Consider the following 101,943-nt stretch of genomic DNA (forward strand, 5'->3'; position numbering starts at 1 on the left):
CCATCATCCCTATTGATGATGACAACATTAAAGTGATTTTTGATGAAGCACAAATTGCAGTGACTCCTGGTCAATCTGCTGTTTTCTACTCAGGTGAAATTTGCCTAGGTGGCGGTATCATCGAAGAGCGTATTTAAGGAGTTCCAAGCGTGGCTAACACTTTATTTGACAGAACCATTGCATTTGCTGGCATTTGCCAAGCGGCAAGCTTAGTACAAAAAGTGGCGAAAGATGGGCACTGTGATCAAGCTGCGTTTGATACTGCTATTCAATCAATATTAGAAATCAATCCAAGTAACACGCTTGCTGTATATGGCAATGAAGCCAACTTGCGTATTGGTTTAGAATGTCTGGTTCGAGATTTTGACAATACCCCTTCAGGCAGTGAATTAACTCGCTACTTGATCAGTTTGATGGCGCTAGAGCGCAAACTTGCAGGCCATCGCGATGGTATGAGTAAGCTTGGGGAACGCATTAGCACGATTGAGCGTCAACTTGAACATTTTGATATTCACGATGAACAAATGCTTAGCAACATTGCCAGCATTTATTTAGATGTGATCAGCCCTATGGGCCCTCGCATCCAAGTGACTGGAACACCATCAATCTTACAACAACCAATGACACAGCATAAAGTACGCTCCCTGTTACTTTCAGGTATTCGTTCAGCAGTGCTATGGCGCCAAACGGGTGGCAAACGTCGCCATTTAATTTTTGGTCGTAAGAAAATGGTAGAACAAGCAAAAATTATTTTAGCTCGAATTTAAAAAATTAAAGCCTACTTGAGTCTCAGGTAGGCTTTATCCTTTAACCTTTATAGATATCTAGGAGATCCACATGGAATTGTCAGCATTAACTGCTGTTTCACCTGTAGATGGTCGCTACGGAAGTAAAACAATTTCTCTACGCAGCATCTTTAGTGAGTACGGCTTACTAAAGTACCGCACTATTGTTGAAGTTCGTTGGCTTCAAAAACTAGCGGCTACGCAATCGATTGCGGAAGTGGCTACATTGAGCGCAGAAGCGAATCAATTCTTAGATAACATCGCCGCTAACTTCAGCGAAGAAGATGCTATGCGTATCAAAGAAATTGAGCGCACTACTAACCACGATGTTAAAGCTGTTGAATATTTCCTTAAAGAAAAAGTGGCTGAACTTCCTGAGCTTCACGCAATTAATGAGTTCATCCACTTTGCATGTACTTCAGAAGACATCAACAACACCTCTCACGCTCTAATGCTTAAAGAAGCACGTGATACTGTGATCCTTCCTGAAATCCGTAACGTTATCGATGCAATCAAAGCATTAGCGAACGAATATCGTGATGTTCCTCTTCTTTCTCGTACACACGGCCAGCCTGCTTCTCCATCTACGATGGGTAAAGAAATGGCTAACGTTGCGTACCGTATGGAACGTCAATACAAGCAAATCGCAAACGTTGAGATCCTAGCGAAAATCAACGGCGCTGTAGGTAACTATAACGCTCACCTTTCTGCTTACCCTGATGTTGATTGGCATGCATTTAGCGAAGAGTTCATCACTGAATCTCTAGGCGTTAACTGGAACCCGTACACAACTCAAATCGAACCGCATGACTACATTGCTGAGCTATTTGATGCGATTGCACGTTTCAACACTATCCTTCTTGATTTTGACCGTGACGTTTGGGGCTACATTGCTCTTGGTCACTTCAAACAAAAAACGATTGCAGGCGAAATTGGCTCTTCAACAATGCCGCATAAAGTTAACCCAATCGATTTTGAAAACTCGGAAGGTAACCTGGGTCTTGCTAACGCTATCTTTAGCCACCTAGCACAAAAACTGCCTGTATCTCGCTGGCAGCGTGACCTGACTGACTCAACGGTTCTTCGTAACCTAGGTGTTGGTTGTGGCTACGCTATCATTGCATACACATCGACTCTAAAAGGCATTAGCAAATTAGAGATCAACCGTGCGGCACTTGAAGCTGAGCTAGATAAAAACTGGGAAGTTCTTGCAGAACCTGTACAAACCGTTATGCGTCGTTACGGCATCGAAAAGCCATACGAGAAACTAAAAGAACTGACTCGTGGTAAGCGTATCGACGGCGAAGGCATGCGTGCATTCATCGATGGTTTAGAAATCCCTGCAGATGAGAAAGTTCGTCTAAAAGAGATGACACCAGCAAACTACATCGGTCAAGCTATCGAGCTAACTGACAAGCTGTAATCTTTACGGTTATTTTTAACCAGACAGATAACAAGCATTAAAAAGCCCTGTATCAAACGCCTTTAAAGCGTACTGTTGCAGGGCTTTTTTATTCATCATGTATTCATTCGGAATTACATCACGCACTCTTGCATTTCTTTTGCGCCTTCAACCCCTTTCTCAATTAAGCTTTGCGCTTCTTGATTCGAGATCGTCGACATCACTTTATCCAATAACTTCTCTGCACTAGATTCTGATGACGCTTCCACTAAACAACTGTACGCGTTAGCAATATGCTCTTGAATTTCTACCAGTGCTTCAGGGTTACTGTAATCCGCGTTTAGCGCTTCATCAATTGACTCTGCAAACTCAGATACCGAGCTGGCTGCATCATCAAATTGTTCAATATTAATCGCATCTAGATCTATTGACTCTAGCTTTTCCTGAGCCATATCTACCGCCTTATTTGCCGCCTCTTGTGCTTTATCAATTGCTTCACTTGCATCATCACAACCCATTAAAGCCACAGAAAACAACAAAGGTACTAACAGTTTTTTGTTCATTTTTTCTCTCTATAAGTATTACGAATATCATCACACCAGAACAATAAAAAACAAATTAACATAAGCTAGTTATGATTGCACAGGCACAAAGAAAGCAGTGTAAACCAACCTTCGTGAACATCACGTGAATATTTACAAAAATAATTCATTAACTACATCTTTATGATTAATGTTTATCCATTTTACGCCGATAAATAACCCTATAAAATACACTTCTATTGGAAAGATTATGTTTAAATCGATAAAAACGCGCATCGCTATTCGTGCGGGGCTGGCTATTTTTATTACGTTAAGTACAGTAATGTTTTTTACTACTGTCTCTTATAACAGTGTAAATAAAGAGATCACTCAACATGTATCTTACCAGCTTGCCGGTAACATTGATTACAAATTATTGTCTATTGCTAGCCAGCAAAGCTCTGATCTAAACGGCCTTTTCTCTCCTGTTATTAGTAACCTAACTCAATTAAAATCAATGCTAGAGTTATCAAATCAAGAAGGCGATAGTGCAAAGCGTCTAATCCAACAATTTACAGCATCATTAAAAATGCAAAATGAAAGTGTATTTGCTGGTTATATGGTTTGGGAAGACGAAAACTTTATTAAAGATGATTCAGAACTTACCAAAAAAGCGTTAAACAAAAATGGCATTTTATCTCCATTCTTTTCACCAATAGGCTCTAGCTTTGAAGCTCTAGGAATGGAAAGCTTTACCAATAGCGGCTTGAATAATAATGGAGAGCGTATTGATGAATGGCATTTAGCCCCTTTCGAATCTGGTAAACGTTTTGTTATGGAACCTTACTATTACAACGTAAGAGGCAACCAAGAACTTATCACAACCGTCAGCTTACCATTTCTATATAACAATAAAATCGTCGGATCACTTGGCTTTGATTGGTCTATAAAAAGCTTTCAAGAAATAAGTGAAAAATCAGCTAAAGCAATCGGGATCCCACACGCGGTTGTTTCTATTGCTTCATGGAACGGTACTTTATTATCTTTTAGCCTAGATAAAGAGCTTGTCGGAACAAAAGTAAAAGATGAGTTTGCACAGAGTTGGACTCAAATACAGCAAGAAGCAACTACACAAAATGCATTTTTAAAAGATATTGGTTCATACAAAGTCGCTATTTCTACGATAAACACTGGCGCAAAGCCATGGATTGTAATGGTGTCAATTCCATCTGAAACATTAAAAAAAGAGATCACTGATTTTAATTCATTAAGCAATGACTTAAGTAATAATGCACTCTCTAATGGTCTTCTAAGTGGCTTAGTTTCGTCTATTATCGGTATTGCTATTATCTTTATTTTAGCAAGACAAATCGGTAATTCACTGATGAACTTAACATCACGCTTTGAAAATATCGCTCAAGGTGATGGTGATTTAACTCAGCGTATTGATGTCACATCTAAAGATGAAATTGGCCAATTGGCTTTCTGGTTCAATACCTTTATCGAGAAAGTTCAAAATACACTTCATAATGCAAAAGAGACGGCTGAACTGGTCTCTCAATCATCAATGAATACCATGACTGAAACTGAGAAGTCACAAATAAAACTTCAAAACCAAGTCAATGAAGTGACACAATTGGCAACCGCAATTAATGAGATGAGCGCAACAGCCCAAGAAGTCGCATCGTCAGCATTACAAGCCGCTACTGCTGCAAGTCAGATCCAAGCAAGCAGTGAAGATGGTCAAAAAATCATGGATAATGCAGCAGCTTCAGTAGAAGAATTAGCGTCGTTCATTAATGAAGCCCAAGAGCAAGTCGTTAACTTGGCAGCATCAAGTAATGATATTCAAAAAATCCTGCTTGAAATCGGTGGAATTGCTGAACAAACCAACCTACTGGCATTAAACGCCGCGATTGAAGCCGCTCGTGCTGGTGAGCAAGGACGTGGATTTGCTGTTGTGGCTGATGAGGTTCGTAACCTAGCAAGCCGTACACAAAGCTCAACTCAAGAAATTAATAATATGCTTGCGGTATTACAACAAAATACTCAAAGTATTGTGATGGTAATGGACAGTAGCCAAAAACAAGCATTAGCAACCAAAGAAGAAACGCTAATTGCACAAGAAAATCTGAAAGAGATCAGTACCGCTATTTTGGTAGCCAATGACATGAACAATCAAATTGCTTCCGCCGCAGAGGAACAAAGCTCTGTTTCTGAAGAGATAAATCGTAATGTCACTAGTATTAACGAAGCGGCCAATGAGGTACTTTCAGATATGCATTCTTCACTAAATGACACCGCAGAACTAACAAAAGAAAGTCATTCACTCGCTCAGAAATTAAGTGAATTTAAAACTCAATAGATTTAAAAACCTAGGATCTACATTTAATTAAGCCATGCTTTTTCTCTATTGCATGGCTTTTTTATTTATCTAAATTCGAATTAACTTTATGAACAACATTCATTTAATGTTCTAAATAGCCATTATCATCTCTATCTAGCTCCTCAAGTAGGTCATTGGTTCCTCTATTTACATTAGGCAATTGCTGGGGCCGGAACAACCGCTATCATGCTTGCCCTAATCTAATCGTTTAAATATGGCATCGATACTAAGGATAGTATTGGCGTCTATTCCCCTGCTACCATTTCTTCTTTTCATGCTACAATCCCCTTCTATTCATATATCTGAGATTTCACATGCCATTTTCCAAACTTGGGCTAAGCAACCCAATTTTAAAAGCCATCGACGAACTGGGTTATAAAGCCCCAACTCCAATTCAAGAAAAAGCCATTCCCGTTGCGCTTACTGGAAAAAACCTAATTGCAGCAGCGCAAACAGGTACAGGTAAAACAGCCAGTTTTGTATTACCAATTTTAGAAATCCTCAGCGAAAATCAAACTAAGGTTCGAGCTAAACGTGTGCGCGCATTAATTTTAACGCCGACACGTGAGCTAGCGATCCAAGTTGAAGACAATATTCAAAAATACAGTAAGCATATCGATATTAGCTCACTGGCTATGTACGGTGGTGTTGACTATAAAAACCAAAAAGAACGCCTAATTGAAGGGGTTGATGTATTAGTTGCTACTCCTGGCCGTCTTTTGGATATGTACACACAACGAGCAATTCATTTCGATGAGATTGAGATTTTAGTTCTTGATGAAGCTGACCGAATGCTAGATATGGGCTTTATTGAAGACATCAATAAAATCATCGAGCGTTTACCACTTGATCGCCAAAACATGTTGTTCTCTGCAACACTGTCTGATCAAGTGCGTTTTTTAGCGAAAACAGCGGTAAATAATCCCATTGAAATTACGATTTCGCCAAAAACGACATCAGCGCCACAAATTGATCAGTGGTTAACAACCGTCGATAAAGACAGAAAATCAGCACTGCTTAGCCACTTAATTACAGAAAATGAGTGGGACCAAGCGCTGATCTTTATTGAGACTAAACACGGCGCCGCTAAGTTAGTTAGCCAATTAGAAAAGCGTGGGATCAGAGCAGAAGCTTTCCACAGTGGCCGAAGCCAAGATGCTCGTGCAAAAGTACTGAATGACTTTAAAGAAGGTAAATTACAATACCTAGTTGCAACTGGCATTGCCGCTCGTGGTATCGATATCGATGAACTAACACGAGTAGTTAACTACGACTTACCTTTCCCAGCAGATGATTACGTTCACCGTATTGGTCGTACAGGCCGTGCTGGTGCAAAAGGCGAAGCTATCTCATTTGTTTCTAAAGATGACTTTAAAAACTTATGCATGATTGAAAAACGTCTTGGACACTTAATTGTACGTAAAGAAATTGAAGGCTTTGCGCCACGTAAAGAAGTGCCGATTTCTATTTTGAACTTTAAGCCTGTAAGAAAACCAGCACCAAAATTTTAATCATCGCTTTAGTTAGCCCACTAAATTAAAAAACGCCCATACTTTTTACTAGAAAGAGAAGTGAAAAGTATGGGCGTTTTTATATCTATCTGTTGATTAAGATAATTTATAACAGATGTTTTAATGCATGCTCTGCTCTTTTATATCCTAAATCAATCATCTCCGCAGTACGTTCAAACTCAAATGTCCCACACGCGTCCCTTGCTATTTCAACCGTAATATCTGGCGGGTAAGCCGCAAGCTTTTGTCTCGCAATGGTACTTTGCATCGCATCAAACGCTTGATTTGCAATATCATACATACCTAAATCTATTCGCGATGCTTTCTCTGTTAAAGAACCAAAGTAATCACTGACTTTTCGATGAAACGGCATATCCTCTTCTGGCTCTTGCGCTGAAATATCCACTTGATTAATCCCAAAGTCATCAATTTTATGACTAAGTTCACCAGCTAAGTTCACTGCAAGAGTAATATCAGAATGATCAGCAAAGGTTGGAGCAATCGGAACAGGGTTTAATACTCCGCCATCAATTAATGTTTTTCCATTAAATTCAATTGGCATTAAATAAAGCGGTAAAGAGATAGAAGCTCGAATCGCTTGCAAAAGTGACCCTTTTTGTAGCCACACCTCTTTTTCATTACTAATATCTGCGGCCACTGCGGTATAAGGAATTGAAAGATCTTCAATATGTAAATCTCCCAAGATATGACCAAGACGATTCATTACCTTATCGCCTTTAATTAGCCCACCTTTACCCCAATTGAAATCCATCAAAGAGACGATATCGAGCTTGGTGATTGTTCGCATCCACGCTTCAAATTCATCTAACTTTCCGGCAGCATATACTCCACCGACAACAGTACCAATAGAGCAACCAGAGACAGATACTATTTCAAAATCATGTTCTTCTAACCAGCGGATCACGCCAATATGAGCAAGACCTCTCGCGCCACCACTTCCAAGAACAAGTGATACTGTTTTTTTCTTCATGGGGTTTCTCCCTACCATGATCACTCTGCTTTAATATCCATAAATTGTGCATTTAACACTTGCTGTAAAGCGCTCGGGGCTAACCCAATATCGAGCCCTCTTTTACCACCACTGACGTACATAGTTTCAAACTGTTCAGCCGTATTATCAATCACGGTTTTTAATCGTTTCTTTTGCCCAAGAGGACTAACGCCTCCCATGACGTATCCTGTCGATTTTTGAACCAAAGCAGGATCGGCCATTTTTGCTTTTTTACCACCAGCAGCTTTAGCAATTAATTTCATACTTAAATGAGCAGCAACAGGAATAATACCAACGACGAGCTCTTTTTCATCCACTTGAACGACTAAAGTTTTAAACACCTCTTCATCCGGTAACCCCAGTTTTTCGGCCGCTTCTAATCCATACGCTTGAGCTTTTGGATCATGGTGATACTCAAGCACTTGATGTTCAATTTTTGCTTTCTTTAATAATTTCGTTGCTGGTGTCATTGCTGTTAATACCTTAAAAAATAGGGTTACGTCTTAAAGTGCCATTAGGTAATCTTGCTACTGGCGCTGTCGTAATAGAATGCAGCATGGCATTAACCATGGTTTGATCAATATCAACTCGATGAATAAATGGCAGCTTTTGACTCAGATATTTATTAATTGCTTCTTCTAGTCGACTAAATATAACAGGCTTTAGCAGATAATCTACTGCCCTACCACTCATCGCTTCTCGCTGCGTATTCACGTCTCTGTCAGTGGTCATTAAGATAGGGGGACGACTCTTTTGGCAAATAAATGGTCATTACTGTTAGTCATCAGCGCCGAAAGTTCAAATTGCGCCAAGATATTCACTTTTCCTTTCTAACCAAGCCAAAGTAAAGAATATCACAAGCCATTAACCTAATTTCAAACCTTGTTCATACTCTTAATCACACCTAATAAATATTTTCATCAATTCCATAGTAAAGTTAGAGAATTGATTCAGTATCACCCTACTTTTGTGGTATAAAAAGCGCGCTTCTTTTCTGATGTTTTAACTCTTTCCTAAAGGTTCCCGTTATTATGAAAAGCGATATTGAAATTTGCCAAACTGCGACACTTATTAGAATGAAAACGATTGCGTCAAGCTTAGGGCTGCATGATGATGACATTACACCACAGGGTCGCTATAAGGCAAAAGTCAATATTGACGCCTTAAAACACCTTGAAGATAAACCAAATGGTAAGTTAATTTTAGTCAGTGCTATCACACCAACGCCACTCGGTGAAGGTAAAACAGTGACGACAATAGGCTTAGCTCAAGGCCTAGCAAAATTAGGCGAATCCGTCAGTGCGTGTATTCGTCAACCTTCAATGGGGCCTGTGTTTGGAGTAAAAGGTGGAGCAGCGGGTGGTGGTTATAGCCAAGTTGCTCCAATGGAAGAATTAAATCTTCACTTAACAGGCGACATTCATGCGATTACCGCTGCACATAACTTAGCTTCAGCTGCCATTGATGCTCGTATTTATCATGAGCAACGCCTAGGCTATGAACTGTTCTCTGAAAAAAACGATCTTCCAGCATTACGAATTGATCCTGAACGAGTGGTTTGGAAACGAGTCATGGATCATAACGATCGTGCCCTTCGTATGGTCACTATTGGCAATAATGAAGAGGGAAAAACCATTAACGGCTATCAACGTGAAGATGGTTTTGATATTACCGCCGCTTCTGAATTGATGGCTATTCTGGCACTGGCGAGCGATCTTCAAGATTTACGTCAACGCATTGGTCGTATCGTGGTTGCTTATAATTTGGATGGTGAGCCTGTAACAACAGAAGATCTGCAAGTTGCTGGCGCAATGACAGTAACCATGAAATTTGCTATCAACCCAACCTTAATGCAAACGCTAGAAGGCGTACCGACTTTTGTTCACTCAGGTCCTTTTGCCAATATTGCTCATGGCAACTCTTCTATTATTGCCGACAATATCGCCTTAAAACTGACTGATTATACGGTAACCGAAGGCGGCTTTGGTTCAGATATGGGATTAGAAAAAGCCTGCAATATTAAAGCGCCATTAGCCGGTAAAGCACCTGATTGTGCCGTGCTTGTTGCAACACTTCGAGGCATTAAAGCAAACTCTGGTTTATTTCCATTATCTCCAGGTCAAGCCTTACCTAAAGCCCTATTTACTCCAAACCAAGAAGCGTTAAATGCAGGTTTGGATAATTTACAATGGCATATTAATAACTGTGCTAAATATGGCTTACCTGTTGTTGTAGCGATTAACCGCTTCCCTGAAGACACTCAAGAAGAATTAGATTTCTTACAGCAGTGGATTACTGCATTGTCATCAGAAACCAATGTCGATGTTTCTATTAGTGAAGCGTTCGTTAAAGGTGGTGAAGGCGCAAAAGAGTTAGCTTCAAAAGTGATTGCTGCTTGTAAAAAAACAACTCAATTCACACCGCTATATACCAGTGATATGAGCTTATTTGATAAGTTAAATGCAGTCGCAATTAAAGGTTATGGCGCTGAGCGAATCGAATTATCTGAGAAAGCACAGCAGCAATTAGAACAATTTGAGCAGTTAGGTTACCAATCTTTAGCTGTGTGTATGGCAAAAACACCGGCTTCGATTTCAACAGATGGTAATATCAAAGGTGCTCCAACAGATTTCATCGTTCCTATCCGTGAGTTAAAACTGTGTGCCGGTGCTGGATTTATATACGCACTGTGTGGCAATGTCATGACCATGCCAGGTTTACCAGAAAAGCCAGCATTTATGAATTTAGACATTGATACCCATGGAAACATAACTGGACTTAGCTAAGATCACATAACTTAATATAGATCATATTCTATGTGCTACATTTACTGTTAATCTAGCTTCAACTTTTTATACAATTTTACTTATAATTTTTTGAGGTTATCCAGATGGATATGACAAATGCTCAACGCTTAATTCTTTCTAACCAGTATTATTTGATGTCACAGATGGATCCTGCAAATGCAGAAAAATATCAACGCCAACAACTGATTGTTGAGCGTGGCTATGAACTGCAAATCCGTGAATTAGATAAAGACTTTGGTTGCATTACAGAAGCAGAATGTCGTGAGATCATCGATTTTATGGAGATGTACCATGCAATGCAAGAGTCTTACAATATGTTGGTTCCTGAATGCCAGGCAAAGGTAGATGCACGTCGTCTTCAGTTTTTAGGCTTTGATATTGCAACAGAAGCGCAGCAAGTGAACTACGTTCGTTTTCTAACAACTTCTGAAGGCTTATACCCTCAGTTTGATAAAGCGGATCATCACTTTAACAGCCAAATGCCGATGATGGATAAATACCGTCGTATGCTGACGACATGGCGCAACTGTCCACGTCAATACCACTTATGCTCAACAGAAATGGCGCAAATCTTTAACGCTTAATGTCTATATAGCTAAGCGCTAAACATAAGTAACCGATTAAAATCCTCGCTCTTGCGGGGATTTTTTATGTGTGTGTTTTATTACTATATAAACAAAAAATCCCCACTGACGGATCAGTGAGGATTTGCATGATTAATCATGGTTTAGATGCAAAGATTACCAGCTGTAAGAAGCACCAACTACGAATGCGTTGTTGTAATTGTCAGCTTGGTTACGGTACTCAATGTAGGGTTGAACACCCTCTTTCTTGTTCCAAGTAGCACGAAGCTCATGATCCATCGATTCACCTTCAATCATGTATACGTTGTTGTAGCTTAGCGTTAGTTCAGATTCAAGTAATGTATATGCTACGCGGTTATCCATACGATAATCTGTTTTTGCATCGCCATCAGTTGCATCAATGTGAGCACGTGTACGGTTAGATATAGAGATACCGTTATCGAAGTTGTACCCAATTTTCACTAATGGTCGGTATTGTACTTCCTTACCGTTCGCCATTAAGTGATGGTAACCAACGGCCATCCATAAATTTTCATTAATCGCGAATGATTGCTCAGCACCCAATGTTACGTATGCTGGAGAGTTTGATTTAACACCATCATCATTTTTTAGTGTGCCTAGTTGAATTCCATCGAACTCGGTTAATAGTGTAAGACCACCAAAGGTATTATCAAACGTATGACCCGCTTCTAGCGTAGATGTCATGCCAGAGCCATGTAGGTCACTATCATGTGCTTGTACGTTACCAGTGACATAAGTTGAGTCAGCCATTGCTGCACCAGAAAGAAGAATTGCAGGAACGATAAATGCTAGTGTTGATTTTTTCATGTGATATACCCTATATATTAAAACTGTTTGGCTTGGTTTTTCTATTGAGACTATCAATATATAAAGACCAAGCTCTCAAAATGTCGTAATCCATTAATATTTCTCTAAATCCGTTGAGATAAATGATGCCCTATTAATTTACTCTGAAAAATTAATCCCATTCAGAGTTTGATCAACTTCAAAAACAGCCTATGTGAAAATACATAAATTAATTTAAAACAATAAGATACATATAAATGTTGCTTTTATAATTTAGACTTTATGTCAAAAACCAATGGTGAGACCACCTTTTTCATAGGGATAATTAACAATAATAGTGATCATGATCTCTATATTTTGATAACAAAAAAGGTCTTGTTAGCTTCTATTAGGCGGCGTATTTGACGTGAGTCACACTATTAATTTTGAGATTAAAATTAAATAGACGCAGAGATTTTTTATTAGTGGGTCTTTTTATTCTAGAAATGAAGAAGTACACTGCAGCCCTAATCTAATTTCAGGTCTGGTTATGTCTTATCAATGCCCTTTATGTCAATGCGAATTGCCTCTTACTAACAACCAATATCGTTGTGAAAACAACCATCAGTTTGACAATGCAAAAGAAGGTTATGTAAACCTGATGCCAGCTCACCATAAGCGTTCTAAAAATCCTGGTGATAATAAAGAGATGATGCAAGCAAGACGTACTTTTCTAGAGGCTGGGCATTATCTACCGATGCAGCAACATGTTGCTAATTTATGTCAACAATACATAACCGATGATTCAGCCAGCCTACTTGATATTGGCTGTGGTGAAGGCTATTACACCTCAAGGATTGCTGAGCAACTTGATGGTAAACATGCGAATGTCTATGGGCTTGATATATCAAAGATTGCCATTAAGTATGCTGCAAAACGTTATCTAAATTGCCAATTTAGCGTCGCTTCAAGCCACCGCTTGCCTTTCTCTGATCTAAGTTTAGATGGTATTGTTCGAATTTATGCCCCATGCAAAGCACAAGAATTGCATCGCACAATTAAAGAAAATGGCTACCTAATTACCGTAACGCCAGCAAGCCATCATCTATATGAACTTCGTGAAGGTGTTTATGGTGATGTTCGTCTACATGACGAAGAAGCAGAAGATCTCATCGGATTTGATCTTATTGAAGAGAAAAAATTAACTTACGATATGCACCTAAACGGTCTAGAAGCTCTGCATTTATTGGATATGACGCCGTTTGCATGGAAAGCAACTGCTGAATTTAAAACTGATCTACAAAACAAATCAGAATTTGATTGTAAAGCGGATTTTATGATTAGAGTGTATAAAAAAGCATAGTTTATTTATCATTATTATAACCATCTGAAGGATGAAAATTCAGATGGTTACTTATCACATTAAAATGAAATTACTTATTTTCTATATTTACATTCGTACTTTGGTCTACCTTCTGTAATCCACTATCTTCAGCTCTTAGCGCCTTATCTTTCAACAAAGACTGTTTTAAAAGTGCAGAATACAAGGGCTGTCCACCAAGTGCTTGAGCAATAAAAGTGGCTCCTAACGTTGTCACAAGTAAGGGCAGTATCAGCTGATAATTATTCGTCATCTCTACGACAAGAATGACTCCCGTTACAGGAGCTCGCACTGTTGCAGCAAATAACGCCCCCATTCCAGCAATCGCATAGACGCCAGGCTCTGAAACCCACTCAGGGAACCAAGCAGCCATTACCACACCAAAAGATAAACCAAGTAATGTTCCCAACGCTAACATTGGTGCAAAAATACCACCAGGTGCTCCCGATGAGAAACAAGCGACCGTTACAATGACACGCAATACGAAAAATCCGACCATGATCATCCATGCCATTGGGCTATAAAACATCTCGGTAATGATTTCCATCCCACAGCCAGATAGTTTAGGTGCCACTAAATGCAATAAAGCAAAAGTGCCGCCAAACGCTGCGCCCATAAGCACAATGCGAGACAATTTGTTTTGGTGTAAGTCTTTAACCTTACTCGTTCCTTTTAAAATCCATTTATTAAAGTTCACCCCAATAATGCCAAAGATAATCCCCAGAATGGCAAAAAGAATCAGTGAGCGTAATGGTGGAACATCAAAACTTGGTATCGTCAAAAATGCTTCTTGGCCATGTAAAGAGCGCATCACAATGGTTGCTACTGCTGTGGCTAATGTCACACATTTTATTGAAGTGATGTTATAACGAAACTGAGGACGCATCTCTTCAACCACAAACAAAATACCAGCAAGAGGTGCATTAAAAGCCGCCGCTAAACCTGCTGCTGCCCCTGCTGCTGTTAATATATGAGAAGAGTGAGTAAAGCGTTTACCTTTAGATGCGATCATTCGTCCAACCGCACCACCAATTTGAATCGATGGTCCTTCACGGCCAAGCACCATTCCTGAACCAATCGTTAATGTGCCTGCAATAAATTTAATCGGTAATACACGAGCCCAACGGATCTCTTGAGTGCCATCTAGAGCTCCTTCAATATGAGGGATCCCACTACCCGCGGTCTCTGGTGCAAATCGAAAAGTAAGCCAAAAGCCAGCAGCAGCCATCGCCGCCCCCGCTAATACTGCAGCAACGGGCGCTAAATACTCAGAATAAGGAAATGAATGAATGAAGTTGAAGCGCTGTTCACTGATCAATCGAATTGAGGCTTCAAATAAAGCGACGACAGACCCGGCAATACCACCAACCAATGCCGATAAGAAAAGCAGTGCATAATAATCAGTTTGTGTGGTTAGAAATTTAGGCGTAGTACGATGCTTTAGCATCCCACCTTGAAAAAAACGAAAATTGGGTGATTTTGGCATTTATCGTATCAACTTAGCACATAAAGAGCATTGGCAGCGTTATTAAAATAAGAACACAAATAATTATACGCTTCAGCAATAGATAGACCCTAACCATTTACAAAAACTTAGATTGATTAAATGACCAAGATCGACCTTTGATATAAATCAAATAAATCACTTCTTCATTTTTCGTTACAAAGTTCATAAAAATAAAAAACCCGTAGAACGGTAAATTCTACGGGCTTAAAAATACATTGAATAACTAATTGTTAATATAAACGACTACCGTCAGGTCTAGAACGCAGTAAATTTAACACCCACATGTATTGCTCAGGACGCTCTGTAACCAGCTGCTCAATCGCAATATTCATTGCACGAGCATCGGTCTCTTCATCTCCTGATGGAAAGTCCGCAATCGCTGGTAATGTAATGATCTCAAACTGCCCTGTTTCTGCATTATACGATGGTAACATTGGAACCACTTTCGCTTTTGATAAACGAGCCAGTTTACCAAAGCCTTTTAACGTCGCTTTTTGTGTTGCAAAAAAAGGAACAAATACACTATTTTGTGGACCATGATCTTCATCAGGTAAGTAATACGCTAAGTAGCCTTCTTTAATCGCTTTGATTAACGGTTTGATCCCCGCGCTGCGAGCGTAAATCTTACCGCCATATTGCATACGCTGAACATGCATCAACCAATCAGTTATTGGGTTCTTCTGAGGTTTCATCATGGTCGTTACCTGATAGCCACGAGAAGCCAAAAGAATCGCAGGAAAATCAATAGCCCAAGCATGCGGCGCTAAAATAATAATATTTTCTTTTTGCTCAAGCAGAGGGAATAGATTTTCTGCACCAACAAAAATCCCGCGTCCTTCATTATGCTTACGACTGCGAACAAGCAACTCAGAAAAACCAAGCATCACCTGAGCACCTGTAATATAGGTATCTTCAAGCAATTTTTTCTGTTCTTCTTCTGATTTTTCAGGAAAACAAGTCGCAATATTCAACTTAGCTCGCTTAATAGCACCACTTGGTCTCTTAAGAACTAATTTTACAATTTGTGCTGCTAATTTATCGCGTAATCGAAACGGAATGAAAGCCAAAATAATAGCAAACCCTATTCCTAACCATGTTGGCCAGTATTTAGGATGAAGAAATGCCCATTGAAAAGTGGGGTTATAAACGTTTTTATCGACTTTTTCACTCATGAATTGCTTCACTTATTCTTTATTATGAACCGATTATGATATAACAAAGCATTGCTGATAGAAACCAAGGAAATACAAATGGCTTTTCAATTACACCCCCGTTTACAACAAGATTGCATCTTTTTGGGCAATCTTCCGTTGTGTTCTGTTTTACTCATTAAAGAAAACATTGGCCCTTGGGTAATTTTAGTGCCTCGAATTGAAGACTTAAAAGAAATTCACCATATGACCCCAGAGCAGCAAATTCAATTTATTCAAGAATCAAGTTCAGTTGCTCAACTGCTCGAAGATAACTTCACACCAGATAAAATTAATATCGGAGCACTAGGTAACTTAGTTCCTCAGTTACACATTCACCATATTGCACGCTTTATCACTGATATCGCATGGCCAGGTCCTGTCTGGGGAAATACTAATGGAGAGATCAGAGCGCAATCAGCTCAAACTACATTAGTGTATCAACTGCGCGATAAACTTGATGCTATCTCTGGTTTTAAGCGTTAATTTGTTGGTTGATTAAAACAGTAGACATAAAAAAGGCAGCTCTTATTTAACGCTGCCTTTCTTTAACTCTACATTCCGTACATCTATCTATTATGCGCTTTGAAGCTCATCCCATAGATCGGCAACAATAATGCGATCAGCGGGTGCTAATTCTGATTTTGCCGCGTCAAGACTATCATTGATATGTGCTTTTAATACTTCAGTGTCACTCACGCCTTGCTCTTCACATTTAGCGACAGACAGTGAAATATGACCTCGTAAATAGCCACCAGCAAACAACTCATCATCCGATGCTGTTTCGATACGAGCATCAATCAGTTCAAGCATTTTTTCTTCAAATTCAATGATCATCTTTTTCCTATTGGACAATAAATTGTTCTTTCGTTAGTGGGGTGACTTGATAAAACTCACGCAACGCATTTGATAATGCTTCAACTCGCGGAGGTAATCCATTATCTAAAATCCCCATCACTTCATTATGTACCTTAGCCATGAATGCTAAACGATCTGGTTCAAAATCGCCATTTAAGTTGTCACAACTCACGTTAAATTTTAAACCCGCACTTAATGATAATATCCACTCATACGCTTGAGGTCGAATTTCTACTTTCTCAAACTCAGATTGAACTTGCTCTGTTCTGCCATCGGGTTCATACCAATAACCAAAATCTTCCAGTAGACGACGTTCAGGGCCCGCAACACACCAATGAGCAATTTCGTGCATGCCTGATTGATAAAAACCACGAGCAAAAACAATTCTATGATAATTAACGTCATTATCAGCAGGTAAATAGATAGGTTCATCACCACCTAATTCAAGCTTAGTATTAAATGAATCAGAAAATGTTGAATTAAAAATAGAAATTAAATCTTGGTACTGATGATGCATAAATGCTGTGCCGTATAACCATAAAATTGATGGCTATTCTACCCTGAGTTCTCAATTTTGTCTTTCTCTTCTATCTTAAACCCCTATCGGATAAGTTTATCTAATGAAAAGATTTTCAGAATAGTTTTTTTCATTCGTAATAAGCGTCAACATTTCATAAAATCTCTCTATAAATTCTCTCCTACTGGCACTTTTTGGTATTAGCAAATGTTATTAACAATTCTTTATATTATAGGGATCACCGCTGAAGCAATGACAGGTGCATTAGCTGCCGGTAAGAAAAAAATGGATTGGTTTGGCGTAATGCTTGTCGCTAGCGCTACGGCGATTGGCGGTGGTACTGTAAGAGATATCCTACTTGGACACTATCCTCTTGGGTGGGTAAAGAATCCACACTTTTTGGTTATCACTTGCATTGCCGGTGTATTAACGACTTGGATTGGTCCTTGGGTAGCTAAAAATCACCGTTTTTTTGTTTTACTTGATGCGATTGGTCTTATCGTATTTAGTATTATCGGCTCTCAAATTGCGTTAGATATGGGGCTACATCCCTTTATCTGTGTTGTTGCCGCTATCGTAACAGGCATCTTTGGCGGTTTACTTCGAGATTTATTCTGTAGCCAACAACCGATGGTATTACATAAAGAGCTATACGCATCCGTCTCTTTATTATCTTCCGTGTTATACATTGGCTTACTTCATTTTGGTGTTGATGAGTTGATAACCACCATTGTGACCATCATTATTGGTTTCTCTGCACGGATGGCAGCGGTTAAATTTGGGTGGTGTTTACCGGTATTCCATTTGGATATTACAGAAGAGCAACCATCAACGATTGAAAAAAGATAAATCGTAAAGAGACTCGATTTTAGGGTCAAATAAGATCAGAAAGAGCCAGACCGAATATAACCTCGATCTGGCTCTTTTTATTTCTAACTTTAAATAGGATTATCGGGCCGTTATTTCCGCTTTTAACACACTCTTACTCGTCCCTAAAAACGAGTCCCCAACTCTAACCCTAAATCTTTGGCGTTTCAGTTTGCACACCGAAGTTCTGACCACGGTGACGAACGAGATGATCCATAACCACAATCGCTAACATCGCTTCTGCAATCGGAACCGCGCGAATACCAACACAAGGATCATGACGACCTTTAGTAATTAGCTCTGTTTTTTCACCGCTACGAGTAATCGTTTCACCCGGGACAGTAATACTAGAGGTTGGTTTTAGTGCAATATGAGCCACGATATCTTGGCCAGATGAAATACCACCTAAAATACCGCCAGCATGGTTTGAGCTAAAGCCTTCAGGTGTTAATGGATCACGATGCTCTGAACCACGTTGTTGAACCACGTCAAAGCCATCGCCAATCTCAACGCCTTTAACTGCGTTAATTCCCATTAAAGCATGGGCAACATCTGCATCTAAACGATCAAAAACAGGTTCACCTAAACCAACCGGTACGCCTTGTGCAACCACGGTAATTTTAGCGCCAATAGAGTCACCCTCTTTCTTTAGCTTACGAATAAGCTCATCAAAGGCGTCAACTTTACTCGCATCAGGACAGAAGAAGGCGTTGTTTTCAATTTCATTCCAATCAACTGAATCAATCGCGACTTCACCCATTTGTGATAAGTAAGCACGAATTTCAATGCCAAACTCTTGTTTCAAGTATTTCTTAGCAACTGCACCTGCTGCAACACGCATCGCTGTTTCACGAGCTGATGAGCGACCGCCACCACGATAATCGCGTTGTCCATATTTTTGATGGTAAGTGTAATCTGCATGTCCTGGGCGGAACTTATCTTTAATCTCAGAATAGTCTTTAGAGCGTTGATCGGTATTTTCAATTAACAAACCAATTGAAGTACCTGTGGTTTTACCTTCAAATACACCCGATAAAATTTTAACTTCATCGGCTTCTCGTCGTTGAGTGGTGTATTTTGATGTACCCGGTTTACGACGGTCTAAATCAATTTGTAGATCCGCTTCGCTCAATTCCAACCCTGGAGGGCAGCCATCCACGATGCAGCCTAAAGCTAAACCATGACTTTCACCAAACGTTGTTACTCGAAAATGTTGTCCAATAGAGTTTCCAGCCATTACTTCCTCTGTAAATAAAGTGATTCGCCACAATTAACTGACTACTAATCAGTTTTCAATAAAACCATATTGTCTTGAATCTCAGTAAGAGTAAACCCCCTAGCAATGCTTTCTCTCTAAATTAGTGGATGCACCTTTTTCTTACTCGTAATTTTCTTTGCCATAATTAGGATTAAAAAAACAAAAGCGGCAATTTGTGACCTCGCTCCAAAAATACATTTTAATTGATACAACTCTCAATTTGAGGAATATCCCTTTACTGGAATCCATATCACAACGTATAATTAACACCTGACTCATTTATGAGCCAAAAGCCGAAAAAAAGTACGAAAGACTTGATAAATAAAGCAACTTATGGATGAAATTCTTAATAAATGGATATAAAAAAATAATTGGCATAATTCCTGCTAATTATCCAATATAATTAACGATTTAAGAGAAGAAAATGAAACTACTTCGTCTAGTAAAAAAAGCATTACGTAAAAATAACATCAGCGAAAAGCAAAAAACACTTCGTAATCGCCTTGATTTTGCTATGTCACAAAGTAAAAACGCATAAAAAAAGCCCAATGCGAGCATTAGGCTTTTTATCATGATTTAAGTATTTCTAACTTAATCGCGGTAAAGAGAAAACTCTTCAGCACAATCAAGAAGCTGTTGTTTAGTTAACATGAATACACCATGTCCACCTTCAGCAAATTCAATCCACGTAAATGGAATTTCTGGGTACTGCTCCATCATGTGAACCATAGAGTTACCCACTTCACAAATCAAGAAACCATCATCTGTTAAGTAATCTGGTGCATTGGCTAGAATACGACGAACTAATTTAAGACCATCAGTACCTGCTGCTAACCCTAATTCTGGCTCGTGCTCAAACTCATCAGGCAAGCTATTCATGTCTTCTTCATCCACGTACGGTGGGTTTGAAACAATGAAGTTATACTGATCTTTTGGAATATCTCGTAATAGATCAGAACGCATAGGGAACACTTGCTGCTCCATACCGTGATCTTGAACGTTTTGCTCTGCCACCATTAACGCGTCAGTTGAAATATCAATCGCATCTACTTCGGCATCTGGGAATGCATGAGCACATGCAATAGCAATACAACCACTGCCCGTACAAAGGTCCATAATGCGAGTTGGCTCTTCTTTCAACCATGGTTCAAATTGTGCTTCAATCAATTCAGCGATTGGTGAGCGAGGAACAAGTACACGCTCATCAACAAAGAATTCAAGACCGCAGAACCACGCTTTGTTGGTTAAGTAAGCGGTTGGAATGCGCTCGTTAATACGACGCACAACACGCTCAACAATACGTAGACGCTCTGTAGATGTTAAACGAGATTCACGTACATGAGCCGGTACATCAATAGGTAAATACAGCGTAGGAAGCACTAATTGAACGGCTTCATCCCATGCGTTATCTGTGCCATGGCCATAAAAAATACCTGCAGCATTAAAACGACTTACCGTCCAACGTAACATGTCCTGTAACGTATGAAGCTCAGAAACGGCCTCTTCTACAAAAATCTTATCCAAAATTGCCCCCAAAACAAGTTATAATACTGCTGTTAATTATTGGAATTTAAAAATGAGCAAAAACGACCACCTATCAGATGACGAACTTTCGCTGTTCCGTGAAGCAGTACAAGGCTCTAAAAAGTTGCAACAGGATACCATAATCCATCAACCGAGTAAGAACTTTAGCGAACAACAAAAGCAAAGAAAATCATTAAAAGAAGGGAAAAATGAAGAGTTTTTCTTTTCTGACGAATTTGTACCACTTCTAAATACAGAAGGTCCCGTTCGTTATGCCCGTGATGATGTATCAAAATACGAAGTGAAACGCCTAAGACGTGGTGTTTATGTCCCTGATGTCTTTTTAGATATGCACGGCATGAAACAAGATGAAGCCAAACGAGAGCTAGGCTCAATGATTGCCTATTGTTTAAAAGAAAATATTTCATGTGCCAGTGTTATGCACGGTATTGGAAAGCACATTCTTAAACAAAAAGTGCCTTTATGGCTTGCTCAACACCCTGATGTAATGGCCTTTCACCAAGCGCCTTTAGAGTTTGGGGGGGCTGGAGCAATTTTAGTCTTACTCTCGATCCCAGAAAGATAAGCACAAAAAAGATCCCAAAAAGCATCATAATAGCCGATGCAAAGGGATCTTTTTTAAGGTACTTCGCTAGTATTTTATGGCTGTTGTAACCATAACAATTCACTTTTCCCTGTCGTGTGAGAATACTCAACACAAGATATCGCTGATGTAGGGAACATTGGTGGCATGATCCCAGGCACAAAATCCGCCGTTAAATATCCAACAAGAGGCAGATGAGAAACAATTAAAATATTTTCAATTTCTGCAACGCTACCTAACGCTTTCACGTATTCCACGACATCATCAGAATCACCGTATGGCGTGATCTCATCAGAGGTTTCAACTTTCGCATCCACCACATTCAAAATAGGCTTAATGGTTTGCCAAGTTTGCTGAGCTCGGATGTACGGACTCACTAATACGTAATCGAACGTGACATCATGTGTTTTCATTAACCAATGCGCTATTTTCGTAGATTGGCTCTCACCGTGTGACGTTAAATTGCGTTCTTCATCAGAAGGGGCGTACGCTTCTGCTTCGCCGTGACGCATTATGAATACTTTCATTTATTCATTCTCAAATCATTACTAACCTCACAATAGTAGCAAGCAAAACGAAAAAGAGGAAAGAGAGAGTTTGCTAGTCTGTGGTATCAGCGCCATAATTGTTTAAATAAATAGAATAATAACGTTGGTTTTCGCCTTCAAACAGGAGCACCCTGTGCATATCAGCCCTAATGATAAAAAACATTATCGTTTCATTGAACTCGATAACAAGCTGCCCGTACTACTTATTCAAGATGATGCAGCCCCTCGCTCTTCCGCTGCACTTTCTGTCAATGTTGGTCATTTTGATGACCCAGAACATCGCCCAGGCCTTGCCCACTTTTTAGAACACATGCTGTTTCTTGGTACTGAAAAATACCCAAAGGTCGGTGACTTTCACGCCTTCATTAATCAACAAGGTGGCTCAAATAACGCATGGACAGGCACTGAGCACACTACTTTTTTCTTTGAAATTTCGCACCATGCGTTTGAAGAAGGTCTTGATCGCTTTGGGCAATTCTTTTATGCCTCTCTGTTTAATGAAGAAGCGGTAGACAAAGAGCGTCAAGCCGTTGATTCAGAATATAAATTAAAACTGAAAGACGATGTACGCCGAATTTATCAAGTTCATAAAGAAACCATCAACCAAGCGCATCCGTTTTCAAAGTTCTCCGTCGGCAGTATTGATACGTTAGCCGATAGCGACACGTCTTCAATTCGTGATGAAATGCTGGCCTTTTATCAACAACACTACTCTGCTGATTTAATGACAGCGGTGGTTTTGGGGAATCGCCCGCTGTGTGAATTAGAGCTATTAGCTACGCAATCTTTCGCCTCTATTCCGAACCAAAATCTGGGTCATAAAACCATTGACGTTCCTTACGTTACCGAAAAAGAACAAGGCTGCTGGATTAATATCGAGCCACTTAAAGAGGTACGTAAGCTAAGCCTTGCTTTTCACTTACCAAATCAAGACCATTCCTATAAAACCAAACCGTTGAACTACCTTGGTCATCTTCTTGGTTATGAAGGTGATGGAAGCCTAATGCTGTATTTAAAAAAATTAGGTTACATCAATTCATTAACCGCAGGTGGTGGCGTCAGTGGCAGTAATTTCAGAGAGTTCACTCTATCTTACAACCTGACAGAAAAAGGGCTTTCTCACACTGATGAGATAATTAAAACCACATTTCAATACATTGAATTAATTAAACAACAAGGGTTTGACGAGTGGCGTTACAGCGAGAAAAAAGCGGTTTTAGAATCGGCTTTTCAGTTTCAAGAAAAGAGTAAACCTCTTGATGTAGTCAGCCATTTGGTGATGAACTTACAGCGCTATCATGCCGAAGATGTCATGTGCGCTGATTACATGATGGAAGGCTACCATGAACAACAGATTAAAGAGTTACTGAGCTTATTTACGCCAGAAAAAATGCGCATTACTTTGGTTGCTCAAGATCTCGTGTATGACCGTAAGGATAAATGGTATCAAACACCTTACTCTGTCTCCCCTCTTAGCCAAGAGCAACTTCTTGCTTGGAATACCAAAGAGTTACATCCAGAACTGCATCTTCCAGAGCAAAACCCGTATATTTGTTACGATCTTGAGCCGCAGCAACTCGAAGAAATAACAGAATATCCAATCTTAATCGAAGAATTACCCGGTTTTCGTTTATGGCATAAACAAGAAGACGAATTTCGAGTACCAAAAGGCATGGTCTATATTGCTATCGACAGCCCTCACTCAATTTCTGATCCTAGAAAAATTGTAAAAACTCGCTTATGCGTCGAGATGCTGATGGATGCGTTAAGTGAACAAACTTACCAAGCTGAAATTGCAGGCATGGGCTACAACCTTTATTGTCACCAAGGTGGGGTAACTCTCTCTTTATCTGGTTTTAGTCAAAAGCAACCATTATTGCTTGATGTAATATTAGAGCGCTTCACCACTCGTGAGTTCAGTGTTGAACGTTTTAAATTCATTAAAGATCAGTTAATCCGCCATTGGAGTAACGCATCAAAAGAACGTCCAATATCGCAGCTATTTAATGCGCTATCTGGGATCTTACAGCCAAATAACCCGCCATACCCTGTGCTTATTGAAGCATTAGAAAGCATTGAAGCGGATGATCTTCCTAATTTTGTTCAAGCGATGTTTGCAGAATTACACGTAGAGATGTTTGTTTATGGCGATTGGTCAAAACAACAGGCATTTGATTTAGGTGATTCACTTAAAAATGCCCTAAGAATGCAAAACCAAACTTATGAAGAGTCTTTCCGTCCTCTTATCATGCTAGGTAATTCTGGTACGTTCCAACGTGAGTTGTTTTGTGATCATTCTGATTCTGCACTTTTAGTTTACTATCAATCTGAACAAGAAGATCCTCGAAGCTTTGCCCTGTATACCTTAGCAAACCATTTAATGTCAGCCTCTTTCTTTCATGAGATAAGAACCAAGCAGCAATTGGGCTATATGGTCGGAACTGGTAATTTGCCGCTAAATAAACATCCAGGATTGATCTTATATGTTCAATCCCCAATGGCACCACCCGCGCTATTATTAGATTCTATTGATGAATTTTTAAATGCCTTTTATATGGTGTTATTAGAGTTAAATGAAGAGCAATGGCAAAGCAGTAAACAAGGGTTAATTGACCAAATATCAGATCCAGACACCAACCTGCGTGGACGCGCACAACGTTTGTGGGCTTGTATTGGTAATAAAGATTTGAATTTTGATCATAAAGAACGAGTAACAGAAGATCTAAAAAGTTTAACTCGTACTGAAATGCTGCGTTTTGTGGTGGGTATTTTAAAACCAAGAACCGCGAATCGTTTGATCATGCATTGCCAAGGCACAGAGCACGAGCAATATGATCGTCTAGATGTGGGTCTTGAGATTGATTCTATTGATGAATTTCAGCTTAGAGCTAAAGATGTAAATCTCGGATAGGCTTTATTTATCAAATCTAATCAATCCGATACTCTATAAACTTAAAAGCCATCATAATGAATACATTATGATGGCTTTTTTTGTATCACTTATTTAAACAAGTACGCTATTTTTTATTGGGAAAAACGGTCGCCATATTTGTCTGCATATTTCTCAATTAACGCTGTCAGTTTCTCTTCGCCAAGGCTTTCCATATAAGTAAATGGCCCACCTAAGAATGGAGGGAAACCAATACCAAAAATAGCGCCGATATCGCCGTCTCTTTCTGAACGAATAATCCCTTCATCTAAACAACGTTTTGCTTCAGATAGCATAGGTAATACGCAACGCATTGCTATTTCATCTTTAGTTAGTTGTGATTGAGGCTTAATGTTTAGCAACGAATAGACGTCTTGAGCTGGCTCTTTCTTCTTCCCTTTATAGACATAAAAACCATGCTTAGTTTTCTTACCTAAGCGCTTATCATCAATTAAGGTTTGGAACACATCAGGACTGCGGAATCTATCTCCCAGTTCAGCTTCCAATATCGGCATGATCTTAGCGCCAATATCCACACCCACTTCGTCTAATAATGAAATTGGCCCAACAGGGAAACCAAAGTCGAGTAAAGCTTCATCAATGACTTCCATCGGCTCACCCGCCAATAGTAATCTTGCCGCTTCATTCATGTAAGGCGCTAAAATTCGGTTTACATAAAAGCCAGCGCAATCTTTAACCACTATCGGCGTTTTACCTTGTTGCTTCGCTAAAGAGACCACAGTAGAAATCGTCTCATCACTGGTGGTTTGATGAGGTATCACTTCGACCAACGGCATTTTTTCTACTGGGCTAAAATAGTGCAGACCAATAATATTTTCAGGGCTTTTTGCCCCTTCTGCTATTTGGCCTATGGGAAGCGAAGAAGTATTGGTGGCAAATATTACCTCCTCTTTTCCTTGCTCTTGTACCGCTTTTGCCATCTCTTGTTTTAGAGTGAGATCTTCAAAGACGGCCTCTACCACCACATCTAATTTTTTAAATCCGGTGAAATCCGTCACGCCCGTTAATTGCAGCATCTGTTGCTGTAATTTGGCTTTACTGATTATTCGACGTTTTCTTAATTTATCTAGACGCTGATAATGGTATTGGTAAGCGTTTAGTAACCCATCGTTAGTGATGTCTTTTATCGTGACGTTCTTTTTAGCTTTAGCAATAGAGACATGAGCAATGCCACCCCCCATTAATCCACCACCTAATACACCTACTCGATGAATAACCTTAGGTTCAGCATCACTGCCTTTCTCCTTCTTCATCTCTGTGATTGCAAAAAAGAGCGATCGCAGTGCAGCGGATTCTGACGTCATAGCAAGTTTACCGAACTGCTCGGCTTCTCGCTGTAATCCTTTTTTAATGCCTTTATCTAAACCATATTCAATACAATCTAAAATGGCCGCAATGGCCGGATAGTTACCACGAGCTTTTTTCTGGGCTTGTTTTTCTGCCTGAGAAAAAATCACATTACGGCCAATAGGGTTTCTTGATATCGCCCACTCTTTCGCCGCTACTTTTGTTTTTGCTTTTTTCTTTAGTGCAAATTCAGCAGCCGTTCGAGATAAAACAGTTTGTGGTACTGACGCATCAACAACGCCTAGTTTTAAGGCTTTTTTAGGTCTTAATTGCTTACCCGTCAAAATAATATCTAAGCTTGAAAGTAAACCAATTAATCGAGGCAATCGCTGTGTACCACCAGAGCCTGGAAGCAACCCTAATTGCACTTCAGGTAAACCTAATTTGGTTTTATTGTCATCACTACAGATACGATAATCACAGGCCAACGCCAACTCTAATCCCCCCCCTAAACACGGGCCATGAATTGCGGCAACGGTGGCAAATGGCAGATCGTCAATACGCTGAAACAGTTGCTGACCTTTTTCAGCCAATGCTTGTGCCTCTGCTGCACTTTGGCAATCCGCTATCATGCTAATGTCGGCACCCGCAATAAAGTGGTCGGCTTTACCAGATTGGATCACTAAACCTTTAATGCTTGAATGTTGAGCTTCAATGTCATTGAGAACTTGAGTGACCTGCTCTGCAAACGCTGCTTTTAAGGTATTCATTTTTTCGTTAGGTACATCCATCGTCAGCCAAGCAATATTTGCATCATCTTTATACCAGGTAAACGCACTGGTGTTTTCTACTGCTTCAATACGATTATTATTAATTTCTGCCGTCATTATTCTGCCTCCAAGACCATTGCTGCACCTAATCCACCTGCGGCACATGCGGTATTTAACCCAAAACCACCACCGCGGCGTTTTAATTCTCGTAGCGTTTGAATGATCATTCTTGCTCCAGTAGCGGCAAATGGATGACCATAGGCAATTGAACCACCAAGTACATTGAATTTATCCATATCAATTTCACCAATGGCTTTATCTCTACCTAGGAATTCTTTGGCAAATTTATCAGACGCAAACATTTTTACGTTAGACAGCGTTTGTGCAGCAAAAGCTTCGTGCATATCAATAAGCGTTAAATCTGATAAAGAGATACCGGCTTTATCTAGTGCCATTGGTGTGGCATAAGATGGCCCCATTAGCATATCGTTATGGACATCGATCGCGCTAAAAGCAAAAGAGCGAATATACCCTAATGGTTCATAACCTAATTCTTTGGCACGTTTTTCACTCATCAATAAGATCGCAGCACCGCCATCAGTTAATGGCGTACTGTTGGCTGCAGTCACTGAGCCGTATTTTCTATCAAACGCAGGTCGAAGCTTGGCATAGCTTGCCAGTTCGGAATCATGACGAATATTATTATCTTGCGCTATCCACGTTTTATACGGTTCTGGAAATGCGGTCATCACTTCATCTTGTATCAGCCCGTCTTGCCACGCTTTAGCGGCTAAGGAGTGTGAACGGTGCGCGAATGCATCTTGTTCTTCACGCGTAATGCCGTGACTTTTTGCCATTTGCTCTGCGGTTTGTCCCATTGAAATCCCGGTAGAGTATTCCGCTACCGCAGGAGGCACTGGCGCAATGTCTTTCATCGATAAGCGACGAAGAAGAGAGAGTTTTTGGCTCATTGTTTTGGTTTTACTAAGGGCAAGCAGCGTCGTGGCCATTTTTTTCGATACCCCAATAGGCAACACAGAAGATGAATCTGCACCACCAGCAATACCAATATCAATCGTGCCAGCCATGATGCTTTCAACCACGTTTGCCGTTGTTTGAAAACTGGTCGCACAGGCACGAGTGACACTGTAGGCATCAGTTGCGATGTTCATTCCTGTTCCCAACACAATCTCACGCGCAATATTTGGCGCTTCTGGCATTTGCACTACTTGGCCAAAGACAACTTGATCAATCAACTTAGGATCGATATCTGTTTTATCCATTAGGGCTTTGACTGCAAGCTTACCGAGATCTACCGCAGGCGTAGAAATAAAAGCGGTTGATTGCTTCGCAAATGGGGTTCGAATGCCTGAAACAACCGCAATACGATCACCTTGTCGTGTCGTTAGTGGCTGATAGGTCTTTGAAAATTTGGCGTTTGACATTGCATCTCCTTGCATAATATCAACCTAAATTAGTGGTCAGACCTCAATTGTAACTAGTTTGTTAATATTAAAAAGTGGATTATAGTAGAAATGTGAGCGGCGGATTATTAATCACTAAAACAGATATATTAGGAAAGGTGGTGTGATGCAGTATGGAAGTGTTCAAAATGTCATCAAGTAACGATTTTGATAAAAAAAAACCACATCAATCGATGTGGTCAGAATAAAAAACAATTAACGATATAGCCAATTGTAAAATCAGTTTCACCTGATAAGGAGAAAGTAAAGTCAGCCTTCAAAAGGAAATGTTATCTTGCTCAACGGGTTGATTGCTCAACCAGATAACGAGAGCAACTATAACGTGTCTCAGAATTCATTTATTGAAATAGATCAATTTTATGTTCTTTTCCTACTTTAAGATAAAATTTATCAATTGCGCTTAATTTAATCACCAAAGGCATATCTGTTACTAATAATTAACACAGCCCTTAAAAAACCTCGAGAAATAATGAACTTATCATCAATTTAATTCATTCAAGCACCAAATGTAGAGTATAAGCTCTAATAGTTGTTTCACTTTAATATTTACCATTAAAAATCAACACCTTAAAACACAAAGCAACACACTAAAATAGCACAAAAAGTAGAGCTTTAACTCTAGTTAATTATTTCAGGATGCTATTTACGCGCAAATCTCGACCAGATCACGAATTTTAATGTTTTTTTAGAAGTGGTCGGATTTGTCGTCTATGCTCTGATCGTTATTATCTCGGCATCGAGATTTCAGTCTCAACTAAAATTAATCTTTTCAGTCGTAGAATTGAAAGGAAATAACAGTATATGGAATATAATAATTATGAATAAGAAGCATTTGTTTAGCAAAACACTTCTAGCTGCAACCATTACTCTTGCAACGCAACAAGCTACTGCCGCTGGTTTCCAACTTAACGCTCAATCAGCAACTGGCCTAGGCCGCGCATTTGCTGGTGATGCTGTAATCGCTGATAACGCCTCAGTAATGTCACGTAACGCCGCTGCTATGGCTCTTTTTGATTCATCACAGTTTTCTGGCGGTGTTAACTACATCAAAACTGATATTGATGTAAGCGATGTAACATACAATGCCCAGCCTATTGATGGTGCAGACAATGGAAGTGGTACTCCTGTTCCTAATATTTATTATATTCACCGTTTAAATGACCAATGGGCATTTGGTGCGGGGATCTATTCTAACTTTGGCACATCAAACGATTTCGATGATAGCTTTGGTGGCTCTAAACTTTTTGCACCTACAGCCAAATTTTATGGCGGCACAACTGAAGTAAAAAGTGTTAACTTTGCTCTAACTGCTTCTTATCGTATTAATGAACAATTCAGTGTGGGTGCTGGTCTAGATATCGTTCATGGCAGCGGTAAGCTAAAACGTGAAACCGGTTTCAAAGTGCCCGCTCTAAGTAAAGCTCTTGATGTCGAAGCGGATGGTGTTGGTATTGGCTGGAACCTAGGAGCCGTTTATGAGCTTGATGAACGCAACCGTTTTGGCTTTGCTTACCACTACAGCCCGGAGATTGAAGCGAAAGGTGATATGTATATGCTTGACGCTAATCCTAAATCTGCAACATTTGACCAAAATGTAATTGATGGTCAAACTCTACTAATGCCACTTCCAAGCATGGCGGAATTCTCTGGTTACCACGAAATTAAAGACACTAAATTCGCTGTTCACTACTCTGTACAGTGGATTGGTTGGAGTGCATTTGATGAGTTAAACACTAAAGAAGGCGCAAACCTAAACTCTTATGAGTGGCAAGATGGCATGCATTATTCCATTGGTGGTACTTACTTCCTAAACGATGCATGGACTCTACGTGCGGGCTATATGTATGACACCGCAGCACAAGATAAGAAAACATCAATTTCAGTGCCTGACTCAGATCGTCAATGGTTATCAGCCGGTGCTAGCTACCATTTTGCGAAAAAACATACAATCGATGTTGGTTTCACTTATCTAATGGGTGAAGAAGTTGATGTAACTGAAGATAAATTAGGTACTCTAACAGCAACTACACAAGCAAATGCTATTCTTGCGGGTGTTCAATACAGCTACAGCTTCTAAGATTTATTCTTAAAAGTGTAAAACCAAAAGGTCAGCATACGCTGGCCTTTTTTGATCGTCATTTATACCAAAATAATATAATACAAACTAGAAACGATACGCTGTGCTAACTAGAACGCTTCGCTCTATAAGAGCAAACAACCCCCTCTAACTCCCCCTTCTATTTACTTTATCGATCTCAATAACTCATCAATCAAGGGGGAGAACCTTCTTTGATGCTGTTCGTTCAGCGATCACCCCTGAATCCTGCAAGCGAAGCGATCTGAACCCTGATCTTCCCACTCCTAGCCCCGACTTTTGCTAAAACTTCAGCGTACAAACATACCCTCAAATACCAATTCAAACCTACAGCTGTACGCTCAATTAACACATCCGACCAGATTAATACAGAAAATTTTGTTAAATTTGAAACTTTTTACAGAAAAAAGCCCTTAAAATACGAATAAATCAATTTTTAGTTTGAAGTTTTAACTCTAGAACGTATTATCCCCCCTTACTTACTACCACCAAATTCAGCGTACACTTGTACCAATATGGAATAAACAATGAACAATAATAAAAATCGCCTATCTCTCGCCATCGCACTTGGTCTATTAGGCTCAGTAGCAAGCACAAATTCTATGGCAGCAGGCTTCCAATTGGCAGAGTATTCAGCAACAGGTTTAGGCCGTGCATACGCAGGTGAAGCAGCAATGGCTGATGGCGCTGATACGCAATGGCGCAACATGGCAATGCTGACTTACTTAGAAGGTACGCAGATTTCGGTGGGTGCTATTTATGTTGATCCTAACGTTGATGTTAATGGATATGTTGATGGTTCTAAATCATTAACACAAAAAAGTGGGCATACGTCATCTGAAGACTTCGCACACAGCGCGGTGATCCCTAACTTTTATCTGTCACACCGTGTAAACGAAAAATTAGCTCTTGGTGTTGCGCTAGGCACTAACTACGGCATGGAAACCGAACTTGATAATAACTTTGCTGCAAGCCACTTTGGTAATACTGCAAGTATCATCACTAAAGAACTAAACCTAAACATTGCTTATCAAGTGATGCCACAACTAAGTGTTGGTGGTGGTGTTCGTTATGTGATGGGTGAGGGTCATTTTGGTGCAACAACCCCTCAAGATTTTACATTAAAGAAAATGCCAATCAAAAAAGGCACCACATTAAAATACATGGAAGGTACAGATGAAGCTTTAGGTTGGCAAGTAGGTACCGCTTGGCAAGTAAATGATTTTAACCGAATCGGTTTTACTTATAAGTCAGAAGTAAAATTAGAATTAGAAGGTCATGCTAAAGGTGTAGGCTTTATTCCAGTGAGCGCTCTAATTCCTGATTTAACCAAACAGGGGTCAATGGCTTTAACTATGCCTGCAACAGCTGAATTAGCAAGTTTCCACCAACTAACCGATACGGTTGCTATTCATGCAAGCGTTAACTGGACCGATTGGAGCAGCTTTGAAAAACTAGAAGCCGATTTCCATGACGGTAAAACACCAACAATGGTTAAAGAGGAACACTGGGAAGATAACTACCGCATCGCGCTAGGCGGTACTTACCAGTTAAACCAAAAGGTCACCTTACGTTCTGGTATTGCTTATGACACCTCAGCGGTTAGCGATAAAAACCGTACTATCACGATTCCTGAGACTGATCGTACTTGGTTAAGTATTGGTGCGGGCTATGAGTGGTCACAAAATCTATCACTAGATGCTGGTTTCACTTATATCATTGCTAAAGATGCACCTATTACAGAATCTCGTGGCTATGGATCAGATAATGAAGCACAAGGTATTGCAGGTTCTTTCAATGGCGAAACAACTGGTAGCATATGGCTACTAGGTGTTCAAGCGAACTACCGTTTCTAATCCACACAGATTAAATAGATAGACATTGCATTAGGCCTCTTTATTGAGGCCTTTTTTTTTCGAGCCGCTTTAAACTGCCGATTACTCATCTATCTCATCGAGATAATCGTCAATATCACTTTCTGCTTTTAAATCGACTTCTGGTTCAACTTCTGCTTTAAAGTCTTGGCGTTGTAAATACACATCACGCGTTAATAGATATGGATCAGGCGAGGCTTCTAAGAGTGGCTCTTGTGAGATCAACTGAACACGAGACTCCATTCCCTCTAAACCCCATTTCCCAAGACCTTGCCAGAAATTTAAGTAAGAAAGAGGCATATAAAAACCATCAACAAAATCCCCGGCTTCACGCAATGTCCAAGGACCATAACCCGGTAACATAAAGTACGGTCCATTCCCAACACCATAATGACCAAGCGCATCACCAAACGATTTACTGTCTGGTTTATTAATATCTGCAGCACTGGCTATATCAATTAAGCCAACTAAACCAAGCGTGGTGTTTAACCAGAATCGATTCAAATGCACCATGGCAACGCTGCCATTCCCCATGAGTAAATTGTTAATCATGCTTGATGGCTCATTTAAATTGGCTAGAAAATTAGCTATCCCCATGCGAACTGGGGTCGGGGTATAGTCAACATAAGTAACAGAAACAGGACGCACTAAATAGGGGTCTAAAATGTCATAATTTAGATCCCACATGACGCGATTAAACCCCTCTAGCGGATCACCACCATGAGAGTCATCGTACTCTACCTCTACGACTTCTGTTGTTTCTACTTCATTATTATCTTGTTCTGGGGTTTGAGAACACCCAACAATTAAAAATAATAACGAAAAAGATATCCCTATTCTTTTAAACACAATACACCTTCGCCTATCTCTCTTTATTAATATTATAGTTTATTCCAAAAAAAACGGGCAGAAGCTCAATGCTTCTGCCCGTCGTAGTATGACAGCAGTTAAGAGATATTAGTATTGCTTATCAATCTCAAACGATACCTTTTTACCCAATGTACTAACGGTACTTTCGCCATACCAATCGCCGTCTTTAGTCGATACGTTACCATCTTGATCGATACGAGCACGAACAATAAAGTTTGGCATATCAGTCAGTTTACTCTGCTCTATCATGTTGTTTTCATCAGACATCATAATTTTCAGCGGGAAACGACTAAGTGGTACACGAACTGCCGCAATTGGCATTGGTGAACCGTCAGCTGGGTGGATAGATACAATCACAACACCTTGTGATGGTAAAGTTACATTGCTGCCTAGGCTAAGTGTAATCGGAACTTGCTTATCTAGATTAGCTTCAGGGTTAATCTTTGATTGAGCACGTTCAATACTACGAGTTAACATTTCATAGCGAGAGTCATCAGGGCCAATCAGCATTTGCATTGCTTTCCATGCTGATACCGCACCTTTATAATCTTGACGTTCAAACGAGCTGAACGCTAATAACGATAAGGCACGTAAGTTAGTTGAGTCACTACGAAGTACTTGCTTAAGCATTTTCTTCGCTTGGTCAGCTTTTGCATCATCACCCGAAAGCATTAGCGCTTGAGCGTAACCCAATTTAATCTCAACATTTGTTGGCTCTAGTGCGTACGCTTTCTTCATTGCACCTATCGACGTATCGATATCACGATTCGACATACCAATGCGACCTAATAGGAACCAACCCATCGCGTCTTTTGGTTCATGATGTAATTTAGTACGTAATGCCAATGTTAGGTCTTTCATTTCTGAATCACTAAGAGAAACACCTTCAGGATTCATCAATTGCTTAGATAGCTCAGGTAAGCGTGCACTTACTTCTTGCCACTTTTCAATTTTATCGATATTGCCGAACTTAAAGTACAGGCCATAAGAAATCATGATAAAGATAATGATAGAAGGCAGAATAAATAATCGTGCATTCAAGTTATCTTGCTCTGTTTTTTCTTTTGCTGGAATATCATCTAACAAAGATTGCTTTAGCTCTGTGATTAACTCATCTTGGTTGTTCACAAGACCTTCGGCGTCTTCTTCTTTCAATTCAGCTAAGCGATCTTTATAGAAGGCTTTATTCAATTCATCTCGGCGTGCTTCATCATCTTGCTCTTTTGCTTTCCATAAAGGAAGAATGATAAATGCCACGCCAACAAAAATTAGGGCTAAGGTCGAAATCCAAAACAAAGTCATTTGTTTACCTTCCCATCTTCATTTTTATTCTCATCTAATAGTGCGTTCAAACGTTCTTCATGTTCGTTATCCCACTCTTCTGAATTATCTTCTGCGACTACTTTTGATTTACGGCTACGAAGCACAATAAAGCCAAAACCAAACACAAGCACGCCTAATGGCCCTAACCATAGGATCAGCGTACCTGCCGTTAGTGCTGGATCGTACGTTACAAAGTTACCGTAACGATCAATCATGTAATCGACAATTTCTTGATCTGATTTACCTGCTTTGGTCATTTCATACACTTTATGGCGCATGTCTTGAGCAAGCTCAGCACTTGAATCAGCAATATTATTGTTCTGACACTTAGGGCAACGCAAGGTTTGGCCTAGTTCTTTAAATTGCTGCTCTTGTTCTGGTGAATCAAACTTATACAGATCTATCGTTGCGTAACTTGCTTGAACCGCAAAGAAACTCAATGCGATTGCCGCAAAGCTGCGAAGTCCCCATTTACGTAAGCGACTATTCATTATTTAGCCTCCGCAACAAGCTGTTCATACATTGGCTTTAATACTTCATTCCAATTACGATCATTGACATCACCAACGTGACGGTAGCGAACGATACCATTACTGTCGATTAAGAAGGTTTCAGGTGCGCCGTACACACCTAAATCCATGCCGAGCATGCCATCGCCATCAAACAGAGTAACCAAGTAAGGGTTACCAAGCTCTGTTAGCCATTGAATTGCCCCTGCACGATCATCTTTATAGTTCATACCAATAATCTTAACACCCTGATTTGCAAGGGTATTTAGGTATTGATGTTCAGCGTAACAGGTTGGACACCATGTCGCCCATACGTTTAGCAATAAAGGCTCACCTTTAAAGATGCTTTGATCGTACAGCTTGCCTTCTTGTGCTAAATCTTCTAGACGAAACTCTGGTACATGTTTACCAACCAATACTGACTCCAGTTTAGTTGGATCATCTCCATTTGAGTTACGTGTTAACTGAGTAGCGAACACGGCAACTAAAATTAAAAACAGAGCTAGTGGTGCAAATAAAAACTTCTTATTCATAGTTTAAGCTTCCTGTTTTTTATCTGTTTTACGGAAACGGTAGCGCTTATCAGATAATGCTAACATACCACCCAGCGCCATGAATAATGAACCTGCCCAGATCCAACGTACAAATGGTTTGTAGTAGATACGTACAGCCCATGAACGGTTGTCATCTAAACGCTCACCCATTGCGATGTATAAATCACGAGTAAAGCCACGATCAATCGCTGCTTCTGTCATCATCGAGCCCGCTGTCTCATAGAAACGTTTTTCAGCATGAAGTGTATTGACAGCTTTACCATCTAGTGTGATATCAAAATCAGCCGTGTAACCATCATAGTTAGGGCCATCTGTATCACGAACACCAGCAAAGTAGAACTGGTAACCGTTCATTTCAATGTGTTCACCTGGCGCTAAACGTACATCTTTTTCGATGCTGTAGTTTTGTACCATTGCAATACCAATGATAGTCACTGCAAGACCAATGTGCGCGAACATCATTGCCCAGTGGCTACGGCCAAGTTTAGTTAGGCCTACCGCAAAAGTATGGCGGTGAGTAGCACGCTCGTGCAATTCAAAGACGTGTAAGATCACGATCCAAAGAGACATCATCCAGCCAAGGTATGGCATAAATTGGAATCTATCTGCAAAGATAACCATAAAGATTGCAGCTAGTGGGATCGTAATCGCACCAGTAATCACCATGCGTTTTGCTAAGTGACTTACGTTGTCACGCTTCCAACGGATCAGAGGACCGATACCTAATAGGAAAGCAAATGGGATCATTAACCATGCAAACAGCATGTCAAAGAATGGCGCACCGATAGAAACCGAGCCCAAACCAAGTTGTTTATGTACTAACGGTAATAAGGTACCCACAAGAACAACAACTAAAGCTGTCATTAATAAAATGTTGTTAGCGAGTAGAGCATTTTCACGTGAGAACAGTGAGAAGTTACCACGAACTCGTACTGATGCGCCTCTTAGTGCAAACAGCAGTAATGAACCACCGATCACCATGACTAGGAAGCCAAGAATGAACATGCCTCGCGCAGGATCTGAAGCAAAGGCATGAACCGATACTAAGATGCCTGAACGAACTAGGAATGTGCCTAATAAGCTAAGTGAGAAGGCTAAAATTGCCAGTAATACAGTCCACGCTTTAAACGTACCGCGTTTCTCTGTTACCGCTAATGAGTGCATTAATGCGGTACCAGCAAGCCAAGGCATAAATGATGCGTTTTCTACTGGATCCCAGAACCACCAGCCACCCCAGCCAAGTTCATAATATGCCCACCATGAACCTAAAGAGATACCTACTGTTAGGAATGACCATGCTGCGATTGTCCAAGGACGAGACCAACGAGCCCAAGCCGTATCTAAACGACCTGCCATTAGTGATGCGATAGCGAAAGAGAACGCAACCGAGAAGCCAACATAACCCATGTATAGCATTGGTGGGTGAATGATTAGACCTGGATCTTGAAGAAGCGGGTTCAAATCACGACCATCAATAGGGAAGAATGGCAAAGTACGTAAGAATGGGTTTGACGTTAGAATAATGAAAAGTAGGAAACCAACGTTAATCCACCCCATTACGGCTAATACTCGTGCAATCGACTCTTGTGGCATACCACGACTGAAGGTTGCTACGGCAACGGTCCAACCGGCTTGGATAAGAACCCAAAGCAATAAAGAGCCTTCGTGAGCCCCCCAAACGGCGGTTAAACGGTAATACCAAGGAAGTAAGCTATTTGAGTTACTTGCTACATATTGCAGAGTGAAATCGTTAATGTAGAAAGCCCACATTAAGATCCCAAATGATAAGCCAAGGAGTAAGAACATTCCCCATGACAATGGTCTTGCACTTTGCATTAATGCTTTATTACCACGGCTCACACCATATATTGGTAATATACTCAATAGGATTGAAAGCCCTAGAGAAGCAATTAAGGCAAAATGACCGAGTTCTGCGATCATTGACCTGTTCCTTGTTTTTGTTGTTCTGTGTATTGAAGTGGTTCATGAGTCTTTTTCATTGCTTCTGCAACTTCTGGTGGCATGTACTCTTCATCATGCTTTGCCAGTACTTCATGAGCCTTAACTGTGGTTGCATCGACAAGAACACCTTGCGCTACAATACCTTGGCCTTCACGGAATAAATCAGGAAGAATGCCATTATAAGTAACCGTAACTTCTGGACCAACATCAGCAACTTTAAATGAAACTTCTAAAGATTCGCTGTCACGCTTTACTGTACCTGCGACAACCATACCACCAATACGAAGACGTTGACCAACCTCTGGTTTAGTGCCATCAGGTTTACCGTTAACCAGTTCTGTTGGGGTATAGAATAAATCCATATTTTGATTCAATGCATAAATCATTAAACCAACGGTTGCACTGACCCCAAAGAATAGAGCAAGGATCAATCCTAGGCGCTTTTTACGTCTTGGATTCATAATGTGTTCTCCATAGTTTTTGCTTTTTTAATTCGTTCTTCTCGTGCCATTTTTTGTTCAATCTCTTTTAGCAATTGACGACGTTTGCCTAAGCTAGAGAATAAAATCCAAAATAAGGAGAGAAAAGTGGCGCCAAAGGCACCCCATACATAAACGGCATAGCCGCCCATAGCTAAAAAATCACTGAAAGTTTCAAAATGCATTACAATAATTCCCTTCTCTCGTTATTTAGACGCGGTAGATTTTGGTTCTACTAACGCTCTAACCCAAGGACGGTGGCTCTCTTTTGCTAAAATTTCATTCCTAAAACGAATAAGAGTCACAGAACCAAAGAAAGTTGCAAAACCAATGATATTTAATAACAAAGGCCACAACATATCGGCAGAAATAGAAGGTTTATCAAACTTTGTGATACTTGCACCTTGATGAAGGGTATTCCACCACTCTACTGAGAAGTGAATAATTGGTAGGTTTATCACACCAACAATGGCAAGAATACCTGCGGCACGAGCTGCTGTACGCTGGTCATCAAATGCGTTATATAACGCCATGACTCCTAGATATAAGAAAAGAAGAATCAGTTCAGAGGTTAAACGAGCATCCCATACCCACCATGCGCCCCACATTGGTTTACCCCAAACGGCACCGGTTAATAAGGCAATGAATGTGAACACTGCGCCAACAGGAGCCATCGCTGCGGCTGCCATATCAGAAAGCTTTAACTGCCACACCAAACCAATAAATGCCGCTATCGCCATCGACATATAAGCGCCCATCGACAAAATAGCAGAAGGGACATGGATATAGATAATCCTAAAACTGTCTCCTTGCTGGTAATCAGAAGGGGCAAATGCAAGCCCCCAAATCGTACCAACAGTTAAACTGAGAATAGAGATCACCGCAAACCATGGCAGCAGTGTTGTACTTAATTGATACGCTTTTTCTGGTTTAGCGTAAGGATGTAGCCATTTCCACATTGGTTTATCTCACTTACTTAAATATTAAAATTATAATTACTGAACACTCACTCGCAGTGCCGAACTAATGGCAAATGGAGTCAATGTTGCGGAGCCCATTAAAAGAGCACCTAAAATCGCTAATTGGCCATTATAAGCCATACCTAAGCTTGCAGCATCAATTGCCGATGTCGCAAAAATTAGAACTGGAATATATAACGGAAGAATAAGAAGGCTCAATAACACGCCTCCTTTTTGAAGGCCAACCGTTAACGCTACCCCAACCGCACCAAGAAAGCTTAAGGTTGGTGTTCCTAGCAGCAATGTCAACACAATTGCTAACCATGTATTAAAATCTAATGATAATAGAACCGCTAATAACGGGCTAATAATAATCAATGGCAGACCGGTTAATAACCAATGCGCGACCACTTTCGCTAGAACAAGTACAGATAATGGACTTGGCATTAGCATCATCTGCTCTAGGGATCCGTCGGCAAAGTCATCTCTAAAAAGGCGCTCTAAAGACAATAACGCCGATAACAAAGCAGCAACCCAAACAATACCCGCAGCAATACGCGCCAGTAAATTTGGCTCAGGCCCGATACTTAATGGAAATAGTGTGATCACGATAATAAAAAACCAAAGCGGATTAAGAATATCAGCTTTACGACGAAACGCGATTAATAACTCACGTCGGATAATGGTTGTCATTGAAGCAAACATCTATTCACCTAACCTGATTTTTTTAAGCTCATTACTGTCAGTAAACAGATCCTGATGCGTTGTCAGTAAGACGATCCCACCTTGTTTGGCATGGCTCATAAACAACTGTTCAAGTACTTTAACACCTTGTTTATCAATCGCTGTTAACGGTTCATCTAATACCCATAACTTATGGTTACTCAACCAAAGGCGAGCCAAAGCAACTCGACGCTGTTGACCTGCAGATAATTGCCCTGCTGCAACATCTTCTCGTCCAGCTAACCCCACACGAGCTAATGCACCCCAAATGGCTTCTTCGTTATAATTGCTGTGCATCGATTGATAAAAGGCAAGATTTTCAAATGCCGTTAACTCACGTTTGACACCAGTATGATGACCTAAGAAAAGTAAATCGCTATGAAACTCTTCGCGATTTTTCTTTATCGATTCACCATTCCAATAAATATCACCTTCATCCGCATAACCTAACCCTGCAATAATACGCAGTAATGTGGTTTTACCTGCTCCATTCTGCCCTTCTATCTGAATTAACTCACCATCTGAGATAGTAAAACTCAATTGTTCAAATAAAACGCGTTCATCTCGAATACAGGTAACGTTACGAATTTCTAGCATAAGTATCTATTGTTGAAAAATATTAGGGGCATTCTAGCACAGCAAAAACAGGGAAGCTTAGATATAAAACAAATCTATTTAGATAGATAAGTAAATAAGTATGTCATTTAGTTTCAAATTCTTTAATCTTGAAATCGGCTAATAATTCATAGCGTTATAACAACAGATAGAATCTACCACCTTGTGGGTATTTCTGGTTTATTTTACCAAATTCTATAACGAAAAAAGCCCCTTATAAATAAGGAGCTTTAACATTCATTGGTTATGAGACACCGTTAGTCTTCGCCTTCAAAACGCAGTGGTGGAATCGAGCCTTTACCACCCGCAATTTTAGCCTGTAAAGACATCATTAACTCAGCTTCTGCTTTTGGCAGCTCACATTCTTCCATTAGCTCGTTAATGCCCGCCCCCAACTGAACTAACTTATTGGCTCTTGAATACAAACGACTGTCAGCATCTGTATTTTCAAGCTCGTTTAAGCGCTCATCAAAATGTTGATTCAATTGAGTAATGTCCGCAACTTTCTGTCCCATATTGATCGAGGCTGTACGAAATTCAACAAACTGCTTATTAAGCTTTTGTTGCTCTTCTTGAAGTTGTTGGTGCTGCTTTTGAGCGTGCGTTAATTGTGCTGCTAACTGTGTATTCTTGCGATTTAAGATAACAAAAATCACAAGAACTAAAATTACAGCAGCCGCTGCTAATAGCTCTGAGAGCTGAGTTAAAATATCAACCATTATAGGCTTGCCATGTCATCCCATTCGTCTTCAGACAAAAGTTTGTTAAGATCTACCAAGATAAGTAATTTGCCTTCACGGTTGCTAACGCCCTGAATAAACTTAGAGCTCTCGTCCGTGCCAACACTTGGCGTCGTATCAATTTCTGATGAACGTAAGTATACAACTTCAGCTACGCTATCTACAAGAATACCTATAACCTGACGCTCAGATTCTATAACGATAATACGTGTGTTATCTGTGATTTCACCTTGCATTAAGCCAAAGCGTGAACGAGTATCAATCACGGTTACGACATTACCACGAAGGTTGATAATCCCTAGAACGTAGTCTGGCGCGCCTGGTACTGGTGCAATTTCTGTATGACGTAATACTTCACGTACTTGCATTACATTGATGCCGTAAGTTTCTTCTTCTAACTGAAACGTTACCCACTGTAATACTTCATCATTCACTTGATCCTTACGGATCTCTACTTCATTAATCTGAGACATTCTATTTCCTCGTACTCTTTAGAGCTATTTTTACTCTATTCCCTTAATGTCCAGGCCGGCATTAAGCATCGTAATCATCGCCTCAACGTGAATTAAGGCACACATCTTCTCTTTTACCATTCCTGATAACCACGGTCGCTTTCCTGCGGTTTCTCGCCAACGAATTCGCTCGCTTGTAAGGGTTTCAGTTCCGGCTAACGCATTACACGCTAATCCCCATTTGCTTTCTCCAAGCATAACAAGGTATTGGTAATCTTCTTTATAACTGTCATCTTTAATGCTTTGTGGCATGACCCACTTTGCTGTATCCAAGGCATCTATTTTTGTATCACGGTTATTTTGTAAGCCAAGATACCAATCAGGACGACCAATTAGATGGTTTAATTCCGTTATCTGGTGAATACCGCCTAATTGTGCCAATGGAACCGCAAATGTCACGCCCATTACTTCAAAAAAGAGTACTTGAAATTCATCATCATGCTCTGAGTTTTCCCAATCTAATCCGCTTAACGGGGGGGGATTATCCGTTTGCGTTTCAAGTTGGATATCAGTCTCATCACTGGTCTCTTTTTCATTATTCGGTGTAATTTTTGAGCTATCAATATGCTGCTCAAATGGAGGCGTCACTGTTATTTTATCTGAGATATCCCACGCAGATAAGTCGGGCTCTTCTTCTGATTCTTCAGCAACTAACTCTTCAACAACCGTTTCTGTTTCAACCATTGTCTGAATAACGGGTTCAACTTCAACTTCAACTTCAACTTCAACTTCAACTTCAACTTCAACTTCAACAACAGCTTGCTCAGTTTCAATACGGTTTGATACTAAAGCATCAATTTCAATTTGAGCATCAAGTTGTGAGTTTTCTAGCTGACTCAATAAGCGCTGAACATCTTCTAATTGAGGCAGTTCAAACGGATAGTCATCAAGAACATCCGTTTTTGTTGAAAATTGTGGCTGATATTGTGGTTCTGGTGATGCCATTACCACTGACTCTGAATGCCAAGTAATTTCTGGCTCTGGCTCTGGCTCTGGCTCTGGCTCTGGCTCTGGCTCTGGCTCTGGCTCTGGCTCTGGCTCTGGCTCTGGCAGAACAGTATTTACTGTTTCTGAATCCAACTCAATGGTCTCTTCATCTAACAGTGATGAAAAGTAATCATCAAGTGCTTCTTCACTGGTAAATGTTTTAAAATCAGCCATTAAGCTAATCTCTCCAAATAATTTAATAATGTTTTATAAGCAAAAACACCACGACTATTTGGCGATACAAATGACGGCGGCATTCTTTTTAAACTGGCATCTCTAAACTTAGTATCAATAGGTACTGCGGATGCCCATACTTGCTCGGAATACATCGATTTCAGTTCCATTAATGACTGTAATGACGCATTAGTTCGCTTATCGTACATGGTAGGAATAATGGTAACACCAAACAAAGAAGGTTTATTTCTCTGCATGATATTCAGTGTTCTCATCATTCTCTCTAGCCCTTTCATTGCTAGAAACTCTGTCTGTACTGGGATCAAAATACGAGTGCTTGCCGCTAATGCATTAACCATCATTACTCCTAAAATAGGAGGGCAATCGATCAATACATAATCGTACTCATCTTCCAATGCTTTTAAAGCGCGTTTAAGTACTAATCCCATGCCGTTACGGTTACCCATTACGCGATCTAATGTTGCAAGAGACATATGTGCAGGGATAATGTCTAACCCTGGTATGTCACTTTTTAAAACAAACGGCATAACGCTTGTTTTATTGATCGTTGATAATTGGAATAACTCAAATAAACTACAAGGTAAATCATCTGAATCATAGCCTAAATACGTAGTTAACGAACCGTGAGGATCAGTATCGACCATAAGCACACGCTTACCACGCTGAGAAAGTAAACCAGCGAGGGTAATCGTTGTTGTTGTTTTACCAACACCACCTTTCTGGTTTGCTATGCTCCAGACAATCATTGCTATTTCCTACTTTAAACCCACTTCAACGAGCATTCTTTCTGCAACACGTTCAAGTGGTAAACTTTCTGATGATAAACCTGCTTTATCTATCGCTTGAGGCATACCATAAACAACACAACTTTGCTCATCTTGAGACCAAATAGTCGCACCTGCCGCTTTTAGCATTCGACAGCCTTCACGACCATCTGCACCCATTCCTGTTAGGATCATAGAAAGTACTTTATCGCCATACACCTTAGCAGCAGACCCAAAAGTAACATCTACGCAGGGCTTATAGTTCATGCGCTCACCGCCGTCTAAGATCTTCAAACGAGAAGCCCCTGGACGACCATCAACCATCATCTGTAAACCACCCGGAGCAAGATAAGCACAGCCAGGTTTAAGAACATCCCCATCTTGTGCTTCTTTCACTTGGATGTTACACAAGTTGTTTAATCGTGCTGCAAAGGCCGCTGTAAAGGTTGCAGGCATATGCTGAACCAAAATAATCGGATGCGGATAATTAGCAGGAATGGCGGTTAGTATCTTTTGTAACGCAACAGGACCTCCCGTTGAAGTCCCGATAGCGGTTAATTGATACTTTTTGCCTGTCGCTTTAAAACGCTGACCGACAGCAACTACTGGCACATTTTTGACTGGCGCTGCTGCTGTTAAAGTCGCAGAACGAGTCGTTGTTACTCGTGTTGTTGGTGCTATTGTTGCTGTCTGCGATGCCAATGAAGGACGGCGCATAAATGACTTTTTACGTGCAATTTCAGCAATACGTTTTTGTAATAAGCTGACTGCTTCGTCTCTATTACGTGCGATATCTTCAAATTTCTTAGGTAAGAAATCCAAAGCGCCAGCATCTAAAGCATCAAGTGTTGCCTTAGCACCATCATGAGTAAGAGAAGAAAACATCAAGGTCGGCGTTGGGCAGACCTTCATGATTTCTTTCACCGCAGAGATGCCATCCATTACCGGCATCTCAATATCCATGGTGATAACATCTGGCTTTAATAATTTCGCTTTTTCTACTGCTTCTTTGCCGTTAACCGCAACATCGATCACCTCAAGACGAGGATCGGCATTGATGATTTCACTAACTCTACGACGAAAAAAACTTGAATCATCAACAACTAATACTTTTATTGCCATGTTAATCCTTGTTCATTAACACATACGAACTGCGTAACGTTTTAGCAAATTTGGAACATCAAGGATCAATGCAATATGTCCATCAGAGGTGATAGTCGCACCGGCCATTCCTGGCGTACCTTGCAGCAATTCATCAAGAGGTTTAATGACCACTTCTTCTTGTCCAATCAGTGTATCTACAACAAAACCAACTCGTTGTGCTCCTAATTGAATAATAACCACATGGCCTAGTCCTTTACGCTCTGTTTGATTAGAACCCTTAACTAACCAATCTTGCAAGAAGAACAATGGAATCGATTTTTCACGGACAATCGTCGTTAACTGACCATCAACTATGTTTGTTTTCGATAAATCAAGATGGAAAATCTCGTTTACACTAGCTAAAGGTAATGCGAATGGTTGATTCGCAACACCTACCATTAAAGTAGGAAGTATTGCTAGTGTTAGTGGCACTTTAATTACAATCTTTGTGCCTTCACCCATGCTTGAATCAATATCAATAGATCCGTTTAGTTGGTTGATTGCAGTTTTAACTACATCCATACCTACACCACGACCTGAGATGTCTGAAATTTCAGTCTTCGTCGAGAAACCAGGGGCAAATATTAAGTTGTAACACTCTTTATTGGTTAATCGAGATGCTGCATCTGTATCCATTAAACCGCGAGTTACTGCAATACTACGAAGTTTATCAGCATCCATACCGCCACCATCATCAATGATGCTTAGTAAGATGTGATCCCCTTCTTGGGATGCAGATAAAATCACTTTACCAGTACGAGCTTTACCTAATTTCTCACGAGCTTCTGGCATTTCAATACCGTGATCCACAGAGTTACGAACTAAGTGAATCAATGGATCTGCAAGCGCTTCAACGAGGTTTTTATCTAAATCTGTTTCTTCACCGCGCATTTCTAGCACGATGTCTTTCTTTAACGTTCGAGCTAAATCACGAACAACTCGTGGGAATCGACCAAATACTTTCTTAATCGGTTGCATACGTGTTTTCATTACTGCGCCTTGTAGATCGGCAGTAACTACATCAAGATTTGAAACCGCTTTTGACATTTCTTCGTCATTGCTATTCAAACCTAAACTAACTAAACGGTTACGAACAAGAACTAACTCACCCACCATATTCATGATGTTATCAAGCGTTGATGTATCAACACGAACCGTGCTTTCCGCTTGAGACTTAGACTGTGGTTTAGCAGGTGTTTTTGCTACCGGTTTTACTTCCGGAGCTGGAGCTTGAGTTCTTGTTGCTACAGGAGTCGTTGGAGCTATTGCTGCCGCAGGTTTTACTGCTTGATCAAGTTCTTCATCTGTTGGCCCTTTACCTGAACCATGCAGTTGATCTAACAGTTTTTCAAACTCGTCATCACTCATAAGATCAGCATCACCAGCTAATACTTCATCAACAGATTGAGTATTAGCCGTTGGCGTTACTGGTGTTGGTGCTGTCGTTGCATTGGTTGGACTTTTACCCGAACCATGAAGCTCATCAAGTAGACGCTCAAATTCATCATCAGTAATGTCTCCATCCGCTGCAATTGCCGCAGTTGCTGGTGCTGGAGTTACTGGTACTGGAGTAGAAGAAGTACTTGATGGAGCTGCACCTTTGCCGTGCAATTCATCTAGTAGTTTTTCAAATTCATCTTCAATAATATCATCTACCGAATCATGAATATTACTTTCAACAACAGGCTCTTGAGGAATAACAGCATCAACAACTGGAAGCTCAACGTCTACTGTTGCAGCCGCTATTTCATCTTCGGTTGCAGGCTTGCTTAAATGATGAAGCAGATCCAATAATCGTTGTTCTGCTGGTTCTACTTTTTCACCATTTTGAACTGCGCTGAACATTACGTTTACGCTATCAAGAGTTTCTAAAATGGTATCCATTAGTTCAGAAGTAACTTTACGCTTACCCGTTCTAAGAATATCAAACACATTTTCAGCACCATGACAGGCATCAACAAGTTCTGTTAATGAAAGGAAGCCAGCGCCACCTTTTACAGTATGAAAACCACGGAAAATAGCATTTAATAAATCAGAATCATCAGGACGTTGTTCTAATTCAACTAATTGTTCAGAAAGTAGCTCAAGAATTTCTCCTGCTTCAATTAAGAAATCTTGCAGGATGTCTTCATCCATTTCAAAGCTCATAATATTCCTCTAAAATCCTAGACTGGCTAATAGGTCATCAACGTCATCTTGAGATGCAACCGCATCTTCACGTTCATGTGGGTTTAAAATAGGACCTTCAGCTTGAGAAGGTTTATTAAGTTCGTCTTGTTCACCAAGTCGCTCTTCTACTTTAAACAAAGTCAAAATATCAACCAATCGGTCTTCAACTTCTTGAACTAACGTAATTACTCGTTTAATAATTTGACCGGTAAGGTCTTGAAAATCTTGTGCCATCAGGATGTTAGTCAGCTCATTGCGTAGCTCTGAGCTATTCCCTTCAACTTGAGTAAGTAGACCATCAATGTTGTGACATAACGCTTTGAATTGAGTAAGCTCAATTCTGCCTTTCATTAAGCTGTTCCATTGAGGACGTACTTGAAGTAGCCCTTCATGCAACTCGTCAGCAATAGGAAATGAACGGTCAACAGCATCCATTGTTTTATTGGCTGCTATTTCAGTCTTATCAATCACATATTGCAAACGATCACGTGCATCTGGGATCTCATCATTAGCAATCGCAACAACTCGGTGATCAAGCTTAAAATTCTTTAATGACTCATGAAGATCACGAGTTAAAGAACCAATCTCTTGAAGCATCAGAGGTCCACTAGCAAGCGCTAATGAAGCAACGATTTGATCCGCTTCTTCTTGCTTGCCTGCTTCTAATAAAGCAACAAGCTCCTTGGCATCAGTTAATGAAATCATCTTATTGGTTAATCCTTACCGAGCAACATTGACTTATAAACGTTCAAAAATCTTGTCTAATTTTTCTTTCAATGTTGCGGCTGTAAATGGTTTAACAATATAACCATTTACACCAGCTTGAGCCGCTTCAATGATTTGTTCGCGTTTCGCTTCAGCGGTGATCATTAATACAGGTAAATGCTTCAATTCGTCATCGGCACGAATTGTTTTTAGCAAGTCGATCCCTTGCATCCCTGGCATGTTCCAATCTGTTACTACAAAATCGAAACCACCTTTTTTAAGCAGTGGCAATGCTGTTAAACCATCATCCGCTTCTTGGGTGTTGTTAAAACCTAAGTCACGTAATAAGTTTTTTACAATACGACGCATTGTTGAGAAATCATCAACAATAAGGATCTTCATGTTTTTATTCAAAATCGCCTCCAGTGAGGGCAAAGTAACGGGATTTAATTATTCTACTGTCCAAGTTGATAACTTGGCCCGTAGTCGTTGCATTGATTGGCTATGTATTTGGCTAACACGAGATTCGCTTACACCAATAACGGCACCAATTTCTTTTAGGTTTAACTCTTCATCGTAGTAAAGGGATAAAACCAAAGCTTCTCTTTCTGGGAGGGTTTTAATCGCCTCCACAAGAGCCAGTCTAAAATGTTCGTCGGCAACACCTTGAAATGGAATATTATCGTCGGTTTGTTCTTCTGTTACTATTACATCATCAGAAACACCTAAATCTTCCATGCCGACCAGTTTACCGCAATTTACATCATTCAGTATCTGATAATACTCATCTAAGGGTAATTCTAAATACTCGGCTATCTCTTTATCGGTCGGTTCACGAGAAAGTTTAGCTTCAAGAGCTTTAATTGCTGCATTTACCATTCTACTATTTTTATGAACAGAGCGAGGAACCCAGTCTCCACGTCGAATTTCATCCAACATTGAACCACGAATTCGGATACCGGCGTAAGTTTCAAAACTTGCGCCCTTGCTACCATCATAATTTTTCTGGGCTTCCAACAGACCGATCATGCCAGACTGAATAAGATCATCAACCAATACACTCGCAGGTAATCTAGCCATTAAATGGTGGGCAATACGTTTCACTAAATCAGAATATCGTTCTAAAAATGCTTTCTGACTGTTTACATTGCCTTTATGATCGTATGTTAAGCCATCAGACATAATCGTCCTCTACTTCACTTGATTTTTCATTTCGTAATAATTTCTCTACGAAGAATTCCAAATGACCACTTGGAACCTTTGGTACTGGCCAAGTAACCACTTTATTTGCTAACGACTTCATCGCTAGTGCTGCTGGAGAACGTGGGTAAGCATCTACAACAACCTTTTGTTTTCTAACAGATAAGCGTACTTTCTCATCAAGAGGAATACAAGCAACAAGTTCCATGTTTGCAGACAAGAATCGATCGGTCACTAACGTTAATTTAGCAAACAATTCTCTACCTTCTCGATAGCTTCTCACCATGTTCGCCACAATTTTAAATCGCTGAACATTATGCTCTCGACTTAGCAATTTGATCAGTGCATACGCATCAGTAATTGATGTCGGTTCATCACAAACAACAACAAGTACATCTTGAGCTGCACGTGAAAAGCTTGTTACCATATCAGATATACCAGCCGCTGTATCTATTAACAAGATATCAATCTCATCTTCTAGGCTACTAAAAGCTCGAATAAGTCCTGCATGCTGCGTTGGTGTTAACTCTGCCATCGATTTTGAGCCTGAAGTGGCAGGAATTAATTTAACTCCATATGGCCCTTCAACGATAATATCTTGTAACTCACACTCACCATCAAGCACATGACCGAGGTTTTTATGTGCTCGTACTCCAAGCATAATATCAATATTTGCTAAACCAAGATCACCATCGAGTACCATCACTTTCTTTCCTTGCTGAGCAAGTGACAATGCTAAATTCAATGTTACGTTTGTTTTACCTACACCGCCTTTACCACCTGTTACAGCAACCACTTTGGTCAACGTAGGTTTCGTCAGTCGTCGTAATCCACTAGCCTGATCGTATATATTATTATCAATCATAAGTTGTTTGCCTCTGGCGTGTCACTATTCCAGAAATGAGGGTCCTTTTCCGTCGTCTTTTCTAGTAATTCATTTGCTTTTGCTACTAAGTATTTTGGCTGTGCAAGTACAATATCTTCAGGCACACGCTGTCCATTCGCAATATAGGCAATAGGCAATCCGTTTTCAATGGTTACACTAATTAGCTCACCTAAACTTAGTGATTCATCAATTTTACTTAAAATGCATCCCGATAATGGAATACGTTTAAAATGGTCTATCGTTTCTTGTAAAACACGTCGCTGCGCTGTCGCAGGCATAACTAAATAGCTACTGATATTTGAGCCGCTGTGTTCCATTAAAGTGTCTAGCTGCTCAGTCAATCGAACATCTCGTTGACCCATTCCTGCGGTATCAACAAGAATCAGTCGGCGATTGCGCAGTTGATGTAATACTGCCGCTAATTCATCAGCATCCTTTGCGATACGTACTGGGCACCCCATAATACGACCATAAATAGCTAACTGCTCTTGAGCTCCGATTCTGAAAGTATCTGTTGTGACTAGCGCGACTTGGTCTGAACCATATTCCATTGCAGCTCTTGCTGCTAGTTTTGCAATTGTCGTTGTCTTACCAACACCTGTTGGCCCTAGTAACGCAACAATACCTCCACGCGATAAGGTATCAACTTTAGCGGTTGGGATCTGCTCTGCAAGTAATTTAAGCAAAGCTGACCACGCATCTTTAGGCACGGTATCTTCTGGAATATAACACGCAAGCTGGTCGGCAAGCTCTGCTGATAGACCCATTTTCTCTAAACGTTTGATCAACATCGCACGTAATGGTTCACGTCTTTCAACTTCTTGCCACATTAAACCAGAAACTTGATGCTCTAATAAACGACGAATAGACGACATTTCTGAACGCATGTTTTCTAAATCTTCATTAGTGTCATGCTTAGAGCGGCGGCCTTTCTCATAACGAGAAGGGTCTAATTTAGGTTGTAATGGCGTATTTTTTTGTCCAATGGGATCATCTGAAATAAGGTGCGCTAAATTTGGGTTATTTTGAATCGCACGAGTCATTCCTGATGTATCTAATTTAGACGTTTGTGGTTTTACTGATGAATAAGATTCTGTCGGCTTATTTTGAAATTTAGACTGACGCTTTAGCAGCGCTGCTAAACTGTCTTCTTCTCGATCTGCGTATTTAGGCTCAGATACATTGGACTCTGAATTTGAACCATATTGTTTGATCATATTTGCAAAACGACGTGTCATTGACCCTTTGCCTACACTCACTTTATCCTCTTCAATACGTCGAGGGGTTTGTGTTGATAACGATCCTTTATCTACACTAGGATCAATCGCTGCAACGATCTCAATACCGCCAGTTACTTTTTTATTTGACATAATGACAGCATCGACACCAAGCTCTTCTTTTACTTGAACCAGAGCAGAACGCATGTCTTTTGCAAAAAATCGTTTAATTTTCAATATCGTATTCCTGCGCTAAATAAGTCGACACAATTAGTTACCAACGGCTTGAACTATTCTTATTTGCTTCTCATCTGGAATTTCTTGATAAGAAAGTACACGTAAATTCGGAATAGTATTTTTAACAAACTTCGCTAGCGTTGAACGTAATACCCCTGAAGTCAATAAGACTGCAGCTTCCCCTTTTAACTCTTGCTCTTGAGTCGCAAGTGTTAAAGACGTTTGTAAACGCTCAGCTAATCCAGGCTCAATACCAGCACTTTCACCGCCTGATGCCTGCATAGTTTGATGCAATATTTGTTCCAACTCAGGAATCAAGGTTATGACTGGCATTTCTGCTTCTATACCATTGATTTCTTGCACAATTAGTCGTTTTAATGAAATTCGAACAGCCGCTGTCAAAATGTCAGGTTCTTGACTTTTTGGCGCATACTCCGACAACGTTTGGACAATGGTTCGAATATCACGAACTGGAATCGCTTCATTTAATAAGTTTTGAAGTACTTTAACCACTGCCCCTAATGGTAATTGGTCTGGAACTAAGCCTTCTACCAGCTTAGGTGAGCTTTGTGAAAGTAGCTCTAACAGATTCTGAACTTCTTCATGACCAAGTAATTGCGCTGCATTGTTTGTCAGTAATTGGCTTAAGTGTGTTGCAAGTACGGTTGCTGCATCAACAACTGTATAACCAAGTGCTTGTGCGTGCTCTCGTTGTTCACCATTAATCCATACGGCTTCTAAACCAAAAGCAGGATCAAACGTTGGTTCCCCTTCAATCGACCCATAAACTTGTCCTGGGTTAATCGCAAGCTCTTTATCTGGACGAATTTCAGCTTCACCACCAGCGACCCCCATTAATGTAATTCGGTATACATTTGGTGGTAATTCTAAATTATCACGAATATGTACCGCAGGAACCAAAAAGCCAAAATCTTGTGATAGTTTCTTACGTACCCCTTTCACGCGATCAAGTAACTCACCGCCTTGTTCTTTGTCTACCATTGGAATTAAGCGATAACCCACTTCAAGTCCGATAACATCAACGGGTTGAACATCATCCCACGACAGCTCTTTTGGTTGTGATGATGATATCTCCATTGGTACTGCGGCTTTTTTATCATCACCCTCTTTTTCTTTCTGCTTATTCAGATAATACGCCCAAGCCCCCGTCATTATCGCAAGTAGGATAAATGGGAAATGGGGCATCCCAGGCACAATACCCATCACAAACATAATAGCGGCGGTCACCATTAGTGCTTTTGGATTATCGACAAGTTGGAATACTAATTGTTCCCCCATATCTTCATCTGTATTTTGACGAGTTACCATGATCGCCGCACCGATAGACAATAGTAACGATGGGATTTGAGCAACTAGGCCATCACCAATGGTTAGCAAGGTATAGATTTGGATTGCTTCACCAAAGCTGAGATTAAACTGACTCATACCGATGGCAAGACCACCAATAATGTTAATAAATAGAATAAGGATACCTGCAATTGCATCCCCTTTTACGAATTTAGACGCACCATCCATCGAACCGTAAAAATCGGCTTCTTTTGTTACTTCAAAGCGACGTGTTCGTGCTTGATCTTGATCGATTAATCCAGCATTCAAATCCGCATCAATCGCCATTTGTTTACCAGGCAATGCATCCAAGGTAAAACGCGCACTTACTTCAGCGATACGTCCTGCACCTTTGGTTACAACCATAAAGTTAATAATCATCAAGATAATAAATACGATTAAACCCACCGCATAGTTACCACCAATAACAACACTACCAAATGCATCGATGACATTACCTGCTGCTCCCGGTCCTTCATGACCATGCAGTAATACTACACGTGTTGAAGCAACGTTTAGGGCTAAACGTAGTAATGTTGATACCAAAAGAATGGTTGGAAATGCAGCAAAATCAAGGGGTCTACGCGAATAAATAGTGACCAATAAAACAACCATTGCCAAAGCAATATTAAAGGTAAACATCAGATCGAGTAAGAATGCAGGTATTGGTAAGATCACCATCGCTAAAGTAGATAACACCAATATTGGCGCACCTATTGGTGGTAAACGTTTACCTTGTAGGGCAGATAACTTATTTGGGAGTGGCATTTGAAATTTCATTAATTCCGCTTCTTATACTCGATTCTACTGTCAGTGTACCAACAATAAATAACTAATCACATGAACTCGGTCCTATAAAGCAAGTTTCGAGCCAAATTAATGTCACTTTTTTGGCTTTGTATTATCACTTTTCTGACAGATATAACAGTACTCAAAAAGCTAAAATTAAGCACTTAATTTTTAAGGAAAAATATCAATCTAGATTGAATATTACCGTGTCATTTGTATAATTATATTAATTATTTCTTTACCTGGTAGTAGCATGGCTGATGTATCTCTTAGTACGAATCAAAATGTACTAAATAAAATGGATATCGGCGGTAGGGTCATTATCGAAGTGACGTGTCCAAATGGGCAATCAGCTCAAGCAAATTCAATATTAGTTGGTTTTAAAAAAGGCCAATATATATTTATTGATTATCCTGCCTCTCCCTCATTAGAGTTCAACAAGATCTACTTAGAAGGAGCAGAAGTTACTTTTAGGGCGGTAACTAATACGACACATCGAGATGTTATTGCATTTAGAACCCAAATCCACTCTGTGATTTACCGTCCTATGGAGATGATTTGCCTTCATGCACCAAGCAGCATCTCTATGAGACAGATCCGAACTCATCAACGACTTGATACAGAGTTTTCATGTAACTTAACGGTAGGAAGTCATCATCTGACAGGTCGAATAGTCGACTTTTCTGCTGGCGGGTGTGCTGTTTCACTGCCTGCAAAACTCAACGCTAATAATCTTATTAATCAAAAGATTACAATCTCAATTGAGCTTGAAGGGGTAGAACCAATCTCGGTAAAAGGAGAGATAAAAAATGTCGAAGCAAAGGAAAATCAATCAAAACTAGGAGTCATGTTTGAGCTAAATAGCCTTTGTGAATCCGAGTTACAAACCCTTCATCACCAATGCATTCTTAAAAACTGGTCGGTATAAAAAGAAAGAGCACTATTTCTTGAGTTCATCAGGAATAGTTAGCGTGTTTTCATCAAGTTCAGGTCGTGTTCCGCCCCTCTTCTTGTATTGCTTCATCTGAAATATATACGCTAAAATTTGTGCTACTGCAGCAAATAACCCATCAGGGATTTGCTGCTCGATTTCTGTCGAGTGATAAAGTGCGCGAGCAAGCGGTGGCGCAGGTAAGATATCAATATTATGCTCACGAGCGATTTCTCGGATCTTCATTGCGATATGATCTACCCCTTTTGCAACCACAATTGGTGCTGAGTCTTTATTTTGATCGTAGCGTAGTGCTACAGAGTAATGCTCAGGGTTGGTTACAATAACGTCAGCTGATGGGACATCCGCCATCATTCTACGCTGTGTCATTTCTCGTTGAAGCATACGAATACGCCCTTTTACTTCCGGCTTACCCTCTGTTTCTTTATATTCGTCTTTAATTTCTTGTTTAGTCATCTTCAATTGATTGGCGTGTTGCCAAATTTGAAATGGAATATCAATCGCTACCACTATCAGTAATGTACAGCTGATCAATAAGATAAAGTTTAATAGAATATCCAAAGAGTGAAAAATATTGGCTGGATAAGTATCTAGACTTAACTGAAAAAGGTCCGCTTTGCTTTTATCTATCAAATAAAACGCGGTTCCCCCGACTAAAGATACTTTTAATATCGACTTTAAAAGTTCAACCCAACTTTGCATGCCAAACATGCGTTTAATACCAGACATTGGGTTCATTTTTGACGGTTTTGGCATCGCAGCTTCTGCTGAAAAATTGATCCCACCAAGCCCTGCTGCTCCAAGTAAAGCAGCGACAAATAGAGTAATAAGAATTAAGAAAACAGGAAACACGAGTGCAATCAAGGCACCACCAACAATTTCTAATAATTTATTGGTGTCATAAATCTCTTCTCGTGAAATAGAAAAGAAACGTTCCATTATAGAAAATAAGGCTTGGGCTACATCTTCACCAAACCACATTAATGCCACTGAACCGCATACCAATACGGATACAGATGCTAACTCTTTCGATCTTGCAACCTGCCCTTTGTCTTTGGCCTGTTGCAAGCGTTTGGCCGTGGCGTCTTCCGTGCGTTCTTGGCCGTCACTTTCAGCCATAGCTGACCTCCATACTCTTAATTATAGCCATTAACAGTCTAGCCTTATCATGCTACATATTTGCGCTTCCGCACGACCCCAGTGCAAATCATAGTGAGTAAATAAACCAAGAATGATATACGAGGTCAGTAATAAACCGACTAATAATGCAAAAGCAAAACCTAATGAAAAGATATTTAGTTGCGGCGCGGCACGCGTCATTACACCAAAGGATAAGTTAACCGTTAATAGGGCAATAATAGCAGATAAAGACATACTGAGGCCTGCCTTCATCATGATCCCAAGCCAACTAGCCAGAGATTGATAATCTACACTTGTTAATTTTCCAGCACCCACCGGTAACGTAGTAAAACTTATCACTGCAAAGTTAATCATTTTTAAGTGTCCATCGGTTCCTAAGAAAAATAGAATCGATAAAAACATGAATAACTGGCCTAATAGCGGTGTATTCTGACCATTCGCAGGGTCAACCATGGAAGCAAAGCCTAAGCTCGATTGCATACCAATGATTTGACCTAGTAACACAAAGGTTTGAGTAACAAAAACGGTTACCATTCCCATAGCAACACCAATGATAATCTGCTCTGCTGTAGTCATAAAACCTTGAAATGACATTAGCTTAATTTCTGGAGGCATTGCCGGGATCATCGGCATCACGACAAAAGTGATACTTAACCCTAAATAGAGCCGAATTCTAGGCGAGACAAATCGAGCCCCAAATACCGACATCACCATTAGCATGGCTGAAATGCGTGTATAAGGCCAAAAATAGGTCGCAATAAAATCTAATACTATTTGAGTTGGGTATTCCATAATGTCAATTCATGGGGATTAATAAAGTATTGTCGGCATTCGAGCGATAATTTCATAAAAATATTCCATCAGCATTCGTGTCATCCAATGACCAAATACCATCAATGCTAATAGCGTCACAATCAAACGAGGTAAAAAGCTTAACGTTTGTTCATTGATAGAAGTTGCGGCTTGAAAAACTGCAACCACTAAACCAATCAATAGACTTGGTATGATAATGGCACACACCATGATAAGTACCATGTAGAGTGCACCACGAAATATCTCAATCGCCATTTCAGGGGTCATATTCGTGCTCCTACGTACTAAAACTGCCAGCAAGTGTTGAAAGTATTAAATTCCAACCATCAACCAATACAAATAACATCAACTTAAATGGCAATGAAACGATCATTGGTGAAAGCATCATCATACCCATCGCCATCAAAACAGATGCCACTACCAAGTCAATAATGAGAAAAGGTAGGAAAAGCATAAAGCCAATCTGGAATGCTGTTTTTAATTCAGAGGTAATGAACGCGGGAATAACCACTGTAATCGGTACGTCTTCTGGGCTTTCAACTTCCACTCCAGACATATTTACAAAAGTTTCCAAGTCTTTCACTCGCGTTTGCGCCAGCATAAATTCTTTCATTGGGATTTGAGCACTATCAAACGCTTCTCGAGCGGTAATATCCTCATTGATATAAGGCTGAATTGCCGTTTCGTTCACCTTATCAAACACGGGAGCCATGATAAAAAAGGTTAAAAACATCGCAATACCAATAATCACTTGGTTTGAAGGCGTTTGTTGTAAACCCATGGCTTGTCGTAATATCGACATTACTACAACAATACGAGTAAATGAGGTCATCAATATAACCATTGCAGGCAAAAAGCCCAACATGGTCATTAATGCCAGTATTTGAAGGTTTATTGAATAATCTTCACCACCACTGGCATTACTTGTCATAGAAAACGCAGGGATACCACCACCAGAGCTGCTGCCTTGAGAAATGGTTTTAGCCGCTCCTGAATCTTTTTCCATCGCCGTCACAGTCATGCTTTCGCCACTGGCTGCGGTCGCTGGGATTGCGCTTGCTAAATCATCGACCGCCCACGCAGAAGATGCCATGAATAAGAGTGAAAAAACCGCCAAAGTGGCGGCAATTAAATTAGTTTTTAGCATCTTTTTTCATCAATTGGCTTAGTTGTGCAGAGAATGGGGCTAATTTGCTCTCGCTGGTTTCTAGCGGTTTTTCAAGCTTACTCAGCATAGTGATATTTTGAGAAGTAATACCAATTAAAAATTGCTCTTCTCCTACTTGAACCACAGCAACCCGCTCTTTAGTTCCTACCGGCAGTTGTTTAACAATACTCATCGCACTGCCAGAACCACCAGCAACACCAGGTACTCTCATTCGCTTTAATAACCATGCAAAAAATAAAATTAATGCGATGACAAAAACAAGTGAACCTAAAGTAGCGGCTAAATCTACATTAGCTGAACCTGCGGCAAATAAAGGAAAGGGCATCAATGCCAATAACCATAGCTGTTTCATACCCTTCCTTTTATTTTATATTGCTTAATTAGCGTAGTTTTTTAATGCGCTCAGTTTGGCTGATCACGTCAGTTAAACGAATACCAAACTTGTCATTTACGACAACCACTTCACCATGAGCGATAAGTGTACCATTAACCATAACATCGAGTGATTCACCAGCGATACGGTCAAGTTCAACCACTGAACCTTGGTTAAGTTGTAATAAGTTACGAATACTAATATGCGAACGCCCTACTTCCATTGAGATAGTCACTGGAATATCTAAAATAGTATCAAGCTTACGACGTTCATCTTCATTGAACGATGGTTCTTTCGCCTCTAAATCATCCAAAGGTGCTGTTACTGCCTGAGCTTCAGCACTTTCACTTAGTGTAGCTGCCCATTCGTCAGCCATCTGTTGTTCATTTGAATCCATGATCCATTACCTTCTCTGTTTCTTATTCGTCGTTATCTAGATCAAATAATACGTCTTTACCTAAGAAAGCTAAATCCGTCTTCACCATATCTGGACGTTTAATTTTTTCAGTGATCTGTACTGCTAATTTGTCATTAGATTTTCCAACTTTACCGCGGTAAGTTGGTAACTCCTCTACAAATATTGTCGCAGCTTCAGGCATTTCAACCGGAATAATATCACCTGCTTCTAAATCCATTAGATCGCGCAATGAAATTTTGCTTTCTAATAAATTAACTTTCATTTCAACTGGAATATCCATGATCTCGTCACGAAGTGCTTTACTCCAACGAACATCTGTGTCCATCTTGTCACTTTGAACACCGGCATCAAGTAATTCACGAATCGGTTCAACCATTGAGTATGGGAAGACAATGTGGAAATCACCACCGCCGCCATCAACTTCAATATGGAATGAACTCACAACAATCACTTCTGTTGGGCTCACTATATTCGCCATGGTTGGGTTAACTTCTGAGTCTAAATACTCAAATTCAACCCCCATAACTGGTGACCATGCTTCTTTATAATCTTCGAAGATTACTTTTAATAGCAGCTGAATAATTCGACGCTCTGTTGGCGTAAATTCTCTACCTTCAATCTTTGCGTGGAAGCGTCCGTCACCACCGAAGAAGTTTTCAACCAAAATAAAAACTAAACGCGCTTCCATTGTAACTAAAGCCGTTCCTTTTAATGGACGAAAACGCACCATGTTCAGACTGGTAGGTACATATAGTGTATTTTGATATTCACCAAACTTCACCATTGATACACCATTAATTGATACTTCAGCGGTTTTTCTTAGCATATTAAATAGACTAATACGCATATGGCGCGCAAAGCGTTCATTGATCAATTCCAGTGTCGGCATTCGACCACGAACGATTCGGTCTTGTGATGAGAAATCAAAGTTCTTCATTGAACCTATATTTTCATCACTACCGATAACTTCATCTTCAACGTCATCTACACCGTGGAGTAGAGCATCAATTTCATCTTGGGATAATAGATCTGTCACATTTAACCTATTGCATTACAAAGTCAGTAAATAATACTTTTTCTATTACAGGTTTCGCTGTAATTTTAGTAAAGGCATCTTGAATATCTAGTGTCGCCTGCTCACGTAGTTCTATTCGCCCACGAGGCTCTCTTAATTGCTCAACCGTCGCGGCAGCAAACGTTGATAGCAAAGCGCTTTCAACCAGAGGCGTGTGTTGCTGTGCAATGGCTTCATTATCAGTACCTCGCATCATCACTTGTACTTTCAATTGAACTAATCGATCACGTTTATCACCCGTGACATTAAAAATAAAAGGTTGAGGCAGGTTTAAATATAACGCCGGCATTTTCGCTTCTAATGCAGCAATATCTTTCTTTGTAGGCTCTGCTGCTGGCTCACCAGATAAAAAGAACCAAGCTGCTGCACCACCGCCACTTAGCAATAATACAATCAATGTGATGATAGTGATCATTTTCTTCTTATTTTTAGGCGTTTCACCTTGCTCTGCCATTGTACTTCCTCTTAGGTAAATCGTTAATTATTATTCTAAAATCATGGCCGATAATGGCGTAGCATAAGGTTTATGCGTAAAAACTGATGCCATCATTGGTTTTTGATACTTGCACACTGACTTCATGCTCCTCAGAAGACACTTCACTAAAATCAGAACCTTTGCGAGAAGACTCATCTTTTTGATAACCATACTGTGAAGAATCACCTGAACTTTGCTGCTGTACTGAAGTATCGGCTAATTGGATACCTTGTTGAGCAAACATTTCACGTAAACGCGGTAAACTTTGTTCAATGACATCACGAGCTTGTTGATTCGATACCGTAAACTGCACCCCTGCGCTATCTGCTCCCATGTTCAGGCGAATATGCATGCGTCCCATTTCTGGCGGGTCAAGACGAATATCAACATGCTTTAAATTTTTTGCCATCATCATATTGATACGCTCAGCGACTTCGTCACTAACTTGTTCTTGACGAATATTCAATGGTGCTGTTGCTGGGTCTGTTTTCTGGACCGCAGATGCTTGTTGTGTCGCCGTTGTGCCTGATGCCGCGGCTAGTTGTTGAGCAAAAGAGTCTGCTGTTTTTGATTCAGTTAAACTCACCGTTTCACCATTAGTAACGGTAGTCATACCCAATGCTGATAGGTCTATTTTGGCTTTTTGTGCATCGGCTAATTTAGCAGATTCGGCTTCTGCTTTGCCAATAAGAGCTGTTGCTGTTAACAACTCTTTGGTTGATTCTTTATTTCCTGAGGCTTCACCTTTGGTTTGAGTTTCCCCATTAGCCACTTTAGATTGTTGTCCCCATTGGATCTCTTTCACAGGGTCCGATTCATCCCCTGTTGTTTTACTGCTTTCTTTTCCGATCGCGACGGCAACACTTGCTTGAGTCATTACTAATTCTGATTCTGATTCTGATTCTTGTTGCTCTGCTACTTCACCCGTATTTTCAACAGGCTTATCACTCTCTTTTTTTAACGTACTATTAGCTTGGTCAAGGCGAGATAATAACTCAAGGCCTTCACCTACCTTATCTTCAACCGTATCTTCTTTTGTTACTTCGGCATCTGATTTTTCTTTTCCCTCAGCTAAAACATCCTCATTCGCTGTGGTTTTCTCTTCTGCCGTTACTTTTTTGGCGTCTTCTTTTTCACTCAATCCCATCAGTTCTTTTAGCTCTTCAACAAAGCCTTCAGATTCAGTTTTGTCTACGGCAGCCGTTTTGGTATCAGGCTTTATAGGCACATTTTTATTGATACTGTTTAATGATAGGTCATGACTGCTCATAGTATATTCTCTACATTGAGTGTGGATTTTTTGACAAGAGCGCTAGTAGCTCAACGTTTGATATTTTAAAGCAAATATTAAGCCACTTTTAAAAACAATCCGTATTTATAAATAAGAGTGGGGAAGATGTTCGCTAAGGTTTAGAGCGACGTGCAAATTGCAGTGTCGAAAATTCATCCATCATATTTTGCTCTTGTTTATCGAGCATTTTTTGACGTTCTGTTTTCTTTTTATCGATCATCCATTCATACGAACGACGCTGTTTACGCGTTTCTTGCCAATAGGTTTGGCAATTATCCACTTGAGATGTGAAATGTGACTCTGCACTTTTTTGCTTTGTTAACGTTTCATCTAATTGAACTAAAAATTTATTCAAATGACTGTATTGACTGGCCGTTAATCCCTGCTGACCACGTTGTAATAACTGATTACAGTAATCAAGGCGATACTTTTCAATCTGCTTTACTTGCTCATAAAAATTATCAAGCTCTGCTTTGGCTGTATTTAATGCCATCACCGCTTGATTCTCTCTTTCTTGAGATTGTTCCAACAAAAAATCAAAGGTACTACTCATGAGTTTTCCTTTTTTTCGTCCTTTGTATATTCATTAGCCACCTAACAACATCTTAAGCATATTCTTACACATGTCATACGGTACTGTTTCTTTCATACGTTGCTGTAGATACTCATCTAAGCGTGGCTTTAAAGTAAAGGCTTGATCTATTGCGGGATCGGTTCCCGGTTTATAAGCACCAATAGAGACAAGATCTTGATTCTTTCTGCAAATTGAAAGCACTTGTCTTACCGCTTTCGACATTAACATATGCTCTTCGTCGGTAATTTGTGGCATCACACGGCTGACCGACTTCTCAACATCGATCGCTGGATAATGCCCAGCATCTGCCATTTCACGTGATAGTACAATATGCCCATCCAAAATAGCTCGTGATGCATCCGCGATAGGATCTTGTAAGTCATCCCCTTCGGTCAATACAGTAAAGAAAGCGGTAATAGAGCCTTGGTTTTCGTTACCGTTACCTGCTCGTTCAACTAAGGCTGGAAGCTTTGCAAATACAGAAGGCGGATAACCTTTTGTCGCAGGCGGCTCACCAACAGATAGCGCGATTTCACGTTGAGCCTGAGCAAAACGCGTCAATGAATCCATTAATAATAAAACATCTAAGCCTTGGTCACGAAAATATTCGGCAATTGTTAATGCCGTTTGACACCCTTTTAAACGCATCAATGCAGATGAATCGGCAGGGGCGGCAACCACAACAGAACGTTGACGACCTTCAGGGCCTAAGATTTCTTCGATGAACTCTTTTACTTCTCGTCCACGCTCACCAATAAGCCCTACGACTACAACTTGAGCGGTTGTACCACGAGTCATCATGCCAAGTGTTACCGATTTACCCACACCTGAACCAGCAAACAAGCCTAAACGCTGCCCTTTACCGACAGTGAGTAGTCCATTGATTGCTTTTAAGCCAACATCAAGCGGTTCTGTAATTGGCTTTCGAGCTAATGGGTTAATTGGTTCAGAAGTAAAAGAGGCGGTTTGTTCTGTATATAGCTCACCTAGCCCATCAATCGGATTACCTACCCCATCAACAACTCGACCTAATAGCTCCATACCAACAGGAATACCACTGCCACCGACAATAGGCGTCACTTTGGCCCCAGGAAGTACTCCAGAGACTTGCTCGTTTGGCATTAAAAATAGGTTTTCACCAGAAAAACCAACGACTTCGGCTTCAATCTCACCATTAATGGTCTCAACTAAACATGAACTGCCGATGGGTGCACGGCAACCTGTCGCTTCTAAAGTTAAACCAACAACTCGTACTAACTTGCCAGACGCGATTGCTCGTGTTGTTAGTCCCGTTGTCTTATATTGAGAAAGGCGCTCAGACAATGACAACATTTACTGATTCCCTTGATGACGATTGACACCACAAAACTTAGCTAATACGCTTTTAATGCGCTCTTCAAGTAAGTAACTCACTTTAGAATCAGACGCTTGAATTGTAATATCACCAATATTCATTGATGGCTCAGAGGTTAAAGTCCACTGTTTCTGCGCTAACGTTTCTTCACCATAAGCCTCAACGACACGCTGGTGATCATCTGGGTGAAGTGAAATACTGATTTCACGCTCGGTGATCGGTAACGTTTCAACAGACTCTCTAACGGTATCAAGTAATACTTGTGGGTTGGTTTTAACCTCTACATGGATCACTTCTTTTGTCAGAGCTAACACCATGTCAATCAATTGCTTTTCAACTTGAGAGTCTATTAATTCTAATGGCGCAGCAAATTTATCTGCCATGTCAACTAACTGTTTAATTCGTTCTTCTATTTCAGCTTTCCCAGCCGCAATACCTTCATCATAACCAGCTTGATAACCTTCAGGCTTACCCGCATCAAAACCTTCTGCTTGGCCTTTTTCTAGGCCTTCTTTATAGCCAAATTCTTGGCCTTGCATCAAACCTTCATTATAAGCACCTTGCTTGATCTGTTCGATAATTTCATCGGTAAGAACAAACTCTTCAGGCTCTTCTTCTTTAGGTACTGATGGCGTCCAACTAGGATCGTAATTTAAAGCAGTTTCACGGGCTTGTTTATCTGGGTCAGAATAATCAGGCGACTCCCAAATATTGGTTTTTTGTAGTTCACTCTCATCGGTAATGCGAATAAAGCCACGTTTTTTGCTGATACTCATGATGATAACCCGTAAAAATAAGATGATTAGAATGCATAACGGCCATTCCAATAATATGAAATAGCCGTTTAATTATAACTTAAAGAACTGACAACGTATTATACGAATTCGTCTGCGCCACCCGAAAGCATTAGATCACCAGAGTCTGCCATTCGACGTGCCACTGCCAGAATTTCTTTCTGAGCAGCCTCCACATCAGCAACTCGTACTGGGCCCATTGCTTCAAGGTCATCACGCATAAGTTCAGCAGCACGTTTTGACATACACTTAAACATTTTCTCTTTAAGTGCATCATCTGCGCCTTTAAGTGCTTTTTGCAACACTTCTTGCGGAACATCACGCAACAACATTTGAATACCTTGGTCTTGTACATCAATAAGGTTTTCAAACACGAACATAAGATCTTGGATTTGAGTTGCCGTCTCTTCATCTTGGTCGCGAATTTGATCCATCAACATACCTTCGATACTGTTATCTAGGTAGTTCATGATTTCAGCCGCCGCTTTCAGGCCGCCAATTTTCGCCGCTTGCGCACCAGATTGACCTGCGAATTGTTTCTCCATGATTTCATTCAGCTCAGCAAGTGCTGATGGCTGAACTTCTTCAAGGTGGGCAATACGCATCATAAGATCAAGACGTACTCGCTCAGGAAACTGAGATAAAATCTCTGCTGACTGATCTGGGTCTAAGTACGATAATACGATAGTTTGGATCTGTGGGTGCTCATTCATGATGATGCTTGCCACTTGACGAGGATCCATCCATTTCAATGAATCTAAGCCTTGAGAACCACTTCCTAGTAGTATTTGATCTACTAGATTATTCGCTTTATCTTCACCAAGCGCTGCAACCAATGCGTTACGCATAAAGTCTTCACTGCCCATGCCTATACTAGTGTACTTCTGAATATCTTCTAAGAAAGCACGATGTATTGCAGACACTTTAATCTGATTTAAATCAGAGACGGTTGCCATTGCTGCGCCGACTTTTTGAACCTGTTTAGGCTCTAAATGACGAATAATACTTGCAGCATCCTCTTCACTCAAACTCAGTAATAAAATAGCGGCACGTTCTGATCCTGATAATGAAGAGAGATCAAACTCTGCAGCTTCTTCACCTTTCTTTTCTGCTTCTACAATGTCATTAGCCATTTTCAGATACCCAATTTTTAACTACTTGTGCTGCCAATTCTGGTTCATTTGCTACCAGCGCTCGAACTGCTTTCAATAAGTCTTCGTCTTTATGTAAGTTAGGAAGATCGATACCTGAACCAAATTCAAATCCATCGCCATCCAAATCACTGCCGATTAAGCCCATCTCACCTTGAGTACCGTCACCTTTGACAATGGCATCATCTTCAACTTGATTAGGGAACAGTAATTTATTCATTGCTGGTCGAACAAGGATAAGCAGTACAGCTATAATTACAATAGCTCCGGCTAACCACTTAATCCAATCGTTAAAGTTTGGATGTTCCCAAATTGGTACATCAATAGTAATTGGTTGTTCTTCAATGGCAAACTTAACGCCTAGTACGTTTAATAAATCACCACGTTGCTCGTTTAAACCAACACTACCAATAATTATTTGACGAATTGTTTCAATTTGTTCTGCTGATACAGGCGTATAAGTTACTTCACCAGTGTCAGGGTTTACACTTTGACGCTCTTTTACTGCAACTGAAACGGTTTGACGAGCAACCGTTCCCGTTTGTTTACGCTCATGGCTAATTGTCGTATCTAGCTCAAAGTTACGTGTCGCTTCTTTATGAACAGAGCCTTGACCTAGTACCGAACCATCTTTAAGTTCAGCAATATCTTGAGGGATAGCTGAATCTACAGGAGGCTGATTACTTAATGCACCAGGAACACCTGCTATCACATTACCGTTATTGTAATCTTCTAATGTGTATTCACTTCGTGTTGATGGTGTCTGTGGATCAAACTGCTTACGTGTTTGTTCAACTGCACTAAAGTCCATCGATACATCCACTTGAGCGGTGTAATTGCCTAGCCCTAAAATAGGAATAAGAATCGCATCGATTTTATCGCGCAGTGATTGCTCTTGCTTGCGCTCTAATTCTTGTTCTTTACGATGAGCTGTTGCCATTGGATCTTGTGTGCCAGAGCTCAATAAACGACCGTGTTGATCTGTCACCGTAACACGTGTTGGTTTCATTCCTGGAACCGCACTTGCTACCATATCAACAATTGAATCAACTTCTTCTTGCTTTAAACTTGCTCCCATACGCATGGTTAAGAATACCGTTGCCGATGCTTCTTGGTTATGACGTACGAATACACTCTGTTTTGGCATTGCAAGCAATACTTGAGCTTTACGAATTGGACGCATTTGCTCAAAGGTACTGGCCAATTGACGTTCACGACTTAATTTTAGACGCTCTTGCTCTAAACGTTGTGAAACCCCAAAACCCATATCTTGCAATAAGATATCATCGCCTTCAGCTTCTGTTCGATTTAAACCCGCTCTTGAAAGATTAAGTTTCATTTTACTGAATTCAGACGCGGGAACTAAAATGGTATTACCATCCAGTTTATATTCTGATTTCTGCGCATCGAGATGATCGAGAACTTGAATAAGCTCATCGGTTTCATACACACCAAGAGGTCGCATTTCAGGTTCTTGAACCCAAAAGAAAAGCATAACAATTAATGCTACACAGATAGACACAGATAACACTAAAATCACTTGACGTAATAAATCAAGATTACCAAGAGCTGAATCTAACTTTGAAGAACTTTGCTCATCAACATCTAAATTTTGACTATCAACAGAATTATCCAGTGCCATCGCACTTCCTGCTGACATTCCATCAGATACCGTTAAGTCTGTATTTTTGTTATCTTCTGACACGCTTTAATTCCTAGAAATTATACAGGCATATTCATAAGCGCTTTATAAGCATCAACAAGCTTATTACGCACTTGAATTGTGGCATCAAATGCAACACTTGATTTATTTCGCGCTATCATAACGTCAGATAATGAAACCCCTTCATCACCTCGGTCAAAACGTACAGCCAAATCACTTGATGCTTGTTGTAAGCCATTTACGTTATTTACTGCTTTGGCAAACATTGCACTGAAGTCCGCACCGACCTCTTTGCCTGTTGCTGGACGCGTTGTATTTGACGCGTCAAGCATCATTGCTTGCATTTCGTTTTGTAAACCACCAATTTTCATTTCAATTCTCCGACCCAGTCAACTAATTGACTTAATTTTACGACCCGAATTATATAAGCAATTTACATACCAAAATATAAATAAACGTAAGCTACTGTTTTAACTTGGGATATCTATTCCAGCGTCTCGCATTTTTGCAAGTTTATAGCGGAGTGTTCTAGGACTAATTCCTAGTTTTTCAGCCACATCTTTGCGTTTTCCATCACACGCTTTAATCGTTTCAAGAATAATTATGTACTCTTGTTCACGTAATTCACCGCCCAGCCCTGTTGATGTGCTAGAACTCTCCATGTTGATGGTTTCAGAGTCAGTGACTAATGGTTCATTTATTGACGGTACCTGTTGTTCTGGTTTAATCGTCGGCGCTTCACCACTGACAACACGTTGCAAGCTGCTTGCATCAGCCCAATCAATCCCTTCCAATAAAACGTCATCCGCTGTAATAACGTTTGATTCGGCTAAAATAAGCGCTCGTTGCACCACATTATCCAATTCACGAACATTACCAGGCCAAGAATAACTTTCTAATTTTATCGTTGCTTCCACACTGATCTTTGGTACAGGTAAGCCTTGTTTTTGACAGTGGCGCTCAATAAGGTGTTGAGCAATTGGAGCAATGTCGCCTTTACGCTCTTTTAACGCAGGCCACGCAATTGGAAATACGTTTAAACGGTAATATAAATCTTCTCTGAAATTGCCTTCTTCTACGTATTTTTTCAAATCACGGTTACTTGTCGCCAAAATACGAACATCTAATTTAATACTCTTGCGGCCACCTAAGCGTTCAACTTCACGTTCTTGTAATACACGCAGTAATTTCGCTTGTAGGTTAAGATCCATTTCACTGATTTCATCCAGTAAAATAGTGCCGCCTTGCGCTTGTTCAAATTTCCCCGGGCACGCTTGAACAGCCCCTGTAAATGCGCCTTTTTCGTAACCAAATAGAGTGGCCTCTAGCATATTGTCAGGAATTGCAGCACAGTTAATGGCAACAAAAGGGCCTTCGCTGCGCTGTGAGTTGTTATGAATATAACGAGACATCACTTCTTTACCTGAACCACTTGGGCCAAGAACCATCACGTTTGCGTCAGTTCGAGCTACTTTATCGGCCAGTTTGAGTAACTTAAGACTCTTTTCATCAGCAACAATCGCATCACCGCTTTGTTCATTTTTTACTGGTGCATAACGACTCACCATGTTTAACAACACTTCTGGCGCAAAAGGTTTCGCCATGTAATCTATCGCGCCTTCTTTCATCGCAGAAACCGCATCTTCAATATTGGCATAAGCGGTCATTAGAAGAACCGGTAAATTCGGCCAATTTAGTTTGATACTACGCAATAGTGCCAAGCCCCCCATCCCTGCCATTTGAACGTCTGAAACCACAATATCAACGGGCTCTTTTTTCAAAATTAATAGCGCAGTTTCCGCACTATCAGCTTCAACCCACTCATAGCCAGCTAATTCTAAGGTGTCAATCAAGGCTTCGCGTAGGCCTTCATCATCTTCTACGATCAATACTTTACTTTGCGCCATGATTATTCTCCAGATTCTGTTTGAGTTGCGGATTCAGCATCAATTGCTGTTAGCGGGATCGACATGGTGAAGCACGCACCATCATCCGGTTCTGAATACAATTCAAGTTGTCCTTTATGTGCTCGACACACCATTTGAACAACAGCAAGACCAAGGCCTGTGCCTTGAGATCGCGTGGTAAAAAATGGTTCCATTATTTTATCTTGTAATTCCAACGGAATACCGGGGCCATTATCTTGCACCGATATTTTTAAAAATCCATTTACAGGCCTGAAAAAAACATCAATTTGACACTCTTTTCCTACCGCCTGAATCGCATTCATAATCAAGTTACTGATCGCACTGGCAATGGCATTTGCGTTCCCCATAAGGATCGTATCTTCTTCTTCGATCTCTAAGTGATAGTCAACTTGATTCGATTGCAAAGCGGTCTCAACCATAGGTTGATATTCAGCAACCAGTTCACTGATCGTAAACGGCTTAACGACTTTATTATCACCACCTTTAGCAAAAAGCAGCATATCATTCACTTGTTTTTCAAGATCATGCAGACGATCAACTAACTTAGTTTGAAAACGTTTATGTGTGGCAGCAGGAAGGTTAGGTGAACCCAAGTTAGAAGCATACAACATGGCACTTGAGAGAGGTGTTCTAACTTGATGGGCAAGAGAAGCCACCATTTTTCCTAATGAAGATAAACGCTGTAATCCACTCACACGAGCTTGCAATAAGCGAGTCTCTGTAAGATCGGTAATAAGTATCAATTGACCCGTTTCTGATGCTGAAATAGCTAAGCGTACTTTACGACCGTTACGCAAAGAGATCTCATGACCGTCATCTTCTCTAGGATCAAATGAACGCTGGATCACCTCAAACCAACGCTCGCCAAGCAATGGTGGTCCTAGCAATTTTATCGCTTCTGGGTTGACTTCACACACCACACCTTGAGTATCCAGTAATATCACACCAGCAGGCATTACATCGAGCACTTGCTTATAACGTGTATTCTGTTCTTCGACTGTACCAAGAGGTGAATTAATTTCATCCTCAGAATTACCATGCATAATTTTATTCCCGCCAAAACAACAAAAGGGCTAATGCATTTTACATACCAGCCCTTTTACTGATTACTTTTAACAACTTACAAGTCACACTCAAGTTTGACGAGTCAATTATTTGTCATTCTAGAATCAACGAATATCATCTTTATTAAGATTATATTTACGCATTTTCTCTACTAATGTCGTTCTTCGCATTCCTAACATATCTGCGGCACGTGCAACAACACCATTTTGAGCTTCAAGTGCTTGGCAGATCATATTAACTTCAACATCAGCCAACATTTCTTTAAGGTTTAACCCATCTTCCGGTAAATCATTTGACGCAGGGCCAAAGCTTTGTGTCGCAGCTTGTGCTACTCCACCATCACTAAAGTTTGCAAACATATCAGCAAGAGCTGCTTGCTCTTGTTCTTCAATACTTTGTTGATTGTAATTCTCTGGTTGAAACTCTGGAATATCGCTATAACGATATTTTGTCGGTAAATGATTTACATCAACAGACTCTCCAGGGAATAAGATCATTAATCGCTCAATCAAATTCGCTAACTCACGAACATTACCAGGCCAATGATGCTCCATTAACGAATTAACGGCTCGAGGAGTTAAACGGACACGAGCACTGCCTTCCGCTTCCATTCTTGCTAGTAGTTCTTGCAATAATAGAGGTATATCTTGCTTACGCTCACGCAGAGCTGGCATTTCGATCGGAAATACATTCAAGCGATAATATAAATCTTCACGGAATGTTGATTTATCTATCATGTCATCAAGATTACGGTGTGTTGCCGCAACGATACGAACATCTGCTTTAATGCTTTGATTTCCACCAACACGCTCAAAACAACGCTCTTGTAATACCCGTAATAGTTTCACCTGCATTGACATTGGCATATCACCAATTTCATCTAAGAAAAGCGTGCCGCCTTGTGCCAATTCAAATCGCCCTTTACGAGCTGTAATTGCTCCGGTAAAAGCCCCTTTTTCATGACCAAAAAGCTCGCTTTCAAGAAGATCTGGAGGGATCGCACCACAGTTAACAGGGACAAATGGACCTTTACGGCGAGGGGAATGATAGTGAAGGTTTCGAGCAACAACTTCTTTACCCGTACCCGACTCACCTAATACAAGAACACTCGCTTCAGTGCCCGATACTTGTTCAATTAAGTGACGTACCGTACTAATAGCTGAACTTTGTCCAACCATACTGCGAAATAAGGTATTTTTCCGACCCAGTTGTGGAATACCAAGACCACGGCGCCCCATAAATTCTTGACAGTGACGCAATGCATCCGTTAACTGAGGATAATTAACCGGCTGACTTAATTCCCCTACGTAATTCGTCAGGTCCTCAAGATCATGCTTTTCCCCTGCCAGCATAATCACAGGAATGTGATTATTATTAACTAACGATTGTTTAATAAAGTCTTTATTTGATCCACTAGAAATCTGACCTAAAAAACACGCACTCCAAGGATCACTCCACCCAAAAGTAGACAGTTCTGAACTTGAAATGGCATGACAATGCTCACCGATAAACTCAAGAATTACCTTAAAGTTATGTCGATTCTGCTCATCATCTTCAATAATTAGTGTCTTTGCTAAACCGTGCATAGAAGTGATATGTGCCTTAATTCTTTGATGTAATTGGCCAATTCATTGAACAACAACGAAATTATGGGCCTATTTTATAGCATACGAAAAATAAGGCAACCATGACTGTCAATAAACAGACAGCCATGCTGTAAATGAGAGGTTAATATAAAAATCAGAAAAAGTAACTTGATTTATAAAACTATTGTATTAGATTCCGACTTGATCAGCGGTAAGGTTGTGAAACTCTGCAGGGATTTGATCCCATGCTGATTTTATTTCACGTAACATATCAACCACATCATCAATCGGCTGAGATTCATTATTTTGATTTGCTTGTGAAATTTGACGGATCATAAAGTCATACAAAGAATCAAGATTGCTTGCAATATCACCACCATCATCCATTGAAAGGCAAGTACGTAAACTAATCACGATATCTAATGCTTTACCAAGACGTTCACCTTTTACAGCTGTATTTCCTTGCTGCATAGCTGCTTTACCTTGGATTAATCGCTCAATAGCACCAGCCATTAGCATTTGAATTACCTTATGAGGTGATGCAGCACTTAATTGGCTATCAATTGATACCTTCTTATATGCTTGTAGTGAACCTCTCATCGTATTTCCTCAGTTTTATTGAAATTTTCTATATAGCTGAACCGATTTTTTTGCATGATTCAGCTTTTGATAATCTAAAGCAAATTGCTGTCCTAATCGATTCATGTCATCAATAATCAATTGGGTTCTTGCAATTGCGGCTTGCCATTCAGTGGAATGCACTATTTCTGACACCTGCATACATTGATGCAAGAGTTGTTCCCGATTTGATAGAAAAGTCGCCAACAGTTCAAAATTAATATCATCGATTTGATATAGACTCTGTAATTCATGGTCTAATTTTTCTAATTGTTGTAATAACATCATCGAAAACACCTAATATATGATTTTACTATTCTTTAACCTAATGCGTTCATCATGCCAGATAACTGTGCTTTCATTTTTCCAGTAACGTCTTGCATATTGGCAAATTTATTACGAGTACGCTCTTGCATGCTCTCCATTCGACGATCTAAATCCACTTGCTGATCATTTAAACGATAATTTTGATCTCGCATGGTATTCATTCGGGTACGAATAGGACCCGTCACTCCCGTCATACTTTGAATAACATCTTCTATTTTTTTAGCAAAGCCTTTCGAACCACCAAAAAAAGTATGCAACTGCCCAAAATTCTCATTCAGTTGGCGATCAAGCATGGTATGGTTTATTTCTAACGTACCCTGACGAGTAGTCGAAATACCTAATTCAATGAGCGTTTTTACATCTTTTGGTGCCGATTCTACCGGAGCTACAAAAGCAGATTTCAAACGAGATTCAGCAGAACGAACAACACTGTCCCCAGCTAATGGGCCACTTTGCCCCGTCGCAGGATCAAAGCCACTCAGTGCCTGTGTGGTTTCGTAAAACTGATTATAGGTAGCAACAAATTGTTCAATCGCAGCTTTGACACCATCTCTATCAAACTGCACATCTAAATCAATACGCTTACTGTTTTCAGTTGTTGTGCCCTTTAGCGTGATATCAACGCCATGAACTGCATCTTGAATCACATTCGTGTCACTGCTTATTCTAGCAACACCATCTAATACTACTTTTGCACTACTCGCTGTTTGAACTTCTTGAAGACCTGAATATAGCGGCTTACGTGGGCCTTCAGGCTTAATAGCTTCTACGACTTTTTCTATCGGTTCTAATTTTTCTTTCGCTATTTCTTTGATCGTTGGCGGTAGCTGTTCAATTTTTTCTTTTGCTATATCAACCAATTCTTTTTTAGGTGCGACTTGAGGGGCTTCATAAGTGATGCCTGCAGATTGAAATACCGTATCAGGCGTTTGGCCAATTTCAGCCAGCGCTTCTGCCGCCGATTGGTCACCCTGTTTTGCCGCTTTTGCTAATTCTACTTTTTCATCTTCGCTTGGTAGCGCTGCTTGCAATGTTCCAGCGGTGCGCTCACTCCAACCAGACATGCCAGATGTTGGGTCTGTTGGATCTTCAAGTGTGGATAATGCAGCCGTTGCTTCTTGTTGAAGCATGATCTCTTTTGCCGCTTTTTCTTCTCGCGCTAATTCACGATTGGCATAATCAATAAGCGGCTTAAAGTACGCGTATTTTTCTTCATCACTTAATTCAGGAACTTCTTGTGCCGTTATTGGCTCTTGCATTTGCTGAGCGGCAATTTCTGGTACATTTTGATATTCAAGCAAGGTTGGAATATCAAATTTTGTTGATACCGCAGGATCAAAATTAGGATTAAAAGCAAGACGATGTAGCTGATCATTATATTCAGCGTCGACTTCAATTTTAACTTTATGACTTTCGCCAGGTTTATCTGAGGCGAGGATAAGACGTGAGCCGCCATCGTCTTTAACGATAGAAGCTTGAACACCAGGATTTGATGGTGCACCGTTGATCTGCTTTAACAAATCGGTAATTTTGTTATTTTTACCAATAATTTCAATGGTGAACTCTTTATCTCCCAATGAAATATCAAGCTTACCTGGGCCAAATTTAGCATCATCACGAATTGGCGATGATGCTAATTTTTGTGCTTGAGCTAATTGTAAAACATCAATTGTGTATCGACCTGCCAAGGCTTCAGGTGTTGCAGTCGCACTCACTACTTCATCATCGCTGCTTGAAATAGTTCGTGACGCAAACGTATCTTCTTGGCGAAACGTCGACATGAGATTTTTCATGGTATCTAACGATTCTTGCAGACGGCCGTAACCACTGATATTCATATCTATATCTGAGCGCTCACGGTCAATGCGCTGCTGCTTTGGTAAGCGCTCGCTTTCAACTATTTTGCTCACCATAGAATTAATATCTAGGCCACCACCCATCCCCATCGGGCTCATACTCATGAAAGTCTTTCCTCAATTAACGTTTTATATCCTCTCAGCTATTAATCCAGATGCACTGGCAGCTAATTCTCTGGCAACTTGCAACATTTTTTCATCGGGGATCTGACGGATGATATCACCAGAGCTAACCTCTATAACGGTAATAACCTGCCGCCCTGATTCTTCATCTAGATGAAATGATAATCCTCGATCCATGCTTTTAACGTATTCATTCAGCTCTTTTACTGCTTTATGAAGTTCTTCTTTCTTTTTCGTTTCAAGCTGTTGCTCTGCTTCTACCACGATAGCTTGGCTTTGCGTCATTGCTTCTGACGGTTCAGTGTTTGCTGTTTTATTTAGGGTATTAACAGATAATGTTGGCTGCACATTAGTTCTAGCAATTTGCGTGCCGTTATTTGAGGATGGAGAGGGCAGGATTGATGAAGATACAGATGATGGATTCATAGTATTTTCCTCCTAATACGAAAAAAGACAGCAGGAGAGCGGCCCGGCTGTCATATTTCAGTAAGTGGGTTGACGATGAAGCCGCCCACCTACCTATTTAAGTATTATCAATTAATCGAGTGGATTAACGTAATAGACCTAGAGCAGCGTTTGGCGCTTGCTTAGCTTGAGCTAAGATAGAAGAGCTTGCTTGCTGTAGGATTTGTGCTTTAGTCATTTCAGTTGTTTCTTTCGCGAAATCAACGTCTTTGATTTGGCTCTTAGCAGCAGAAACGTTTTCGTTAATGTTGTCTAAGTTGTTGATTGTGTGACCCATACGGTTTTGAGCAGCACCTAGCTCAGAACGGTGGCTATCAACAAATTTCATTGCTGCATCAACAACTGCGATTGCATCTTGAGAACCAGCTACAGTTGTAACGTCGATGTTACCTACTGTTTTTTGTGCTTTAACTGCATCAGACATACCAGTTTCGTTAGCTAGAGCACCTGAGAATTCGATTTCGCCATCGATTGTGCCTTTAGCTGCGAATACTTGTAGTTTGCCATCTTCACCAACAGAAGCACTAACTTTATCAGTTTGGCCGTTGATGTAAGTTGCTACTTCTTCAATATCGTCACCAGCTTTAGCTGTGATTGATACTGATTGTTCTTCACCAGACTTGTCTGTGAAAGAAATTGTCATTTCTGCATCTTTACCAGCAGTCCAACCCGCAGCAACACCTTCTTTCGCAGTGAAAGATTGGCCACCCATGTTTGACTCATCTGCACGTAGGTTGTTCAGTGTAAGCGTTACAGCTTCACCAGAATCAGCACCAACTTGGAAAGATTTAGTACCGAAGTTACCGTTAAGTAGACGTGTACCACCAAAAGAAGTTGTTTCTGCGATACGGTTCATTTCATCAGAAAGCGCCGTTACTTCTTGTTGGATCGCGCTACGGTCAGCGTCAGTGTTTGAACCATTTGACGATTGCAGTGCAAGGTCACGTACACGAGAAAGGATGTTTGAAGTCTCTTTCATTGCGCCTTCAGCTGTTTGCATCATAGAGATGCCGTCGTTTGCGTTACGAACCGCTACGTCTAGACCACGAGTTTGCGTGTTTAAACGGTTAGAGATTTGTAGGCCAGCAGCATCATCTTTAGCACTGTTGATCTTGTTGCCTGAAGATAGACGTTCCATTGATTGGTTAACGTCAGATGTTGCGCTGTTTAAGTAACGCTGAGCTGTCATTGCTGATACGTTAGTATTTACTGTAATAGACATAAATAGATCTCCTAAGGGATAATGCAATGGTGGTGTGGTCTCATCCTCCGCACCAACCATCGTTTCTCACATATATTTAAAAGCATATCTCTATGTATTTAGTAGACTCTCACCTCTACAAAACACATCGCGAGATAGCCTAAGATTAATTTTATAAAGTAAGTCAGACTCACTTATAACCTGTTGGGATAGAACTCTGCAGATAGCTTAGCTCTCATTCTCACAAGTGTTTACTATGCTGATTAGCCCAACAGGCCTAATGCTGCATTTGGTGCCTGCTTAGCTTGAGCAAGGATAGACGAGCTCGCTTGTTGCAGGATTTGAGATTTCGTCATTGCAGTGGTTTCTTTCGCAAAATCAACATCTTTGATTTGGCTGTTTGCTGCACTCGTATTCTCATTAATATTTTCTAAGTTGTTGATAGCGTGACTAAAACGGTTTTGGAAAGCACCCAATTCAGCACGGTTTGAATCAACGTATTGCATTGCTGAGTCAAGAATTGCTACCGCTTTTTGTGAACCACCAACCGTAGTTACATCAATGCTTTTTACTGTATCAGTAACCTTGTTACCCATACCTAATTCGCTGCTTAGTGCTCCGCTGAATGAAATATCAGTTGCTTCAGCTGCTGCAAATACTTGTAATTTGCCTTCTTCTGTAACAGAGGCGTTGACTTCTGCACTTTGGCCATTGATGTAAGTTGCTACTTCTTCAATGTCATCGCCTGCTTTTGCATTGATTGTGATGTTTTGCTCTTTGCCATCTTTATCAACAAAATTCATTGTTAATTCAGTGTTTTCTGCACTTACTGACCAGTTTGCATCTTTGCCTTCCGTCGCAGAGTAAGTGTTACCACCCATCGCTGTTGTATCTGAGCGCATGTTGTTCAATGTTAGCATTACCGCTTCACCTGAATCTGCACCGATTTGGAAAGACTTAGTTCCAAACTGACCGTTTAATAGGTTTGTACCACCAAACGAAGTTGTTTCTGCAATACGGTTTAATTCGTCATTCAAAGCAACCACTTCTTCTTGAATCGCAGTACGGTCAGCTGTTGTGTTTGAACCGTTAGAAGATTGAAGTGATAAATCACGCATACGTTGAAGGATGTTCGTTGTTTCGTTCATCGCACCTTCAGCAGTTTGCGCCATTGAGATACCATCATTTGCATTTCGAACTGCTACATCTAAACCACGAGTTTGAGATGTTAGACGGTTAGAAATTTGTAGACCCGCTGCATCATCTTTTGCACTGTTAATTTTAAAACCAGAAGACAAACGCTCCATTGAGCTGTTTACGTCATTCGTTGCGCTATTTAGGTAACGCTGTGCTGTCATTGCTGATACGTTTGTGTTTACATTGATAGACATATTTTATTTCTCCACTTTGGTTCCGAATCACTCCGCTCCTGGACCGGAAACCGTATTAATCATCGTTTGATACTTAACTTAACGACCGTGCTTTAAATTACTTTAGAAAAACTTTTTATTTTTTTAAGTTTTTCTTTTGTAAGCATTTTAAAAAATCTCAGTCGTAATGCCTTGTAATTAAGTTATCGCTCGCAATCGAAAACTCTTTAGGAAAAAAGATAAAAAAAATGAAATAAATTTAAATGAACACTAAAACGTGAGAAAAATCGCTATAAATAGGTATAAACAGAACAATATCGACTATTTTTCACACAATTGAAGTTGATGGCAATCCAATATACCGAACTTCATTTTGTTTTATTACATAAAAAAGCCGAGGCAAACCTCGGCTTTGGCATAGTGTGAGAGCACTACTACCTTAGAAATTTATTATATTAACTATCTCAATAAACCAAGTGCTGCATTAGGCGCTTGCTTAGCTTGAGCTAAAATAGACGAACTTGCTTGTTGAAGGATTTGAGCTTTCGTCATTTCTGTCGTTTCTTTTGCAAAATCGACATCTTTAATACGGCTATTTGATGCAGATACATTTTCATTAATGTTATCTAAATTAGAAATAGCATGGCTAAAGCGATTTTGGAATGCACCTAAATCTGCACGGTTCTCATCAACGAATTGCATCGCTGCATCAAGGACAGCCACCGCTTTCTGTGAGCCACCAACCGTCGTTACATCAATACTCTTAACGGTTTCAGCTTGCGCAGCACCCATATTTAGTTCGCCAGCCAGAGAACCGCCAAAGCTCACCTCACCTTGCACCTTATCATTCGAGGTAACAATTTGCAGTTCACCATTTTCAGACACTGACGCATTAATTGAATCTGTCTGGCCGTTAATATAAGTAGCTACTTGTTCAATATCATCGCCTGATTTTGCGTTGATTGTCAGTTCTTTCTCTTCGCCTGCTTTATTAACAAATGAAACCGTTAATTCTGAGTTTTCAGCATTAACCGCCCAACCAGCATCAAGTTTAGTTTCTGCTTTATAACTTGTCCCTCCCATTGATGCCGAATCAGAACGCATGTTATTTAGACTTAGCATTACTGCTTCACCAGAATCAGCACCGATTTGAAATGATTTAGTACCAAACTGACCGTTAAGAAGACGTGAACCACCAAATGAGGTTGTTTCTGCGATTCGATTTAATTCGTCATTAAGCGCGCCTACTTCTTGTTGAATCGCTTCACGATCAGCAGAAGTATTTGAACCATTAGAAGACTGAAGTGATAAATCACGCATACGCTGTAAAATGTTTGTCGATTCATTCATCGCACCTTCCGCCGTTTGTGCAATAGAAATACCATCATTTGCATTACGAACTGCAACATCTAAACCACGAGATTGAGAAGTTAAGCGATTTGAAATTTGCAGGCCTGCTGCATCATCTTTCGCACTGTTAATTTTAAAGCCTGAAGATAGACGTTCCATTGATTGATTAACGCCATCCGTTGCATTGTTCAAGTAACGCTGAGCAGTCATTGCTGATACGTTAGTATTTACTGTAATCGACATAGTGGTATCTCCGTTTAGTTTTCCGATTGTTTTCCGTAGTTCGGAAAACTGAGCTTTATTATTTGGAACTAATGACGTTGCTATTAGTGCCTGATACTTAACTTAGCGACGGTTAAAAATAAACCTTTATGCTTTTTTTTATAAAACAGATGATTACTTTATGAACTATGATCATGCTTCAAAGTTTTTTACAATTGACGAAAAAACAGCTAAAGTTTTTTTGCTTTTGGCCAAGTATTAATCAGAACCTTGATACAAAAGGATGTTGCTTACTTCTCCTTTCGTTTTATTTTGAGTTTGATACTTCATTTCTTTATTTATTTCACTTTAGCCACTTTATTTTCTTTAGACGAAAAAAAACCAGCCGTCATTGCTGGTTTTTAAAATCGTTATCTCCGTTGGTATAAATTAACCAAGCAGTTTTAACGCAAGATCTGGTGCTTGTTTAGCTTGAGCGAGTACTGTTGAACTTACTTGCTGTAAGATTTGCGCTTTCATCATCTCAACCGTTTCTTTTGCAAAGTCGGTGTCTTCAATACGACTATTTGATGCCGAGATATTTTCATTAATATTATTTAAGTTATTAATGGCATGATCAAAACGGTTTTGGAATGCCCCTAAGGTTGCACGTTCTTTATCGACAAATCCCATGGCGGCATCTAACGTTGCAATCGCTTTTTGAGAACCACCGACTGTCGTTAAATCCAAATCATTAACAGTATCAAATACAGCACCACCAATGGCTAATTCAGCAGATAATGAACCACCAAAGGTCACCGCACTTGAGACTAAATCACCCGCAGTAAATAACTGTAACTGGCCGTTTTCATCCACTGACGCTTGAACGGTATCATTTTGCCCATTGATGTACGTTGCTAACTCCTCAATGTCATCACCCGCCTTGGCTTCAATCGTAATTTCTTGAGACTTACCATTTTCATCATTAAATGACATGGTAAGAGTCTGCCCGCCCTCTGGCACTGTCCAACCTTTGTTTAATTGGTTTTGAGAGGTGTAATGAAATCCCCCCATGGCTAAAGTATCAGAACGCATACTGCCTAGCGTTAGTTGAACAGCCTCACCAGCATTAGCCCCAATCTGGAAAGTTGACGTCCCAAATTGACCATTTAATAAACGACGTCCACCAAAGGATGTGGTTTCTGCAATACGATTTAATTCATCGTTTAAGGCATCCGCTTCTTCTTGTATTGCCTGACGATCTTGTAGAGAGTTGGACCCATTAGATGACTGCAACGCTAAATCACGCATACGCTGAAGGATATTAGTAGTTTCATTCATCGCACCTTCTGCCGTTTGAGCAATAGAAATACCATCATTGGCATTACGCACGGCAACATCTAATCCGCTCATTTGAGCTTGTAGTCGATTGGAAATTTGTAAACCTGCAGCATCATCTTTAGCGCTATTAATTCGCTTTCCAGAAGAAAGACGTTCCATCGATTGATTTAACTGATCTGTTGCTTGATTCAAATATCTCTGTGCCGTCATGGCAGACACATTGGTGTTTACTGTCACTGTCATAATGACCTCTTAATTAAAATAGCGATTTTCTGATATAGAAAAATAGACTCTTATAAGGTTCTATCGGCGCTGAAAAAATAAACTTAAGAGGAAAACAAAAAGAAAGGGGCTAGAAAAAGGTAAAAGAATATAAGGGAATAAATAGAAAAGGGTAGCCCCAATTAAGGGGCATAAAGCTAGGCTGGTTTTTTATGAGGAGATCTGTGAGAAGAACACAAAAAACCAGTTACCTGAAGCTTGCCAACAATCAAATGAACAAGAGGATGATGAGAGATGAGAGCACCTCTTGTTCACTAAGATGACTGTTGTTAGTTACTCAATTACTGCAGTAAAGTTAATGCAGCGTTTGGTAACTGTTTCGCTTGAGCAAGAATAGACGTACTAGACTGCTGAAGGATTTGTGCTTTTGTCATGTTTGTTGTTTCTTTAGCAAAATCAGTATCTTTGATTCGGCTGTTAGAAGCAGACACATTCTCTTGAATGTTAGACAAGTTGTTGATGCTGTGGCCTAAACGGTTTTGTTTAGCACCTAAATCAGCACGTTCACGGTCAATATAAGCAAGCGCTGAATCGATAACACCGATAGAAACTTGAGCATCACCAACAGACGTTACATCTAGTTTATCAACCGTTGCTTTAATACCAGCACCGCCAGTTAAACCTAATTCTGTAGCAAGGTTACCAGATACCGCTAACTCACCTTGGATAGATGGTTCTGCAACAAACAGTTGAAGTTTACCTTCATCACCAACAGATGCTGAGATCTTGTCTGATTGACCGTTAATGTATGTTGCTAACTCTTCAATATCATCGCCAGCTTTTGCATTGATATTGATAGAAACTAATTCACCTTTTTGAGTTGTGAAATCTAGTTTCATGTCATTTTTACCAGCAGCGACATTCCAAGATGCATCTTTACCGATTTCAGAAACAAAACGTTGACCACCCATACGGCTATCATCAGCACGTACAGACGTTAGTTCAATAAGAATTGCTTCACCAGCATTTGCACCGATTTGGAATGCAGACTCACCGAATGTACCGTTAAGTAGACGGCGACCACCAAAAGAGGTTGTTTCAGCAATACGGTTTAATTCATCAGACAGTGCATGTACTTCTTCTTGGATAGAAGAGCGATCTTGATCTGAGTTAGAACCATTTGCCGCTTGTAGTGATAAATCACGCATACGTTGAAGGATGTTTGTCGATTCGTTCATCGCACCTTCAGCTGTTTGAGCGATAGAAATACCATCATTAGCATTACGCATAGCAACATCAAGACCACGAGTCTGAGCTGTTAAACGGTTAGAAATTTGTAGACCAGCAGCGTCATCTTTTGCGCTGTTGATTTTAGTACCTGAAGACAAACGCTCCATTGAGTTGTTTAGATCGTTCGTTGCGTTATTTAGGTAACGCTGCGCAGTCATCGCAGATACGTTAGTATTTACATTTACAGCCATCGTTGCTCTCCTTGAGTTTCGTTTTCACGAAATCTACTTTCTGCTCTATTCAGAAATATTTAAAAATCATAGTTAAATATCAGCCACAATTGGCCAATGTTTTTCAATGTCATGTAATTTACATATCAAATCTCATGCCAAGATGAGAAATATACATAGATTAATGACTGACATGCAAAAGCAAAGTGATTAACCCTATTTTGCAACTGCTATGCCACTATTTACCATTGGCAAACTGTGAGCGTCTCAGTCATAGTTATTAATTAGCATAAGGTGTGCCAGTTTTTCATAATTCAAATCAACTTATTAAGGAAATAAAAATAATCATTTAAAATCATAAACTTAAACAACACCAACTTTATTACTACTCTCTCTTTAAATACTGAAAAACCAACCTTTTTGCCGCTTTTTTATAAATATTGCCGCATTGCCTCTCTCCCAATACTTAGGGACTAACAAGTAGACTACTTTTTACTATAATTTCTATTCATGGCTTACATACAACCAATAAGAATAAAATAGGAAAAAAACTGAAATTTTCAATAATAAGCGGCAAATATTTACAATATTCGAGTTAAGCGGCAAAGCTATTCCCATTTGTATTTTACTTATAGTTCATACAGTTATAGGAATTCAAATAAATTACCGCCTCAATTTTCCTACACCTATAATGACCGTAAATAGCAGGCATAAAAAAAGCCCAGCCTGCCTGCTGAGCTTTCAGTATTATTTGATTTTTATACGTAATTAAATAATGTTATATCTTTTACTTTACCAAAGGCTTGCTGAGAAGCCTGAAGAGCACGAGTATTCTCACTAAATTCAATCACTGCTTGAGCGTAATCTAAATCTTCAATAGAGCTTAACGATTTAGAGATAGTTAAATCAAAATCTTGGTGCTGCATTTCTTGTTGGTCAAGCGTGTTCTGTCTTGTTCCCACTTCGGCCTGTGCTTGGCTTAAGTGAATAAATGCAGCATGGAACTCATCAGTTACTTGATGTAACTCTGCCGTACTTGATGCATCAGATACATGATTTAATGCTAATTCTTGTGCTTTTTTGAAAGAATCAAAAACGCTAATCGTTTTCTTTGGCTCAAGCGTTATAGTATCACCCGCTTTTAATTGGCCACGGATCTGTATATCAACCCCTTCATACTTAATCCCTTCTGCAGGATCAAATTGAGCAGTTTTTATTGCACTGCCATCTTTTGATAATTGGTAATTATACTTACCATCAGCACCGGCATTAAAGCTGACTTCATACGTTGCCGGGTCGGTATAATTTGTATTGGTCGCTTTGGATAGCAATAATTCAGACCCTTCTTTCAGTGAATATTGTGGGTCGTAATCACCAAATGGGTTTTTTATTTCTGTAAATAATTTACTACCTGAATCATTAACAGCTACTTCTACTGAACCTGACACTTTCAAACTACGCTGATATTCATCACCAGCATAAGCAACCGTTCCATCATTCGAGCGGAAGAATGGTTGGGTTTTTGGCTTGGTACCAGAGAATAAATAGTTCCCTGATTCATCTAACATATTGGTTAGATTTAAAAAGTTATCGGCAATGCCTTTAATGTCTTGCGCATGAGCATAACGATCTTCTGGTGCAAGAGAACCGTTAATCATTTCCATAACACTACGTTTAGCATCATCAGTAAACTGTTCAGCATTAGCGATGGCTATTTCATGACGCTCTAAACGGTTACGTGCCAATGTAATGGTATCTGTATATTGGCGTAACTCTTCTTTCTTTTGAGTTAGGTTTTGGGCATATAACGCTGCAACGGGATCATCACCTGCGGTTAATAGCTTTTTACCTGACGCTAATTGTGCACTGTTCTGATGCACTTTCGCTTCTTGGCGCGAAATATCATTTTGCACCGCTTGGTAATTATGAAAGCTTGAAATACGATTTAACATACTCTACAGCTCCTTAATTACGATAATTGTAAAATTGAGTTAAACGTTTCATCTGCCGCTTTCATGATACGTGAAGATGCCATGTACGCTTGTTGGAACTTCATCATGCTTGCCGCTTCTTCATCTAAGTTCACGCCAGAAACTGAGGCAACACGACTTTGAGCAGCTTCATTCTCTACACGAGATACTTCAGATAAACGAGACGCTGTTGCTTTTTTCAGGCCAATTTCAGTATTTACGTTTTCGTATAGGTCGATTACCGTTGAGCGGCCTTCGTCCATCACTTTACGTGTTTGCAAACCTTGCATTAATAGCAAGTTACCATTATCACCTTCAGATGGAACTAAGTTTGCTGCAAATTTATCATTTGCTGCAGCACCACCAGTAAGTTCAAACGTTGTACCACCTACAGTTACCGCACCTTTTGGTGGGTAAGTTTGTGGTTCAAGTAACATTTTTCCTTTCATGTCCAGAACTGCAAATTGGTTTGCTGCAGGAGAAATTACAACTTGAAACTCTTTTAATGCACCAGCTTGCAGAACTTTAAATTTTGCATTACCTGTTGCGAATGTCGCTGAGCTTGCATAGCTTTGTGCGGCTATTTTCTCTGCTTCATTCATTTCAAGCTTCATTTCGCCAGCCGCTATACGCGTTGGGCGAAGTAGTACACGTTCACCGGCACCTAGTGGCTCACGAATTTCAACTCGCATACCGTCTAGGAAAAAGGTCGATGGGTTACCGGTTGGGTCTAAACGCTGTACTTCACCTGTTGGTCGGGTCACCGTATATTGGCTGCCATCATACTTAAGTGCATAATCACCTGCTTTTAGCTGGCTAATATCATCAATGAATACGCCTACTTCAGCAGAAGAGCCACCAGAAACAATAGCGCGGCTACGAGCAGCTTGTTCTGAGTTCACATCAGAGAAAATATTAGCACCAATCTGTCCACGCAGATCTATCGCTTGGCTTTGTAAACGGTTAACTTCACTACTGAAACCAACTGCCACACGGCCTAATTCATCCATGATGGTAGGAATTGTATTATCACGCAATTCAAACAATGCCGATAATTTACCGCCAATGCTGTCATGTTGAATCGCTTTTATTCCCTGACCTTCAACCATTGCTAGTCGGCGCTGTAATGGGTCAGGAGTCCCTGCTATCATCTGCAATTCACTTGAATGAGTACCAGACACCAACATGTGTCCACCACCAATTAATACATTAAATGAATTCTCGTTATCACGCTTAGTAATGGTAACTTTTGTGTATTGAGACAGTTCTTTAATTAACTTTTCATGACGGTCCATAAGGTCATTGTGCGGACCTGGGGTCTTGACCATCATTTGGTTAATTTCTTTTAACTCTAGAGCAATACCATTCATACGCTCTACCGTTAGATCCATCTTTTTATTTACGTCTGAATTTTGCTGACGTACGTTCTCATAAAAGTCATTTAAGCTTTGTGAAACAAGACGAGATTTTTCAAGGACTACTTTACGTGCACCGATTTCGTTAGGGCTGTCGGCAAGTGTTTTTACGGCATCAAACCAATCATTAATGTTTTCTGGAATACGCTTAGCACCAATAGATGACATCATATTCGTTAGAACATCAAGGTTTGCTTCTGTATCCATAGAGTAGCTTACGTTGGTTGTCGATAGGTTCAATTCGTTAGTTGCGAACTGATCAAACGAACGTCGCACAGCGGCAACGTGCACGCCTGCGCCGTATTTTGAGCCAGCAACCCAAAGAGGCATATCTGTTTCTTGAACTACCGATTGGCGACTAAAGCCTTCAGTATTAACATTGTTAATATTGTGACTGGTCGTATTCAGTTGACGCTGCGCCGTAAGCACACCTTGTGTACCTAGATTTAGCAGATCAAGTCCCATATTGCCTCCAAAAAACTCTATAAAAGATGCGATAAAAATTTCCTAACGAATCTAATATAGCAATCAGTGTGCCAACTTTTAACCCCTTAAGTTTCAATAAGATAGACAAACCAACCACCTTAAAGTCTCTCTTTGCCACTAGATTTCTTTATTTATTGCCTTTATTTGCCTCTTTTCGTTTTTAAGCGGCAATAAAGCAAAAAATCCTGCCGCTCAGTGATATGACAACACTAAGAAACAGGATTTTAGATATTTAATAATTCAGTAAGGCTTATTATTTAGTTAAGCTTTCTACGGTCTTCATTACACTCATGACTTTATTGGTGTAGTTTGGATCCGTTGCATAACCTGCGCTATGAATGCCTTTAATAAAGCTTTCTGAACTTTCTGTCTGTTGCAATGCGCGTTCATAACGTGGGTTTTGATTCAAGAAACGGACGAAGTCGCTGAAGCTTTCTTCATAGTTATCGTATGAACGGAAGGCCGCATTCTCTGTCACTGCAATATTATCGTGATATTCTAACGTGTTCTTAGCAATCTTATCGCCCTGCCAGCTTCTATCCGCTTTAATATTGAATAAGTTATGGCTTGAATCCACTGAATTTTGAATCACTTTTTTACCCCAACCGGTTTCTAGGGCGGCTTGAGCAATTAATACATTTGAGTCAATGCCTAGTGCCTTGGCGGCTTTTTCAGCATACGGCTTCATGGTTTCAACAAATTGCTGAGGTGAATCAAATTTCTCAGGTTGTTGTACAGGCCTTGCTGCCAAGGCTTTTTCTAGCTGTGCAATACTTGGTGATTCAGTCTGTGATGCTTGTCTTGCTTCAGAGCCCTTTGGATATGAGTAATCAACCGGCAAACGTAACGGTTCATCCGTTGCCGCTTTACGCATTGCCATGCGAGCATCTTGCTCTAAGTTTTTGCCGTTATGCACAGGTGCCTCTTGATTCATCGATGCACCAAGTTGAGCTACAATCATATCGGCTAAACCTAATGAACCTTTTTTCGACAATTCTGTTGCCATTTGATCGTCACGCATTTGCTCAAAGAACTGCTGATTATCACTGCTCATCATATCTGATTTGAATGAATCATTGGCATTACGCATTGATTTAAAAAGCATTTGCGTAAAGATTGATTCAAACTGCTCAGCCGCTGCACGCAACGCTTTGTCTTGGCTTTCTTGATCGCCACTTACCGCATTTTTACGTAATTTATCTAGACCTCCCACATCATGGATAAAGCCTACGTCTGTCATGTTTACTGAATTATTCATCTTTACACTTACTCTTTTAATCAGGGTAATAAAGTTACGGCCTCTACGTTACTAATAGAGCAAATTTAATGCCAAAAAAAACGCACCCCAAAAGAAGTGCGTTTATTATCTTTATTTAACAAGCATCTATTAGATGATAATTAGTTGCCCTTCAATGGCACCCGCTTGTTTCAATGCTTGAAGAATCGCCATTAAATCAGAAGGGGCTGCACCCACTTCATTTACGGCTCTAACCAAATCGTCTAATGTTAAACCCGGTTCGAACTTAAACATCTTGCCTTGTTCTTCCGTTACTTCGATGTCTGAATCTGGCGTCACCACTGTTTGACCATCACTAAATGGCCCTGGTTGACTCACTTGAAGATTTTCTTTAATCGCAACCGTCATACCACCGTGAGTCACTGCTGCTGCTTTCAATTTCACGTGTTTACCAACAACAATAGTGCCAGTGCGTGAGTTAACAATGATTTTTGCAGAACTATCTGCTGGGTCAAAATCAACATTCTCTATAGCTGATAAGAAAGCGACTCGTTGACTGATATCACGAGGGGCGCGAACACGTACTGAGGTCGCATCAATTGCTGAAGCCATATTTGGACCTAAGAAATTATTTACGGCATCAGCCATGCGTTGGGCCGTCGTAAAATCCGACTCCAATAAGTTGAAAGTAATGAAATCACCACGACCAAACGGCGATGGAACTTCACGTTCAACCATTGCGCCACCAGAGATACGTCCTACCGTTGGGTTATTACCCACCAGTTTTGAACCATCTGCGCCTTCGGCACTAAAACCACTTACAATTAAGTTACCTTGTGCAATGGCGTAGGTTTTACCATCCAAACCTTTTAGGAACGTTTGTAGTAAAGTACCACCACGTAAACTTTTTGCCGAACCAACAGACGAAACCGTCACATCAACCACTTGGCCTTGTTTTGAGAATGCTGGCAAGGTAGCGGTTACCATTACTGCCGCCACGTTTTTTGTCTTTGGTTTTGTACCTGGTGGTAATTGAATACCAAAGTTTTGCAGCATGGCATTAAAGCTTTGATCGGTAAATGGCGTTGATTCACCAGTACCCGGTAAGCCTGAAACCAAACCATAACCAATTAACTGGTTACTACGAACCCCAGCAACTTCTGCCACGTCTTTAATACGTGCCGCTTGTACTGTAGAGATACTTAGGCATAACCAAGTAAAGATTAAAGTAACTAGGTTTTTATTCACGTCAAAACTCCAACGATTCGTCATTATTACAGTGCTACATTAAAGAATCGTGCCAAGAATCCAGGTTCTTGCATATCTTGTTGATCACCCGTACCAGAATATTGGATACGTGCGTTTGAAATTCGCGTTGATGCGATGGTGTTATCAAAGTTAATGTCATCAGGACGAATAGTACCACTCAAACGGATATATTCATCTCCGGTATTAAGTGTTAACCACTTCTCACCACGGATCAATAAGTTACCATTAGCTAATACCTCAATCACTTCAACTGTAATCGAACCACTTAAACTGTTACTTTGATTAGCTGATGTATTTCCTGTGAAGTTATTATCATTTTCTAATGCGTAAGAGAAGTTATATTGACCGCCCATCTGCAATTCTTGTCCACCGACCTGCAGTGGTTCCATGCTTGAAGCGTTTGATTTTGATAATTCCGCATCGGCACTTTTTGCCGCTTTGGTATTTTCAGCTAAAGTAACCGTAACAATGTCACCCAATCCACGCGGTTTTGTATCATCGTACATGTCTTGAGCATGATCAGTATTAAATAATGATCCTGTCGCCGCTGCATAATGTTCTGGTTTTTCTTTAGGATGAATAGGAGCCCAAGCAGGATCGCCTGAAATAGGATCATTACGACCACGAAGTGTATCAATAATGCCACCACCCTCTTCTTTCGCTTTATCACCTTCTACCGCATCAACATTAGTGGTAGCAGAAGTTACTTCGCTATCTTGTAAGTTCGGGTTTTGAACTAATAGCGCTTCACAACCGGTTAAAGTCGTTAGCATTAATAAACAAAGAAGACGTTTCATCCTAATCACCAATTACAGTTGTTGGTTAATAAAGCTTGCCATCTTATCAACGGCAGAAATTACTTTTGAGTTCATTTCATAAACACGCTGCGCTTCGATCATGTTCACTAGCTCTTCAGTTACGTTTACGTTTGATGCTTCAAGCATAGATTGACGAATTGCACCTAAACCTTCTAGACCTGGTGTTCCTTCTTGTGGATCACCACTTGCGCCAGTTGGTAAGTAAAGGTTTTGACCTACTGGCTCTAAACCACCAGGGTTAATAAAATCAACCGTCGTAATTTGACCAATCACTTGGTTATCTTGTTGGCCACGCAGACGAACAGATACTTCACCATCCGTACCAACAGTCACATTAATCGCATCTTCAGGAACGATAATTTCTGGTTCTAAACGGTAGCCAGCGCCTGTTGTTACGATTGCGCCTTCATCGTTTAACGTAAATTGACCGTTACGAGAATAACCAATATTACCATCTGGCATAGTCACTTGGAAAAAGCCTTTACCTTCAATCATCATATCCATGCCGTTAGACGTGGTTTGAGCATTACCGTTAGTAAATACTTTTTGTGTTGCCACAACTTTAGAACCCGCACCTAGCATTAAGCCCGTTGGTAACTCTGTGTTTTGTGTTGACTGAGCACCGGCTTGGTTTACGTTTTGGTAAAACAGATCTTCAAATACGGCACGGCTCTTTTTAAAACCAACCGTTGAGGCATTCGCCAAGTTATTTGAGATAGTCGCAATGTTAGTTTGTTGTGCGTCTAAACCTGTTTTACTTACCCATAATGCTGGATTCATTGTGTATTCCTCTAAATTCTTTAATGTATTAAGTTAATTAAGTTAATTGTTCAATTAACCCATACGTAATAATGAGTCTGAAGCTTTATCCATCTCTTCAGCGGTACTCATCATCTTGACTTGCATTTCAAATTGACGCTGCAAATCAATTAAATTGGTCATTTCACCTACGGCATTAACATTACTGCCTTCTAGTGCACCTTTTAGTACGGTTACACCCGCATCCGCTTGAAATGCATTATTAGGATTTTTCGAACGGAACAAACCATTCGTGTCTTTAAATAAATCGCGATTATCGGTTTTTACTAATTTAATACGGTCAACTTCTGCCATCGCTTCTGCTGGCGCACCTTGCTCAAGAACAGAGATAGTACCGTCTTTAGCTATTTGAATTTTTGAGATAGGAAGCGGCAAAGTGATTGGCGCGTCATTTTCACCTAGTACTAGATGACCGCTGCCATTCATTAATAAACCTGTTTCATCAATTTTTAGATTACCGGCACGAGTCAAACCCTCACGGCCTGTGTTGTCCATCACTGAAATCCAGCCATCGCCTTCAATCGTTAAATCTAAATCACGACCTGTCGTAATAACAGAGCCTTGAGAAAAACTGCTTCCAGGACGCTCAGTCATATTGAACACACGAGTAGGCAAACCTTCACCATACGCTTGCATTGAACGCGCTTGCTCTAAATCAGCACGGAAACCCGTAGTACTTACGTTGGCAAGGTTGTTTGAACGCAGCTGCATAGCTTGCATGTTTTGCTTTGCGCCACTCATGGCTAAAAATAATGCGCGATCCATAATGAACTCCAATAATCTATCTGAAGTTATAATAGCAATGAGTGTGCCAAGTTTTTTTAATGTTTTATATCAAAAGGTTAGCTTTATAACACTAAAGATAAAGAAGAAAAATAGTGCTGGGGAGGAAAAAGATTGAAACCAAGAGGCAACAATTCTGGGTAAAAAATTGCCGTCAATGTCGACGGCAATTTTATAAATAGAGGTTCGTTTAGATTAACGAATTTGCAGGATGTTTTGTTGCAGTTGGTTATGTACATCCAGTGAACGTGAGTTCGCTTGGAAGTTACGTTGCGCAGAAATCAAATCAACTAATTCTTGAGTCATATCAACGTTTGATTGCTCTAACGTACCACTTTTAATATCACCAAATGAGCCTTGGTTTGCTTCGCCCCAAATAACACCGCCAGACGCTTGAGTCGTTGACCATTGAGTACCACCATTTTGAGCAAGACCTTGTTGGTTTGTTACTCGGGCCATTGCTACGCGACCTAATGTCACATCTTTGCCGTTTGAGTATGAACCAATGATATTACCTTTTGCATCAATATCTACTTTTGCTAAGTAACCCGTTGTTGCACCATCCTCACTAAAGCGGCGCATTTCAAATGGTGCAGAAAATTGGGTTGGTTCATCAAAATTAATCGTTAGCATTTGTGATGGATCTGAACCATTAAGATCCATACCATTCTCACCAAATGTTGTGGTTTGAATTGGATTTCCGCCATTAATACTTTGTGTTGTGCCATCATTATTAAAGGCAATTGAATGACCTGAATGACCTGCTGCCGTGGCAACATCACCACCATTAATATTAATAGCCTTTTCACCACTAGCATCCGTTGCTGAATAGAACACATTCCAACGGTTTGGTTGTACTGCATCTTTAACGTAGTAAGACGTTAACTTATACGATTGGCCTAAAGAGTCATAAATTGTTGATGACGTAGCTTTGTTGTATGTATCTGGATCATTCATATCAAATAACGTAACGTCTTTTGATGGTGCTCCTGATGGTAAGTTCATACCAATTTCAATGTTATCACTGCGTTTTGGCGTACCAAATTGATCAGGGATACTCATAGGCTTTGCTTCATAAGACCCAACAGTACCCGTTTCTTCATCTACACTATAACCTAATAAAAATTCATCATTTGAGTTAGTAATAAAGTTATCTTTATCTAGGTGAAATGCTCCATTACGTGTTAGTTCGTTTGTTCCCGGCTGCATACGGTCTTTCGCTACCGCAAAGAAACCTTGACCTGCTATACGTAAATCCATTGGGTTGTTCGTATAAACACTTGAACCTTCATGGAATTGTTGTGCTATTTTCGTCGTTTGTGCACCACCACCTGTTGTGGTTTTTGCATTTGAGAATAACGATGTTGAATATACATCACCAAACTCAGCACGAGATTCTTTAAAACCAAAGGTATTCGCATTGGCAAGGTTATTTGATGTTGCGTTTAAGTCTTTCTGAGCAGCGGCTAGACCACTTAATGCTACGTATGACATTTTATATCTCCTATCTAGCTACGCTGATGATTTCCAATTCCATTAACGATCACAGTTAATGGGGAATGTTAATGGAATTGGCATAGCTCTATGTTTTAATGAATTTGTTACAGTAAATGGGAGTATTCAGGCAGCGATAAATTGCTGCACTGAATATTCGCTTTTATGCCTTACCTACTTCTAGCACTTCTGCCAATTTCATAGGTGAAGTAAAACCAGCAAGATTAAGCAGAACATTGCCATCACCTTTGCCTAGAAGAACACTATTTACGTTAGCGTATGTTGATACACCAAACTCTTTGTTTTCTCCATCTAGCACACCAGCCGCTTTAATATTATAGCTACCAGCAGGCATTGCATTGCCTTGTTCATCTTTGCCGTCCCACTCAACACGAGTGTCGCCGGCAGGTTTAGCGCCCACATTCAAAGTACGAATTAATTGGCCCTGTTCGTTTTCAACACGAACCATTAGGTTATTAATTGCTTGTGGCAATTTAACCATTGCCGCCATACTTTTATCTGCTTCTTTTAGCCCTTTAGCACCAGGCACTAGAACATCACGACCAACAAGCGATGACGCTTGTAATGCTTGGTTAGATGTCATTGATGAATTCAAGCTATCAAACTGTGTATTCATCTTGCCAATACCATCAACGGTTGCAAATGATGCCATTTGCGCAATCATTTGATCGTTTTCAACCGGCTTAAACGGGTCTTGCTGAGACAACTGTTTGGTTAATAATGAAAGGAAGTCTTCTTGCTTCAGTTCATTTTTGCCACCCGTCGTCTTTTCAGGCTTATTTGCCTCTTGAAGACTTTTAAGCTGGTCGATGTAGGACAAGCCGTTTTGACCAACGTTATTGATTCCAGTCATAGCTACCCCCTATCCTTATTGACCCATTCGCAGAGTACTCTGCAACATTTGTTTACTTGCATCTGCTACTTGAACATTCGTTTGGTATGAACGAGAAGCAGAAATCATGTTTGCCATTTCTTCCATCACATTAACGTTTGGCTTAAAAATATAGCCATCGTCATTTGCCATAGGGTGATCTGGATTATATTCTGCACGCAATGGTTTTTGGCTTTCAACAATACCAAGAACTTTTACAGGAACTGTATGATCTTGTTTGTATTTTGCTTTACTCAATTCCGCACCAAAGACAGCTTGACGAGCCTTATAAGTTTCAGCAGCAGAGCTACTTACACTATCAGCATTTGCCATGTTACTTGAAGTGGTGTTAAGACGAACTGACTCTGCACTCATCGCAGAACCTGTAACGTTAAAAACATTAAATAAGCTCATCTCTATTCCCCTTTAATTGCTTTGGTTAGGTTTTTGAATTTGCTACCTAAAAATTCCAATGATGCTTGATGACGAAGTTGGTTTTGCATAAATAAATTACGCTCCAAATCCACATCTACCGTATTGCCATCCCCCGTATCCGGTTGAGTTGGTACGCGGTATTGAATTTCCCCTGCCACTCGTGTTGAGGCATTGATGTGCCGACCATCTGTACGACTAAGACCCATGCTTGCCTTAGATGTTGCCGACTGCATTGCTTTTTGAAAGTCCATTCCTTTTGCTTTATAGCCTGGAGTATTCGCTTGAGCGATGTTCGTCGCTAGCATTTCAGCACGTTCAGAGCGAACTCCAACCGTATGCTGGTGAATACCTAGTGCATTATCAAAAGAAATTGCCATTTCAAACCCTCCACAAGAACTGACTAGCAGTATATATATTTCATATTGCAACCTGTATGCCAACTTTTCAATTTACAGAGCAGATTGACGATACCACTTGTATGAAACTAGCAATATTTACGCCAACTCTAAACAACAGGCACAAAAAAAGCGACTCAAGTCGCTTTTTGTATGCTAATTAATCATTTTTAATTATTTTAGCTTATAAATGATCCCCGGATTACAACGGACCATTTCAAATTTATCCGTTAAACCGGTTAGTGATTCAGAAGCACCCAATAATAAATATCCGCCGGGGTTAAGACTTGCCGCCATCTGATTTAACACTTTTGCTTTCATATCTGGTGAAAAGTAAATTAATACATTACGGCAAAAAATAATATCGAACTTACCCAATAAGCTGTAACTATCCATCAAGTTTTGCGGACGGAAGTTAACCATACGTTTAATTTTATCGTTAATCTTCATTTTGCCATCACCAGCATCTTCAAAGAACGCACGACGACGCTCAGGAGACAGGCCTCGGCTTAATGCTAAATTATCATAAACACCAGCTTTACATGTTTCCAACATTGTCGGTGAAATATCCGTTCCCGTAATACTAATATTTGGAAGAAAACCAGGCTTACGGGCTTGAATTTCTGAAATTATCATCCCCATCGAATAGGCTTCTTGACCTGATGAACTTGCCGCAGACCAAATTTTAAGAGGTCGACGATTTGCCGCTAACTCCGGCAATAATTTTTCAGATAAAACGGTAAACGGGTAGCCATCTCTAAACCATAACGTTTCATTGGTTGTCATCGCATCAACAGCAGCAACACGTAATTCACGATTATGACCAGAAATTACTTGTTTTAATAGATCAGATAATGAAGCTAATGAAAACTTAGCAACTAAAGGACTCAGTCGACTTCTTACTAAATATTGCTTACTGTCACCAAGGACAATGCCACATTGAGATTCAAGAAAACGGCTAAAATCACGATACTCTTGTTCGTTGATAGTTATAGTTGTCATTAACGATTTTACTTCCAAATAAAGATGAATTGCCATTTCTTATCAAAATCATGGCATATATTAATTTATGCAATTAAAGAGGGAATTACTTTTCTACCGCTCTCTTAACTGCTGCACCCAACTCATCTGGGTTAAATTTTGCAATAAATTGATTTGCCCCCACACGCTCAACCATTGCTTGGTTAAATACACCACTTAAAGAAGTGTGCAATATAACATGTAAGTCTTTCAATGCTGGTTCACGACGTATTTCTGCTGTTAATGTATAGCCATCCATTTCTGGCATTTCAACATCAGATATTACCAGACCTATCTGCTTATAAATACTGCCTTCATTAGCCATATCAACTAATTTATCTAACGCTTCTTTTCCATCTTTTACCATGATAGTTTCAAAACCGATAGATTGAACTGCACGCTGAACTTGCTTACGAGCGACGCTTGAATCATCTGCGATCAGTACTTTACGTATAATTTCAGGGCTGATCGCTGCCATTTCTTCAACCAAGGTTTCATTCATGGTTTCATCAATTGGTGCAATTTCTGCTAATATTTTTTCAACATCCAAAATTTCAACAAGTTCTTCGTCAATATTTGTTACCGCTGTTAGATAGTTTGCACGCCCGGTACCTTGTGGTGGCGGTAAAATCGCCTCCCAATGCATATTTACAATACGCTCAACAGACTTAACTAAAAAGCCTTGAATAGTACGGTTAAATTCAGAAATAATAATAAAACATTTATCTATTTCAGTGGTTGGGCGACCGCCAGTAGCAAGGCTTAAATCAATCACTGAAATCGTTTGGCCACGAATATGAGCGATACCTTTTACTAAAGGATTCAAATTAGGCATTGAAGTCAATCTCGGACACTGTAATACTTCTTTAACTTTAAATACGTTAATACCATAACGTTGGCGCCCCATAAGACGAAAAGTAAGTAATTCTAAACGGTTCTGCCCTACAAGTTGTGTGCGCTGATTCACCGAATCCAGTATGCCTGTCATATTTGACTCCATCTTGTGCCATTATAAATGAATCGTGAGCCTAACATAAACCCATTAAGAACACGATATACCACATGGCATTTTATATTAAAATTATGATGATAATAGAAAAACAAAGTATGAATATCACCATTTATCGACTTATAAGCGTTATCGGCATATTTATAAGTTTCTTTAGCCTGAATGTCCATGCTGCCACAGATGAGCAGCTAAAGGCAATTAAACAGGCTGCTGAATCATTTATTGAGCAGCAAATTGACACACCAAAGAATGGAATATTACAAGTGGAAGCGGTACGTATTGATAGCCGTATTCATGCGACAGATTGTCCAGAACCACTAACCACTACCTTGCCAGGAAAACTCAATACCAGCGGAAATACCTCTGTGCTTGTTGAGTGCATTACTGATAATTGGAAGGTTTATGTTCCGGTAAAATCAGAACTTATGATGCCTTTAGCTACCGCAGTATCCTCGTTATCAAAAGGACACACCATCTCAAATAGAGATATTACGATGACCTTAGTGACGAGTCGAGTCTACCGTCGAGGTGGGTATGTCAATATAAATGACCTCATTGGTTCACGTATTAAACGTAGTGTCCGGGCTGGTAATGTTGTTGAAAAAAACGACATCTGCATGGTATGTCGTAATGACAGTGTTGTAATTAAGGCTGTAAAAGGAGAGTTAAGTATCATCACGAAAGGAACCGCTTTAGGTGATGGCGCACTTGGCGATAAGGTTAATGTTAAAAATGATAAATCCAAGCGTATAGTCAGTGGGATAGTAACTAAAGTAGGAGTGATTAGTATTCGCTTCTAATAATACTGACTTTAAGCTAATTAAAATTAATTTTTTCTAAACTATCTCTATCTACTGCCGATATGATTTTTGTGGCATTAATTATGCTTAGATTTTCCACAGTTTAAAAATAATGAAAAAAGCGTCAAAAAACTTCATTATTTACTTAAGTTATTTTTTTGACAGCCGATAGATAGATTAAGAGAATGTATTAACCGGCTAAAAGGCTTGAATATATGACAAGTATTGACCAACTACGTGCTAGCCAAGCTATGGCAACATTACGCAATCAAGCTCGTGTTGATTCTGGTGATAAGTCACCTGTAAATTCAACACCGGCAATGTCTGCGAAAATGGATGCAGTTTCCTTGAGTAATCAAGGTAAAGAAATTGGCCAAATGCACCAACAACTAGCAACAGAGCCTTCGTTTAATGAAGATAAAGTTGCTGCAATTAAAGCCGCTATCGCAAATGGCTCTTACTCTGTTGATCCTGAGCGTCTAGCAGACAACATGATTAAATTTGAAGATGAATTAGCCGGCCTATAATCTTAGGCTGGTTATTTTTATCATCATATCTATATTAATAACGAGACACTATGGCTCAAACATTAACTGAATTATTAGATCTACAACGTAGCGTTGCTCTTTCTCTTTCGACGGTTCTTAGTCGCGAGAAGGTCGCTATCGCCAGTAGAAAACCAGCTGAAATGGAAAGCGTTGCCCATGATAAACTTGGCTTGCTAAACCAACTACGCCAGTATGATCAGTTATTAGGTAGCCATGCAGAAAGACAGCTTCTTTCTGAAGATAGCGCGTTAACAGAAAAAGTCACTGAAATAAAATCTATTATTCATGATTGTAAAGAAGAAAACGCCGTTAACGGTGAAGCTCTTCAACGCGCACAACTTAGTTTTAATAAACTAAATAACCTGATGCAACAAAGTCGTGGTAAAAATGGCATGACTTACACAGCTGAAGGTCAAACTCGTAATATCACAACATTAGGTACTAATGTAAAAGCCTAACCTTTTCAAAGCCCTAAAAGCCTAGAGTATCGATAACCTCTCGATATATGGCATTGTGCTATCTGATCTTTTATCTTTGACTAAATATCTAGCCTCTGATATTCCTATCTCTTACTCCCCCTAGACTCTAGTCCCTGCTTTACCTATCTCTGACTCGTCCCTAAAATCCAATTACTTTTACTCTGACCAATAAAAAACCCTCGCTACAAAAAAGTAACGAGGGTAAATATGTTGAATGAGAGTGTCTTAATAACTGTGATTAAATAACAGTCTATCTACTATTAGAATAGCGTGGTTTTTCGTTGTGTTGATGGTACGTCATAAACCTGGCCTTGGTTTTTCATTCGTTCCATTTTTTTCAAATCTAATTTCAACTCAGTTACATAACTGTCACCAACTGGGTAAGTTCTCACAACTTCAGCCCCGCGGATAATACCATCAACGCCAGCAGAGGTCGTTTCCTCTCCTAGCTGTTGATCATTCATCTCAACTTTTCCGCTAATACGCATACCATACACTTGCTCAGCTAATTCTCTATATGCATCTACTTTTGAAGCACGCATTGCTCGAATTCTCTGCTCATCTATATTTTTTCCTGCTTGCTCGCTGATACTTGCATAACCAACAGCATTTAGATGATCACTTTGTCGCATAGTGCCAAGAGGCTGACAACCGACTAGAACAAGTAGCGCTAATAGAAACCAATGTTTCATCGCAATTCTCCTTATGGACGTAGAATAATAGTATGACGCTCTGCTTTTTTAACATCAGAACGAATAATCACACCATCTTCCATACGCATTATATTTAAGGTATCTAAATCACGGCCAATTCGATCCGCAGGTAGGAAACCTTGTGCCGATGCCACAACTACTCGTGTTTGCAAACCAATGACACGAGCATTAATTAATACTCCGCCATCTTGGCGAAGCATTGTACCTGTGAGTACATAATCAACTTGCTGCTCTTGAACTAATTCTTTCCAATCACGGCTAAAAGCAAAATCACCTTGTTGAGTAACTCGGATATTGCCCGTTGTTTTATAATCAATAACTTTAAAGCCACGACGCTGAAGCTGGAAAATAAAGCTCTCTGTTACTGAGTTACCTAACCAGTTTGTTTGATCCATTTGCTGTAAATCAACAAAAGACGTAATCGCAATTGGAGAACGTGCCGACAATGTCGTGTTCGAGGTAACCAACTGCTCTGTTAAACTTTCAATAAAGTAATCCATTGTGTGTCGTGGTGTGTCCGCCAACATAAATGGGCTGCCGTTATAAGGTTCTTTACCATTATAAATTGGTGAGTAAGCGCATGCACTAACCACCATTGACAGCAAAATTACAACTAATACTCTCATTCTATTATCTCCAGATAATGTTTTAATGTACTTACTCGCTTGATTTAAGCGTCAAATTTAAACTAGGAACAAAAATTGCAGTAGTTTATGAAACGCAATTTGTAAGTACTTTTATCAATCAACAAATAATAGTTAGCAAATTTCATACCCATTTGGCAGATAGCAGCAATGAAAAGAATATTTTTTTTACTTACATCATTATTAACAATGAGTTACGCATCATCAGCAAGTGCTGAATGGTTTGAGGTAACAGGGTCAGCGAGTGTACTTACCAGTAAGAATGCGGCAAGGTCTCATGCACTAGAAGATGCCGCTTACCAAGCTATGTTATTTTCAGGGGCGGACATTAGCCGCTTAAAAGATCTGAAAACTTTTTTAGAAAACGATGAAATACGTTATCAATTCAGCGGCAATGAAATTCGCAGTATTGAAGTCGTAAAAGAGAAGAAGAAAAACGGCAAACTGTACATTACTGCTCGTATTGATATTTATCCTTCGGCAAACAGTTGCCATATTGGTCAATACAAAAAAACTGTCATGACCAGTGAGATCACCGTTGATTCTCCTCAACAAGCCGTCATGGGTAAAGTGTACAAAATGGGTGAAAGCCTCAGCACCGTATTTTCTCGTCAGCTAGATAAAGAATCACAAAGCTTTATCTCTGTTGGTACGTCTCACCTACGTATTGATAAGCGTCAACCTGAAGTGGTGAAAATGATTGCAGAAGATCACGGGGCTCAATACATTTTCTCTGGAAACATCACAGATTTAAGTGCAACTATCGAACAAAACTTACTGTTGAAAGATACGATTAATCGCCAATTTGCTATTGAAGTTGCTGTACTGGATGGTAAAACAGGCCAAACTGTTTATAACAATAATTATCGTGAAGTTGCATTATGGGATTTCCCAAAAACCAGTGAGGTTGATACTCAAAGTGCTCGTTTCTGGACATCCGCTTATGGCGAGATGGTATTACGAGTTAATCGCGATATGATGCTTGATCTAGAAAATCAATTTGCTTGTAAAATCACTCTTCCGCAAGTTGTTAGTATTAATAACAACCGTATAACGATGGATCTTGGTCGTATTCATGGTGTTAAAAAAGGCGATAAGCTGGATTTATGGCACACTGGATCTTTCATTGATCAAAGTGGCTTACCTAGAAATAAGGTTGCTAAAACGAACATAACATTAACCGTTGATCGTGTTTATGAACAGAATTCAGAACTGACTATTGATCAGCCTCAATTCATTAATAGTGTTCAAATTGGTGATGTTATGCATAAAACGATCATTCAATAACTAGTATTAAACTGGTATTAAAAAAGCCGCTGAATAATCACTTATTCAGCGGCTTTTGTATTTTATAATGGCTAAATATTACTGAGCGTTAGCTTCACGTTCTGTAATAAATGCTAATGCCATCTTGATACGAGCAACAACACGCTCTTTACCAATCATTTGCATTACTGCATCAACAGATGGAGATTGACCACCGCCAGTAACTGCAACACGTAAAGGCATACCAATTTTACCCATGCCAATTTCAAGCTCTGCACATACTTCTTCAATCACATTGTGAAGGTTTTCAGTTGTCCACTCTTCTAGAGCTTCAACTTTAGCAAGAGCAAGCTCTAATGGGCCTTTAGCAACGCCACGTAGGTGTTTCTTAGCCGCACCGGCTTCGAACTCTTCAAAATCTTGATAGAAATAGCGAGATTGCTCTGCTAATTCGATTAGCGTATTACAACGCTCACCAACTAAAGTGATCACTTCAGTAATTGCTGGACCATTCTCAAGAGAGATCTCTTTTTGATCTAGGTGCCATTGTAGGTATTTTGCTACATACTCAGGCTCTGATGTTTTAATGTAATGGTTGTTTAACCATAGAAGTTTATCAGTGTTGAAAGCAGACGCTGATTTACTTACTGCATTTAAGCTAAATAAGTTAATCATCTCTTCTTGAGAGAAGATCTCTTGATCACCATGAGACCAACCTAAACGAACTAGGTAATTGTTTAGTGCATTTGGTAGGTAACCTTCATCACGGTATTGCATAACTGATACAGCGCCATGACGCTTAGACAGTTTTGCACCATCATCACCTAGAATCATTGCACAGTGTGCAAATTTAGGTACTGGAGCACCTAATGCTTCATAGATGTTAATTTGACGAGGTGTGTTGTTGATATGATCTTCACCACGGATAACTTGAGTAATACCCATATCCCAATCATCAACAACCACTACGAAGTTGTAAGTAGGTGCACCATCAGTACGACGAATGATTAAATCATCTAATTGGCTGTTTGAGATCTCGATACGGCCACGGATCTGGTCATCAAATACTACCGAACCTTCTTTAGGGTTACGGAAGCGAATAACACAAGCATCACCTTCTTTTGCTGCAGCGTTAGCTTCAACAATTTTAGGGTGGTTTGCGTCATAGCGAGCCATCTCTTTGTTTGCTTCTTGCTCTGCACGAATTTCATCAAGCAGCTCTTTTGAGGCGTAGCATTTGTATGCTTTGTCTGCTGCAAGCAGTTGATCTACAACTTCGTTGTAACGGTCAAAACGCTTAGATTGGTAATACGGACCTTCATCCCATTCCATACCCATCCATTGCATACCTTCTAGGATCGCATCAACCGCTTCCTGAGAATTACGCTCAAGGTCAGTATCTTCGATACGAAGAACAAATTCACCACCTTGGTTTTTAGCAAAAAGCCATGAGTAAAGTGCAGTACGTGCACCACCAACGTGAAGGTAGCCTGTTGGGCTTGGAGCAAAACGAGTTTTAACCGTCATTGTTATTACCTTTTTGAAGAGGTTGCGCTGAATCTGTCAGCACCACATAATTTGTGCGCTATTTTAGCACCATAAGGTAAATCTACAATGGGAAAGACAGATCATAAACTTATTTTAAAAATAGAAAAATGGCTAAACCACTTTGATTTAACCATTTCTGAATTCAAAAAGTTATTT

General features: G+C 40.1%; 98 protein-coding genes (1 of these 98 cut by a window edge). 19 read left to right on the top strand and 79 right to left on the bottom strand.

Going from position 1 to position 101,943, the window contains the following annotated elements:
• From mnmA to purB, 3 genes are all read left to right on the top strand, one after another.
• A protein-coding gene (gene mnmA, locus PVK62_RS06575; protein WP_274443490.1) for a tRNA 2-thiouridine(34) synthase MnmA crosses the window boundary here: on the top strand, positions 1-137 show its final stretch. Its footprint begins 988 nt before the window's first position; only the last 137 of its 1,125 coding nucleotides appear in the window; the start codon falls outside the window, past its left edge; the stop codon is at positions 135-137.
• A gap of 12 nt (positions 138-149) precedes the next feature.
• The gene (hflD, locus tag PVK62_RS06580) at positions 150-767 is read left to right on the top strand and encodes a high frequency lysogenization protein HflD (RefSeq protein WP_274443492.1); all 618 of its coding nucleotides are present in this window, start codon (positions 150-152) and stop codon (positions 765-767) included.
• Between the two features lie 70 nt (positions 768-837).
• On the top strand, positions 838-2,208 hold the full coding sequence (gene purB, locus PVK62_RS06585; protein ID WP_274443493.1) for an adenylosuccinate lyase: 1,371 nt from the start codon (positions 838-840) through the stop codon (positions 2,206-2,208).
• A 113-nt stretch (positions 2,209-2,321) separates the two neighbouring features.
• Here purB and PVK62_RS06590 read toward each other — a convergent pair whose 3' ends face one another.
• Positions 2,322-2,750 (bottom strand): hypothetical protein, encoded by a 429-nt coding sequence (locus tag PVK62_RS06590; protein ID WP_274443495.1) that lies wholly within the window; start codon positions 2,748-2,750, stop codon positions 2,322-2,324.
• Positions 2,751-2,979: 229 nt separating this feature from the next.
• Here PVK62_RS06590 and PVK62_RS06595 point away from each other — a divergent pair, with 229 nt between their 5' ends.
• Together PVK62_RS06595 and PVK62_RS06600 are read left to right on the top strand one after the other, a co-directional pair.
• The gene (locus PVK62_RS06595; protein ID WP_274443496.1) at positions 2,980-5,073 is read left to right on the top strand and encodes a methyl-accepting chemotaxis protein; all 2,094 of its coding nucleotides are present in this window, start codon (positions 2,980-2,982) and stop codon (positions 5,071-5,073) included.
• 335 nt (positions 5,074-5,408) lie between these two features.
• Complete coding sequence (locus tag PVK62_RS06600) at positions 5,409-6,605, top strand: DEAD/DEAH box helicase (protein WP_274443498.1); 1,197 nt, start codon at positions 5,409-5,411, stop codon at positions 6,603-6,605.
• A gap of 106 nt (positions 6,606-6,711) precedes the next feature.
• Here PVK62_RS06600 and PVK62_RS06605 read toward each other — a convergent pair whose 3' ends face one another.
• The 3 genes from PVK62_RS06605 to PVK62_RS06615 are packed head-to-tail and all read right to left on the bottom strand — an operon-like array spanning position 6,712 to position 8,331.
• The gene (locus tag PVK62_RS06605) at positions 6,712-7,596 is read right to left on the bottom strand and encodes a patatin-like phospholipase family protein (protein WP_274443499.1); all 885 of its coding nucleotides are present in this window, start codon (positions 7,594-7,596) and stop codon (positions 6,712-6,714) included.
• A 20-nt stretch (positions 7,597-7,616) separates the two neighbouring features.
• Positions 7,617-8,087 carry a Cys-tRNA(Pro) deacylase gene (gene ybaK / locus PVK62_RS06610; RefSeq protein WP_274443500.1) on the bottom strand — a complete coding sequence of 157 codons (471 nt, stop codon included), beginning with the start codon at positions 8,085-8,087 and terminating at the stop codon, positions 7,617-7,619.
• Between the two features lie 13 nt (positions 8,088-8,100).
• On the bottom strand, positions 8,101-8,331 hold the full coding sequence (locus PVK62_RS06615) for a hypothetical protein (RefSeq protein WP_274443501.1): 231 nt from the start codon (positions 8,329-8,331) through the stop codon (positions 8,101-8,103).
• Between the two features lie 317 nt (positions 8,332-8,648).
• On the opposite strand from PVK62_RS06615, the gene PVK62_RS06620 reads away from it, so the two are divergent.
• A complete protein-coding gene (locus PVK62_RS06620) occupies positions 8,649-10,403 on the top strand; it encodes a formate--tetrahydrofolate ligase (protein WP_274443503.1) in 1,755 nt (584 codons plus the stop codon).
• Between the two features lie 104 nt (positions 10,404-10,507).
• The gene (locus PVK62_RS06625) at positions 10,508-11,008 is read left to right on the top strand and encodes a YfbU family protein (protein ID WP_274443504.1); all 501 of its coding nucleotides are present in this window, start codon (positions 10,508-10,510) and stop codon (positions 11,006-11,008) included.
• Positions 11,009-11,164: 156 nt separating this feature from the next.
• Here PVK62_RS06625 and PVK62_RS06630 read toward each other — a convergent pair whose 3' ends face one another.
• On the bottom strand, positions 11,165-11,836 hold the full coding sequence (locus tag PVK62_RS06630; protein ID WP_274443505.1) for an oligogalacturonate-specific porin KdgM family protein: 672 nt from the start codon (positions 11,834-11,836) through the stop codon (positions 11,165-11,167).
• A gap of 508 nt (positions 11,837-12,344) precedes the next feature.
• Between PVK62_RS06630 and rlmA the strand changes: the two genes are divergently transcribed.
• On the top strand, positions 12,345-13,157 hold the full coding sequence (rlmA, locus tag PVK62_RS06635) for a 23S rRNA (guanine(745)-N(1))-methyltransferase (RefSeq protein WP_274443507.1): 813 nt from the start codon (positions 12,345-12,347) through the stop codon (positions 13,155-13,157).
• Between the two features lie 70 nt (positions 13,158-13,227).
• Here the strand turns inward: rlmA and clcA are convergent, their stop codons facing one another.
• Together clcA and lpxM are read right to left on the bottom strand one after the other, a co-directional pair.
• A complete protein-coding gene (gene clcA / locus PVK62_RS06640) occupies positions 13,228-14,661 on the bottom strand; it encodes a H(+)/Cl(-) exchange transporter ClcA (RefSeq protein ID WP_338000109.1) in 1,434 nt (477 codons plus the stop codon).
• 251 nt (positions 14,662-14,912) lie between these two features.
• The gene (gene lpxM / locus PVK62_RS06645; protein WP_274443510.1) at positions 14,913-15,854 is read right to left on the bottom strand and encodes a lauroyl-Kdo(2)-lipid IV(A) myristoyltransferase; all 942 of its coding nucleotides are present in this window, start codon (positions 15,852-15,854) and stop codon (positions 14,913-14,915) included.
• A gap of 78 nt (positions 15,855-15,932) precedes the next feature.
• Here lpxM and PVK62_RS06650 point away from each other — a divergent pair, with 78 nt between their 5' ends.
• Positions 15,933-16,358, top strand: coding sequence for an HIT domain-containing protein (locus tag PVK62_RS06650; RefSeq protein ID WP_274443511.1), 426 nt, complete (start codon positions 15,933-15,935; stop codon positions 16,356-16,358).
• A 90-nt stretch (positions 16,359-16,448) separates the two neighbouring features.
• Here the strand turns inward: PVK62_RS06650 and PVK62_RS06655 are convergent, their stop codons facing one another.
• Positions 16,449-16,709, bottom strand: a complete 261-nt coding sequence (locus PVK62_RS06655; RefSeq protein ID WP_274443512.1) for a YfcL family protein — start codon at positions 16,707-16,709, stop codon at positions 16,449-16,451.
• 7 nt (positions 16,710-16,716) lie between these two features.
• Positions 16,717-17,247: an elongation factor P hydroxylase gene (locus tag PVK62_RS06660; RefSeq protein WP_274443514.1), complete on the bottom strand. Its 531-nt coding sequence runs from the start codon at positions 17,245-17,247 to the stop codon at positions 16,717-16,719.
• Positions 17,248-17,454: 207 nt separating this feature from the next.
• Between PVK62_RS06660 and PVK62_RS06665 the strand changes: the two genes are divergently transcribed.
• Positions 17,455-18,096, top strand: coding sequence for a trimeric intracellular cation channel family protein (locus PVK62_RS06665; protein ID WP_274443515.1), 642 nt, complete (start codon positions 17,455-17,457; stop codon positions 18,094-18,096).
• Positions 18,097-18,265: 169 nt separating this feature from the next.
• Here the strand turns inward: PVK62_RS06665 and aroC are convergent, their stop codons facing one another.
• Positions 18,266-19,351 carry a chorismate synthase gene (gene aroC / locus PVK62_RS06670; RefSeq protein ID WP_274443516.1) on the bottom strand — a complete coding sequence of 362 codons (1,086 nt, stop codon included), beginning with the start codon at positions 19,349-19,351 and terminating at the stop codon, positions 18,266-18,268.
• Between the two features lie 612 nt (positions 19,352-19,963).
• Positions 19,964-20,896: a 50S ribosomal protein L3 N(5)-glutamine methyltransferase gene (gene prmB, locus PVK62_RS06675; protein WP_274443517.1), complete on the bottom strand. Its 933-nt coding sequence runs from the start codon at positions 20,894-20,896 to the stop codon at positions 19,964-19,966.
• Between the two features lie 52 nt (positions 20,897-20,948).
• On the opposite strand from prmB, the gene smrB reads away from it, so the two are divergent.
• Positions 20,949-21,482 carry an endonuclease SmrB gene (gene smrB, locus PVK62_RS06680; protein WP_274443518.1) on the top strand — a complete coding sequence of 178 codons (534 nt, stop codon included), beginning with the start codon at positions 20,949-20,951 and terminating at the stop codon, positions 21,480-21,482.
• Positions 21,483-21,556: 74 nt separating this feature from the next.
• Here smrB and sixA read toward each other — a convergent pair whose 3' ends face one another.
• A complete protein-coding gene (sixA, locus tag PVK62_RS06685; protein WP_274443519.1) occupies positions 21,557-22,027 on the bottom strand; it encodes a phosphohistidine phosphatase SixA in 471 nt (156 codons plus the stop codon).
• Positions 22,028-22,181: 154 nt separating this feature from the next.
• Between sixA and PVK62_RS06690 the strand changes: the two genes are divergently transcribed.
• Positions 22,182-24,959, top strand: coding sequence for an insulinase family protein (locus PVK62_RS06690; RefSeq protein ID WP_274443520.1), 2,778 nt, complete (start codon positions 22,182-22,184; stop codon positions 24,957-24,959).
• A gap of 113 nt (positions 24,960-25,072) precedes the next feature.
• Here the strand turns inward: PVK62_RS06690 and fadJ are convergent, their stop codons facing one another.
• Positions 25,073-27,172 (bottom strand): fatty acid oxidation complex subunit alpha FadJ, encoded by a 2,100-nt coding sequence (gene fadJ / locus PVK62_RS06695; RefSeq protein WP_274443521.1) that lies wholly within the window; start codon positions 27,170-27,172, stop codon positions 25,073-25,075.
• A complete protein-coding gene (fadI, locus tag PVK62_RS06700) occupies positions 27,172-28,500 on the bottom strand; it encodes an acetyl-CoA C-acyltransferase FadI (RefSeq protein ID WP_274443522.1) in 1,329 nt (442 codons plus the stop codon). Before fadI ends, fadJ begins: the two co-directional genes overlap by 1 nt.
• Before the next feature lie 856 nt (positions 28,501-29,356).
• On the opposite strand from fadI, the gene PVK62_RS06705 reads away from it, so the two are divergent.
• Together PVK62_RS06705 and PVK62_RS06710 are read left to right on the top strand one after the other, a co-directional pair.
• Positions 29,357-30,616: an outer membrane protein transport protein gene (locus PVK62_RS06705; RefSeq protein WP_274443524.1), complete on the top strand. Its 1,260-nt coding sequence runs from the start codon at positions 29,357-29,359 to the stop codon at positions 30,614-30,616.
• A gap of 545 nt (positions 30,617-31,161) precedes the next feature.
• The gene (locus PVK62_RS06710) at positions 31,162-32,490 is read left to right on the top strand and encodes an outer membrane protein transport protein (protein WP_274443526.1); all 1,329 of its coding nucleotides are present in this window, start codon (positions 31,162-31,164) and stop codon (positions 32,488-32,490) included.
• Positions 32,491-32,571: 81 nt separating this feature from the next.
• Here the strand turns inward: PVK62_RS06710 and PVK62_RS06715 are convergent, their stop codons facing one another.
• The 22 genes from PVK62_RS06715 to flhA form a co-directional block, all read right to left on the bottom strand.
• Entirely contained in the window at positions 32,572-33,357 is a 786-nt protein-coding gene (locus PVK62_RS06715) for an MlaA family lipoprotein (protein WP_274443528.1), read from the bottom strand.
• Positions 33,358-33,465: 108 nt separating this feature from the next.
• Complete coding sequence (ccmI, locus tag PVK62_RS06720; protein ID WP_274443529.1) at positions 33,466-34,680, bottom strand: c-type cytochrome biogenesis protein CcmI; 1,215 nt, start codon at positions 34,678-34,680, stop codon at positions 33,466-33,468.
• On the bottom strand, positions 34,677-35,192 hold the full coding sequence (locus PVK62_RS06725) for a cytochrome c-type biogenesis protein (protein WP_274443531.1): 516 nt from the start codon (positions 35,190-35,192) through the stop codon (positions 34,677-34,679). The genes ccmI and PVK62_RS06725 overlap by 4 nt, the downstream gene beginning before the upstream one ends.
• Positions 35,192-35,743, bottom strand: coding sequence for a DsbE family thiol:disulfide interchange protein (locus PVK62_RS06730; protein WP_274443533.1), 552 nt, complete (start codon positions 35,741-35,743; stop codon positions 35,192-35,194). Before PVK62_RS06730 ends, PVK62_RS06725 begins: the two co-directional genes overlap by 1 nt.
• A 3-nt stretch (positions 35,744-35,746) precedes the next feature.
• On the bottom strand, positions 35,747-37,705 hold the full coding sequence (locus PVK62_RS06735) for a heme lyase CcmF/NrfE family subunit (RefSeq protein WP_274443535.1): 1,959 nt from the start codon (positions 37,703-37,705) through the stop codon (positions 35,747-35,749).
• Positions 37,702-38,187 (bottom strand): cytochrome c maturation protein CcmE, encoded by a 486-nt coding sequence (ccmE, locus tag PVK62_RS06740; RefSeq protein ID WP_274443537.1) that lies wholly within the window; start codon positions 38,185-38,187, stop codon positions 37,702-37,704. The genes PVK62_RS06735 and ccmE overlap by 4 nt, the downstream gene beginning before the upstream one ends.
• The gene (gene ccmD, locus PVK62_RS06745) at positions 38,184-38,390 is read right to left on the bottom strand and encodes a heme exporter protein CcmD (RefSeq protein ID WP_130044165.1); all 207 of its coding nucleotides are present in this window, start codon (positions 38,388-38,390) and stop codon (positions 38,184-38,186) included. The genes ccmE and ccmD overlap by 4 nt, the downstream gene beginning before the upstream one ends.
• A gap of 21 nt (positions 38,391-38,411) precedes the next feature.
• Positions 38,412-39,164 (bottom strand): heme ABC transporter permease, encoded by a 753-nt coding sequence (locus PVK62_RS06750; protein WP_274443538.1) that lies wholly within the window; start codon positions 39,162-39,164, stop codon positions 38,412-38,414.
• Between the two features lie 36 nt (positions 39,165-39,200).
• Positions 39,201-39,869, bottom strand: a complete 669-nt coding sequence (gene ccmB, locus PVK62_RS06755) for a heme exporter protein CcmB (protein ID WP_274443539.1) — start codon at positions 39,867-39,869, stop codon at positions 39,201-39,203.
• On the bottom strand, positions 39,870-40,484 hold the full coding sequence (ccmA, locus tag PVK62_RS06760) for a cytochrome c biogenesis heme-transporting ATPase CcmA (RefSeq protein WP_274449352.1): 615 nt from the start codon (positions 40,482-40,484) through the stop codon (positions 39,870-39,872).
• Between the two features lie 275 nt (positions 40,485-40,759).
• Positions 40,760-41,221 carry a DUF2802 domain-containing protein gene (locus PVK62_RS06765; RefSeq protein WP_274443541.1) on the bottom strand — a complete coding sequence of 154 codons (462 nt, stop codon included), beginning with the start codon at positions 41,219-41,221 and terminating at the stop codon, positions 40,760-40,762.
• The gene (locus PVK62_RS06770; protein WP_274443543.1) at positions 41,221-41,715 is read right to left on the bottom strand and encodes a chemotaxis protein CheW; all 495 of its coding nucleotides are present in this window, start codon (positions 41,713-41,715) and stop codon (positions 41,221-41,223) included. Before PVK62_RS06770 ends, PVK62_RS06765 begins: the two co-directional genes overlap by 1 nt.
• A 30-nt stretch (positions 41,716-41,745) precedes the next feature.
• Entirely contained in the window at positions 41,746-42,915 is a 1,170-nt protein-coding gene (locus PVK62_RS06775) for a chemotaxis protein CheW (protein WP_274449353.1), read from the bottom strand.
• A complete protein-coding gene (locus PVK62_RS06780; protein ID WP_274443545.1) occupies positions 42,915-43,682 on the bottom strand; it encodes a ParA family protein in 768 nt (255 codons plus the stop codon). The genes PVK62_RS06775 and PVK62_RS06780 overlap by 1 nt, the downstream gene beginning before the upstream one ends.
• 9 nt (positions 43,683-43,691) lie before the next feature.
• Positions 43,692-44,822, bottom strand: coding sequence for a protein-glutamate methylesterase/protein-glutamine glutaminase (locus PVK62_RS06785; RefSeq protein WP_274443546.1), 1,131 nt, complete (start codon positions 44,820-44,822; stop codon positions 43,692-43,694).
• A 15-nt stretch (positions 44,823-44,837) separates the two neighbouring features.
• Positions 44,838-46,991: a chemotaxis protein CheA gene (locus tag PVK62_RS06790; protein WP_274443547.1), complete on the bottom strand. Its 2,154-nt coding sequence runs from the start codon at positions 46,989-46,991 to the stop codon at positions 44,838-44,840.
• Between the two features lie 9 nt (positions 46,992-47,000).
• The gene (locus tag PVK62_RS06795) at positions 47,001-47,717 is read right to left on the bottom strand and encodes a protein phosphatase CheZ (protein ID WP_274443548.1); all 717 of its coding nucleotides are present in this window, start codon (positions 47,715-47,717) and stop codon (positions 47,001-47,003) included.
• A 33-nt stretch (positions 47,718-47,750) separates the two neighbouring features.
• Entirely contained in the window at positions 47,751-48,119 is a 369-nt protein-coding gene (gene cheY / locus PVK62_RS06800; protein WP_011262352.1) for a chemotaxis response regulator CheY, read from the bottom strand.
• Positions 48,120-48,167: 48 nt separating this feature from the next.
• Positions 48,168-48,899 carry an RNA polymerase sigma factor FliA gene (locus PVK62_RS06805; RefSeq protein ID WP_274443549.1) on the bottom strand — a complete coding sequence of 244 codons (732 nt, stop codon included), beginning with the start codon at positions 48,897-48,899 and terminating at the stop codon, positions 48,168-48,170.
• Positions 48,892-49,782: a MinD/ParA family protein gene (locus tag PVK62_RS06810; protein WP_274443550.1), complete on the bottom strand. Its 891-nt coding sequence runs from the start codon at positions 49,780-49,782 to the stop codon at positions 48,892-48,894. Before PVK62_RS06810 ends, PVK62_RS06805 begins: the two co-directional genes overlap by 8 nt.
• Positions 49,779-51,257, bottom strand: a complete 1,479-nt coding sequence (gene flhF, locus PVK62_RS06815; RefSeq protein WP_274443551.1) for a flagellar biosynthesis protein FlhF — start codon at positions 51,255-51,257, stop codon at positions 49,779-49,781. The genes PVK62_RS06810 and flhF overlap by 4 nt, the downstream gene beginning before the upstream one ends.
• 33 nt (positions 51,258-51,290) lie before the next feature.
• Entirely contained in the window at positions 51,291-53,384 is a 2,094-nt protein-coding gene (gene flhA / locus PVK62_RS06820) for a flagellar biosynthesis protein FlhA (RefSeq protein ID WP_274443552.1), read from the bottom strand.
• Positions 53,385-53,646: 262 nt separating this feature from the next.
• Between flhA and PVK62_RS06825 the strand changes: the two genes are divergently transcribed.
• Entirely contained in the window at positions 53,647-54,321 is a 675-nt protein-coding gene (locus tag PVK62_RS06825) for a flagellar brake protein (protein ID WP_274443553.1), read from the top strand.
• 12 nt (positions 54,322-54,333) lie between these two features.
• Here the strand turns inward: PVK62_RS06825 and flhB are convergent, their stop codons facing one another.
• The 40 genes from flhB to PVK62_RS07025 all read right to left on the bottom strand — a co-directional run bounded on the left by flhB (position 54,334) and on the right by PVK62_RS07025 (position 95,768).
• Positions 54,334-55,464 (bottom strand): flagellar biosynthesis protein FlhB, encoded by a 1,131-nt coding sequence (flhB, locus tag PVK62_RS06830; protein WP_274443554.1) that lies wholly within the window; start codon positions 55,462-55,464, stop codon positions 54,334-54,336.
• A gap of 30 nt (positions 55,465-55,494) precedes the next feature.
• Positions 55,495-56,277 (bottom strand): flagellar biosynthetic protein FliR, encoded by a 783-nt coding sequence (fliR, locus tag PVK62_RS06835; RefSeq protein WP_274443555.1) that lies wholly within the window; start codon positions 56,275-56,277, stop codon positions 55,495-55,497.
• Between the two features lie 18 nt (positions 56,278-56,295).
• Positions 56,296-56,565: a flagellar biosynthesis protein FliQ gene (gene fliQ, locus PVK62_RS06840; protein WP_274443556.1), complete on the bottom strand. Its 270-nt coding sequence runs from the start codon at positions 56,563-56,565 to the stop codon at positions 56,296-56,298.
• Positions 56,566-56,575: 10 nt separating this feature from the next.
• Positions 56,576-57,445: a flagellar type III secretion system pore protein FliP gene (gene fliP / locus PVK62_RS06845; protein WP_274443557.1), complete on the bottom strand. Its 870-nt coding sequence runs from the start codon at positions 57,443-57,445 to the stop codon at positions 56,576-56,578.
• Positions 57,432-57,818, bottom strand: a complete 387-nt coding sequence (fliO, locus tag PVK62_RS06850) for a flagellar biosynthetic protein FliO (protein ID WP_274443558.1) — start codon at positions 57,816-57,818, stop codon at positions 57,432-57,434. Before fliO ends, fliP begins: the two co-directional genes overlap by 14 nt.
• 28 nt (positions 57,819-57,846) lie before the next feature.
• Positions 57,847-58,236: a flagellar motor switch protein FliN gene (gene fliN, locus PVK62_RS06855; RefSeq protein WP_443111763.1), complete on the bottom strand. Its 390-nt coding sequence runs from the start codon at positions 58,234-58,236 to the stop codon at positions 57,847-57,849.
• A gap of 22 nt (positions 58,237-58,258) precedes the next feature.
• A complete protein-coding gene (gene fliM / locus PVK62_RS06860) occupies positions 58,259-59,293 on the bottom strand; it encodes a flagellar motor switch protein FliM (protein ID WP_274443559.1) in 1,035 nt (344 codons plus the stop codon).
• A 7-nt stretch (positions 59,294-59,300) separates the two neighbouring features.
• Complete coding sequence (gene fliL, locus PVK62_RS06865) at positions 59,301-59,786, bottom strand: flagellar basal body-associated protein FliL (protein WP_274443560.1); 486 nt, start codon at positions 59,784-59,786, stop codon at positions 59,301-59,303.
• A 70-nt stretch (positions 59,787-59,856) separates the two neighbouring features.
• Complete coding sequence (locus tag PVK62_RS06870; protein ID WP_274443561.1) at positions 59,857-61,077, bottom strand: flagellar hook-length control protein FliK; 1,221 nt, start codon at positions 61,075-61,077, stop codon at positions 59,857-59,859.
• 133 nt (positions 61,078-61,210) lie between these two features.
• Positions 61,211-61,651 carry a flagellar export protein FliJ gene (gene fliJ / locus PVK62_RS06875; RefSeq protein WP_274443562.1) on the bottom strand — a complete coding sequence of 147 codons (441 nt, stop codon included), beginning with the start codon at positions 61,649-61,651 and terminating at the stop codon, positions 61,211-61,213.
• A gap of 33 nt (positions 61,652-61,684) precedes the next feature.
• Positions 61,685-63,004: a flagellar protein export ATPase FliI gene (gene fliI, locus PVK62_RS06880; protein WP_274443563.1), complete on the bottom strand. Its 1,320-nt coding sequence runs from the start codon at positions 63,002-63,004 to the stop codon at positions 61,685-61,687.
• Positions 63,005-63,802, bottom strand: a complete 798-nt coding sequence (gene fliH, locus PVK62_RS06885; RefSeq protein WP_274443564.1) for a flagellar assembly protein FliH — start codon at positions 63,800-63,802, stop codon at positions 63,005-63,007.
• Positions 63,803-63,900: 98 nt separating this feature from the next.
• On the bottom strand, positions 63,901-64,953 hold the full coding sequence (fliG, locus tag PVK62_RS06890; protein ID WP_274443565.1) for a flagellar motor switch protein FliG: 1,053 nt from the start codon (positions 64,951-64,953) through the stop codon (positions 63,901-63,903).
• Positions 64,946-66,676, bottom strand: a complete 1,731-nt coding sequence (gene fliF, locus PVK62_RS06895; protein WP_274443566.1) for a flagellar basal-body MS-ring/collar protein FliF — start codon at positions 66,674-66,676, stop codon at positions 64,946-64,948. The genes fliG and fliF overlap by 8 nt, the downstream gene beginning before the upstream one ends.
• A 17-nt stretch (positions 66,677-66,693) precedes the next feature.
• Entirely contained in the window at positions 66,694-67,005 is a 312-nt protein-coding gene (gene fliE, locus PVK62_RS06900; RefSeq protein ID WP_274443567.1) for a flagellar hook-basal body complex protein FliE, read from the bottom strand.
• 99 nt (positions 67,006-67,104) lie between these two features.
• Positions 67,105-68,541, bottom strand: coding sequence for a sigma-54-dependent transcriptional regulator (locus PVK62_RS06905; RefSeq protein WP_274443568.1), 1,437 nt, complete (start codon positions 68,539-68,541; stop codon positions 67,105-67,107).
• Between the two features lie 2 nt (positions 68,542-68,543).
• The gene (locus PVK62_RS06910; RefSeq protein ID WP_274443569.1) at positions 68,544-69,605 is read right to left on the bottom strand and encodes a sensor histidine kinase; all 1,062 of its coding nucleotides are present in this window, start codon (positions 69,603-69,605) and stop codon (positions 68,544-68,546) included.
• Between the two features lie 126 nt (positions 69,606-69,731).
• Positions 69,732-71,213: a sigma-54 dependent transcriptional regulator gene (locus PVK62_RS06915; protein WP_274443570.1), complete on the bottom strand. Its 1,482-nt coding sequence runs from the start codon at positions 71,211-71,213 to the stop codon at positions 69,732-69,734.
• A gap of 189 nt (positions 71,214-71,402) precedes the next feature.
• On the bottom strand, positions 71,403-71,813 hold the full coding sequence (gene fliS / locus PVK62_RS06920; RefSeq protein WP_274443571.1) for a flagellar export chaperone FliS: 411 nt from the start codon (positions 71,811-71,813) through the stop codon (positions 71,403-71,405).
• A 15-nt stretch (positions 71,814-71,828) separates the two neighbouring features.
• Positions 71,829-72,119 carry a hypothetical protein gene (locus PVK62_RS06925; RefSeq protein WP_274443572.1) on the bottom strand — a complete coding sequence of 97 codons (291 nt, stop codon included), beginning with the start codon at positions 72,117-72,119 and terminating at the stop codon, positions 71,829-71,831.
• A 32-nt stretch (positions 72,120-72,151) separates the two neighbouring features.
• Positions 72,152-74,119 carry a flagellar filament capping protein FliD gene (fliD, locus tag PVK62_RS06930; RefSeq protein ID WP_274443573.1) on the bottom strand — a complete coding sequence of 656 codons (1,968 nt, stop codon included), beginning with the start codon at positions 74,117-74,119 and terminating at the stop codon, positions 72,152-72,154.
• 24 nt (positions 74,120-74,143) lie between these two features.
• Positions 74,144-74,563 (bottom strand): flagellar protein FlaG, encoded by a 420-nt coding sequence (locus PVK62_RS06935; protein ID WP_274443574.1) that lies wholly within the window; start codon positions 74,561-74,563, stop codon positions 74,144-74,146.
• Between the two features lie 124 nt (positions 74,564-74,687).
• Positions 74,688-75,824, bottom strand: a complete 1,137-nt coding sequence (locus PVK62_RS06940; protein ID WP_274443575.1) for a flagellin — start codon at positions 75,822-75,824, stop codon at positions 74,688-74,690.
• Positions 75,825-76,066: 242 nt separating this feature from the next.
• Positions 76,067-77,194 carry a flagellin gene (locus PVK62_RS06945; RefSeq protein WP_274443576.1) on the bottom strand — a complete coding sequence of 376 codons (1,128 nt, stop codon included), beginning with the start codon at positions 77,192-77,194 and terminating at the stop codon, positions 76,067-76,069.
• Between the two features lie 438 nt (positions 77,195-77,632).
• Positions 77,633-78,766, bottom strand: a complete 1,134-nt coding sequence (locus PVK62_RS06950; RefSeq protein WP_274443577.1) for a flagellin — start codon at positions 78,764-78,766, stop codon at positions 77,633-77,635.
• A 408-nt stretch (positions 78,767-79,174) separates the two neighbouring features.
• Positions 79,175-80,308 (bottom strand): flagellin, encoded by a 1,134-nt coding sequence (locus tag PVK62_RS06955; RefSeq protein ID WP_274443578.1) that lies wholly within the window; start codon positions 80,306-80,308, stop codon positions 79,175-79,177.
• 320 nt (positions 80,309-80,628) lie between these two features.
• On the bottom strand, positions 80,629-81,768 hold the full coding sequence (locus PVK62_RS06960; RefSeq protein WP_274443579.1) for a flagellin: 1,140 nt from the start codon (positions 81,766-81,768) through the stop codon (positions 80,629-80,631).
• Positions 81,769-82,505: 737 nt separating this feature from the next.
• On the bottom strand, positions 82,506-83,699 hold the full coding sequence (gene flgL, locus PVK62_RS06965) for a flagellar hook-associated protein FlgL (protein ID WP_274443580.1): 1,194 nt from the start codon (positions 83,697-83,699) through the stop codon (positions 82,506-82,508).
• Positions 83,700-83,716: 17 nt separating this feature from the next.
• Positions 83,717-85,597, bottom strand: a complete 1,881-nt coding sequence (flgK, locus tag PVK62_RS06970) for a flagellar hook-associated protein FlgK (protein WP_274443581.1) — start codon at positions 85,595-85,597, stop codon at positions 83,717-83,719.
• A 274-nt stretch (positions 85,598-85,871) separates the two neighbouring features.
• Positions 85,872-86,876 (bottom strand): flagellar assembly peptidoglycan hydrolase FlgJ, encoded by a 1,005-nt coding sequence (flgJ, locus tag PVK62_RS06975; protein ID WP_274443582.1) that lies wholly within the window; start codon positions 86,874-86,876, stop codon positions 85,872-85,874.
• Between the two features lie 129 nt (positions 86,877-87,005).
• Positions 87,006-88,127 carry a flagellar basal body P-ring protein FlgI gene (locus PVK62_RS06980; RefSeq protein ID WP_274443583.1) on the bottom strand — a complete coding sequence of 374 codons (1,122 nt, stop codon included), beginning with the start codon at positions 88,125-88,127 and terminating at the stop codon, positions 87,006-87,008.
• Between the two features lie 2 nt (positions 88,128-88,129).
• The gene (gene flgH / locus PVK62_RS06985; protein WP_274443584.1) at positions 88,130-88,921 is read right to left on the bottom strand and encodes a flagellar basal body L-ring protein FlgH; all 792 of its coding nucleotides are present in this window, start codon (positions 88,919-88,921) and stop codon (positions 88,130-88,132) included.
• Positions 88,922-88,933: 12 nt separating this feature from the next.
• Entirely contained in the window at positions 88,934-89,722 is a 789-nt protein-coding gene (gene flgG, locus PVK62_RS06990; protein ID WP_274443585.1) for a flagellar basal-body rod protein FlgG, read from the bottom strand.
• A gap of 54 nt (positions 89,723-89,776) precedes the next feature.
• A complete protein-coding gene (locus PVK62_RS06995) occupies positions 89,777-90,526 on the bottom strand; it encodes a flagellar basal body rod protein FlgF (protein WP_151654696.1) in 750 nt (249 codons plus the stop codon).
• Positions 90,527-90,739: 213 nt separating this feature from the next.
• Complete coding sequence (gene flgE, locus PVK62_RS07000) at positions 90,740-92,038, bottom strand: flagellar hook protein FlgE (RefSeq protein WP_274443586.1); 1,299 nt, start codon at positions 92,036-92,038, stop codon at positions 90,740-90,742.
• 163 nt (positions 92,039-92,201) lie between these two features.
• Positions 92,202-92,912 (bottom strand): flagellar hook assembly protein FlgD, encoded by a 711-nt coding sequence (gene flgD / locus PVK62_RS07005; protein ID WP_274443587.1) that lies wholly within the window; start codon positions 92,910-92,912, stop codon positions 92,202-92,204.
• A 15-nt stretch (positions 92,913-92,927) separates the two neighbouring features.
• A complete protein-coding gene (gene flgC / locus PVK62_RS07010) occupies positions 92,928-93,344 on the bottom strand; it encodes a flagellar basal body rod protein FlgC (RefSeq protein WP_005420405.1) in 417 nt (138 codons plus the stop codon).
• 2 nt (positions 93,345-93,346) lie between these two features.
• Complete coding sequence (flgB, locus tag PVK62_RS07015; protein ID WP_274443588.1) at positions 93,347-93,742, bottom strand: flagellar basal body rod protein FlgB; 396 nt, start codon at positions 93,740-93,742, stop codon at positions 93,347-93,349.
• 192 nt (positions 93,743-93,934) lie between these two features.
• Complete coding sequence (locus PVK62_RS07020; protein ID WP_274443589.1) at positions 93,935-94,762, bottom strand: CheR family methyltransferase; 828 nt, start codon at positions 94,760-94,762, stop codon at positions 93,935-93,937.
• Positions 94,763-94,847: 85 nt separating this feature from the next.
• The gene (locus tag PVK62_RS07025) at positions 94,848-95,768 is read right to left on the bottom strand and encodes a chemotaxis protein CheV (RefSeq protein ID WP_274443590.1); all 921 of its coding nucleotides are present in this window, start codon (positions 95,766-95,768) and stop codon (positions 94,848-94,850) included.
• A gap of 74 nt (positions 95,769-95,842) precedes the next feature.
• On the opposite strand from PVK62_RS07025, the gene flgA reads away from it, so the two are divergent.
• From flgA to PVK62_RS07040, 3 genes are all read left to right on the top strand, one after another.
• Positions 95,843-96,589: a flagellar basal body P-ring formation chaperone FlgA gene (gene flgA / locus PVK62_RS07030; protein WP_274443591.1), complete on the top strand. Its 747-nt coding sequence runs from the start codon at positions 95,843-95,845 to the stop codon at positions 96,587-96,589.
• 215 nt (positions 96,590-96,804) lie between these two features.
• Positions 96,805-97,116, top strand: a complete 312-nt coding sequence (gene flgM / locus PVK62_RS07035) for a flagellar biosynthesis anti-sigma factor FlgM (protein ID WP_151654688.1) — start codon at positions 96,805-96,807, stop codon at positions 97,114-97,116.
• A gap of 50 nt (positions 97,117-97,166) precedes the next feature.
• Complete coding sequence (locus tag PVK62_RS07040) at positions 97,167-97,595, top strand: flagella synthesis protein FlgN (protein ID WP_122034213.1); 429 nt, start codon at positions 97,167-97,169, stop codon at positions 97,593-97,595.
• A gap of 281 nt (positions 97,596-97,876) precedes the next feature.
• On the opposite strand, the gene PVK62_RS07045 is transcribed toward PVK62_RS07040, so the two are convergent.
• Entirely contained in the window at positions 97,877-98,308 is a 432-nt protein-coding gene (locus tag PVK62_RS07045) for an LPP20 family lipoprotein (protein WP_274443592.1), read from the bottom strand.
• Positions 98,309-98,319: 11 nt separating this feature from the next.
• Positions 98,320-98,955, bottom strand: coding sequence for a FlgO family outer membrane protein (locus PVK62_RS07050; protein WP_274443593.1), 636 nt, complete (start codon positions 98,953-98,955; stop codon positions 98,320-98,322).
• 168 nt (positions 98,956-99,123) lie between these two features.
• Between PVK62_RS07050 and PVK62_RS07055 the strand changes: the two genes are divergently transcribed.
• Positions 99,124-100,260, top strand: coding sequence for a flagellar assembly protein FlgT (locus tag PVK62_RS07055; RefSeq protein WP_274443594.1), 1,137 nt, complete (start codon positions 99,124-99,126; stop codon positions 100,258-100,260).
• A gap of 78 nt (positions 100,261-100,338) precedes the next feature.
• Here PVK62_RS07055 and gltX read toward each other — a convergent pair whose 3' ends face one another.
• The gene (gene gltX / locus PVK62_RS07060) at positions 100,339-101,766 is read right to left on the bottom strand and encodes a glutamate--tRNA ligase (protein WP_274443595.1); all 1,428 of its coding nucleotides are present in this window, start codon (positions 101,764-101,766) and stop codon (positions 100,339-100,341) included.
• Positions 101,767-101,943: the final 177 nt, after the last annotated feature.

It is taken from the genome of Aliivibrio sp. S3MY1 (genome assembly GCF_028765575.1).
GTDB lineage: Bacteria > Pseudomonadota > Gammaproteobacteria > Enterobacterales > Vibrionaceae > Aliivibrio.

Bases quoted from the DNA above. Each gene is read 5' to 3' on its own strand.
- purB (WP_274443493.1), top strand. From the start codon at position 838: ATGGAATTGTCAGCATTAACTGCTGTTTCACCTGTAGATGGTCGCTAC.
- PVK62_RS06590 (WP_274443495.1), bottom strand. From the start codon at position 2,750: ATGAACAAAAAACTGTTAGTACCTTTGTTGTTTTCTGTGGCTTTAATG.
- PVK62_RS06595 (WP_274443496.1), top strand. From the start codon at position 2,980: ATGTTTAAATCGATAAAAACGCGCATCGCTATTCGTGCGGGGCTGGCT.
- PVK62_RS06600 (WP_274443498.1), top strand. From the start codon at position 5,409: ATGCCATTTTCCAAACTTGGGCTAAGCAACCCAATTTTAAAAGCCATC.
- PVK62_RS06605 (WP_274443499.1), bottom strand. From the start codon at position 7,596: ATGAAGAAAAAAACAGTATCACTTGTTCTTGGAAGTGGTGGCGCGAGA.
- ybaK (WP_274443500.1), bottom strand. From the start codon at position 8,087: ATGACACCAGCAACGAAATTATTAAAGAAAGCAAAAATTGAACATCAA.
- PVK62_RS06620 (WP_274443503.1), top strand. From the start codon at position 8,649: ATGAAAAGCGATATTGAAATTTGCCAAACTGCGACACTTATTAGAATG.
- PVK62_RS06625 (WP_274443504.1), top strand. From the start codon at position 10,508: ATGGATATGACAAATGCTCAACGCTTAATTCTTTCTAACCAGTATTAT.
- PVK62_RS06630 (WP_274443505.1), bottom strand. From the start codon at position 11,836: ATGAAAAAATCAACACTAGCATTTATCGTTCCTGCAATTCTTCTTTCT.
- rlmA (WP_274443507.1), top strand. From the start codon at position 12,345: ATGTCTTATCAATGCCCTTTATGTCAATGCGAATTGCCTCTTACTAAC.
- clcA (WP_338000109.1), bottom strand. From the start codon at position 14,661: ATGCCAAAATCACCCAATTTTCGTTTTTTTCAAGGTGGGATGCTAAAG.
- lpxM (WP_274443510.1), bottom strand. From the start codon at position 15,854: ATGAGTGAAAAAGTCGATAAAAACGTTTATAACCCCACTTTTCAATGG.
- PVK62_RS06650 (WP_274443511.1), top strand. From the start codon at position 15,933: ATGGCTTTTCAATTACACCCCCGTTTACAACAAGATTGCATCTTTTTG.
- PVK62_RS06655 (WP_274443512.1), bottom strand. From the start codon at position 16,709: ATGATCATTGAATTTGAAGAAAAAATGCTTGAACTGATTGATGCTCGT.
- PVK62_RS06660 (WP_274443514.1), bottom strand. From the start codon at position 17,247: ATGCATCATCAGTACCAAGATTTAATTTCTATTTTTAATTCAACATTT.
- PVK62_RS06665 (WP_274443515.1), top strand. From the start codon at position 17,455: ATGTTATTAACAATTCTTTATATTATAGGGATCACCGCTGAAGCAATG.
- aroC (WP_274443516.1), bottom strand. From the start codon at position 19,351: ATGGCTGGAAACTCTATTGGACAACATTTTCGAGTAACAACGTTTGGT.
- smrB (WP_274443518.1), top strand. From the start codon at position 20,949: ATGAGCAAAAACGACCACCTATCAGATGACGAACTTTCGCTGTTCCGT.
- sixA (WP_274443519.1), bottom strand. From the start codon at position 22,027: ATGAAAGTATTCATAATGCGTCACGGCGAAGCAGAAGCGTACGCCCCT.
- fadJ (WP_274443521.1), bottom strand. From the start codon at position 27,172: ATGACGGCAGAAATTAATAATAATCGTATTGAAGCAGTAGAAAACACC.
- fadI (WP_274443522.1), bottom strand. From the start codon at position 28,500: ATGTCAAACGCCAAATTTTCAAAGACCTATCAGCCACTAACGACACGA.
- PVK62_RS06705 (WP_274443524.1), top strand. From the start codon at position 29,357: ATGAATAAGAAGCATTTGTTTAGCAAAACACTTCTAGCTGCAACCATT.
- PVK62_RS06710 (WP_274443526.1), top strand. From the start codon at position 31,162: ATGAACAATAATAAAAATCGCCTATCTCTCGCCATCGCACTTGGTCTA.
- ccmI (WP_274443529.1), bottom strand. From the start codon at position 34,680: ATGACTTTGTTTTGGATTTCGACCTTAGCCCTAATTTTTGTTGGCGTG.
- PVK62_RS06725 (WP_274443531.1), bottom strand. From the start codon at position 35,192: ATGAATAGTCGCTTACGTAAATGGGGACTTCGCAGCTTTGCGGCAATC.
- PVK62_RS06730 (WP_274443533.1), bottom strand. From the start codon at position 35,743: ATGAATAAGAAGTTTTTATTTGCACCACTAGCTCTGTTTTTAATTTTA.
- PVK62_RS06735 (WP_274443535.1), bottom strand. From the start codon at position 37,705: ATGATCGCAGAACTCGGTCATTTTGCCTTAATTGCTTCTCTAGGGCTT.
- ccmE (WP_274443537.1), bottom strand. From the start codon at position 38,187: ATGAATCCAAGACGTAAAAAGCGCCTAGGATTGATCCTTGCTCTATTC.
- ccmD (WP_130044165.1), bottom strand. From the start codon at position 38,390: ATGCATTTTGAAACTTTCAGTGATTTTTTAGCTATGGGCGGCTATGCC.
- PVK62_RS06750 (WP_274443538.1), bottom strand. From the start codon at position 39,164: ATGTGGAAATGGCTACATCCTTACGCTAAACCAGAAAAAGCGTATCAA.
- ccmB (WP_274443539.1), bottom strand. From the start codon at position 39,869: ATGTTTGCTTCAATGACAACCATTATCCGACGTGAGTTATTAATCGCG.
- ccmA (WP_274449352.1), bottom strand. From the start codon at position 40,484: ATGCTAGAAATTCGTAACGTTACCTGTATTCGAGATGAACGCGTTTTA.
- PVK62_RS06765 (WP_274443541.1), bottom strand. From the start codon at position 41,221: ATGGTTGATATTTTAACTCAGCTCTCAGAGCTATTAGCAGCGGCTGCT.
- PVK62_RS06770 (WP_274443543.1), bottom strand. From the start codon at position 41,715: ATGTCTCAGATTAATGAAGTAGAGATCCGTAAGGATCAAGTGAATGAT.
- PVK62_RS06775 (WP_274449353.1), bottom strand. From the start codon at position 42,915: ATGGCTGATTTTAAAACATTTACCAGTGAAGAAGCACTTGATGATTAC.
- PVK62_RS06780 (WP_274443545.1), bottom strand. From the start codon at position 43,682: ATGATTGTCTGGAGCATAGCAAACCAGAAAGGTGGTGTTGGTAAAACA.
- PVK62_RS06785 (WP_274443546.1), bottom strand. From the start codon at position 44,822: ATGGCAATAAAAGTATTAGTTGTTGATGATTCAAGTTTTTTTCGTCGT.
- PVK62_RS06790 (WP_274443547.1), bottom strand. From the start codon at position 46,991: ATGAGCTTTGAAATGGATGAAGACATCCTGCAAGATTTCTTAATTGAA.
- PVK62_RS06795 (WP_274443548.1), bottom strand. From the start codon at position 47,717: ATGATTTCATTAACTGATGCCAAGGAGCTTGTTGCTTTATTAGAAGCA.
- cheY (WP_011262352.1), bottom strand. From the start codon at position 48,119: ATGAAGATCCTTATTGTTGATGATTTCTCAACAATGCGTCGTATTGTA.
- PVK62_RS06805 (WP_274443549.1), bottom strand. From the start codon at position 48,899: ATGTCTGATGGCTTAACATACGATCATAAAGGCAATGTAAACAGTCAG.
- PVK62_RS06810 (WP_274443550.1), bottom strand. From the start codon at position 49,782: ATGATTGATAATAATATATACGATCAGGCTAGTGGATTACGACGACTG.
- flhA (WP_274443552.1), bottom strand. From the start codon at position 53,384: ATGAAATTTCAAATGCCACTCCCAAATAAGTTATCTGCCCTACAAGGT.
- PVK62_RS06825 (WP_274443553.1), top strand. From the start codon at position 53,647: ATGGCTGATGTATCTCTTAGTACGAATCAAAATGTACTAAATAAAATG.
- flhB (WP_274443554.1), bottom strand. From the start codon at position 55,464: ATGGCTGAAAGTGACGGCCAAGAACGCACGGAAGACGCCACGGCCAAA.
- fliR (WP_274443555.1), bottom strand. From the start codon at position 56,277: ATGGAATACCCAACTCAAATAGTATTAGATTTTATTGCGACCTATTTT.
- fliQ (WP_274443556.1), bottom strand. From the start codon at position 56,565: ATGACCCCTGAAATGGCGATTGAGATATTTCGTGGTGCACTCTACATG.
- fliP (WP_274443557.1), bottom strand. From the start codon at position 57,445: ATGCTAAAAACTAATTTAATTGCCGCCACTTTGGCGGTTTTTTCACTC.
- fliO (WP_274443558.1), bottom strand. From the start codon at position 57,818: ATGAAACAGCTATGGTTATTGGCATTGATGCCCTTTCCTTTATTTGCC.
- fliN (WP_443111763.1), bottom strand. From the start codon at position 58,236: ATGGATTCAAATGAACAACAGATGGCTGACGAATGGGCAGCTACACTA.
- fliL (WP_274443560.1), bottom strand. From the start codon at position 59,786: ATGGCAGAGCAAGGTGAAACGCCTAAAAATAAGAAGAAAATGATCACT.
- PVK62_RS06870 (WP_274443561.1), bottom strand. From the start codon at position 61,077: ATGAGCAGTCATGACCTATCATTAAACAGTATCAATAAAAATGTGCCT.
- fliJ (WP_274443562.1), bottom strand. From the start codon at position 61,651: ATGAGTAGTACCTTTGATTTTTTGTTGGAACAATCTCAAGAAAGAGAG.
- fliI (WP_274443563.1), bottom strand. From the start codon at position 63,004: ATGTTGTCATTGTCTGAGCGCCTTTCTCAATATAAGACAACGGGACTA.
- fliH (WP_274443564.1), bottom strand. From the start codon at position 63,802: ATGAGTATCAGCAAAAAACGTGGCTTTATTCGCATTACCGATGAGAGT.
- fliG (WP_274443565.1), bottom strand. From the start codon at position 64,953: ATGGCTAATGACATTGTAGAAGCAGAAAAGAAAGGTGAAGAAGCTGCA.
- fliE (WP_274443567.1), bottom strand. From the start codon at position 67,005: ATGAAAATTGGTGGTTTACAAAACGAAATGCAAGCAATGATGCTTGAC.
- PVK62_RS06905 (WP_274443568.1), bottom strand. From the start codon at position 68,541: ATGGCGCAAAGTAAAGTATTGATCGTAGAAGATGATGAAGGCCTACGC.
- PVK62_RS06910 (WP_274443569.1), bottom strand. From the start codon at position 69,605: ATGCATGGTAATTCTGAGGATGAAATTAATTCACCTCTTGGTACAGTC.
- PVK62_RS06915 (WP_274443570.1), bottom strand. From the start codon at position 71,213: ATGCACGGTTTAGCAAAGACACTAATTATTGAAGATGATGAGCAGAAT.
- fliS (WP_274443571.1), bottom strand. From the start codon at position 71,813: ATGAGAGGTTCACTACAAGCATATAAGAAGGTATCAATTGATAGCCAA.
- PVK62_RS06925 (WP_274443572.1), bottom strand. From the start codon at position 72,119: ATGATGTTATTACAACAATTAGAAAAATTAGACCATGAATTACAGAGT.
- fliD (WP_274443573.1), bottom strand. From the start codon at position 74,119: ATGAGTATGAGCCCGATGGGGATGGGTGGTGGCCTAGATATTAATTCT.
- PVK62_RS06935 (WP_274443574.1), bottom strand. From the start codon at position 74,563: ATGAATCCATCATCTGTATCTTCATCAATCCTGCCCTCTCCATCCTCA.
- PVK62_RS06940 (WP_274443575.1), bottom strand. From the start codon at position 75,824: ATGTCTATTACAGTAAATACTAACGTATCAGCAATGACAGCTCAGCGT.
- PVK62_RS06945 (WP_274443576.1), bottom strand. From the start codon at position 77,194: ATGTCTATCAATGTAAACACAAACGTATCAGCAATGACAGCACAGCGT.
- PVK62_RS06950 (WP_274443577.1), bottom strand. From the start codon at position 78,766: ATGTCGATTACAGTAAATACTAACGTATCAGCAATGACTGCTCAGCGT.
- PVK62_RS06955 (WP_274443578.1), bottom strand. From the start codon at position 80,308: ATGACAGTGACAGTAAACACCAATGTGTCTGCCATGACGGCACAGAGA.
- PVK62_RS06960 (WP_274443579.1), bottom strand. From the start codon at position 81,768: ATGGCTGTAAATGTAAATACTAACGTATCTGCGATGACTGCGCAGCGT.
- flgL (WP_274443580.1), bottom strand. From the start codon at position 83,699: ATGTTAAATCGTATTTCAAGCTTTCATAATTACCAAGCGGTGCAAAAT.
- flgK (WP_274443581.1), bottom strand. From the start codon at position 85,597: ATGGGACTTGATCTGCTAAATCTAGGTACACAAGGTGTGCTTACGGCG.
- flgJ (WP_274443582.1), bottom strand. From the start codon at position 86,876: ATGAATAATTCAGTAAACATGACAGACGTAGGCTTTATCCATGATGTG.
- PVK62_RS06980 (WP_274443583.1), bottom strand. From the start codon at position 88,127: ATGACGAATCGTTGGAGTTTTGACGTGAATAAAAACCTAGTTACTTTA.
- flgH (WP_274443584.1), bottom strand. From the start codon at position 88,921: ATGAAACGTCTTCTTTGTTTATTAATGCTAACGACTTTAACCGGTTGT.
- flgG (WP_274443585.1), bottom strand. From the start codon at position 89,722: ATGAATCCAGCATTATGGGTAAGTAAAACAGGTTTAGACGCACAACAA.
- PVK62_RS06995 (WP_151654696.1), bottom strand. From the start codon at position 90,526: ATGGATCGCGCATTATTTTTAGCCATGAGTGGCGCAAAGCAAAACATG.
- flgE (WP_274443586.1), bottom strand. From the start codon at position 92,038: ATGTCATACGTAGCATTAAGTGGTCTAGCCGCTGCTCAGAAAGACTTA.
- flgD (WP_274443587.1), bottom strand. From the start codon at position 92,912: ATGACTGGAATCAATAACGTTGGTCAAAACGGCTTGTCCTACATCGAC.
- flgC (WP_005420405.1), bottom strand. From the start codon at position 93,344: ATGAGCTTATTTAATGTTTTTAACGTTACAGGTTCTGCGATGAGTGCA.
- flgB (WP_274443588.1), bottom strand. From the start codon at position 93,742: ATGGCAATTTCTTTTGATAATGCACTAGGTATTCACCAGCATACGGTT.
- PVK62_RS07020 (WP_274443589.1), bottom strand. From the start codon at position 94,762: ATGACAACTATAACTATCAACGAACAAGAGTATCGTGATTTTAGCCGT.
- PVK62_RS07025 (WP_274443590.1), bottom strand. From the start codon at position 95,768: ATGACAGGCATACTGGATTCGGTGAATCAGCGCACACAACTTGTAGGG.
- flgA (WP_274443591.1), top strand. From the start codon at position 95,843: ATGGCATTTTATATTAAAATTATGATGATAATAGAAAAACAAAGTATG.
- flgM (WP_151654688.1), top strand. From the start codon at position 96,805: ATGACAAGTATTGACCAACTACGTGCTAGCCAAGCTATGGCAACATTA.
- PVK62_RS07040 (WP_122034213.1), top strand. From the start codon at position 97,167: ATGGCTCAAACATTAACTGAATTATTAGATCTACAACGTAGCGTTGCT.
- PVK62_RS07045 (WP_274443592.1), bottom strand. From the start codon at position 98,308: ATGAAACATTGGTTTCTATTAGCGCTACTTGTTCTAGTCGGTTGTCAG.
- PVK62_RS07050 (WP_274443593.1), bottom strand. From the start codon at position 98,955: ATGAGAGTATTAGTTGTAATTTTGCTGTCAATGGTGGTTAGTGCATGC.
- PVK62_RS07055 (WP_274443594.1), top strand. From the start codon at position 99,124: ATGAAAAGAATATTTTTTTTACTTACATCATTATTAACAATGAGTTAC.
- gltX (WP_274443595.1), bottom strand. From the start codon at position 101,766: ATGACGGTTAAAACTCGTTTTGCTCCAAGCCCAACAGGCTACCTTCAC.